The 115,343-nt window shown below is 48.2% G+C and carries 111 protein-coding genes and 1 tRNA gene (1 of these 112 running past the window's edge); 30 read left to right on the top strand and 82 right to left on the bottom strand.

What is annotated here, in order from left to right; genetic code table 11:
• The 6 genes from BLU57_RS02035 to BLU57_RS02010 form a co-directional block, all read right to left on the bottom strand.
• A protein-coding gene (locus BLU57_RS02035; RefSeq protein WP_090315515.1) for an aspartate carbamoyltransferase catalytic subunit crosses the window boundary here: on the bottom strand, positions 1 to 39 show its 5' portion. It extends 921 nt beyond the left edge of the window; the window shows 39 of its 960 coding nt (coding positions 1-39); it begins with the start codon at positions 37 to 39; its stop codon lies beyond the left edge, outside the window.
• Complete coding sequence (gene pyrR, locus BLU57_RS02030) at positions 36 to 542, bottom strand: bifunctional pyr operon transcriptional regulator/uracil phosphoribosyltransferase PyrR (protein WP_090315513.1); 507 nt, start codon at positions 540 to 542, stop codon at positions 36 to 38. Before pyrR ends, BLU57_RS02035 begins: the two co-directional genes overlap by 4 nt.
• Complete coding sequence (ruvX, locus tag BLU57_RS02025; protein WP_090315510.1) at positions 523 to 1,008, bottom strand: Holliday junction resolvase RuvX; 486 nt, start codon at positions 1,006 to 1,008, stop codon at positions 523 to 525. Before ruvX ends, pyrR begins: the two co-directional genes overlap by 20 nt.
• Before the next feature lie 12 nt (positions 1,009 to 1,020).
• Positions 1,021 to 1,581 carry a YqgE/AlgH family protein gene (locus tag BLU57_RS02020; RefSeq protein WP_090315508.1) on the bottom strand — a complete coding sequence of 187 codons (561 nt, stop codon included), beginning with the start codon at positions 1,579 to 1,581 and terminating at the stop codon, positions 1,021 to 1,023.
• Positions 1,582 to 1,658: 77 nt separating this feature from the next.
• Complete coding sequence (gene coq7, locus BLU57_RS02015) at positions 1,659 to 2,285, bottom strand: 2-polyprenyl-3-methyl-6-methoxy-1,4-benzoquinone monooxygenase (RefSeq protein WP_090315506.1); 627 nt, start codon at positions 2,283 to 2,285, stop codon at positions 1,659 to 1,661.
• Positions 2,286 to 2,370: 85 nt separating this feature from the next.
• A complete protein-coding gene (locus BLU57_RS02010) occupies positions 2,371 to 3,705 on the bottom strand; it encodes a (Fe-S)-binding protein (RefSeq protein WP_256206089.1) in 1,335 nt (444 codons plus the stop codon).
• A 130-nt stretch (positions 3,706 to 3,835) separates the two neighbouring features.
• Here BLU57_RS02010 and rpsP point away from each other — a divergent pair, with 130 nt between their 5' ends.
• Genes rpsP through rplS form a run of 4 tightly spaced genes read left to right on the top strand, consistent with a single transcriptional unit; the run spans position 3,836 to position 5,846 of the window.
• Complete coding sequence (gene rpsP / locus BLU57_RS02005) at positions 3,836 to 4,102, top strand: 30S ribosomal protein S16 (protein WP_090315502.1); 267 nt, start codon at positions 3,836 to 3,838, stop codon at positions 4,100 to 4,102.
• Positions 4,103 to 4,133: 31 nt separating this feature from the next.
• Complete coding sequence (gene rimM / locus BLU57_RS02000) at positions 4,134 to 4,637, top strand: ribosome maturation factor RimM (protein ID WP_090315704.1); 504 nt, start codon at positions 4,134 to 4,136, stop codon at positions 4,635 to 4,637.
• A gap of 14 nt (positions 4,638 to 4,651) precedes the next feature.
• Positions 4,652 to 5,422, top strand: coding sequence for a tRNA (guanosine(37)-N1)-methyltransferase TrmD (trmD, locus tag BLU57_RS01995; protein ID WP_090315500.1), 771 nt, complete (start codon positions 4,652 to 4,654; stop codon positions 5,420 to 5,422).
• 16 nt (positions 5,423 to 5,438) lie between these two features.
• Entirely contained in the window at positions 5,439 to 5,846 is a 408-nt protein-coding gene (gene rplS / locus BLU57_RS01990; protein WP_090315498.1) for a 50S ribosomal protein L19, read from the top strand.
• A gap of 121 nt (positions 5,847 to 5,967) precedes the next feature.
• On the opposite strand, the gene BLU57_RS01985 is transcribed toward rplS, so the two are convergent.
• The 9 genes from BLU57_RS01985 to BLU57_RS01945 form a co-directional block, all read right to left on the bottom strand.
• Positions 5,968 to 6,312 carry an arsenate reductase family protein gene (locus tag BLU57_RS01985; protein ID WP_090315496.1) on the bottom strand — a complete coding sequence of 115 codons (345 nt, stop codon included), beginning with the start codon at positions 6,310 to 6,312 and terminating at the stop codon, positions 5,968 to 5,970.
• A 53-nt stretch (positions 6,313 to 6,365) separates the two neighbouring features.
• Complete coding sequence (locus tag BLU57_RS01980; protein WP_090315494.1) at positions 6,366 to 6,881, bottom strand: invasion associated locus B family protein; 516 nt, start codon at positions 6,879 to 6,881, stop codon at positions 6,366 to 6,368.
• Positions 6,882 to 6,984: 103 nt separating this feature from the next.
• A complete protein-coding gene (locus BLU57_RS01975; RefSeq protein WP_090315493.1) occupies positions 6,985 to 7,239 on the bottom strand; it encodes a DUF2024 family protein in 255 nt (84 codons plus the stop codon).
• Positions 7,240 to 7,421: 182 nt separating this feature from the next.
• Complete coding sequence (locus BLU57_RS01970) at positions 7,422 to 8,105, bottom strand: O-methyltransferase (protein WP_090315491.1); 684 nt, start codon at positions 8,103 to 8,105, stop codon at positions 7,422 to 7,424.
• Between the two features lie 24 nt (positions 8,106 to 8,129).
• Positions 8,130 to 9,116, bottom strand: coding sequence for a class I SAM-dependent methyltransferase (locus BLU57_RS01965; RefSeq protein ID WP_256206087.1), 987 nt, complete (start codon positions 9,114 to 9,116; stop codon positions 8,130 to 8,132).
• Entirely contained in the window at positions 9,117 to 10,310 is a 1,194-nt protein-coding gene (locus tag BLU57_RS01960) for an O-antigen ligase family protein (RefSeq protein ID WP_090315489.1), read from the bottom strand.
• Between the two features lie 158 nt (positions 10,311 to 10,468).
• Positions 10,469 to 11,491, bottom strand: coding sequence for a glycosyltransferase family 2 protein (locus BLU57_RS01955; protein WP_090315487.1), 1,023 nt, complete (start codon positions 11,489 to 11,491; stop codon positions 10,469 to 10,471).
• A gap of 28 nt (positions 11,492 to 11,519) precedes the next feature.
• A complete protein-coding gene (locus BLU57_RS01950; protein ID WP_256206086.1) occupies positions 11,520 to 12,287 on the bottom strand; it encodes an FkbM family methyltransferase in 768 nt (255 codons plus the stop codon).
• Positions 12,288 to 12,349: 62 nt separating this feature from the next.
• Complete coding sequence (locus BLU57_RS01945; protein ID WP_090315485.1) at positions 12,350 to 13,615, bottom strand: hypothetical protein; 1,266 nt, start codon at positions 13,613 to 13,615, stop codon at positions 12,350 to 12,352.
• A 281-nt stretch (positions 13,616 to 13,896) separates the two neighbouring features.
• Here BLU57_RS01945 and BLU57_RS01940 point away from each other — a divergent pair, with 281 nt between their 5' ends.
• From BLU57_RS01940 to BLU57_RS01910, 7 genes are read left to right on the top strand one after another with little or no spacing between them, the layout of a single operon-like run.
• Positions 13,897 to 14,646, top strand: a complete 750-nt coding sequence (locus BLU57_RS01940) for a 3-deoxy-manno-octulosonate cytidylyltransferase (RefSeq protein ID WP_090315482.1) — start codon at positions 13,897 to 13,899, stop codon at positions 14,644 to 14,646.
• Positions 14,647 to 14,654: 8 nt separating this feature from the next.
• Positions 14,655 to 15,425: an HpcH/HpaI aldolase family protein gene (locus BLU57_RS01935; protein WP_090315480.1), complete on the top strand. Its 771-nt coding sequence runs from the start codon at positions 14,655 to 14,657 to the stop codon at positions 15,423 to 15,425.
• The gene (locus BLU57_RS01930) at positions 15,422 to 16,360 is read left to right on the top strand and encodes a phosphoglycerate dehydrogenase (RefSeq protein ID WP_090315479.1); all 939 of its coding nucleotides are present in this window, start codon (positions 15,422 to 15,424) and stop codon (positions 16,358 to 16,360) included. The genes BLU57_RS01935 and BLU57_RS01930 overlap by 4 nt, the downstream gene beginning before the upstream one ends.
• Positions 16,361 to 16,364: 4 nt before the next feature.
• Positions 16,365 to 17,294, top strand: coding sequence for an NAD-dependent epimerase/dehydratase family protein (locus tag BLU57_RS01925; protein ID WP_090315477.1), 930 nt, complete (start codon positions 16,365 to 16,367; stop codon positions 17,292 to 17,294).
• Positions 17,295 to 17,296: 2 nt separating this feature from the next.
• Positions 17,297 to 17,938, top strand: coding sequence for an HAD family hydrolase (locus tag BLU57_RS01920; protein WP_090315475.1), 642 nt, complete (start codon positions 17,297 to 17,299; stop codon positions 17,936 to 17,938).
• 7 nt (positions 17,939 to 17,945) lie between these two features.
• Positions 17,946 to 18,632, top strand: coding sequence for a 6-phosphogluconolactonase (pgl, locus tag BLU57_RS01915; protein WP_090315472.1), 687 nt, complete (start codon positions 17,946 to 17,948; stop codon positions 18,630 to 18,632).
• Position 18,633: 1 nt separating this feature from the next.
• Positions 18,634 to 19,716 (top strand): SIR2 family protein, encoded by a 1,083-nt coding sequence (locus tag BLU57_RS01910; protein WP_090315468.1) that lies wholly within the window; start codon positions 18,634 to 18,636, stop codon positions 19,714 to 19,716.
• A 126-nt stretch (positions 19,717 to 19,842) separates the two neighbouring features.
• Here the strand turns inward: BLU57_RS01910 and BLU57_RS01905 are convergent, their stop codons facing one another.
• Both BLU57_RS01905 and BLU57_RS16205 read right to left on the bottom strand, forming a co-directional pair.
• Positions 19,843 to 20,763: a sulfotransferase domain-containing protein gene (locus BLU57_RS01905; protein WP_090315466.1), complete on the bottom strand. Its 921-nt coding sequence runs from the start codon at positions 20,761 to 20,763 to the stop codon at positions 19,843 to 19,845.
• Positions 20,764 to 21,024: 261 nt separating this feature from the next.
• Complete coding sequence (locus BLU57_RS16205; RefSeq protein ID WP_218131623.1) at positions 21,025 to 21,276, bottom strand: hypothetical protein; 252 nt, start codon at positions 21,274 to 21,276, stop codon at positions 21,025 to 21,027.
• Positions 21,277 to 21,378: 102 nt separating this feature from the next.
• On the opposite strand from BLU57_RS16205, the gene BLU57_RS01900 reads away from it, so the two are divergent.
• Positions 21,379 to 22,758, top strand: coding sequence for a phospholipase D-like domain-containing protein (locus tag BLU57_RS01900; protein WP_256206093.1), 1,380 nt, complete (start codon positions 21,379 to 21,381; stop codon positions 22,756 to 22,758).
• An 86-nt stretch (positions 22,759 to 22,844) separates the two neighbouring features.
• Here the strand turns inward: BLU57_RS01900 and BLU57_RS01895 are convergent, their stop codons facing one another.
• Positions 22,845 to 23,267, bottom strand: a complete 423-nt coding sequence (locus BLU57_RS01895) for an acyl-CoA thioesterase (RefSeq protein WP_090315462.1) — start codon at positions 23,265 to 23,267, stop codon at positions 22,845 to 22,847.
• A 168-nt stretch (positions 23,268 to 23,435) separates the two neighbouring features.
• Between BLU57_RS01895 and BLU57_RS01890 the strand changes: the two genes are divergently transcribed.
• Positions 23,436 to 24,266, top strand: a complete 831-nt coding sequence (locus tag BLU57_RS01890; RefSeq protein ID WP_090315460.1) for a ferritin-like domain-containing protein — start codon at positions 23,436 to 23,438, stop codon at positions 24,264 to 24,266.
• A 37-nt stretch (positions 24,267 to 24,303) separates the two neighbouring features.
• Here BLU57_RS01890 and metW read toward each other — a convergent pair whose 3' ends face one another.
• The 10 genes from metW to BLU57_RS01840 all read right to left on the bottom strand — a co-directional run bounded on the left by metW (position 24,304) and on the right by BLU57_RS01840 (position 36,672).
• Complete coding sequence (gene metW / locus BLU57_RS01885) at positions 24,304 to 24,921, bottom strand: methionine biosynthesis protein MetW (RefSeq protein WP_090315458.1); 618 nt, start codon at positions 24,919 to 24,921, stop codon at positions 24,304 to 24,306.
• Positions 24,922 to 24,928: 7 nt separating this feature from the next.
• Positions 24,929 to 26,056, bottom strand: a complete 1,128-nt coding sequence (gene metX / locus BLU57_RS01880) for a homoserine O-succinyltransferase MetX (protein ID WP_090315456.1) — start codon at positions 26,054 to 26,056, stop codon at positions 24,929 to 24,931.
• Between the two features lie 167 nt (positions 26,057 to 26,223).
• On the bottom strand, positions 26,224 to 27,831 hold the full coding sequence (locus BLU57_RS01875; protein ID WP_090315454.1) for a type I restriction-modification system subunit M: 1,608 nt from the start codon (positions 27,829 to 27,831) through the stop codon (positions 26,224 to 26,226).
• On the bottom strand, positions 27,824 to 28,834 hold the full coding sequence (locus tag BLU57_RS01870) for a virulence RhuM family protein (protein WP_090315453.1): 1,011 nt from the start codon (positions 28,832 to 28,834) through the stop codon (positions 27,824 to 27,826). Before BLU57_RS01870 ends, BLU57_RS01875 begins: the two co-directional genes overlap by 8 nt.
• On the bottom strand, positions 28,831 to 29,976 hold the full coding sequence (locus BLU57_RS01865) for an AAA family ATPase (protein ID WP_090315452.1): 1,146 nt from the start codon (positions 29,974 to 29,976) through the stop codon (positions 28,831 to 28,833). Before BLU57_RS01865 ends, BLU57_RS01870 begins: the two co-directional genes overlap by 4 nt.
• The gene (locus BLU57_RS01860; protein ID WP_090315450.1) at positions 29,973 to 31,253 is read right to left on the bottom strand and encodes a restriction endonuclease subunit S; all 1,281 of its coding nucleotides are present in this window, start codon (positions 31,251 to 31,253) and stop codon (positions 29,973 to 29,975) included. The genes BLU57_RS01865 and BLU57_RS01860 overlap by 4 nt, the downstream gene beginning before the upstream one ends.
• Positions 31,246 to 34,254 carry a type I restriction endonuclease subunit R gene (locus BLU57_RS01855; protein ID WP_256206085.1) on the bottom strand — a complete coding sequence of 1,003 codons (3,009 nt, stop codon included), beginning with the start codon at positions 34,252 to 34,254 and terminating at the stop codon, positions 31,246 to 31,248. Before BLU57_RS01855 ends, BLU57_RS01860 begins: the two co-directional genes overlap by 8 nt.
• Positions 34,255 to 34,278: 24 nt before the next feature.
• Positions 34,279 to 36,012, bottom strand: a complete 1,734-nt coding sequence (ptsP, locus tag BLU57_RS01850) for a phosphoenolpyruvate--protein phosphotransferase (RefSeq protein WP_090315445.1) — start codon at positions 36,010 to 36,012, stop codon at positions 34,279 to 34,281.
• Positions 36,009 to 36,278, bottom strand: coding sequence for an HPr family phosphocarrier protein (locus BLU57_RS01845; protein WP_090315443.1), 270 nt, complete (start codon positions 36,276 to 36,278; stop codon positions 36,009 to 36,011). Before BLU57_RS01845 ends, ptsP begins: the two co-directional genes overlap by 4 nt.
• The gene (locus tag BLU57_RS01840; RefSeq protein WP_090315441.1) at positions 36,268 to 36,672 is read right to left on the bottom strand and encodes a PTS sugar transporter subunit IIA; all 405 of its coding nucleotides are present in this window, start codon (positions 36,670 to 36,672) and stop codon (positions 36,268 to 36,270) included. The genes BLU57_RS01845 and BLU57_RS01840 overlap by 11 nt, the downstream gene beginning before the upstream one ends.
• A 281-nt stretch (positions 36,673 to 36,953) precedes the next feature.
• Here BLU57_RS01840 and BLU57_RS01835 point away from each other — a divergent pair, with 281 nt between their 5' ends.
• Complete coding sequence (locus tag BLU57_RS01835) at positions 36,954 to 38,168, top strand: sensor domain-containing diguanylate cyclase (protein ID WP_090315440.1); 1,215 nt, start codon at positions 36,954 to 36,956, stop codon at positions 38,166 to 38,168.
• 116 nt (positions 38,169 to 38,284) lie between these two features.
• Here the strand turns inward: BLU57_RS01835 and BLU57_RS01830 are convergent, their stop codons facing one another.
• On the bottom strand, positions 38,285 to 39,244 hold the full coding sequence (locus tag BLU57_RS01830; RefSeq protein WP_090315438.1) for a helix-turn-helix transcriptional regulator: 960 nt from the start codon (positions 39,242 to 39,244) through the stop codon (positions 38,285 to 38,287).
• Between the two features lie 581 nt (positions 39,245 to 39,825).
• On the opposite strand from BLU57_RS01830, the gene lysS reads away from it, so the two are divergent.
• Positions 39,826 to 41,334 carry a lysine--tRNA ligase gene (gene lysS, locus BLU57_RS01820; protein WP_090315434.1) on the top strand — a complete coding sequence of 503 codons (1,509 nt, stop codon included), beginning with the start codon at positions 39,826 to 39,828 and terminating at the stop codon, positions 41,332 to 41,334.
• 208 nt (positions 41,335 to 41,542) lie between these two features.
• Here the strand turns inward: lysS and BLU57_RS01815 are convergent, their stop codons facing one another.
• Complete coding sequence (locus BLU57_RS01815; RefSeq protein ID WP_090315432.1) at positions 41,543 to 42,118, bottom strand: hypothetical protein; 576 nt, start codon at positions 42,116 to 42,118, stop codon at positions 41,543 to 41,545.
• A gap of 134 nt (positions 42,119 to 42,252) precedes the next feature.
• On the opposite strand from BLU57_RS01815, the gene BLU57_RS01810 reads away from it, so the two are divergent.
• Complete coding sequence (locus BLU57_RS01810) at positions 42,253 to 42,480, top strand: addiction module protein (protein WP_090315430.1); 228 nt, start codon at positions 42,253 to 42,255, stop codon at positions 42,478 to 42,480.
• A gap of 613 nt (positions 42,481 to 43,093) precedes the next feature.
• Here the strand turns inward: BLU57_RS01810 and BLU57_RS01800 are convergent.
• The 7 genes from BLU57_RS01800 to BLU57_RS01765 form a co-directional block, all read right to left on the bottom strand.
• Positions 43,094 to 44,362: a type II toxin-antitoxin system HipA family toxin gene (locus BLU57_RS01800; RefSeq protein WP_090315426.1), complete on the bottom strand. Its 1,269-nt coding sequence runs from the start codon at positions 44,360 to 44,362 to the stop codon at positions 43,094 to 43,096.
• Positions 44,352 to 44,669 carry a helix-turn-helix transcriptional regulator gene (locus tag BLU57_RS01795; RefSeq protein ID WP_256206084.1) on the bottom strand — a complete coding sequence of 106 codons (318 nt, stop codon included), beginning with the start codon at positions 44,667 to 44,669 and terminating at the stop codon, positions 44,352 to 44,354. The genes BLU57_RS01800 and BLU57_RS01795 overlap by 11 nt, the downstream gene beginning before the upstream one ends.
• A gap of 169 nt (positions 44,670 to 44,838) precedes the next feature.
• The gene (locus tag BLU57_RS01790) at positions 44,839 to 45,501 is read right to left on the bottom strand and encodes a histidinol-phosphatase (protein ID WP_090315422.1); all 663 of its coding nucleotides are present in this window, start codon (positions 45,499 to 45,501) and stop codon (positions 44,839 to 44,841) included.
• Entirely contained in the window at positions 45,498 to 46,178 is a 681-nt protein-coding gene (gene hda, locus BLU57_RS01785; RefSeq protein ID WP_442512590.1) for a DnaA regulatory inactivator Hda, read from the bottom strand. The genes BLU57_RS01790 and hda overlap by 4 nt, the downstream gene beginning before the upstream one ends.
• 40 nt (positions 46,179 to 46,218) lie before the next feature.
• Positions 46,219 to 47,283, bottom strand: coding sequence for an AI-2E family transporter (locus tag BLU57_RS01780; protein ID WP_090315420.1), 1,065 nt, complete (start codon positions 47,281 to 47,283; stop codon positions 46,219 to 46,221).
• A 9-nt stretch (positions 47,284 to 47,292) separates the two neighbouring features.
• Complete coding sequence (locus tag BLU57_RS01775; protein ID WP_090315418.1) at positions 47,293 to 48,687, bottom strand: aspartate aminotransferase family protein; 1,395 nt, start codon at positions 48,685 to 48,687, stop codon at positions 47,293 to 47,295.
• A gap of 781 nt (positions 48,688 to 49,468) precedes the next feature.
• Positions 49,469 to 50,323 carry a C1 family peptidase gene (locus tag BLU57_RS01765; RefSeq protein ID WP_090315414.1) on the bottom strand — a complete coding sequence of 285 codons (855 nt, stop codon included), beginning with the start codon at positions 50,321 to 50,323 and terminating at the stop codon, positions 49,469 to 49,471.
• Between the two features lie 256 nt (positions 50,324 to 50,579).
• Between BLU57_RS01765 and purM the strand changes: the two genes are divergently transcribed.
• From purM to BLU57_RS01745, 4 genes are read left to right on the top strand one after another with little or no spacing between them, the layout of a single operon-like run.
• Positions 50,580 to 51,638, top strand: coding sequence for a phosphoribosylformylglycinamidine cyclo-ligase (gene purM / locus BLU57_RS01760; RefSeq protein WP_090315693.1), 1,059 nt, complete (start codon positions 50,580 to 50,582; stop codon positions 51,636 to 51,638).
• A 23-nt stretch (positions 51,639 to 51,661) separates the two neighbouring features.
• Positions 51,662 to 52,300 (top strand): phosphoribosylglycinamide formyltransferase, encoded by a 639-nt coding sequence (gene purN / locus BLU57_RS01755; protein WP_090315412.1) that lies wholly within the window; start codon positions 51,662 to 51,664, stop codon positions 52,298 to 52,300.
• The gene (locus BLU57_RS01750; RefSeq protein WP_090315411.1) at positions 52,297 to 53,013 is read left to right on the top strand and encodes a DUF3108 domain-containing protein; all 717 of its coding nucleotides are present in this window, start codon (positions 52,297 to 52,299) and stop codon (positions 53,011 to 53,013) included. The genes purN and BLU57_RS01750 overlap by 4 nt, the downstream gene beginning before the upstream one ends.
• A 37-nt stretch (positions 53,014 to 53,050) precedes the next feature.
• Complete coding sequence (locus BLU57_RS01745) at positions 53,051 to 54,367, top strand: RsmB/NOP family class I SAM-dependent RNA methyltransferase (RefSeq protein WP_090315409.1); 1,317 nt, start codon at positions 53,051 to 53,053, stop codon at positions 54,365 to 54,367.
• 3 nt (positions 54,368 to 54,370) lie between these two features.
• Here the strand turns inward: BLU57_RS01745 and BLU57_RS01740 are convergent, their stop codons facing one another.
• The 23 genes from BLU57_RS01740 to fliF form a co-directional block, all read right to left on the bottom strand.
• A complete protein-coding gene (locus BLU57_RS01740) occupies positions 54,371 to 55,009 on the bottom strand; it encodes an ABC transporter substrate-binding protein (protein ID WP_256206083.1) in 639 nt (212 codons plus the stop codon).
• A complete protein-coding gene (locus BLU57_RS01735; RefSeq protein WP_256206082.1) occupies positions 54,987 to 56,054 on the bottom strand; it encodes a glycosyltransferase in 1,068 nt (355 codons plus the stop codon). Before BLU57_RS01735 ends, BLU57_RS01740 begins: the two co-directional genes overlap by 23 nt.
• 110 nt (positions 56,055 to 56,164) lie before the next feature.
• Positions 56,165 to 57,283 carry an adenosyl-hopene transferase HpnH gene (gene hpnH, locus BLU57_RS01730; RefSeq protein WP_090315407.1) on the bottom strand — a complete coding sequence of 373 codons (1,119 nt, stop codon included), beginning with the start codon at positions 57,281 to 57,283 and terminating at the stop codon, positions 56,165 to 56,167.
• Between the two features lie 449 nt (positions 57,284 to 57,732).
• Entirely contained in the window at positions 57,733 to 58,260 is a 528-nt protein-coding gene (locus BLU57_RS01725; RefSeq protein WP_090315405.1) for a peptidoglycan-binding domain-containing protein, read from the bottom strand.
• Between the two features lie 420 nt (positions 58,261 to 58,680).
• Positions 58,681 to 59,337, bottom strand: a complete 657-nt coding sequence (locus BLU57_RS01720; protein ID WP_090315403.1) for a hypothetical protein — start codon at positions 59,335 to 59,337, stop codon at positions 58,681 to 58,683.
• Positions 59,338 to 59,464: 127 nt separating this feature from the next.
• Positions 59,465 to 60,649 carry a serine palmitoyltransferase gene (gene spt / locus BLU57_RS01715; protein WP_090315401.1) on the bottom strand — a complete coding sequence of 395 codons (1,185 nt, stop codon included), beginning with the start codon at positions 60,647 to 60,649 and terminating at the stop codon, positions 59,465 to 59,467.
• A complete protein-coding gene (locus BLU57_RS01710) occupies positions 60,649 to 60,903 on the bottom strand; it encodes an acyl carrier protein (RefSeq protein ID WP_090315398.1) in 255 nt (84 codons plus the stop codon). The genes spt and BLU57_RS01710 overlap by 1 nt, the downstream gene beginning before the upstream one ends.
• Before the next feature lie 31 nt (positions 60,904 to 60,934).
• Positions 60,935 to 61,864, bottom strand: coding sequence for an NAD-dependent epimerase/dehydratase family protein (locus BLU57_RS01705; protein WP_256206081.1), 930 nt, complete (start codon positions 61,862 to 61,864; stop codon positions 60,935 to 60,937).
• A complete protein-coding gene (locus BLU57_RS01700) occupies positions 61,854 to 63,677 on the bottom strand; it encodes a fatty acyl-AMP ligase (protein ID WP_090315396.1) in 1,824 nt (607 codons plus the stop codon). The genes BLU57_RS01705 and BLU57_RS01700 overlap by 11 nt, the downstream gene beginning before the upstream one ends.
• A 416-nt stretch (positions 63,678 to 64,093) precedes the next feature.
• A complete protein-coding gene (locus tag BLU57_RS01695; RefSeq protein ID WP_256206080.1) occupies positions 64,094 to 66,007 on the bottom strand; it encodes a coiled-coil domain-containing protein in 1,914 nt (637 codons plus the stop codon).
• Between the two features lie 208 nt (positions 66,008 to 66,215).
• Positions 66,216 to 67,013 carry a flagellar biosynthetic protein FliR gene (gene fliR / locus BLU57_RS01690; RefSeq protein ID WP_090315393.1) on the bottom strand — a complete coding sequence of 266 codons (798 nt, stop codon included), beginning with the start codon at positions 67,011 to 67,013 and terminating at the stop codon, positions 66,216 to 66,218.
• 74 nt (positions 67,014 to 67,087) lie between these two features.
• Positions 67,088 to 67,360, bottom strand: coding sequence for a flagellar biosynthesis protein FliQ (gene fliQ, locus BLU57_RS01685; protein ID WP_090315391.1), 273 nt, complete (start codon positions 67,358 to 67,360; stop codon positions 67,088 to 67,090).
• Positions 67,361 to 67,373: 13 nt separating this feature from the next.
• On the bottom strand, positions 67,374 to 68,120 hold the full coding sequence (gene fliP, locus BLU57_RS01680; protein WP_090315683.1) for a flagellar type III secretion system pore protein FliP: 747 nt from the start codon (positions 68,118 to 68,120) through the stop codon (positions 67,374 to 67,376).
• A gap of 82 nt (positions 68,121 to 68,202) precedes the next feature.
• Positions 68,203 to 68,640, bottom strand: a complete 438-nt coding sequence (fliO, locus tag BLU57_RS01675; protein WP_090315388.1) for a flagellar biosynthetic protein FliO — start codon at positions 68,638 to 68,640, stop codon at positions 68,203 to 68,205.
• A 9-nt stretch (positions 68,641 to 68,649) separates the two neighbouring features.
• On the bottom strand, positions 68,650 to 69,177 hold the full coding sequence (gene fliN, locus BLU57_RS01670; protein WP_090315386.1) for a flagellar motor switch protein FliN: 528 nt from the start codon (positions 69,175 to 69,177) through the stop codon (positions 68,650 to 68,652).
• A gap of 19 nt (positions 69,178 to 69,196) precedes the next feature.
• Positions 69,197 to 70,174 carry a flagellar motor switch protein FliM gene (gene fliM / locus BLU57_RS01665; protein ID WP_090315384.1) on the bottom strand — a complete coding sequence of 326 codons (978 nt, stop codon included), beginning with the start codon at positions 70,172 to 70,174 and terminating at the stop codon, positions 69,197 to 69,199.
• Positions 70,175 to 70,180: 6 nt separating this feature from the next.
• Positions 70,181 to 70,666: a flagellar basal body-associated protein FliL gene (gene fliL, locus BLU57_RS01660; RefSeq protein ID WP_090315382.1), complete on the bottom strand. Its 486-nt coding sequence runs from the start codon at positions 70,664 to 70,666 to the stop codon at positions 70,181 to 70,183.
• Between the two features lie 315 nt (positions 70,667 to 70,981).
• A complete protein-coding gene (locus BLU57_RS01655; RefSeq protein WP_090315380.1) occupies positions 70,982 to 72,157 on the bottom strand; it encodes a flagellar hook-length control protein FliK in 1,176 nt (391 codons plus the stop codon).
• Positions 72,158 to 72,240: 83 nt separating this feature from the next.
• A complete protein-coding gene (gene fliJ, locus BLU57_RS01650) occupies positions 72,241 to 72,699 on the bottom strand; it encodes a flagellar export protein FliJ (RefSeq protein ID WP_090315378.1) in 459 nt (152 codons plus the stop codon).
• Positions 72,700 to 72,716: 17 nt separating this feature from the next.
• Positions 72,717 to 74,123 carry a flagellar protein export ATPase FliI gene (gene fliI, locus BLU57_RS01645; protein WP_090315376.1) on the bottom strand — a complete coding sequence of 469 codons (1,407 nt, stop codon included), beginning with the start codon at positions 74,121 to 74,123 and terminating at the stop codon, positions 72,717 to 72,719.
• A 1-nt stretch (position 74,124) separates the two neighbouring features.
• A complete protein-coding gene (locus BLU57_RS01640) occupies positions 74,125 to 74,829 on the bottom strand; it encodes a flagellar assembly protein FliH (RefSeq protein ID WP_090315374.1) in 705 nt (234 codons plus the stop codon).
• 79 nt (positions 74,830 to 74,908) lie between these two features.
• A complete protein-coding gene (fliG, locus tag BLU57_RS01635; protein ID WP_090315372.1) occupies positions 74,909 to 75,904 on the bottom strand; it encodes a flagellar motor switch protein FliG in 996 nt (331 codons plus the stop codon).
• The gene (fliF, locus tag BLU57_RS01630; protein WP_090315370.1) at positions 75,897 to 77,579 is read right to left on the bottom strand and encodes a flagellar basal-body MS-ring/collar protein FliF; all 1,683 of its coding nucleotides are present in this window, start codon (positions 77,577 to 77,579) and stop codon (positions 75,897 to 75,899) included. Before fliF ends, fliG begins: the two co-directional genes overlap by 8 nt.
• 342 nt (positions 77,580 to 77,921) lie before the next feature.
• Between fliF and BLU57_RS01625 the strand changes: the two genes are divergently transcribed.
• From BLU57_RS01625 to fliE, 3 genes are all read left to right on the top strand, one after another.
• Positions 77,922 to 79,118 carry a sensor histidine kinase gene (locus BLU57_RS01625; protein ID WP_090315368.1) on the top strand — a complete coding sequence of 399 codons (1,197 nt, stop codon included), beginning with the start codon at positions 77,922 to 77,924 and terminating at the stop codon, positions 79,116 to 79,118.
• Positions 79,115 to 80,428, top strand: coding sequence for a sigma-54-dependent transcriptional regulator (locus BLU57_RS01620; protein WP_176776340.1), 1,314 nt, complete (start codon positions 79,115 to 79,117; stop codon positions 80,426 to 80,428). Before BLU57_RS01625 ends, BLU57_RS01620 begins: the two co-directional genes overlap by 4 nt.
• Before the next feature lie 97 nt (positions 80,429 to 80,525).
• Complete coding sequence (fliE, locus tag BLU57_RS01615) at positions 80,526 to 80,849, top strand: flagellar hook-basal body complex protein FliE (protein WP_090315362.1); 324 nt, start codon at positions 80,526 to 80,528, stop codon at positions 80,847 to 80,849.
• Positions 80,850 to 80,876: 27 nt separating this feature from the next.
• On the opposite strand, the gene BLU57_RS01610 is transcribed toward fliE, so the two are convergent.
• Both BLU57_RS01610 and tmpT read right to left on the bottom strand, forming a co-directional pair.
• Positions 80,877 to 81,680 carry a sulfite exporter TauE/SafE family protein gene (locus BLU57_RS01610; RefSeq protein ID WP_090315360.1) on the bottom strand — a complete coding sequence of 268 codons (804 nt, stop codon included), beginning with the start codon at positions 81,678 to 81,680 and terminating at the stop codon, positions 80,877 to 80,879.
• 1 nt (position 81,681) lies between these two features.
• Complete coding sequence (gene tmpT / locus BLU57_RS01605; RefSeq protein ID WP_090315358.1) at positions 81,682 to 82,329, bottom strand: thiopurine S-methyltransferase; 648 nt, start codon at positions 82,327 to 82,329, stop codon at positions 81,682 to 81,684.
• 138 nt (positions 82,330 to 82,467) lie between these two features.
• On the opposite strand from tmpT, the gene BLU57_RS01600 reads away from it, so the two are divergent.
• On the top strand, positions 82,468 to 82,890 hold the full coding sequence (locus BLU57_RS01600; protein WP_090315356.1) for a helix-turn-helix domain-containing protein: 423 nt from the start codon (positions 82,468 to 82,470) through the stop codon (positions 82,888 to 82,890).
• A 185-nt stretch (positions 82,891 to 83,075) separates the two neighbouring features.
• Here BLU57_RS01600 and BLU57_RS01595 read toward each other — a convergent pair whose 3' ends face one another.
• The 5 genes from BLU57_RS01595 to BLU57_RS01575 form a co-directional block, all read right to left on the bottom strand.
• Positions 83,076 to 84,929, bottom strand: coding sequence for an ABC-F family ATP-binding cassette domain-containing protein (locus BLU57_RS01595; RefSeq protein ID WP_090315354.1), 1,854 nt, complete (start codon positions 84,927 to 84,929; stop codon positions 83,076 to 83,078).
• 418 nt (positions 84,930 to 85,347) lie between these two features.
• Entirely contained in the window at positions 85,348 to 86,421 is a 1,074-nt protein-coding gene (locus BLU57_RS01590; RefSeq protein ID WP_090315352.1) for an HlyD family secretion protein, read from the bottom strand.
• Positions 86,405 to 88,576: a TolC family protein gene (locus BLU57_RS01585; RefSeq protein ID WP_256206333.1), complete on the bottom strand. Its 2,172-nt coding sequence runs from the start codon at positions 88,574 to 88,576 to the stop codon at positions 86,405 to 86,407. The genes BLU57_RS01590 and BLU57_RS01585 overlap by 17 nt, the downstream gene beginning before the upstream one ends.
• Positions 88,577 to 88,578: 2 nt before the next feature.
• Positions 88,579 to 89,904, bottom strand: a complete 1,326-nt coding sequence (locus BLU57_RS01580; RefSeq protein WP_090315351.1) for a glycosyltransferase family 2 protein — start codon at positions 89,902 to 89,904, stop codon at positions 88,579 to 88,581.
• Positions 89,905 to 89,907: 3 nt separating this feature from the next.
• Positions 89,908 to 91,254: a TackOD1 domain-containing metal-binding protein gene (locus BLU57_RS01575; protein WP_256334337.1), complete on the bottom strand. Its 1,347-nt coding sequence runs from the start codon at positions 91,252 to 91,254 to the stop codon at positions 89,908 to 89,910.
• Between the two features lie 777 nt (positions 91,255 to 92,031).
• On the opposite strand from BLU57_RS01575, the gene BLU57_RS01570 reads away from it, so the two are divergent.
• A complete protein-coding gene (locus BLU57_RS01570; protein WP_090315349.1) occupies positions 92,032 to 92,697 on the top strand; it encodes a CCXG family PEP-CTERM protein in 666 nt (221 codons plus the stop codon).
• 2,061 nt (positions 92,698 to 94,758) lie between these two features.
• On the opposite strand, the gene BLU57_RS01560 is transcribed toward BLU57_RS01570, so the two are convergent.
• The 13 genes from BLU57_RS01560 to BLU57_RS01500 all read right to left on the bottom strand — a co-directional run bounded on the left by BLU57_RS01560 (position 94,759) and on the right by BLU57_RS01500 (position 107,963).
• Positions 94,759 to 95,373 (bottom strand): GmrSD restriction endonuclease domain-containing protein, encoded by a 615-nt coding sequence (locus BLU57_RS01560; RefSeq protein ID WP_090315344.1) that lies wholly within the window; start codon positions 95,371 to 95,373, stop codon positions 94,759 to 94,761.
• 732 nt (positions 95,374 to 96,105) lie between these two features.
• Positions 96,106 to 97,296, bottom strand: coding sequence for a hypothetical protein (locus tag BLU57_RS01555; RefSeq protein ID WP_090315342.1), 1,191 nt, complete (start codon positions 97,294 to 97,296; stop codon positions 96,106 to 96,108).
• Positions 97,284 to 97,520, bottom strand: coding sequence for a hypothetical protein (locus BLU57_RS01550; protein ID WP_143026927.1), 237 nt, complete (start codon positions 97,518 to 97,520; stop codon positions 97,284 to 97,286). The genes BLU57_RS01555 and BLU57_RS01550 overlap by 13 nt, the downstream gene beginning before the upstream one ends.
• 292 nt (positions 97,521 to 97,812) lie before the next feature.
• A complete protein-coding gene (gene hsdR / locus BLU57_RS01545; RefSeq protein ID WP_090315338.1) occupies positions 97,813 to 100,200 on the bottom strand; it encodes an EcoAI/FtnUII family type I restriction enzme subunit R in 2,388 nt (795 codons plus the stop codon).
• A complete protein-coding gene (locus BLU57_RS01540; RefSeq protein WP_090315336.1) occupies positions 100,197 to 101,417 on the bottom strand; it encodes a restriction endonuclease subunit S in 1,221 nt (406 codons plus the stop codon). The genes hsdR and BLU57_RS01540 overlap by 4 nt, the downstream gene beginning before the upstream one ends.
• Positions 101,414 to 102,868 carry a class I SAM-dependent DNA methyltransferase gene (locus BLU57_RS01535; RefSeq protein WP_090315334.1) on the bottom strand — a complete coding sequence of 485 codons (1,455 nt, stop codon included), beginning with the start codon at positions 102,866 to 102,868 and terminating at the stop codon, positions 101,414 to 101,416. Before BLU57_RS01535 ends, BLU57_RS01540 begins: the two co-directional genes overlap by 4 nt.
• A 238-nt stretch (positions 102,869 to 103,106) precedes the next feature.
• Positions 103,107 to 103,703 (bottom strand): hypothetical protein, encoded by a 597-nt coding sequence (locus BLU57_RS01530; protein ID WP_143026926.1) that lies wholly within the window; start codon positions 103,701 to 103,703, stop codon positions 103,107 to 103,109.
• Between the two features lie 279 nt (positions 103,704 to 103,982).
• A complete protein-coding gene (locus BLU57_RS01525; protein ID WP_090315330.1) occupies positions 103,983 to 104,762 on the bottom strand; it encodes a plasmid recombination protein in 780 nt (259 codons plus the stop codon).
• Between the two features lie 142 nt (positions 104,763 to 104,904).
• The gene (locus BLU57_RS01520; protein WP_090315328.1) at positions 104,905 to 105,207 is read right to left on the bottom strand and encodes a helix-turn-helix domain-containing protein; all 303 of its coding nucleotides are present in this window, start codon (positions 105,205 to 105,207) and stop codon (positions 104,905 to 104,907) included.
• 1 nt (position 105,208) lies between these two features.
• Complete coding sequence (locus BLU57_RS01515; protein ID WP_090315326.1) at positions 105,209 to 105,454, bottom strand: helix-turn-helix transcriptional regulator; 246 nt, start codon at positions 105,452 to 105,454, stop codon at positions 105,209 to 105,211.
• 125 nt (positions 105,455 to 105,579) lie between these two features.
• Positions 105,580 to 106,479, bottom strand: coding sequence for a DUF6387 family protein (locus BLU57_RS01510; RefSeq protein WP_090315324.1), 900 nt, complete (start codon positions 106,477 to 106,479; stop codon positions 105,580 to 105,582).
• Between the two features lie 9 nt (positions 106,480 to 106,488).
• The gene (locus BLU57_RS01505; RefSeq protein WP_090315323.1) at positions 106,489 to 107,712 is read right to left on the bottom strand and encodes a tyrosine-type recombinase/integrase; all 1,224 of its coding nucleotides are present in this window, start codon (positions 107,710 to 107,712) and stop codon (positions 106,489 to 106,491) included.
• 164 nt (positions 107,713 to 107,876) lie between these two features.
• Positions 107,877 to 107,963 (bottom strand) — tRNA-Leu (locus BLU57_RS01500).
• A gap of 109 nt (positions 107,964 to 108,072) precedes the next feature.
• Between BLU57_RS01500 and queA the strand changes: the two genes are divergently transcribed.
• From queA to secF, 5 genes are all read left to right on the top strand, one after another.
• A complete protein-coding gene (gene queA / locus BLU57_RS01495; RefSeq protein ID WP_090315321.1) occupies positions 108,073 to 109,107 on the top strand; it encodes a tRNA preQ1(34) S-adenosylmethionine ribosyltransferase-isomerase QueA in 1,035 nt (344 codons plus the stop codon).
• A complete protein-coding gene (gene tgt, locus BLU57_RS01490) occupies positions 109,104 to 110,189 on the top strand; it encodes a tRNA guanosine(34) transglycosylase Tgt (protein ID WP_090315320.1) in 1,086 nt (361 codons plus the stop codon). Before queA ends, tgt begins: the two co-directional genes overlap by 4 nt.
• A 47-nt stretch (positions 110,190 to 110,236) precedes the next feature.
• A complete protein-coding gene (yajC, locus tag BLU57_RS01485) occupies positions 110,237 to 110,680 on the top strand; it encodes a preprotein translocase subunit YajC (protein WP_090315317.1) in 444 nt (147 codons plus the stop codon).
• Between the two features lie 95 nt (positions 110,681 to 110,775).
• Positions 110,776 to 112,818 carry a protein translocase subunit SecD gene (gene secD / locus BLU57_RS01480; protein ID WP_090315314.1) on the top strand — a complete coding sequence of 681 codons (2,043 nt, stop codon included), beginning with the start codon at positions 110,776 to 110,778 and terminating at the stop codon, positions 112,816 to 112,818.
• Between the two features lie 23 nt (positions 112,819 to 112,841).
• Positions 112,842 to 113,780, top strand: a complete 939-nt coding sequence (secF, locus tag BLU57_RS01475) for a protein translocase subunit SecF (RefSeq protein WP_090315312.1) — start codon at positions 112,842 to 112,844, stop codon at positions 113,778 to 113,780.
• Between the two features lie 137 nt (positions 113,781 to 113,917).
• On the opposite strand, the gene BLU57_RS01470 is transcribed toward secF, so the two are convergent.
• Positions 113,918 to 114,487: a hypothetical protein gene (locus tag BLU57_RS01470; RefSeq protein WP_090315310.1), complete on the bottom strand. Its 570-nt coding sequence runs from the start codon at positions 114,485 to 114,487 to the stop codon at positions 113,918 to 113,920.
• 62 nt (positions 114,488 to 114,549) lie between these two features.
• A complete protein-coding gene (locus BLU57_RS01465) occupies positions 114,550 to 115,134 on the bottom strand; it encodes a hypothetical protein (protein WP_090315308.1) in 585 nt (194 codons plus the stop codon).
• Positions 115,135 to 115,343: the final 209 nt, after the last annotated feature.

Here is a 115,343-nt window from a genome sequence, read left to right as displayed (position 1 = left end):
CACGCCATTTTCATCCAGCTGCGGGTTCCTATTGATCATTCGGGCATGCTCTTATCGTACAAATGAAAGCTTAACTTTCCGTTCTTTCCACACTTTAACTCAAGCATTTTATCCGCCGGTAACTCCAGCGTAATGCCGGTATATTGCGGGGTTATCGGCAATTCCCTGCCGCCCCGGTCAACCAAAGCAGCAAAACTAATCGAAGCGGGACGACCGTAATCGAACAATTCATTGATTGCGGCACGAATGGTCCGTCCCGTTTGCAACACATCGTCTACCAGCAGAATATGCGCGCCTTCCACTGCGAACGGTATTTCCGATGGTTTAACCTGTGAATGCAAGCCTATCTTATCGAAATCGTCGCGATAAAAAGCAACGTCCAGCGTTCCCAGCGGTTGCTTGGTCCCCAGTGCTTGATGCAGGCGCTCGGCCAGCCACACTCCGCCGGTGTGAATACCAACCAGCGCAAAATCCCTGCCCGCATCGGCTTGGATTTTTTTAGCAAGATTGTCGAATGCTTTCTCAGCGTCTGGTAATTGCATACTGCTCGTCAAAGAATGATTGAAGGATTTGTTGTGCCGCGACCTGATCCAATACCGCTTTTTGTTTTCTTCCCGTGATACCGGCTTCGCGTAACGTTGCACTGGCTGTTTCGCTGGTATAACGCTCGTCTTTCATGATCACTTGGATATTAAAACGGCCTGACAGCCGTCGCGCGAAACGCTGGCTTAATTGCGTCAATTCATGCACCGTGCCGTCGCTATGCAGTGGCAAACCCACAACCAGCAAAACCGGTTGCCAGGTTTGGATCAGTTGCCCGATCAGCGCGAAACGCCGTTCTGTCACTTCACTGTCCACCGTTGCCAGCGGGTGCGCCACCCCCACGGCTGCATTACCAATCGCCACACCAATGCGTTTTTTTCCGAAATCAAAGGCCAGCACAGCTCCGGCTGGAAGCTGGTCTGGTACATGATTTTCCGGTGATTCATCGAGAAGACTTTCCGTCATACGAACTAAAATTCAGGCATGCCCGACTTCATTGGAGAGATTGGCATCCTGAATCCCCAGCAGCTGCATCGCAGCCGGTAGCCTTTCTTCTGTTGGCATATCGAATATCACGTTCGTTGATGCAGGCACGGTCAACCAGGCATTCTGCGCCAACTCATGCTCGATTTGCCCCGCAGCCCAGCCTGCATAACCCATCGCGATCAAGACTTGATCCGGCCCCTCGGCATTGGCGATCGCTTTTAAAATATCCAATGAGGTAGTCAATCCCACCTCTCCATTCACGGCCAGCGTGGATTGCCACTTACCGACCGGTTGATGCAATACGAATCCGCAATCGAGTTGGACCGGCCCGCCAAATAACACAGGCGCCGCGTCCGCCAGAGAATCTGCCGGTGGAATACCCAATTGTTTAAAAAGGTTGATCAGTGTCAGATCGGTGGGACGGTTGATGACGATACCAAGCGCGCCTTGCTCGTTATGTTCACAAACATACGTCAGTGTTTTGGAAAAAACAGAATCTGCCATTGCCGGCATTGCAATTAGAAAATGATGTGTCAAATTAATACTTTTCATTGCGAATGTTTTTTGACCGATGACCTGACTATTCTGATTTCTCTCTTATCCGATATCTTTCCAATGTAATGCCGCTCTCAAACCCAGTATGCGGTATGAGTCATTAATTTCGATCCAAGTTTCATGGTTAATTTCACCGGCAGCGGCAATTCTGCGCCACCGTATGACAATGCCATGGTCGCATGACTGGCTTCATCAATTTTCATTTGCGACACGATGGCACGGCTTTTCTCGTCATGATTGGGCAACTGCTCTAAATGACCGGCCAGATGGGCGCCGACTTGGTGTTCCGTTTCGGCAAGAAAACCCAGATTCCATTTATCCCCCAGCATGCCTGCCACAACACCGATGGCAAAAGATCCGCCGTACCAGAGCGGGTTCAGGAAACTTTTATGCCCGCCCAGTTCAGCGATACGGCGCTCTGTCCAGGCCAGATGCTCGGTTTCTTCACGCGCGGCCTGCATCAGCGTTTGCTGTACCGTCTCATTGCGTGCTGTCAGCCCCTGCCCCTGATACAACGCTTGCGCGCACACTTCACCGACATGGTTCACCCGCATCAATGCACACGACAATCGTTTTTCCGCATCCGTCATCTCAGCTTCCGGCAGCTCATTGCCAGGCACAGGCCGCAAAGTCTGGGCCGGCGTCGAGAGTGTCCGCAGGGCGCTGTCAAAACCAATGATAAGCTTATCGATAGTAATCATCGTCTTCTACCTCATCCTTGAATAAGAATTGACGCGTCATTATAGGCCGATATGCCCGCATTTAGGTACACTAAAATTTACCCAGTTATAATTCCAACCCCATTTGTCTAGCCAGCAACGTAACCGGATGCAACACTTCGACATGAATTCCGTTTTCATACAATCCATTGGCTATATGCATCGCGCAACCGATATTCGAAGTCACCAAGTACTGGGCCTTGCTTTCCTTCACCGTAGTTATCTTGTTTTGCAGCAACATATCCGCAATTTCGGGCTGATCGATGAAATAAGTACCCGCAGCACCGCAGCATTGGTCATTGCCAGCCAAAGGCACCGCTTCCGCGCCGGGTATTCGGGCAATCAATTGATAAGGATATGCCTGCTCACGCAATACATGCCGCAAACTGCACGGCTCGTGCACTAGAATTTTTTGCGCCAATGACGCAATGTCAATACTCTCCCACCCCTTTGCCGCCATCAGGAATTGGCTGATATCCATAACTTTGCCCTGCTCACCGGCGACGCCGGACTCCAACAATTGCACACCACAACCCGATGCGGTACTGATCACCGCATCAAATTCAGCAAAAGCCTTTTTATTCCGTTGCACCAGCGCACCGGCTTGCTCCAGCGCGCCGCTATGCTGATAAATAGCGCCGCAGCACGTTTGATCGCGCGGAATATGGACTGTGTAGCCCAAGCGATTCAATACATAAATACTCGAATTTAAGGTGGCTACATCGGTCACACGCGCCACACATCCCAAAAATAATGCGACTTCACCACGCTTCTCACCCTGCGCGGGATAAACCGGCCGCCAAGTGCCGTTATTGCTCGCAGTATTTTCCCCATCCGCAGCCGCTGCATAGGGGAACTTAACTACAGGAAGTTGAGCGATGAATTTAAATATTCGATTTTTTTCGATCAAACCTAATTTCCGCAACCCGCGCAGCCATTCTCTCTTCTGCAGGAAATGCAGCAATCGGCGCAACCGGTCCAAACGCATGGGTTGGGTTAGCAATAGCCGTTCCAGCGCAATGCGCCAGTTTGATTTCCGGGCGGCTGCCGCAGATTTTGATTGATCCGCAATCAGGGCGCGCGTTTCATCGATTAAACGTCCATAAGAAACACTATTCGGACAAACCGCTTCGCAAGCCCGGCACGTCAAACAACGATCCATATGCTGAATAAATCGCGCATTCAAAGCAATCCGCCCATTCGCAACACCATTCATTAAAGCGATACGCCCACGCGGAGAATCCGCTTCCGATTTCAACACACGATAAGTTGGGCAATGCGGCAAACATAAACCACATGAAACGCACTGGTTTGATTCATCGATAATCAAGTTCTTGGAAAACTTTGAGAGCAATTTATAATCTCGCTTCAGAAATACTGTAATTGGACATAGTATCCGCACTTACTTTAATAGCATCATGGTAATTCATGGCTATTTTAGCACTTGTCAGAATCGCAAGAATTACTGTAAAATTAAACGTTAATTAAATTCAAGCTTCATACTTTTAGACTGACAGGTTTATAGGAAAAACATGGTTATAATTAGATTGGCAAGGGGTGGCGCAAAAAAACGTCCGTTTTTTAATATGGTAGTAGCTAATTCACGCTACGCACGTGACGGCCGGTTTATCGAACGTGTAGGCTTTTATAATCCACGAGCCACCGGGAAAGAAGAAGCATTGCGCGTTCAATTAGATCGCGTTGCTTACTGGCAATCTCAAGGTGCCCAGTTATCGTCAACGGCAACCCGGTTAATCAAGCAGTTTTCCACCAGCAAAGTCGCATCAGCAAATAGCTAAAATAAGCGAACAAAATACACCGATGGTGATAATGGGCCATATTATCGGCCCATTTGGCGTTTATGGCTGGGTAAAAGTTAATCCGTATACAGAACACATCGATGGATTAATGCAATATCCAGTATGGTGGTTAAGTAAAGATAACAAAGACTGGCAGAAAGTGAATGTTGTTTCCGGCCGTATGAATGGCAGCATCCTGAATGCAAAATTCGCCGAATATACCGATCGCACACAAGCCTTCGCATTAAACGGAATGCAAATAGCAATCCCGCGCGACCAGCTTCCTGATTTATCAGAAAATGGAATGGATGGTTATTATTGGTCGGATTTGATTGGTACTACGGTGCAAAATCTAGCGGGTGAAGAATTAGGTAAGATTGTTGGCTTACTTGAGACGGGCGCAAATGATGTTTTGTGCATACAAAGTGGGAGCGAGGATAAAAAAGAAATCCTTATTCCCTTTGTTGATCAGTTCATCATCAAAGTTGATTTGAAGCTTTCTCGAGTTATAGTGGATTGGGGCAAAGACGATTAAGGTAATAATGAGCGATGCCTTTTGAATGCGATGTTATTACGCTATTTCCGGAAATGTTTAATGCCATCACGCACTATGGCATAACAGGAAAAGCAAACAAGAATAATATCTTTCGACTCAACACATGGAATCCGCGCGACTTTACCAGCAATAATTATCGTACTGTCGATGATAGTCCGTACGGGGGTGGCCCCGGAATGGTCATGATGGCTCAACCGTTGGAAGATGCCATCATACAAGCCAAAGCGAGACAGCATGCTGCTGGGATTGAAAAACCCACGGTTGCTTATCTCACACCCCAGGGAAAACGGCTTGACCACCAAATGGTGACGCAGCTGAGCAAAATGCCAGGACTGATTATGCTGTGCGGGCGATATGAAGGCGTGGATGAGCGCTTAATCAATCGTCAAGTAGAAATTGAGATTTCAATTGGCGATTATGTAGTTTCCGGCGGCGAGCTGGCTGCAATGGTGTTAATTGACTGTATAGTGCGGCAAATCCCGGGCGCTCTAGGAGATCCCGAATCTGCAAATCAAGATTCATTTGTGGAAGGATTATTGGATTATCCGCATTACACTCGCCCTGAGGTGTATCAGGGAAATCGTGTACCGGAAATATTGATGTCAGGCAATCATGCCTATATCCGCCGTTGGCGCTTGCAGCAAGCACTCGGCAGAACATGGTTGAAGCGGCCTGATTTATTCGCGTTAAAATTTTCGCATGGCTTGACGCGAGAAGAAGAAAAACTGTTGGAAGAATTTAAACAATCCTGTAAATCCAGGTAGAAAGAGGGGAAATATCATGAACATCATCGAACAATTAGAAGCAGAAGAAATTAAACGCCTGAATAAAGAAATACCTGATTTCTCTCCGGGAGATACCGTCATTGTCAGCGTTAATGTGGTTGAAGGTGATCGTAAACGCGTACAGGCTTACGAAGGCGTCGTAATAGCCAAACGTAATCGTGGTTTGAATTCAGCGTTCACAGTGCGGAAGATTTCAAGCGGAGAAGGTGTGGAACGTACTTTCCAGACCTATTCGCCATTGATAGCGAGCATAGAAATTAAGCGCCGCGGTGACGTTTGCCGTGCAAAACTCTATTACCTCAGAGACCGCGCAGGCAAGTCGGCCCGGATTCGCGAGAAACTGCCCGCTCGTGCGTCTTCTGGTGATAACAAAAACGCAGCAGCCGCAACAACCGCAGAGTAGACAAGCAGCACAACAAAATCACAATAAGGATCAGTGCGATGCCAGCACTGATCCTTATTTTTTATACCTATCAGAAGTACCGCAGATTGACACGCGCAACGACAGAGCACTACTGTTGATCTTATTTAAGCAATTCCAATACATTCTCTGGCGGGCGGCATAGTTTGGCTTGGTTACCCCTCACCACGATGGGCCGCTGAATCAGATCCGGATTTCTAACCATTGCTGCTAGAATTTCATCATCCGATGCTGCACTTAAATCACGCGCCGCGGATTCATCTTTACGTAAAATATCACGCACCGGCAGGTTAAGTTTTTGGATTAACTCGCGCAGCTTATCTGCTGTTAAAGGCACCTCGTAATAATTGATTGACTCGAACTCTTCACCACTTTCTTTGAGTAAAGATAGAGTCTCCCTGCATTTACTGCAAGTTGGTTTTTGATAAATAACGATCTTGTCACTCATACTTTTCCCCGCCTGCTGGATCGAGATTTTCTAACTACGCGATAAGAAACCAGTTATTTCACACCACATTCAGCCGAGATTGCCTTATGGGCGGACGTCGAACCGCCCAGTCCGAATGTATCCACGGTTTCTGTTCCACGAGCCGATGCACCTTTAACCACCAGGGAGCTTCCACGTTTGATCGCATCCGTTATTTTATTATCGGTTGCTTGATCGGGAGCCCACGCTGAATCATCCTGAGTAAACAGCTTGAAATTCTGATTGTTAACAGTAACCGTCGCATCACTTCCTGGCTTATAGGGATAACCGGCGATATAGCTGAAAACATTTTTACTCTTCTCTGCTGGGCGATGCGTAATCAACGCAAATACATCGCCACGCTTTGAGTAATTCCCTTCCGATTTTTTCGGCTGGCTCACCATGTAACACACTTTGCTATTGTTCTCCATGAACATATAGGCGGTCCAGTCACCATGCTGTCCGAGCAATTTCGGCTCTGTGGCTTGCACTGAATTACAGAGTGAAAAAATAACACCAGCCAATATCAATTTTCTACATTTCCGCTTCATTTTGAAAACCTTGAGAAGTATTGTCGATACGATTTTTCAGCGATTGATCAGTATCATGGGTGAAGCATCTTCAATTCCAATGACCCACCATTCGCCAAGATTATTAACAGCCTTCCATCTTGTATATATAAAAACCGTTTTTTGTGATTTCATCAATCACATTTGCAGGAGCGCTCTGGCTATGGCAAAAACTACATTCCCGGCTGGTCACAACCGCATTGTTTTCGCCGATTGATGTCAACCACTGTTTGGCATATTCAACCGCTTTCTGATCATCTTTCACCGCTGTGAATACATCAAAGTGCATGGTATGTCCATCTTGTGCCTTAACATACGTATCGTAAACATGAATTTGCATAAAAATTTATTTCCTTGAAAAAGATAATTTATAGCACTGTGCACATCATAAAAAACATGCCGCATTGCAAACGAAAAGTATATTAACTATACCAATTTATCGATTAAACCGCCATGCCAATTGCATAATCAAGAAATCCGCTTCGCACAAGAATTCGCATCGTTCAGAGGCGCGCGCGGCTATTATTTCTTCCGGGCAACAATCACACCATCACGGATTGGATTGATAAATGCATCAAAATCCTGATCATTAAAAATCAGTCGGTTATGCTCCATAATCGCTTCTGTCGAACCACGTACCGTCTCATGCGAGCCTTGCAACGCAACACGGCCATGCCATAGCACATTATCGGCAATATATAACCCTCCGGAACGGATGCGTTGCTTCGCCATCCGCCAGATTTCCGGATAATAACCCTTGTCTACATCGTTATAACAAATATCGAATATCCCATCCGTTTGGGCAAAAACATCCTGCGCCAACCCCACGCAAAATTCTATTCGTTGCCATACATCAGCTGCAGAGAGATATTTCTCCGCACGCATGCGATTGTTGGCATCCGCGTCACTGCATATCACACGTCCACCGGCGCCTACCGCTCTGGCGAACCAATACGCCGAATACCCATACCCGCTGCCAAATTCAAATACCCGCTTGGCGTTAATCATTTTCGTCTGGGTTTCAAGAAAAATACCGGCCAAGCGGTTAACAATCGGAAAATTTCGCAGTCGCGCAAATTCTTCCATTTCAGCAAGCACCGGGTGATCGCTGTGCGTAACCAAGGTGCGCATATACGCTTCAACCACCGGATTAACCGGAATGAATCCGTCTGACTCAGGAATAACCGCTGATTGAATATCGTTCATTGATTTCTCCTTTATGAGCGTGAATCAGGGCGGAGTTGTTTTCTTTGATGCCATTAATACACACTCTTCACCGGAATTTTTATTAAACAAGAAAACTAGGCTGGCAGCCACCTGAAACCTGAATCCCCGTATGACATCGCGGATCGTAATGGACTGTTGTCCGATTGCTGCTTCAGCCAATGGCGGACTGCTCTGACCAATGCCATATGCGCCGATTGGCGTTGTCCAGCAACGCGGATCGCTGAAACCAGCTTTCAGCGCCAGCTGGTTCAACGTTTGGCTAGTAAATAAATGCAAATGCCTGGGCGGCTCAAGACCACGCCACGCGGCGCCGAACTTACTGTGTCCATAACTCGCGGCGTTCGGCGTCAGCACCACCAGCAAACCATTGTGCTTCAGCAAACGGCGGCAAGTCATCAGCATCGCCACGGGATCGTGCACATGCTCAATGACGTGACTCAATAGCACCACATCATATTCACCGGATTGGATAGTTTCAAGCGGTCCTAAATGCAACGGAATTCCTTTCACGTTACGCACATGTTCCGCAGCCACCGGGTCAATTTCCTGCCCCATCACATCCCAGCCCAGCGCGCGCATGCGCGCCAGCCGTTTTCCATTACCGCAACCCACTTCCAGCAATCGTCCCGGCGATGTTTTGTCCAGATAAACACGCTTATAACGCCGCCGTTCACGCCGCAATCCCAGCAAATAAATACTCGTGGTATGCAAAATGGCGCGAACGATGCGCGCCCAGCGTGATTGCCGCGCATGATTCGTATGGCCGTGCGTATAATAATTCCGGTAAGCCTTGCCAATCTCATCCACCGCCGGTCTGGGATCAAGCCAGATCAGACCGCACTCCGCATCCGTGCATTTTCTTAGTGTCCATCCGCCTGGCGCGCCAAACAGCCGGTCGGTCAGACCACGATACAGAACTTCACCTTGTTTTCCGCACGCATAGCAAGTTGAATTTGCTTCGGTGCCAATCCGCTCTGCTGGTATCGTCACTTAAATCCTTTCCGGTTTTTGTTGTTGCCAGCGCATGGCGATCGCAGTGATCACCAGCAATAATACCGGCATCCTGCTGAAAATAAGAAAGGCGTCCGTCAGCCCTGCGAGAAAAACATAACTTACCAAACCGGCCCCCAGCAGCCCCAAGCCGATTCTCCGGAATGTCTGATACCAGGCCCAATAAAGAAAAAGCAACGCCAGCAGGCCCCCGATACCGATATGCATACCGATCTCAATCCAGTCGTTATGGTAATGCGATGTTTTCTGGAATGCCGGCAAATCCTTATAAAGCCCGTTTTTGTACGTTTGAATCGTGGTATCGAAATAACGCTCCGGCGCACCCGTGCCATACCCTGTCCACGGACGCTCGGCGATACTATGCAAGCCGACATCCCACATGGCTAGGCGATAGCCCAAACTGGAACTGTAATTGCCCCCCTGCAACAATTCGATATCGTTCTTAACCAGCAGCAATCTTTCTTGAAAGGCTGGGCTACTATAAGCAAAAATCCCTGCGGCTATCGACACAGCGGCAAAAATGCCGAAGAATTTCCGGATATCCAGTTTATAGCGTAGGTAAGTTTGCAACACGATGGCCATCAGCGTCGCCAGCAGAAGCACCCGGCCATATTGATGAAATTGCACATAAATTAATGCGATTGCGACAATCCACAAGACGATTGCCAGTGGTACCGAGCGGCTCATGCAAGCCAATCCGACGGACACGATTGCGCCCGCTCCAAGCATCGCCGAAAAACTCAGGTAGGACATGTTCAACAGCGCAATTCCCTGCTCGCCTGTTACCTGCCATTGGTACACACCCAGACCCAAAACCAGCAGATAACCCGTGATCAATCCACCGATTGCCCAGGGCATGCGCTCCTTATTCAGCAATAAATAGAACGGGATCAGCATCAGCAAAATAAAGTACTTCACCCATTTCATCTTGCCATGATCGGGCAGCTCGCTCCACAACAACCCAACCAGCAACAGCGTGCACAGCAGCACAATCGCTTGTACCAGAGGTAGCTTGAGGGCCTGATGCAACCGGTACAAACCGCCATCCATCAGGCAAGCAATAATGAGCATGGGAAAAGAAAAATAATTCAACTCGCCGCGCCAGAATCCCGCGCAGACGAGAACTAGTGCAAACCGGATGAATATTTCCTGCCGCGTGATGGATGTGTGCATAAAGCCAATCAAGTGATGTTTTATAAGCCTTGATGAAATTCCCGATAACGTAAAAGTGCGATTACTCCGGATTCTGTTTGGCCCTATCGTGTTTGCGCGCCGCTGTGGAGGTAAATCCGGTTGCAAATCCGCAAGCGCCACGGTGATTCCGATTCAAGCTAATCCGCTTGCCACTCGCGCATTTCCAGCCGATACACCTGAACGAACAGGGCTAATACAATGCGCAGTCCTGCTGGCACCCCCGGCAAAATCCACACGACGGTGATGCTCTTATCTTCGCGTGACCAGCCACGCAGCATCAGTTTCACGATGGTTTTAAAGCTCGCCTTACCGTTACGCATTTGCAAGCACGACAACTGCGGTAATGGCACCGGCGTCAACCAATGCAACCGCCCGCCTTGCCGCATCACTTGTTCCATCGAATCCGCGATCCGGGATGGCAAGTCAGCCAAAATAGCATTGCCGGAAACGGCCAGCACATTCTGCCGCGCCAGCGGATAACGCGAAAGATACCGTGCACGATTGCGCTGCACCAATTCCCGGTAAGCTTTCCCGCGCCCGAACGACGCGCCGGTTTCGTGACGAATCGCCGCATCCGGATGCACACCCATGCGCCAGCCTTGTTGATCCAATCGCCGCCCCAGATCGGTATCTTCATAATACCCCCGGCCAAATTGCGCATCAAAGCCGCCCATCGTCTGAAAAACAGCACGGCGGATCAAGAAAGCATAACCTCTGAAGCGATAGGTCGAAATATACCCGCCCGGCTGCCGCACGTAGCGGCCAGTTTGCGTTTCCTGACTATCGCCCTCCATGGGGCTGATGACTGCCAATTTTGAATCAGCGGCCAAAACGCCGCACAGCAGCGGCAAGAAATTGTCCAATACTTCGATATCGGAATTAAGCACCAGCACCCAATCGGCATTCGAACGCGCAACCGCTTCGTTGACGGATTTTCCGTATCCCTGGTTCTCAGGGGCATGGTAAATATGAAGCTGCGGATAAGATAGATTGTCGAGCATGGCATGGGTTTCAACATCCGATGCATCGTCCTGGATATGGACCGTTCTGATTGATGAACCTAAATAGGCGATGACGGAATCAATGCACCGCTTGGTTAATTCCGCAGCATTATAAACAGGGATTACGACATCAATAATCGGTGCGGCAGTTTCATTCATCGTGTTCTGCCCAAAAGATCCTAACGCATCAAATCCGGCCAAAAATCAAATAGCTTTCGCCCCAATTTTTGGACGGTCTTTGTTTCACTTCGAGACCAGCCTGTTTCATGATAGCAATGGCTTTTTCCTGCTCGGTATCCGTACCCAGTTCTATGATCACGGATTTCAGCGCCGGATTTGCCAAAACCGCCAATGCGCCCTGCAAAATGGGTATTTCAATGCCATCGACATCGATTTTTATGTAATTCGGCACCGGAAACCCCCATTGGCTGCACAGATCGTCCAACGTCACACCAAACATCCCTTGGATATGCGTTGCCGGCATTTTCATGTTTTCCAGATCTTCTTGCCCGAACTGCGAACGGTTTCCGCCGGGAATGAACTTGGGAATATACAGCTTGGAAAACTCACTACGCCCCGACACCGCCACGCAGTAAGATAAAATATTTTTCCCCAGATTGTTCAGATAGATATTTTTGTTGAGCGCATAGTAATTGTTGCTCTGCGGTTCAAAAGCAAACACTTGTACCTTATCACCGTATTTCTTGGCCGGATATAACGAATATTGCCCGATATTGGCGCCGATATCGAAATAACACGAGCCCGGTTCAAAGCTATCCAGCCAATCCAAGGTATCCGGTTCTTTTTTTGAATAGGTTTTAGCGCGATTGAGTGTTCGCAAGTGATCGACCGAAATTAAAATATGCTGATCCCTGACCAGCACATCGGTATAACCGCCCTTCAATTTATAGGCTGCCACAACTAACTCATTCAATATGTCTTTTGCCAGCATCATGATCACACTCTAGGCTAGGTATAAGCCTTGATTATTATTAACAAGACAAGATCTGAAGCAACTTAACCAGCGAGCTGCTCAAGAAGCGCCACATAACGGGGTAGCACATTAGCATCCGGATAATCCAGCATTTCTCTTAAAAAACGCTGCCGGTGTTCTTCGATATAAAAAGAATCGCAGCCATTGTTAAGAAAATAATCTATTTTCTCATACACTTCATCGCGGCATTTCAGCTCGGTCTCCGGCATGTAATACGCCACTGCCGAACGCGCCGCGATTAAATAATCAGCCGCCAGAACCGGCTTTTTCGCCCGCACGGCTTCAAATACCACAGAAGTCGCCAGATCGATGATGACATCGGCCCAATTCATCAAGTGCACCGAATGGGCATCGTCGCTGGCAACGCGGACATTGGGTAATTTTTTGATCGAGCTATCCGTGGTCAGCGACTGCTTCCAGCCGCTGCGGGTATGCGGTTTGATGACCAGCTCCACACCGGGAAACTCGGCGATCATATGAACCACTTCACCGACTTCTTCCCAGAATGTCGTAAAGTTGGCTTTTCTCAGGAACATGACAATCTTAAGGCGGCTGTCTGAACGAATCAGCGGCGAAGGCGGCATCAATCCAGCCAGTATCTTCAGCCATTCTTCACAATAACGCGGCGAGCCCAATACGGCGAGCTGGTTGTCTGTCATAAACGGGCGGAAACGCACGGAACATAACTCATTAGGCACCACCACCTTATCAAATATGGTAGCCGCCGAAAATGTAATATCCGGCTCCACACGTCTTTCACCGCGGCGGATCAACTGGCTGGCGTGCGGACTATCGCCATGCGGCAAGGAGATCGTGCCCAATCCCCTTTCTTTTGCCATGGCAATCACGGTTTCAACCCATTCCACACAAATCACCGAATTGCGTTCAATCCAATCAAAAGCGACAACACCTTTACCCGCATCGCCAAAACACCTGTTCAACAGAAATTCAGCGGTATGCCGCCACAACGGCGCACGTTGCTTTTCGTCACAGCGCTCGGCCAGTTTTTCCGCCAGCTTGCCTATCACCTTGATGCGCCGCACATTGCGCGTCAGCATCAACATTTGCAAGCGCCATTTAATATACACGGTCAGCGGAAACAGCTCTTTCATATGCGCAACGCGCACACCTTGCAGTTGGCTTAAGTATTTAACGCGGAAATCGCGGCGGAATTGAGTGGAACCGATCAGCACCACATCGCATTGATGGCCCGATCCAATCCATTTGTAGATGACCGGCGTGACATGATCGATATCGTTATAGTGGCGAAGAAAAAAGAGGGCTTTCATGACTGTGATACGACGGCAAAAATATTCAGAATTCGCAGCATTTCAAGTATTTTCCCAGTTTAAACAGTAGATTCTGTAAGTGCGCGCCATTTTACTCTGGCGACCTTGCAATTACCAGCAACGAATCTTGCGCATTCTTAAAATTATTGCAACAAGCAACACATCGATAAAATTTAACAATAAATATTGCCCAGAAAAGAGGAAAAACCGGATAATCAGCACATCGCTTCAGACGGTAACTTTTCGTACTCAACCATTTACAAAACACACAAAACATTTTCATGAAAACAATCGCTGTAATACCGGCCCGCATGGGCTCATCGCGCTTCCCGGGCAAACCCATCGCAAAAATCTTGGGGCGCCCGATGATTGAACATATTTACAAACGCGTGGCGATGAGCAAATCGCTCGACGCCACTTATATCGCCACCTGCGACGAGGAAATCCGGCAAATCGCGGAAGGTTTCGGCGCCAAAGTGATCATGACATCCGATACGCACGAACGCGCCAGCGATCGCGTCGCGGAAGCGGTTGTCTACCTGGATGCCGATCTGATCGTCATGGTGCAAGGCGATGAACCGATGACACATCCCGATATGATCGATACCGCCGTAGCGCCTTTTAAAGATGATCCGAAACTGGGCTGCGTCAACCTGGTGCGTAAAATTGACCATGAAGCCGATTACCTTGACGCCAATACCATCAAGGTCGTGATGAATCAGCAAAATGATGCGCTGTATATGTCGCGCCGCCCGATTCCGACAATCGCAAAAACCGGTTTCGCCAATACAGCCGCTTACAAGCAAGTCTGCATCATTCCTTTCCGCCGCAGCACCTTGTATCAATACACACATTTGACACCGACACCGCTGGAGCAGCTCGAATCCATCGACATGCTGCGTCTGCTCGAGCACGGCATGCAAGTCAAGATGGTGCCTACCGAATACAATACCCAGGCGGTGGATACCCCGGAGGATCTGGCGCGCGTCGAGAAACTGATGGCAGCGGATCCGTTGCTGTCCCAATACTAGGAACGATCATGTCACTAAAATCAAGATTGAACCGGTCCGAATTGACCATCGGTTCGTGGGTCACGCTGGGGCATCCATCGATTGCCGAAATCATGGCATCCGCCGGATTCGACTGGCTGGTGCTGGATATGGAGCACAGCGTGCTAGAACTCGGCGAAGTTCAAGCGATTATCCAAGTGCTGGACGCCAAGCAATGCCCGGCCATCGTGCGTCTGACATCGAATCATCCCGATCAGATCAAGCGCGTCATGGACGCCGGCGCAACCGGCATCATGGTGCCGATGATCAAATCCGCCGCTGACGCTAAAGCAGCCGTGGATGGCGTGTATTATCCGCCACGCGGACAGCGCGGCGTCGGTCTAGCGCGCGCACAAGGCTACGGTGCAAGTTTCCAGGCTTACCGCCAGTGGCTGGAAGAAAACGCCGTGATCGTCGTGATGATCGAACATGTCGACGCGGTCAAAGCCATCGACGAGATTCTGGCTGTCCCCGGTATCGATGCGTACATCATCGGCCCGTACGATTTATCCGGTTCGATGGGCCGTCCCGGCGATTTGAATCACCCAGACGTGCAAGCGGCGATCGCGCAAGTGCTGGAAGCCGGCCGCCGTGCGCAGAAACCCGGCGGCATTCATGTCATCGAACCCGATCCGCAGGCGTTACAGCAACGCATCGCAGCCGGTTTCAACTTCCTCGGCTACGCGCTGGATATCCGCATTCTCGATTCCATCTGCCGCACGCATTTACAAAGCATTCGCGCAACATTGAAAACATCATGAACTCATTTGTCATTTCCACTTCGTCGTTCGATACCGGCAACAATCCGGCCATTCAGCGCTTGTTACAACAAGGTTTTCAGGTCATCACCAATCCGCACAAGCGCAAGCTCACCGAAGATGAAATCATCGAATTGCTGAGCGGCGGCGCGACCGGCTTGATCGCCGGGATCGAGCCATTGACCGGACGCGTGCTTCAATCCGCGCCGAATCTGAAAGTCATCTCGCGCTGCGGCGCCGGAATGGACAGCGTCGATTTGGCAGCGGCGAAAAATCACGGCATTCAAGTGCTGAACACACCGGAAGCCCCCGCGCAAGCCGTAGCCGAGCTGACGCTCGGTTATATCCTGAGCTTATTGCGGCAAATCGGCACGATCGATCGCGCAGTGCGCAACGGTGAATGGCCGCGCACGCAAGGCCGTCTGCTCGCGGCGCAAACCGTCGGCGTCATCGGCCTGGGGCACATCGGCCGCCGCGTTGCGCGCTTATGCCAGGCGTTTGAAGCCACAGTGATCGCGCACGATCCGTTCGCTACTCAAGTACCCGGCGGCGCGACATTAGTACCGTTGGAACAATTGCTGGCAACCGCCGACATCATCACATTGCACACGCCATACAGTGCGGATACGCATCATTTGCTGAATGCCAAGGCATTCGCGGCAATGAAACCCGAAGCCATCGTCATCAACGCCGCGCGGGGCGGATTAGTGGATGAAAGCGCGCTCGCCGATGCGCTGAAATCCGGCAAGGTGAGCGCTGCGGCGCTCGATGTATTCGAGCAGGAGCCCTATCAAGGCGCGCTGCTTGAATTCAGCAACATCACCCTGACATCGCATGTCGGATCGCTGGCCCGGGAGTCTCGCCAGCGCATGGAAATCGAAGCGGCGGAAAATCTAGTGCAAGGTTTAATCAAAGCAGGTCTCATCAAAAACGGATAACACTATGGTGAATGAAACGGTTGTGGTATTTGGCGCCAGCGGTTTTTTAGGCAGCCATGTCGCCGATGCATTATCGGCTGCGGGCTACCGGGTGCGGCTGTTTGACCGCAGCCCATCGCCGTATCTGAAAAGCAACCAGGAAATGATCATCGGCGACATCATGAACCTTGATCAAGTGATCGAGGCTGCCAAAGGCGCTTCGATCATATACAACTTCGCCGCGATCGCCGACATCGACGAAGCCAACGACAAACCGATCCCGACCGCCACCATCAATGTGCTGGGCAATATGCACGCATTGGAAGCCGCGCGCATCGCCGGTGCGCGCCGTTTTGTCTTCGCCAGCAGCATTTATGTGTATTCCGAATCCGGTTCTTTTTACCGCGCCAGCAAACAGGCCGCAGAACGTTTCACGGAAACCTACCACGAGCGCTACGGCCTGGATTACAGCATTTTGCGCTATGGCTCGCTGTATGGCCGACGCTCTGATAAACGCAACGGCATCTACCGCATGCTGCACGAAGCCGTCGCGCATCATTCCATTACCTACAAAGGTAGCGGCGATGCCATGCGCGAATATATCCACGTGGAAGATGCGGCGCGCATGAGCGTGCAAATATTGGCACCCGAATTCGCCAACCGGCACATGATTCTGACCGGCCAGGAAAGGCTACGCATCAAGGATGTCATGACCATGATCTCGGAAATCCTGCCGTGGCCGGTGGAATTGCATTTTGACGAAGCCAATGCGGTGCACCACTATGAGATTACCCCGTACGCGTTTCAACCACGCGTCGGCCGCAAGCTGGTACTGAATGAACATGTCGATCTGGGGCAAGGCATCCTCGATTGCCTGCGGGAAATTCACCAGGATTTGCATCATAGCGATGAAAACGACGACGCCACGCCGTCCACGTCGGATAATCGCGCCTAACCATGAATAATTTCAACTGGCAAGCGATCATTTTCGACTTCGACGGTGTCGTGGTCGAATCTGGCAAAATCAAAACACAAGCGTTCGCTGAACTGTACCGCGCGTACGGCGACGACATCGTCGCACAAGTGGTGCAATTCCACACACAAAACGGCGGCATGTCGCGCTACCGCAAATTCCGCCATTTCCAGGAGCATTTCCTCAACAAATCGCCATTAACGGAAGCGGAAGAACAGCAACTGGACATCCGCTTTTCCGAACTGGTCGTTGAAGCGGTCATCGCTGCCGAACCGGTACCTGGCGCAATCGAGCTGATCCGCCAGCAATCCGGCAAAATCCCACTATTCGTCGCCTCCGGTACGCCGGAAGTCGAGCTTAAAGTCATCGTCGAACGGCGCGGCCTCGCACCCTACTTTACTGCCGTACGCGGCGCCCCGGCGCTGAAAAAAACCATTATCGCAGAAATTCTGGCAGCACATGGACTGAAGCCTGAATCGGTATTGATGATCGGTGACGCGATGGCCGATCTGGAAGGCGCGCAAGCCAACAACACCGCTTTCCTCGGCCGCGTCTTTCCCGGCGACCCGAATCCGTTCCCGGCGCACATCGAAACCGTGCCAGATCTGCGTGGCCTGGTGCAATAATCTTAAAATGCCGCTGCAACGCAAGGTTTTTCCTGATATCGAGTCATTAAGCCAAGGCTTCGCCGATTTTGCCGCAACCGCGCTGCAAAATACCCTGAACCGCAAACCGCAAGCCACCCTCGTCGTCCCCGGCGGCAGCACCCCGCGCCATTACCTGCCTGCGCTGGCAAAATGTAAGTTGCCTTGGGATCGGATTACTGTCACGTTGTCCGATGAGCGCTGGGTTAATGTCAACGACGATCAATCGAACGAAAAACTGATCAAACAGCATTTGCTGTCACACCTCCCGGCCAATACCCCGTTCGTTGGCCTAAAAACCTCGCACGACAACCCATTCGATGCCATCGAAGCCCTTCATCAACGCCTGGATTCTCTACCGCTACCGGTCAGTCTGACAGTGCTAGGATTGGGAGAAGACGGCCACATCGCCTCGCTGTTCCCCGGCATGAACCCGGATTCGCTATCGGCGCATCACTGCGTCGCGGTTGCACCGCCGATCGCGCCATCGCTGCGCGTCAGTCTTTCGCTGGAAATGCTAGCAAACAGTGAACAGATTGTGCTGGTGGTGACAGGCGAAGGGAAGCGGCGGTTGTTGGATCGGTTAACAACGAATCCAGATACAAAAATACCTTTCATTTGGCTATCACAACTTACCAACTCAGAAATTATCGTTTTTGAGACTAACGAAAAATAGAATGACTGACTCAAATTATTCATTAGTCATGGTTGTAGGCGCTGGTGCGAGTCAGGAGGTCGATCTCCCAACTGGTTATGAGCTAAAGAAACAAATAGCCGAGACTCTAAAAACTCAGCCTGAGGGTATTCATCAACAGTATATTTGTAAAAACCAATTAATCGAAGAAGCTCTCAGGCAAATATTCCGAAAACAAGCTGATCACCAACAAAGAAACATAAATTCTTACCATAGTGCCTGTCAGAAGATTTCTGACGCCATGCCTCTAGCCGCATCGATTGACAATTTCATTGATGCACATCGGGAAGATACAGAGATAACTACTTGTGGCAAGCTCGCGATTGCACACTGCATCCTACATGCTGAATCAAAAAGCAAAATGAGGGTAAATAATCAAAACGCCAACAATACGATTAACTTCCAGGGTCTCGATAAGACTTGGTACAGCTCATTTTTCCGTTTGATCGTGGAAGGATGTCAATTAAAAGACATTCCTGAAAGATTATCCAAAATTGCGATCATTACGTTCAATTATGATCGCTGCATTGAGCATTATCTCCATCATTCTTTTCAAAACTATTACCACATACAACCCGCCCATGCCACAGAATTATTAGCAGATCTAAAGATTTATCATCCATACGGATATCTTGGTCCGCTGCCTTTGGAAATCTCGAGCGCTATCAATTTTGGAGGATCAGCAACTTTTGGAGGATCAGCAACTAATCATCAACTGATTTCCATTGCACAAGGATTAAAAACATTCACAGAAGGAACAAATGAAGAACATAGCGACATCATCGAAATTAGATCTACGATCCGCTCTGCAAAGCGTGTCGTTTTTCTAGGATTTGCATTCGCGGAACAAAATCTTGAGCTTCTTTATGGCAGCAACAAGCCGGCAACTGCACTCAGTTCACCCGTTTATGCAACTGCACACGGTCTATCTGACAGCGATACTCAGGTTATCAAAAAAGATTTGCACGATATCTCAGGGCATCAACCACCAAATATTCATATTCGTAATGATCTTACCTGTGCTGGTTTATTGCGCGAATATGGTCGCAGCTTAAAAATTCGATAAACTAAAACTGAGTACAGGCGCATCAATGGGTGTATCCAAGCTTTTAACCAAAACATACGCTAACTCGGCACGCTCCATTTCGGATAACATAAACGCTTCAGACCGAAGCTTGTTCAAGTTTCAGTATCAAATCGTTCCTCCATTTTCAAGCCACTCCCGGCAATCAGCAGTCAACGCACGCCTGCAAGCCGCATCATAAAGCGCCAGTTCTTCATCGGAAAGCACGTCGCGCCAGCGGCCATTGGTACCTTTGTGCAGGAAAGTCTGCGCGCCGCCCTTGAAGAATTGCCCTCCTCCCGGTGCATACAATTCACCTTGGCGTTTCATTTCGGTAAATGACACAGCCTTGATGATGCCGGACCATGCGTGCTCGGGTACATCGATCTCCAGAAATTCGGCGATGCGACGAACTTCTCGTCCGGTATCCGCGAGCATGTCGTTGTAGTGGAACAATCGGATATTGGGCAGGTGACGAAAATTCCACCACGATTGCACATTGGAGAGGTGCGACCAGTACGGCCAGCCGTCGGTTTCCCATTCAAACCAGCCACGCGTTATCCAGTTCCGCCAAAAAACATGGATATCATCCGGTGGTGGCGGAAGTTCATCACCCACGCGCCCAGGCAACCCGTTCATCAGCATAAACACCTCTTCTTTCAGGCCGGTATAGTGATTCCACAACGACATAAAAACATCGCGTGGATCGCGGGTGATATACAGGTATTTGGTCTTTTCGCAATATGGCATGCCGTCGAGCGGCAGGTGCGTCTTGATAAAGCGGCGGTGCTGCTGCGCCTTTAAGTTATTCAGAACCACTTCGAGTGGAATGATCCGCATATCCAGCCACGGCGACATGTGCGCTGGCGGCGCCGGGAAATTCCCGTCGGGAAAGAGCAAATGCGCAACAATCGCTTGCGTCCACGTGGTACCCGCTTTGTAGGACGTTGCGATGACGATATCGTCAGCACGCGATTCAAAATAATCCCAGCGCGTACTGTCGAAATGATGATTTTGGTAGATATAGGTGCGTTGGAGATGATTCGGCATCTTTTCAGCCTTGTTATGGAATGACGGATGGCTAACTTACAAGGACACCTCCGGTTTGGCAAGCGATTACGATTGTGAAATCACGTCCGGTCACTTTGACACACTGTCTCTCAACGCTTTCCCGCACAGGCAAATGACACCCGGCGCACATCAAGGTACACTGATCTCGTCAATCGTTTTTACGGAATAGCTCCACGAACAACCCTGCGTTCCATCCGGCATCCGGCGAACTTTCGTGAACGCGCGTACCGAACAGCTTATTCATTGCTTAAGGGGATTACTATGACAGATGAATTTCAGATCAGTGGTCAAAGCGCAGCGGCACTCTTCACACTCAAACTTCATCGCGGCGATGGCATGGCGCTCATTGCCATGAATTGGAAGAACGGCCGGCCGCCACAGGATTTCGTTGGTTTCTCCATCGAATACAAGGAACCCCGCGGCGATCGATTTTTCGCGTTGAAAAACCGCCTCGGTTTTCGCGGCGCCGATGGCAAGCTCAACACCACCCAATTATCGACGCGGCTCTCGCCGATCCAAAAATTCCGCTGGGTGCATTTCCCGCGTAACGCCGAACTCGAGGGCGAATTCATCTACAGAGTCACGCCGGTGTTTATGAATACCGCCGATGAACTGAGCTACGGCGATGCTCAGGAAGTGGCGATCGAGCTAAGGCGCGAAACTTATCCGGGATTGCTCAACGTCACGTTCACGCGCGGCTTCGTATCCTCGCAGGCGTTTGTCGACCGGTACGCATCGGCGGGCGATGTCTCGACATTGTTACCGGCCAAGGCAACCGATGGATTGACTTTCACCCCGACCCACCCCAAAACCAAAGAAGCGCTCGCATGGATGGGATTCGAGGCGCGCAGTGCCATTCTCGAAGTGCTCGACCAGGCCATCGCCGACCCGAAGGCTCAGGTTCGCGTGATCGCCTACGATCTCAACGAACCCGGCGTTCTGACGCGCTTGGAGAAACTCGGCAAGCGCTTGAAAATCATCATCGATAACAGCCAGGACCACGGCGAAGAGGACGCCAGTGAAAATCTGGCGGCGCAGCGGCTCGCGGTCTCTGCGGGTGCAGAAAATGTGCAACGGCAGCACATGCTGTCGCTCCAGCACAATAAGGTCATCGTGGCCGATGGCCCCAACACTCAGAAGGTTGTATGCGGCTCGACCAATTTCAGCTGGCGTGGTTTTTTCGTACAATCGAATAACGCCATGATTCTGCTAGGAGCTAGCGCGATCAAACCATTCCTGGCGGCGTTTGAAAGCTATTGGTCGCAGAAACCAAAAGATTTCACTGGCACGGCATCCGCGCAGTGGAACGATCTGGGTTTGACGAAGATTGATGCGCGCGTGGCGTTTTCACCCCACAACAAGTCGAATGCGCTATTGAAAACAGTGGCTAACGACATCGGCGGCAAGACAACATCGTCCCTGTTCTATTCGCTGGCGTTCCTGTATCAGACACCTGGGCCGATTCTCGATGCGATCACCAATGTGACCAGTAACGCTGATATCTTTGTGTATGGCATTTCCGACCGCAAAGTCGGCGGTCTCGATCTGCAAAAACCGAACGGCAATATCGCTCCCGTTTTTCCTTCCGCGCTGACGAAAAACGTCCTTGAGCCATTCTCCGCCGAACCGGTTGGCGGTAGCGGTATCCGCATGCACCACAAGTTCGTTGTCATTGATTTCGATAAACCCAGCGCCCGGGTTTATCTCGGCTCTTATAATTTTTCCTCACCGGCGGACCTCAAGAACGGGGAAAACCTCATGTTGATTCGCGACCGCCGTATTGCCGTCTCCTACATGATTGAAGCGCTGCGCATTTTCGACCACCACCATTTCCGCGTGGCGCAACAGGAAGCCAAGAAAGCCAGGAAACAATTTGTGCTCGCCAAACCGCCACGGAATCCCAGCGAGAAACCCTGGTGGGACGAGGATTACACCGATGTCCGGAAGATTCGCGATCGCGAATTGTTCGCGTAGGCATGCAGATGGGAAAGAATACTTTTTATCGATTAGAGCGGGCACTTTAAAGCAGTTCGGTACCGCCGGGTTTCAACGCAACAACGTTAATCCTTCGGCACCGCCCTTGGCTTGCGGTTGTTGTCGATCGCAACGTACGTCAGCACCGCTTCGGTCACTTTGATGCAGATTTCCTCGCCGCCTTCGCGCACGCCGCGTTGCGCATAAACGGCTACGTCGACGGTAATCGAGGTGCGCCCTATTTTGACGATATCGGCATAAAAACTGACCAGATCGCCGACAAACACTGGATGTTTGAATACAAAGGAATTGACCGCAACAGTCGCAACCCGTCCGTGCGCGCGGCGGATCGCCGGAATGCTGCCCGCCATATCGACTTGCGACATGATCCAGCCGCCGAAAATATCCCCGGCATAATTGGTATTCGCTGGCATCGGCACCATGCGCAATACCGGCTGCCCTTCCGGCAGGTGAACTTGAAGTGATGAATCGTCCGGTATATCAGCCATAGCAGAGAGGTCGCTCAACGGATAGTGATCAAAAGAATTCCTGTTATCCAAGAATACAATGATCTTTCCGTTTGAACCAGAATTTCTTTTTTACACCGATTCCGGATTGGCCATTCCGCTTAAAACACAGGAAAATACCGCGATTGAATTATTTTGTCTGTCTGAGTTATGGAATCCTTGTTTGATGCCGCAGCCCGTTGCCTTGCAGCCGATGAAATCGAAGCAAAACTGCATTTGACCCGGCAAACCGCGCAGGCATGGCGTGATGGCCAGCTAGTGCTGCAATCCCCAGGCAAGCCTGAACCGGTTGAAGAACCCGGCCGCCCGGCCAAGCCTGTCCTGGTCGCACCGGTTGATGTGCCGAAACGCCGTTTGAACACAAACGAAGGACTGGCAGCGTTGATTCATGCGATAACGCACATCGAGTTCAACGCCATCAATCTGGCGTGGGATGCGGTGTATCGTTTCCGCGATCTACCACAAGCGTTTTACAGCGGCTGGATAACCGTAGCGGCTGAAGAAGCATATCACTTCCAATTGCTGCGCGAACGCCTGAACGAATTCGGCAGCGATTACGGCGATTTCCCGGCGCATAACGGCTTGTGGAACATGGCCAAGCGCACGGCTTTCGATCCGCTGGTGCGCATGGCGCTGGTGCCGCACGTATTGGAAGCCAGGGGATTGGACGTAACGCCCGGTTTGATCAAACGAATGCGTCAAGCGGGTGATGAGAAAACGGCAGCCGTGCTGGAGATTATCCTGCGTGATGAAATCGGCCATGTCGCCATCGGATCGCATTGGTTTCAGTATCTATGCCGACAACGCGGACTCGATCCGGAGCAAACATTTCACGAATTGATCAACCGGTATTTTTCCGGGCAGATGTTCGGTCCGTTCCACTACGAAGCAAGACAGCAAGCGGGCTTTTCCTTAGCAGAACTCAAAGCGCTGGAACAAATGGGAATCGCCAAAAAACGTGGCGAAAATACGGCACAGTGAATGACAACCGTTGTAGAGTTACTCCGCTGTCTGGAAATCAGGTCCGCCGCTCAAAGCGGTAAAACGCCAGCATGCCGCGCAGATTCGGCAGAAAATTAACTGGACGGTAATGATTGCTCATCACTTTGCGTTCCAGAATGCGTGCGTCGCATTGCTGACACAGTTCTTCAAAATCGTCCAGTGTGCAGAGATGGATATTGGGTGTGTTGTACCAGCGGTACGGCAGTGTTTCCGACACCGGCATATGGCCGGAAATCACCTGCATACGGTTTTTCCAGTTACCAAAATTGGGAAATGAGACGATGCCTTCATTACCGACACGCAACATTTCCTGGATGATACCCTCGGTATGCCGCATCGCCTGCAAGGTTTGCGACAAAATCACATAATCGAACGAATCCGAGGCAAAGCTCGATAATCCCGCTTCCAGATCATTCTGGATCACGTTAATGCCGTTGCGAAAACATTTCAGCAAATTGGTTTCGTCGATTTCCACGCCATAACCGAACACATCGCGCGTATCACGCAAATAACGCAGCAACGAACCGTCGCCGCAACCCAAATCGAGTATTTTCGCACCGGGTTTGATCCATTCGGCAATAGCGGCAAAATCCGGACGTAATACAAGGGGGGAAGGTGCTGGGGTATTAGTCATGATTTACTCAGATCGTAATATTGTCCATATACGCCCGTACCAGCTGGTGATAACAGGACGGTTCCATCAAGAACGAGTCGTGGCCATGACTGGAACTGATTTCCGCATAACTGACGCTCAGTTCGTTATCCAATAACGCCTTGACGATTTCCTGGGAACGCTGCGGGGAAAAACGCCAATCCGAGGTAAACGAAACCACCAGAAAATTCGCCTTGGCGGCGCGGAATGCCGCACTCAAATCACCTCCGTACGCTGCGGCGGGATCGAAGTAATCCAGCGCCTTGGTCATCAGCAGATAGCTGTTGGCATCGAATAAATCGGCGAATTTGTCGCCTTGATAGCGCAAATACGATTCGATTTCAAACTCCACGTCGAAACCGAAAGAAAGCTCACCCTTACGCAAACTGCGGCCAAATTTCGCCGCCATCGAATCGTCGGACAGGTACGTGATATGCCCCAGCATGCGCGCCAGCCGTAAACCGCGGCGCGGCAAGGTGTCGTAGGCATAAAAATTACCGCCGTAAAATTCTTGGTCAGTCATGATCGCCTGGCGAGCCACATCATTAAACGCGATGTTTTGCGCAGTCAACTTTGGCGCAGCTGCGATCACCAACGCATGGCGCACTTTCTCCGGATAATCGAGCGTCCACTGCATCGCCTGCATGCCGCCCAGGCTGCCGCCGACGATGGCGGAAAATTGCTCAATACCTAAATGCTCGGCCAATTGCGCCTGCGCTTCGACCCAGTCTTCCACCGTCACCACCGGAAAACTCGCGCCATATTGCTTACCGGTACGTGGATCGATACTGGCCGGGCCGGTAGAGCCATGACAGCCACCCAAATTATTCACACCGATGACAAAAAAACGATCGGTATCGATCGGCTTGCCGGGACCCACCATATTGTCCCACCAGCCGACGCTCTTTTCATTTCCGGCATACACACCGGCGACATGATGATTACCGGAAAGCGCATGGCAAATCAAGATCGCATTGGAATGCGCGGCATTCAACTGCCCGTAGGTCTCATAAACCAGGTGATAGCTCTCCAGCGACAATCCGCTTTTCAACTGCAATGGCTTGTCGATTTGCACGTACTGCGGTGTTACCACACCGACTGATTTTGATTCTTGCATGTATAGAAATTAGAAGAGTCCGGATGAAATAACGCAATATATCTGGCGCATTATATCGTCAAAAAAACCGCATACACCAGCAGGCTATTGAAAAACTATCTGTGTTGCCTCTTCAATGTTAAAAATAGATTCATGATGCTCATTTATCATTCAGCCCAACAGCCTCCCTAGAGCAATGGCGGCAGCTCCAATTGCTTAAGAAATTCGTTGTGTTTTTCCGTCGCGTCCTTGATTTGCTTTTCCAGCGCCGTCAATTGCGCATGAACAGCCGCCAAGTCGATTGCATCCTCCGGTTTTGCCGTGCTGATATAGCGCGAGATATTCAGGTTATAGTCATTTGCGGCGATCTCTTCCATATCGACCCGTCGCGAATAATGCGCTTCTTCTTTGCGGAACTGATAGGTGGCGACAATCTTGTCGATGTGCTCCGGCAGCAGGCGGTTTTGCCGTTTGCTTTTTTCGAAGTATTCGCTGGCGTTGATGAACAACACGTCATCCGGTTTTTTGCAACGTTTTAGAACTAAGATGCAGACCGGGATGCCGGTGGAAAAAAACAGATTGGCAGGCAAACCGATCACGGTGTCGATATGGCCGTCTTTTAGCAACTTGGTGCGGATGCGTTCTTCCGCGCCGCCACGGAACAGCACGCCGTGGGGCAGGATGATCGCCATCACACCGCTGTCACTCAGAAAGTGGAAGCCATGCAGCAGGAAGGCAAAGTCGGCAGCGGATTTTGGCGCAAGGCCGTAGTTCTTGAAACGAAAATCCTCTTCCAATGCCTCGGTGGATTCCCAGCGATAGCTGAACGGTGGGTTAGCCACCACGGCGTCGAATTGCAGCTTTTTGGCCGGATTCATCTCGTTGAGGATATCCCAGTCATTGAGCAGCGAATCGCCGTGATGTATCTCGAACTCCGTATCCTTCACCCCATGCAGCAGCATATTCATGCGTGCCAAGTTATAGGTGGTAATGTTCTTTTCCTGCCCATAGATTTTGCCGATACCGTGCGGACCGAGCTGCTTGCGCACATTCAGCAGCAACGAGCCTGAACCGCAGGCGAAGTCCAGCACCTTGCTCAGCTTCGGTTTGGGTCCAGTGGCCGGTTCCTGGCTGTCCAGCGTAACAATTCTGGAAAGAATGGTGGAAATCTGTTGCGGAGTATAAAACTCCCCCGCCTTTTTACCGGAACCCGCGGCGAACTCGCCGATCAGGTATTCATAGGCATCGCCCAGAATATCGATGTCGGTACTGAACTGGGCGATGCCCTCGGCTATCCTCTGAATGATGATGCAAAGCTTGGCATTACGATCCGCCGGTTTCTTGCCCAGCTTCTCGGAGTGCAGATTGATTTCCGAGAACAGTCCTTGAAAGGTGCTCTCGAATGATTTCTCCTCAATGTATTTGAAACCCTTCCACAAAGTATCCAGCAAATCGCCGTGGTGCGTACGCGCCATCTCGGCCACGCTGCTCCACAGGTGCTGCGGCTCGATCACATAATGCACCTTAAGGCGCATCTGCTTCTCGAAATCGGTCACATCATCGGCGTTCTGCTCATACCAGACAGACAAGGGCGCGCGCCGGTCATCGTCAGCCAACTGCGGATAATCCCGGCCCAGCTCCTTCTTCGCCGCCGCTTCGTAGTTATCCGAGAGATAGCGTAAGAATAGGAAGGACAGCATATAGTCGCGAAAATCATCGGCATTCATCGCGCCGCGCAACTGGTTGGCGATGCCCCAGAGGGTTTTGCCGAGTTGGTTTAGCTCTTCTTTAGTCATGAGGGTAATCCTTGCGGTGCTTGATTTTATCTTCCAGCGCCTTCAACTCGGCATCATCCTGCTCATCCGCCGTCCGTGCCTCCTCGGCTTTGCGACGCTGGTCGTAATCCAGAAACAACGGGGAGATCTGTTGCTCCATGCGGGCATGACTGACTGAGCCCGCGCCCGCCAGCAAGGGAAAACCGTTGGCGGTGATGATCTGCCCGATATTCTCGCGCCAGAAGGCCATGCTGGTGATGGTTTGCCGCTTGGCGCGCAGTTCGGCGGTTTCCAGAAAGATCACTACCAACCGGTTCAGCGTGTCGATTTCGTCTTCGGTCAGGTAATTCTTGGCGATCAGAATGTCCTGCTTACGCACCCGCCCGCCTTTCCAGGTCAGCAAACCGAAATGCGCATCGGCCGGATTGGCGCGAGCCAGGATGATCTCGGCAGCGGTTTTTTGCGTCACCGCATACAGCAGCAGGTTTTGCACCGTGGCAAAAAACTGCTGAGTGGCCTGATCGGTCTTATCGTAATCGGACGCCAACGTGAACAACTCGCGCACTTTTTGATAGAAGCGCTTTTCTGAAGCGCGAATATCGCGGATGCGCGCCAGCATCTCGTCGAAATAATCCGGGCGGCCATCGGGGTTCTTCAGCCGCTCATCGTCCATGACGAATCCCTTGTGCAGATATTCCGCCAGCACCGTGCTGGCCCAGCGGCGGAACTGCACCCCGCGCGGTGAGCGCACGCGGTAGCCTACGGCCAGGATGGCATCCAAGTTGTAGTGCGCTACCCGGTAGTTCTTACCATCGGCGGCAGTTGTCAACCAATGGTTGACAACTGATTCCTCGCTCAATTCTTTCTCGACAAAAATAGCCTTCAGGTGCTTGGCAATATTCTGCTTTGTAGTATGAAAAAGCTCCGCCATTTCCAATTGAGTCAGCCAAACCGTACCCAAGTCGGCCCGCAGTTGCACTTGAGCCTGGCCGTCTTCGCCGGTGTAAAGGATAAGCTGCGTCATGCGCCGCCCCCCTCTATGTCCGGGAACAGCTCGGGGTTGAAACGATAGTTCGCCATAAAATCGTTCAATATCTTCTTGAAATACTCCTTATTCTCTTCCAGCATCTCGCGGGGCTCAAACAGCGAATAGTTGCCGTGGCTTAGCACATTGATCAAACGCGCATGCAGTATGCCGTCCTCGTCGTCCTTGTCTTGCTTGATGCAAGCGGAAAAGTTGGGATAACCATGAAAAGTGGCCGTCTTTTCCAGAATGCTGCGCAGGATATTGAAGTGATAGGTATAGAGCCGGTCGGCTTCTACCGCTTCGTGGAGTTGCTTGAGCAAAGCGACATGATGGAAAAAAGGTGTATCGCCGGTATAGCGCAGCGTATAGCTGCCAGCACCTTTGTCGCTATTGAGGAAAAAGGGCTGAAGCGGATTTCCTTTTCTATCATTCAGCGCATTCCACACCACATTGAAAAAAAGTGCGTGGTGGGATGAAATGACAGCCTTTATTTTTCCGTTGGAGTCTTTCAGCAGATGCGCCAGATGGGCCGCCACGGCAATGACATTATTGTCGTCCAGCGAAGAAATGGGGTCATCGACATAAATGTATTTGACCCACGCATAGGTCTCTTGCCCGTCTATCGCCAGTTGGGCCACCGCGAGAAAGAAACACCAGACAAAGATATTCTCTTCACCTCGCGATACCTTAATCGGCAAGGGATCGCCGTTTTCATCCCGGTCGCGGAAGAAGGTGATTTCCCATTCGGCGTAATCGATGAAAAAGTTAAAGTCCGCATAGCGCGCCAGCAACGGTCCGATACGATTTTCCATCTCCAATTCTTGCAAGCCACCGAAGAAACGCGAGTCACGATTCAAGCACAACACGCGACGCGCATCGTTTTCCAGATCATTATCCCAATTGAACAGGTCTTCGGTGAAGGCGTTGAAGTAAAGCGTGTCCCGCACCTCATCGTTCTTTCCCAGGTCTTTGAATGCCATCGACAGGCGGGTCTTGCCCGTGCCGTTGTGGGCGAAGAGCAGGACGTAATGAATCAGCCTGTTCGGCTTATTTCTCTGTGGTAAGCCGCTTACTAGCACATCGCGCAAGTGCGTTGCGACCTCGTTAAGACCGGCGAAGTTGGCGAGTCCGTTGCTCATGAATTCACTTCATTTATAGCTGGGAAGAGCTGTTGCATCAGCCCTTTTTTGTGAGCCTTGAGGGCGTCGAGTTTTTGGGTTTGGGTGGCGATAAGCTCATCAAGGGAGGCGAGACAGGAGGCGATTTTTTGTTGTTCACTAAGGGAAGGAATGGATATATGCATTTCCTTAAAATAGGGAAGCCCTATAGTTTTAATCGTACTCCCAACTGCAATTCTTTCAAAAGTAGGCTTTAGAATCTGTAATTTGTAATATAAAAACCAATTCGATAGCTCGGAATCATTACAATCCCAAGCTATAAAATGCTGGCTAATGGCCATCTCGGAATGTAGGACAGCGCTCTTTCCTACACCAGCATCACGGCTAAGAATCACCGTACCAGCGGGATGAAGTACTGCGGAGGAATTTTCGATTCCTTCTTTCGAAATCTCAATCTTAGTGTTGTAAATATACCCGACATCAAGCTTATTTGAATCAGCCAGTGATACCCATTTGATTCCACCGTTGTAATAGCTGGATACTTGTTTATTTGGTGTGTGCCCAGACCCTCTCCTTGCTAACTCTTCAAGTTTCTTAACAGCCCACTCCCCCTTATCCCAAAACTCAGGAAAGCGCAGCTTAGGCACGGTTTCACCTTCGGCGGGGAAGAGTTGCTGCATCAAGCCTTTTTTATGGGTCTTGAGGGCGGCGAGTTTTTGGGATTGGGCGGTGATCAGCTCGTCGACGGATGTAAGGCAATCGGCGATTTTTTGCTGTTCTTCTGTTTCAGGAACCAGAAGATTTACGTCTTTGAAGAACTCTGTAACACTGACATTTAGGAGTCCATGGGCTCTGCCACCCTCTTGCGCGATTTTTCCTATTTCAGGATTTAGCAGCCCAGTTTCAAAATAATGCTCGAAGAAAGACTCGTTAAATTCTTTCTTGGTTCTAAAACACATGTAGAGAGTTGAAACAACACCTTTGTCATACTGCTTTAGTCGCTTGATAGTTCCCATTGGATAACCTTGGGAGTAGCTCTTGTTGTATGCGAAATCACCTTTATGAAGCAGGTAATAAGCTGACAAGTCCTTCGCCGCCACTTTCTTATTGAAATAATCTAACTGACTTACCAATCCCAATTGTGCTGAGATAGTTAAAGCATTTTGATTGTCTTCTGAATTTTTGGTCGTAAGTCTTTTAAAAATTTCTTCAAAAGGCTTGTATACCCACCCCCCCGCATCCCGAAACTCAGAAAAGCGACGCTCTGGCACCAAGGCTTTATTCTCTTGCTTACTCATACGCACTCAATCCCGAAATCTCGCGCCCGCCCGCGAGTTTGTTCAGGTAGGGCGCCAACTCTTCCATCAGCGCCAACTCGGCGGTGCGTCGCTGCTTCCAGCCCAGCCCAAGCGAGCTAAGCAGGTCGGTGAGCTGCTCGCCGTCGAATATCATGCGATCCATGACGGCATCGACAAAAGCTTGCAGCGCGGCAGTTTGCAGGCCGTGTTTCTCGGCAATGCGAGCCAGTCCGGCGGCGGCCTTCTGCGTCTTGAATGCTTGATAGCCCTCGCGGATTTCTTTTTCATTCAACACTTCGCCGGTTTTCAGACTGTTGATATAGGCGATGATGTCTTCGCGTTCTTCCATCAAGTTGGCGTTGGCACTGATCAGCTCGATGAGCTGGGCGCGGGTCATCTTCTGTTTGCCGCCCTTCTGAGTGGATTTTGCGATCAGCGCCATGATGTAGTCATAGTCGATGAGGCTGGAGGCGAACAGCACCAGATCGAATTCCAGTTGTTCCACCTCGGGAGCGGTTTCATCGCCTTTGCCTTGCTTGTGCTTGAGTTCTTGCGCGGTATCGAGATACATGGCCTTGAAGCCGCGCAGGGCATCGATGGGCAGCTTCTGCTCGATGGTCTGTTTGCTCTGCTCGTCGAGATCGGTGTATTGCTCCAGTTGGGTTTTGAGCTTTTGCACTTCCTTGAAGCGGTTGATGAACTCGGCCTTGGCGGTGTCGCCCTTGAGGTTGACCACTTGCGAGGGCTCGCAGGCCAGCCCTTTGGCGGCCATGAATTTCTCCAGTTCGCCCACGGCTTCCTGGTATTTTTCCACCACCTTGGGGGCGGGATCGACCAGCCAGATTTCCCGTGCCCGGTCGATGGCCGCGCCGGAAAACAGCTTGATGGCGGCGTCCACTTCGTCTTCCTGATAGCGGAAGTCGAGGATGTTGCCCCAGGGCTTGGTGTCGTTGAGCACGCGGTTGGTGCGCGAAAGCGCCTGAATCAGGCCGTGGTGCTTGAGGTTTTTATCGACATACAGGGTGTTGAGATACTTGGAATCAAAGCCGGTAAGCAGCATGTCCACCACGATCACGATGTCGATCTTGTTTTTGCGCGGATAGTCGGCGTTGCTGTACTTCTGATCCTTGATGCGCTGCTGCACGTCCTGATAGTAGAGGTCGAAGTTGTAGATATCGTGGTTGGTGCCATATTGCTGGTTGTAGTCGGCAATGATGGTCTTGAGCGCAGCCTTCTTTTTCTCTGGCTCTTGCTGGTTATCGGCCTTTTCCTGCGCCAGGTCTTCCTGTAGCTGCTGCACATCCTTGTCGCCTTCCGCCGGGGGCGAGAACACGCAAGCGATATTCAGCGGCTCGAAGGTTTCGTCTTCGGCCTGTTTTTGCGCCCGCATGAATTTGAACAGCCCGTAATAGTCAATGGCGTTGTTGATGGAGGCCGTGGCCAAGATGGCATTGAAGCGGCGATGACCGGTGGCACTGTCGTGCTTTTCCAGTATGGCGTTGATAACAGCTTCCGGCGGGTAGGTCTGCCCCTTCTTCGGCTTCTTATCACTCTCCTTGCCGAAATAGTCGATGTGAAAGCTCAGTACATTCTTGTCGTCAATGGCGTGGGTGATGGTGTAGGCGTGCAGCTCTTTTTCAAAGATGTCCTTGGTGGTTTTGTATGAGCCGACATTGCCGTCGATCTGCTGATAGGTGGCATTTTCGTCGAAGATCGGCGTACCGGTAAAACCAAACAGTTGCGCCCTGGGGAAAAATTCCTTGATGGTCTTATGGTTCTCGCCGAACTGGGAGCGGTGACATTCGTCGAAGATGAACACCACGCGCTTGTCACGCAGCGGTTCGAGGCGTTCCTTGTAAGTCTGTTTGCCCTCTTTTTGCTTCGCCTTGTTACGTTTGCTGTTCTCGTCCAGCGCCAGCCCAAGCTTCTGGATAGTGGTGACGATGACCTTGTCAGCATAGTCCTCCGACAACATGCGGCGCACCAGGGTTTCGGTGTTGGTATTGTGCTCGACGCAGCCTTCCTGGAATTTGTTGAATTCTTCGCGGGTCTGACGGTCGAGATCTTTGCGGTCCACCACGAACAGGCATTTCTCGATATCAGGGTTGTCTTTCAGCAGGGTGGAGGCCTTGAACGAGGTAAGCGTCTTGCCGCTGCCGGTGGTGTGCCAAATATAGCCGTTGCCGCGATTCTGGTGGATACAATCCACAATCGCTTTGACCGCGTAAATTTGGTAGGGGCGCATGACAAGGATTTTCTGTTCGCTTTGCACCAACACCATGTAACGGCTGATCAACTGCCCCAAGGCGCACTTCTCGAGGAAGGCGTCGGCAAAATCGTGCAAATGGGCGATTTTGTTGTTGGCTTCATCAGCAAGCTGGTAGATGGGCAGGAAGCGCTCGTCGGCGTTGAAGCTGAAATGCTGGTTACGGTTGTTGGCAAAGTAGCGGGTATCGCTTTCGTTGCTGACGACGAACAACTGCATGAAGCAGAGCAACGAATTGGTGTAGCCGTTGCCCGGATCGTTCTTGTAATCGACGATCTGCTCCATGGCGCGGCGCGGACTGACTTGCAGCGCTTTCAGCTCGATCTGCACCAGCGGCAGGCCGTTGATCAGAAGAATAACGTCGTAGCGTTGAAAACTGTTGTCAGTGTTAATGCGGAGTTGATTAATGACTTCGAACTCGTTTTTGCACCAGTCGCGGAGATTGACCAGCATGTATTCCAGCGGAGTGCCGTCCTCGCGGGTGAATTTGCCCTTCTCGCGCAGGGCCTGAGCAGCGGCAAAGACATCGGCGGTGACGATCTCGTCACGCAGTCGGGCGAATTCGGCATCGGTGAGATTGACTCTGTTGAGCTGCTGGAATTTTTTACGGAAATTTTGCTCAAGCGTTGCTTTGTCACGGATGTCTGGGCGGAGAATGTATTTGAGTTCGCCCAGTTTGGTGATCAAATTTTGTTCAATTTGCGATTCTGCTGTCGTCATCGGAATGAGTGGCAAAACTGTCTGCTTGCACACACGACACTAAACCCCATCATTCAATTTAGCCATCAACGCGGCGATCTTTTCCGGTTGATCGGCCTTGATGATTTTTTGCGCTAACGGAATGATATCCGGCAAATTGCTCTTCAAGATCTGGTTTTTCACCGTCAGCAATTGCGCCGGATACATGGAAAACTGTTGCAACCCCAAGCCCAGCAGCAACCTTGTGAACTGCTTATCACCCGCCATTTCACCGCAAATCGATACCGGCACTTTGGCGCGATTGGCACTTTGAATGACATGCGAAACCAGCCATAAAATCGCCGGATGGAACGGATCGTACAGATGCGCCACGGTATCGTCGATGCGGTCGACCGCCAGGGTGTATTGAATCAGATCGTTGGTACCGATCGACAGAAAGTCCAGTTTGCGCATAAAAATATCCAGGCTCAGCGCAGCTGCGGGAATCTCAATCATGCCGCCGACTTTGATGTGCTCGTCGAAATCTATTTTGTCATCGCGCAATGCCTGTTTCGCATACTCGATATGCGCCAGCGTTTGATCAATTTCCGCGATATTGGACAACATCGGCACCAGGATACGCACATCGCCGTACTTGGAAGCGCGCAGAATGGCGCGCAACTGCGTGTGAAACATCTTCGGCTCCGCCAGGCTCAGGCGGATCGCACGCAAACCTAGCGCCGGGTTAGCCGCCACTTGCTCACTGCCTTTGAGATTTTTGTCCGCGCCCAGATCAAAGGTGCGGATGGTCACCGGCTGTTTGTGCATTTTGACCGCAACCGTGCGGTACGCTTCAAATTGCTCATCCTCACCGGGCAAATCATCGCGGTTCAGAAACAGAAATTCGCTGCGGAACAAACCGATGCCGGTCGCACCGCTGTCTTTAACCTGCGCAATATCTTCCGGCAGTTCGATATTGGCGTACAAATCGACCAACGTGCCATCCAGCGTCATCGCCGCAACCGTCTTGATCCGTTGCAGCTTTTTTCTCTCCAATTCGAGCTGGCTTTGCCGCAAGCGGTATTCATCCAGCACGTATTTATCCGGGTTGACGATGACGATGCCGTTCGTGCCGTCGACAATCAGGCAATCATTTTCCAGAATCAGCTGATGCGCATGATGCAATGCCACGATCGAAGGAATATTGAGGCTGCGCGCCACAATCGCAGTATGCGATGTCTGGCTGCCCAGATCGGTCAGAAAAGCGGTGAATTGGTGCTGCTTGTACTGCATCACATCGGCGGGACTCAGATCATGCGCCACCAGAATGCTGTCGCCGGTCAAGCGCGACGCTACCGGCAAATAACCGGGATGCCCCAGCATCGCCTTGAGCACACGCTCGACCACTTGTACGACATCGGCTTTGCGCTCGCGCAAATAGGCATCTTCGATTTCCTCGAACTGCTCCAATAACACTTGCATCTGCTGCGTCAGTGCCCATTCCGCGTTGCACAGCGTGTGCGTAATCATGTTGCGGGTGGCGTCCGACAAGGTCGGATCGTCCAGAATCATCAAATGCAGATCGAGAAACGCACTAAACTCAGCACGCGCATGCCCATCGGCAACCGCTTTCTGCAGCGCCTCAAATTCCTTGCGCACCACCGCAAAAGCGCTATCCAGCCGGGCAATCTCCTTGTCCACCTGATGTTTCGGAATCAGGTAATGCATCACCTCCAATGCAGCCGGAGCAGCCAAATGCGCGTGCCCGATGGCAATGCCTTCCGATACGCCCGAACCCTGCAATATAAAGCTCATTCGCCCTCGCCAAAATAATCTTCAACCAACGCAACCAACGCCGCCATCGCATCTATCTCGTCATCGCCGTTGGTTTCCAGCTGAATCCGCGAGCCTTTATTAGCCGCCAGCGTCATCACACCCATGATGCTTTTCGCATTCACGCGGCGGTTATTGCGCGTCGCCCAGACTTCGCACTTGAATTGACTGGCTAGTTTTGTCAGTTTGGCGGAGGCACGCGCGTGCAGTCCGAGTTTATTGATAATTTCGACTTCTTTAGTTTGCATGGCAAGGTTCCGCATCAATTTGTATCACACCGCGTTGACCGCCGCTCAGGCCTTTTTCGATCACGGCCGGCAACGGCTCATGCCGGTAAGTCAACACGCGCACCAGCATCGGCAAGTTGGCGCCGGACAGACAAGCGATTTTACCGGGTTGCACCAGGCGGCTGGCAATATTGCAGGGCGTCGCGCCAAACATATCGTTCAATATCAAAACACCATCGCCACTGTCCAGCTGCTGAATCAATTCACGCGCCTGGATTAGCACCGCATCTGGATCATCCTGAATGAAAACGCCCAAATGCATCAGTTGCGGCGGTTTCATACCGACGACGTGGCTCGCGCAACGAATCAAATGTTCGCCTAAATCTTCATGTGTAAGAACTAAAATCCCGATCATTCTGTTTGTTATATTGTTATTCAGTTAAGCGCTAATTCCGGATTTTAGCATTGACAGTGCCTTAATATGCCGTGTTACCGGAATGATCATGAAAATATTTACGGCTGATGATATCCAACCATTGGATGGCTTAATACGCTATATTTATTTACGTTATATCTTTTCCTGTGAATTAATACGCTGTAAATTACATCAAAGCCCCTGATGTAGTAATTGACATGAATGGATAATTGCATGGTTTAAGCTGAAGCACGTCACTATTTGAACGGATTGGTGAGAAGATGAAAAAAAATGACCGGATCCTGGCTTTGCGTAAAGCGGCTGAAGCAATGGCGCGTGGTGATTTCGCACCGGATATTCCCATCGGGGACGACGACATCGGCAACCTGGGTAAGTCTCTCAAAGAGTTATCCGCTTACCTGCAAAAACAATCGGAAAGAAGTCAGTCGTTGTACAAAATCATGGTTGAGTGCAACCTCAATCTGCAGTTGATCGATGTGCTGAATCATATTTATGAATCTTTCCAAGAGCATTTGCCTTATGACCGGATTAGCCTGGCTTTACTCGAGAACGACGGAAGCAAGCTGAAATTGCATTGGTCGCGCGCCAGCTACGACAAACTGGAATTAGTCACCGGCCTGTCGATTCCGGTATCCGATCGCAGTTTGCATGCGCTGATCGACCTCAAACAGATGCAGATTATCGACGACTTGAGCGCGCATTTGCAAAAACATGCAAAATCCAGGTTGGCACAAGCCATTGCCAAGGAAGGCATCCGTTCCTGTCTCATCTGCCCTTTGATCGCCGCCGGCAAACCGATCGGTTTTATTTTCTTTTCCTGCCGGAAAAAGAACTCGTACCAAAATCTGCATAAGGATTTATCGCTGCAAATCGCCAGCCAGCTGGCCATCATTATCGAGAAAACGCAGCTCTACAAAGGCATTAAACTCAACAAGCTGCTCATTGCGCAAAAGAAATCACTGGAACAACGTGTCACGCACGATGCATTGACCGGTTTGCTCAATCGTCCCGCCATCTTCGATATCCTGCACAAGCAGATTCTGCGCGCCAAACGCGGTGGATTCGGCATTGCCGTCATTATGATCGACATCGATCACTTCAAATCCATCAACGATACCTACGGCCATCCCACCGGTGATGCCGTGCTGTGCGATATCGCCTGCCGCTTAATGCAATCGGCTCGCTCCCATGAATACATCGGCCGTTACGGCGGCGAGGAGTTTCTGGCAATCATCTCGCCGTATGACCAGGAAGGCGCGATCAAAGTCGCGGAAAGATTCCGCAAGGCTATTGCCAGCGAGGAAATCAACACCAACCAAACATTGATTCCAGCAACCATCAGTCTGGGCGTGGCTATCGCTACCGGGGAAGAATCACTGGATGAACATTTGCTGCTGCAACGGGCCGATGAAGCGCTTTACCAAGCCAAGCATAAAGGCCGCAACCGGGTTGAAGTGGCCAGAACGGATCGTTGAAAGACATTCCTGAATCCGGCAATAGATCACTTTCTTGTTTGCACCCCTATTTGTGCACCCTCACCATCCGGATAATTCTCACCGCAACAAACAACGTTTGCACGGCTCCCAGCAAATTAACGCTCGCTACTTGTTAGATTCAACTGACCACCGCGCATTCCGGTAAGACAAAGCGAGATTAACCGGTTGCGGTTACTGACCCCGGTTTTTACAAAAATGGCTTTCAGATGCGACTTGACCGTTTCAGGGCTCACGGCCAAACGCGCCGCAATCTGCTTGTTGCTTAACCCTTGAACCAGCAAATTGATGACCTTTTGTTCGCATTCGGTAAAAATAATATTGCCTGACTGCAAGCCAGCGGAATGATTTCGCTGGTTACTGAAAAAACTCAGTATCCGGCTTATCAGTTGACGGGGGAACCAATATTCCCCTTTATGCACGGCATGCACCGCCTTCAAAAAGAATTCCTGACTGACTCCGGTCAACAGGAGTCCTGACACGCGATATTCAACAATGGCCTGGACCAAATCGGGCAGAACGTCATCGTACAACAAGATTATTTTCACGTCCGACGGGCTTCTTCTGATGGCGCGCAACTGCTCGATGACAACGGCTTCGGGTAAAGCGGTATCGATCAGGATCAAATTGGAACCGGAATCCTCTAATTCCTCGTAGCGATCTTTAAGCTGATCGAGCTTGTACGGAAGAACGCTGATAACAGGCACTGTCTCCGAGTAGTTTTGCAGTTGGCCGGTTAAATCCTCTCGCCCGGAAATAATCCATAGGCGAAAGGGAACGCGCCATTGCACAGACGGCCCGGATGCGTCAAATCGCCTGGTTATTGACTGAATGGACAAACCGGGAGCCGGATCATGCTGCATGAGGACATCACGCCGCTCATGCCGCCGCCGGTTATAGCGCGCCTGTCCGCGCAGAACTGTTACATTGCGTCTGTCCTCCCGCTGGCGCCGCTCGTCCCGGCGCCGTTCGTAACAGTCAGTAGCGAAAGCCGCTTGATCTCCTTGCTCCTTTTTCGCGCGCTGAAGGAGAATGGATGGTTTTAGCCTTAAGTACATGGTTGGTTACTGGTAATAGCGCCGGTCATTGCAAACATCAATTCCGGATTTGTGATTCCGCGGCCGTTGGCACGAACGTTCCCATTCGATTGTTGAATTATCTTCAACGTCATGCACTGTATTCGAATCATTGATCGTTACCCTTTGCAGTATCTTTTTTATTTTATAAAGCTCATTTATTGAGATCAACTTATTGGTTTTATTCATCTTAATTGCCAATCAGGAAGATCTCAAGCCTCTTCGACCAATGATCAATGTAACCGAATTAACATTTAATAAATAGATGTCATTCATCATTAAATCGATAGTCATTTTCGGTTATCCAGGAAAGAAACTGTCCCACTGATGTAAGATATCATGAAGTCATCGTGCCAGGAAATAAGCGTTTTAACAAGCTGAATATAAAAGCAGCAACCGGGTTAAAGCCGCACACACGGTGTTTATCACAATGTGTTTTCCGTCACTCTGTTCAAGATCCGTGAATAGACACACACTGTCACGAATCCCCTGCTTGCAGCGTATAATGAGCGCCAAAGACAAACAATCCATTTAATCGATTACTTACTCCCGCAAACAAGAATATGACTCAGGAAAATCCATCAGCCATTCCCCAGGATGAAAACCAAATTATTGCCGAACGCCGCGCCAAATTGGCTGAATGGCGGCAAGCAGGCAATGCTTTCCCGAATACCTTCCGGCGCGAACATGTAGCGGCGGATCTGCACCGGCAATACGATGATTTAACTAAGGAGCAACTGGAAGAAGCACCGGTTGCGGTCAAAGTGGCGGGACGGATGATGTTGAAGCGCGTCATGGGCAAAGCCAGTTTCGCGACGATCCAGGACATGAGCGGACGCATTCAACTGTATATCTCGGACGATCTCACCGGTGCAGACGTGCACGCGGCGTTCAAGCATCATGACTTGGGCGACATTTTCGGCGCACAGGGTACGTTGTTCAAAACCAAAACTAATGAACTGTCGATCCGTGTCACGGATTTGCAATTACTGACCAAATCGCTGCGTCCGCTACCGGAAAAATTTCACGGTTTGTCCGATCAGGAACAAAAATACCGCCAGCGCTACTTGGATTTGATCACCAACGAAGAAGCGCGCAAGGTGTTTACCGTACGCTCGAAAATTATTCAGGCCATGCGCGAATTTTTTGTGGCGCGGAACTACCTGGAAGTCGAAACGCCGATGATGCATCCGATTCCCGGTGGCGCTTCGGCACGGCCGTTTTCCACGCATCATAACGCGCTGGACATGGCGCTGTATCTGCGCATCGCGCCGGAACTGTATCTGAAACGGCTGGTGGTCGGCGGCATGGAAAAGGTTTTTGAAATCAACCGCAATTTCCGTAACGAAGGCATTTCCACGCGGCATAATCCGGAATTCACCATGGTGGAGTTCTACGAGGCCTACCAGGATTTCACCTATCTGATGGACTTCACCGAGAAAATGCTGGCGCAAATCGCGCAAAAAGTGCTGGGCACCACCGAGGTCACGTATCAAGGTAAAACCATGGATCTGGCGAAACCGTTTGCCCGCTTGACCATCACCGCAGCCATCCGGAAATTCCATCCGGAATACACCGATGCGCAACTGAACGACCGCGATTTTCTGGTGAAAAAATTGCAAGCACTGAACATACACTTTAACCCGAAAGACGGCATCGGCGGCTTGCAGCTCTCATTGTTCGACGAAACCACCGAGCATTTGCTGTTCGAACCGACGTTCATCGTCGACTATCCGGCGGAAGTCTCACCGCTGGCACGGCGCAACGACAACAACACCGAAATCACCGACCGGTTTGAGCTGTACATCGCCGGACGCGAAATCGCCAACGGCTTCTCCGAATTGAACGACCCGGAAGACCAGGCCGCGCGCTTTCTGGAACAAGCCAAAGCCAAGGATGCTGGCGATAATGAAGCCATGCACTACGATGCGGATTACATCCGCGCGTTGGAATACGGCCTACCGCCGACTGCCGGAGAAGGCATCGGCATCGACCGGCTGGTCATGCTGCTGACCGACAGCCCGAGCATCCGCGATGTGATTTTGTTTCCGCAGTTACGGCGAGAAGATTAGGGGGCCGTTGGATAATTCGCCGATAGCTATAAAACACACTTTTTGTGGATGAGTGATGTCAAGGCTTGATTAATTGCAGTACAGATAAGACGACGCTCGGCATTCTCCGGTGCTCGAGTTTTATCGAATCGTTGATGAGCACGCTAATATTTAAGCTGTGGGACAGAAACCAAGCGAAGCGTAAGGAGTGTCACACATGAGCGCTTTGTTATACGTTTTGAAGCTCCGCATAAATACTCTCCCATTTGTTTAAAGCATGATCAATTAAAGATAAGGCCTGATATATTTCATTACCACTTTGATCAAGAACTGACATTTTTATTTCAATATTCTCAAACTCTTTGAAGTCCATTTCAATTTCATTTCCTCGGAATTCCAGTTTTTGCATGCTTTGACTAGGCACTAAATAAGAGAGAGTGCCGAGCTTTGGATATAAACCTGATCTGCTGTTTTTTAGCGAGCCATGTTTTATACCATTAGCGATATCTGCACAAACTGTTAGTTTTTTGTCTGAATCGATAAGTTTTTCAATTTTATTTGGGTCATATCCACGGGTTTCTAGAGTGCCTTTGAAATAATCCTTCATGTTCCAAAGCCAGATGAATACATTTAGTATTTCGTCTTCGAGTTCAATATGCGGTTTTACATTGTTTAGAATGTATGTTGTTTTTACCCCATCCTCAAATGTATGTGACCATGAAGAACCTCCACCCTGAATCGTTTTGGCACTTTCAGACAGTCTATTGGCTCGATCTAAAATCTTTCTTACATCAGAAATATTCATCTACTCTAAACAGCAGCAAGTATCCTGGATAAGCCTGCTTCATCCAGGATAAATTTCTCAAACGTCAAATCCGGAATCCCATCTGTCATATCAATGATAAACTGCATGTTAATAATGGTTTCGGAGAGTTTATCATGCCCGATAAGATGAAATGGATTTTAGAAAATATCAAGACATTGTCATCCCATGAGAAAGCGACGCTTGCACATTGCCTGATCTCAAGTTTGGATGATGTCAACGAGGAAAAAGTTGATGAAGCGTGGATTCAAATCGCAGAGCGCCGGTTCGCGCAACTTGAATCCGGTGCGGTGGAACCCGTTAGCTGGGAAGAAATCAAGTTAAAATTGAAACGTGAGTTGTGACGAACATTTACTTTCATCCTGAGGTTGCGCGCGATATACATGACTCGGTCGTCTGATATGAATCGCAGGCAAAAGGACTGGGGGGGTGATCTCATCAATGAACTTGAGAGCGCCTACGAAGGAAGCTATCGCCGAGCTCCCTGCCGTATGGCCTCAATTCAACAAAGGATTCCAGCGCTATATCCTGACTCGTTTTCCACTCGCGGTAATTTACAGACAATCAAGTGAAAGAATCTATGTGATTGCTGTGATGCATCAAAGCAGAAAGCCCGGCTACTGGCTCAATCGAATTTTAGAATAAGAAATCAAGCAAGTAGTATGAGCAAACACAGAACCACATCTTTGACCTCGCACTACTTCCTCTTATCAATCAGACAAAAGCGTTTTTTAAACCGCCAATTGCCAATCTATTCGATCAACGCAAACTGATAATCGGTCAGCTGTTTCTTCCGGCGTGGGGCTAAGAAGAGAAATAGCAGCTGTAATTTTTAATCTTTGCATAATACAAAGGAAAAGGGGATCAAGAACGGTTTTCGCATTCGCGACCTGATCCTTTTATACCATTCCGAGGCGGTTCATCCCCCAATAAGAAACGAATCTGCGTCCATCGAGTCTATGCGTCTCCTTGCGGCTCAGTGAGCCGGCGTATCGTTAGCGCGGCTCGTTGCTCTATCAGGGTGATAATCTGCTCAACCAAGGGGTTTCCAGCGAATTCAAGCTCTTTCTGCGATTGAAGCTGGCGGGCAGTCTTCGGCAGGCTCTGCGCCAATTCCAGAATGCGCTTGCGGGTTTGGGCCCGGCCCAAGCCAGCGCTCTCGGCGAACTGGTCCCAGTGATGAGCCTGTACCTCGCTGAACTTGTATTTGCTGCCGATCTTCATCGCCATTTTGGGTGTGAGGGTCTGGTACACCGCCGTCGACAGGGTGTCGTACAACGGTGCCAATACCGGAAACTTGGCGGTGTAAAGCAAGGAGAAGTTCTTGGCATGCGCGTCATGATTGCCGATCAAGGCATTGAATACCACGTAATCGAGCAGGTGCAATACCTGGGGTGCGCTAGGCCGGGTGACATGACGCAGCAGGCTGAAGCACGCGGCAAGATCGGGGCCTCCTTCGTTTTGGTATTTCATCTCGGGCACCACGCCCAGCGCTTGACAAAAATCCTCCTGATGCAGGCGTGCTACCCGGCCTTGCGTGCCGGTTTGCCGGTCATAACGCGCCACCAGTAGAAAGCGGCGGTCGACAATGGTGCGGATCTGCGCTTGAGCGGCTTGCAGCTTCATGGCGCAAGCCAGGGCGAGGCAGAAGCCTTCATTGGTGACGCTGTCTTCCACGCCATGAATAAGCGGCTTCAGGATATGGGTGCTGGGTTGCCCTCCTTGAGGCAGACCAATGCGCTGTCCGTCAAAAACAACCGGTAGCTTGTCCTGCACACCGGCCAATGACAGCCGCAAGCCATCCTTGCCAGCCATCATCGGGCGGCGGGGCAATTCATCAAGGATGGCGATCAATTCATCATCGTTCAGCCACTGAACGTGATCATCCCCGGACGGTGAGGGAGATGCTCCAGGCGGCAGAAACGTAATGGCTCCAGCACACTCTCCGCCGATGTGATCGAGCAAGGCAAAATCGTTCTGACCCGATACCTGAAATTGCTGTGCGATCAAGCGGCGCAGATGACCTTCGGGGAGCAGACCGGCAAAGAATGGGCGCGTGTGGATGTCATCGAATGCATCCGATTGCAAGGGGAGCGAGCAAGACAGCGCGACGGCTCCCGGACGATTCAGCCAGTTTTCGCGGTAGTGGAAACTGAGCCGCCCTTCCTGCAGCGACAAAGTACCGACGTGATCGGCAAACAGCCAGACCTCGAGTTCATGCACCATTGTTGTCTATTTTTATCACCGCAGATTGTTCCGGCAGGCCCGCAAGAACGACTTCGCCGCCTAAGGCATTGATGACCCGCAGAACCTGCTCAAGTCGCAACGTGGGCTTTCCCGCTTCGAGATCGACAATGAACCGTAGCCCGACACCGGCTGCCAAAGCGAGCTGAGACTGTGTCAGGCTGAGCTGCTTGCGTGCTGCACGCAGGGCAAGCCCGAGTGATTGAGTGCTGTGGATGCGGATCATGGATTTCGCTTTGTCTATTTTTCCCGTTCGGGAAATTATGAAACAAAGTACACATCTGAGCAAGTTAATTTTCCTGATCGGGAAAAATTATGCTTCAACTCATCTTATTTGAGAAAATATTTCCTATCGGGAATATTTGCTCATTCGCCATTATCGGCAGGTAGCCCGAACAAGCTTGCGTCATCTGGGATAAAAAAGTATTCCCTAAGCCTTCAATCGCCAACCCACTCTATCAACGCAAACTAATAACCGGCCAGTTATTTCTCTCGGCATGGCTTTTCAGTGTCGGATCGGGATCGACGGCGACCGGGTGGGTGACTTTGCTGAGCAGCGGCAAGTCGTTGAGTGAGTCGCTGTAAAACCAGCTGCGCAGGAACGATAGCCAGGTCAGATTGTGCGCATCCAGCCATTTTTCCAGCCGCTCAACCTTTCCTTCCCGGAACGAAGGCGTGCCGGATACCCGGCCAGTAAACTCGCCGTCTTTTTCTTCCGGTTCGGTTGCAATCAAGTGCTCGATGCCGAGCGCGTGGGCGATCGGCGCAGTGACGAAGCTGTTGGTGGCGGTGATGATGATGCATAAATCGCCGTCCAATTTGTGCCGCTCGACCAATTCCCGGGTGCCGCGCGCGATGATCGGCGTAATCCTCTGGGTCATGAATTCCTTACGCCAGGCTTCCAGTTGCGCGCGTGGATGACGCGCCAGCGGCTTGAGCTGAAAATCGAGAAATTCGTGAATATCCAGCGTGCCTGCTTTGTATTGCTCGTAAAACTCGATATTTCTCGCTTCGTGCAGCTCGCGGTCCAAGGCTTTCTTCTCAATCAAAAATTGCGCCCATTGAAAATCGCTGTCGCCTGCAATCAGCGTGTTATCCAGATCAAATAATGCTAAATTCATGAAGCCACCTGTAATAATTCTCGTAATAAAGGAATGGTAATCGGACGCTGCTGCGCCAGTGAATAGCGATCCAGCGCATCCAGCGTCATCATCAGCGACGGTAAATCGCGCCGCCCGTGCCGCAATAGATAAAGACAAATTTCCAGCGGTATGTCAAAACCGCGATCGGCGGCATGTGTTTTCATCGCTTGGATTTTTTCCGCTTCGGTTAATTCGTGCACTTGAAACACCAGCCCCCACCCCAAGCGCGTAACCAGATCCTGCCGCATCGCCAGATACATCGGCGCGACTGAACCACTCAGCAACAGGAATGTGTGACCTTCGTCGCGCAACTGGTTATACAAATTAAACAATTCGATTTGAGCCGGTGCATCCAGACAATCAATATCGTCAATTGCGATGCAATCCATAGCGCTATCCATGGGAAATCCGCTGTGATTTTTGGCGCTGCAATATACCGCTTTCAGGTTTTTTTGGGTATAGGCGGCAACCGTTGCCTGCAGCAAATGGCTCTTGCCGCACCCCGGCTCACCCCACAAATAAACAAAACGCTCCCGCTCGCGCGCCGACAGAATACCGCTTAACATGTGCAGCAGCTCGGCATTTCTTCCCGGCTGAAAATTTTCCAGCAGGGGAGACGGTAGCGGCCTAATATCCAGCAGCAATTGTTGCATCATACTGACTCAAGGTAATCGCCGGACCCGAAATTGGCAGCGCTTATGATTTATAGAAATTGCTGACCAGGTAGTGCTGATGCAAATGACGTAGCCACACCAGCAGTACAGCACTCACCGGCAACGCCAGCAGGATACCGAAAAAACCGAATAATTGACCGAACGCCATCAAGGCGAAGATCACCATGACTGGATGCAGCCCGATACGATCCCCCACCAGCCAAGGAGTAAACAGCATGCCCTCGAGCAATTGACCTACGCCGAATACGATCCACACCGGAATCAATCCGCTCCAATCCTGAAATTGCATCACGGCGGCCAGCGTCGCCAGCGTCAGGCCGACGATCATGCCGAGATAAGGCACGAAAACCAGAATGCCCGCAACCAAGCCGATCGGCAACGCAAATTCCAATCCCGCCAGCCACAGACCGGTAATGTAGCAAATACTCATCAGCAGGATAACGGACAACTGTCCGCGCAGGAATTCCGCCAGAATTTGATCGGTCTCGCGCGCTAATATGGAAATCTGCTGGTGCCAGTAACGCGGAATCATTTCATCGACCAGTTTGACCAACATATCCCAATCGCGCAGCAGATAAAACAGCACCACCGGCACCAACAGCATGTTGACCAGAAATTCCACAATCGCCATACCGCCGCTGGTCAGCGAAGGCAGCACCTTCGCTGCCACTCCGCCCGCGCTTTGCCAGTGTTCCGATATCGCTTGTTTCAGCACATTCATATCCGGTTGCAGACTGATGTTAAAGCGGGCTTCCAGCCATGGAATCACCTTGCTCCGCAGCACTTCCAGATACGCCGGCATTTTGTCCATCAGCCGCCTGGCTTCTTCCTCAAACAATGGCACCATAATAAAAATCAGCGCGACAAACATGCCGGACAGCAAGAACATCACCAGGATCGTGCCCGCGGTCCGCGATATGCTTTTGCCCGCCATGCGCGTCACCATCGGATTACAGATATAAGCAATGACGGCAGCCAGCAGAAAGGGCGTCAGAATCGGATTCAGCAAGTAAATCAACCCGCCCGACACGCAAGCCAGTATCAGCCACCAGAGGTAACGCAGATCATCGGAACGTTCGGTATTCATGCCAGAATCTCAGCTCTGACCGGCTTTCGCCTTGAGCGCGTGACTGGCCAGATTCTTGCCAAGCTCCCAAATAGAACCCGGCACTTGGTGCGTGTCAGCGACCGTCTTGGTAAACGCGCTGATAACGCGATCGCAATCTTTCTGCGTCAAGATCAGCGGCGGCAGCAGCTTGACTACATTCATGCCGTGCCCCGCCACCTGCGTCAGAATTCTGTGCTCTTTAAACAGCGGAATCGTGATCATCTGGCAGAACAATCCTTTGTTGGCTGCTTCCAGCATCATCCATGCGGCTTTTAACGAAAAGCTATCGGGCGATTTGAATTCCACCGCAATCATCGATCCTTTGCCGCGCGCTTCTTTCAGGAATTCAAACTGGCCGGTCAAAGCGTTCAAACGCCCGATAATATCCGCGCCGACTTTTGCGCTATTCTCGACCAGTTTCTCGGACTTAATCACCTCCAGACTGGCCAGGCCAGCCGCCATCGCCATATTGTTCTTGGAGAACGTGGAACCATGCACCACCGCGCGATCCATGCGATTGAACACGCTATCCATAATCGGCTGCGTCATGGCGACCGCACCGACCGGCACGAACCCGCCGGACAGCGCCTTGGCCATACAAATCATGTCGGGCTTCACGCCCCAGTGCTCAACCGCCCAGAATTTACCAGTACGCCCCAGCCCGGTCTGAATCTCATCCGCGACAAACAAGGTGCCGTATTTCTTGCACATGCGTTCGACTTCGGGCAGATAGTGATCGTCCGGGATATTCACGCCCTTGCCTTGAATCGGTTCAACCACGAATGCCGCCACGTTGCGGCTGCTGAGCGCTTGCTCCAAAGCGGCCAAATCGTTAAAGGGAACCGAACCGCAATCCTGCAATAATGGCCCGAAACCGTCCTTGAAAATCTGCTCGCCGTTCAGCGACAACGCGCCCATCGTCAAACCATGATAGGCATGATCGCAGCAAATAATACGGTTGCGCTTGGTAAAGTAACGCGCAAACTTGATCGCCGCTTCAACGGCCTCAGTACCGGAATTGCAAAAAAACGCGCGTTCCAGATTATCCGGTGTCGTGGTCAAAATCTCCTTGGCCAGCAAACCGCTTAGAATCGACACATCCATCTGTACCAAATCGGGCAATTCGAGCGACAACACTTCTTTTAATGCATTGACGATGACCGGATGATTGCGCCCAAACGCATACACACCAAAACCGCTCAATAAATCGAGATATTCGTTACCCTGCTCATCGTATAAATATTGTCCCGCCGCACGCTCATAATTGCGGTCATAACCGATCGTCTTCAGTACCCTGACCATCTGCGCATTCAGGTAATGATCGTGCAAATCAAATTTGTCGGTGCGATGCTGCGATAACAAATCGGCGATACTGAAAGACATGAACTACCCCGGTGTTGGAAAACCAGCCAGCAACGCTGGAAAAAGATTAATTGACTCCACCCAGAAAAACTACTGCAAAACCGTATTACGACAACAAAAATTAGCGCAGATCATACCATTCTTGCACATATTTTTGCTGTTAAAAACACGGGGTGATTTGAATGTAGGAAAAATCCCAAGACATAGCCGATGGATTTGGATGCCAGTGATGTAATCCTTCGGGAAACAACCTTTTGGAGGGAAATTTCATTGTTCCGGAAAGCCGCAATAGGCCCAAATGACAAGGATATACCAGTATCCCGCTTGAAAGTGCTAATGAATAGTTTTTTTAAGCCAAGCATCTCCAACTTAGGGAAGTTGGGCGGCATGTCTGTGGATTTTTTACATTGAGAACACGGTACGATTTCATACCAGATTTGAACTTTGCCGCAGCTGAGCGGCACAGCATAAAAAAATAGAGCATTTATTGATGCAAATGCTCTATTTCAAATTAACGATTACTGCTTACGAAAACGATTCCAATGTAATCAGCACAAACAGAATAAATATAATTGCAAAATAAGCATTTCCAAATTTTTCCAAGATTCTCTCCTCATTGATAGTTAGTTAAAAACATATGATGAGATTATCAGAAATCACAAAAGTTCACAAATTATTCACAAAAAAATTACAAAAAATTCACGAAGCTGATCTTGGATGCCAAAATCACTCGTTTCTATTCCCCAGAAAAGATAACAAATCGTTGCTTAAAAAGCACCTACCTTGATATTCTTAAAAATGATCATTTAAACAAATCGCTATCGACAAATTCCGCCTTGACCAGTGACCAGAAATCATCGGCGAGTCCGTCTTCGATATAAGCATAGGGCAACCAACCGTAGCCACCGTCACCCCAGTCCGTTCCCCAAGAATTACGAATCAACAATGCGCCCTTAGTGGAGCCGATTTTTTTCTGGTCGTCATACCCGACCGCGAGCACCGCGTGCCCGCCGTCCAAGGTATCTCCGCCGGCGGGATAAGGAATTTCCCCTTTGCCATCGCCGGATCGCGGCATCGAACTGTAAACCGAGAAACCGAACATGGCAGGAAGTTGCCCGGCGAGACTGGTTTTTACGTTCTTCAGCACGGTAGCTGTGGGTGTATTGGGCGGATCAAGCCGGTAATAATTGATCGCTTGATAATTCTGCGCGTATGAAAAGCAGAAATTGGAAGGATCATCGTTGAACTTGGCGACGTCGTAAGGCCAATATTTCTCCGGCGGAACGCCAAACAGCACCAGCGCTTTCATGGTGTCTCTCAGATACGCGCCATCGTCGCCAGTGAATCCCAGTAGTTGCCGCGTGACTTTGTATAAAAACAGCCGCGATGCATCGACGTGTTTTCCAAAAGCGCGGCGCTCAAAGTATTCCACCATGCCGACACCCGCATGGGCTGTACAGGAACCGAGCTGCCCCTGGTCTTCAATCGGCGAACAATATTTGCGCAGATCGACCGAAGCCGGTAAAGTCTTCGCGGCTTTTTTCAAGGCTGATGATTTTGCCAGAACTTTTGCAACCGCTGATGTCGATTGCGTGTGATCCCGCATATCGGGCAGGTCTCTATGCCAACCCAGTCCACGGCCATGAATTGTTTTCATATTCCACCTCCAATCAAAGTACGTTAATCAATCTACCCTTGCCACACTGTATACTGATAGAACTTCTTTTACTTCAACTGCTTCTTGAGTATAAGTCAAACCGGTGCAATAGCAAAATATAGAGTCAATCCAAACAATCCCCGGGAACTCCATCACCGGACGGAGATTTTTATCTGCGCGCACCATGCGCATCGCTCATTTGCGGTAAAATCCAGTTTTGCCGGTAGCATTCATATTAACCGCACGGGAATCCAAGTTGACTTCATCCAAATCTGATCATCCGAACACAACGCCATTATCCTATCGGGATGCCGGGGTCGACATCGACGCTGGCGACCAACTGGTTGAAAATATCAAGCCGTTGGCCAAGCGCACCCTGCGGCCCGAGGTACTCACCGGTATTGGCGGTTTTGGCGCATTGTTTGAGATTTCCAAGAAATACCAACACCCGGTGCTGGTTTCCGGCACCGATGGCGTGGGCACCAAGCTGAAGCTGGCGTTCCAGCTCAACCGGCATGACACCATTGGCATTGATTTGGTGGCGATGAGTGTCAACGATATTCTGGTGCAAGGCGCTGAGCCGCTATTTTTCCTGGATTATTTCGCCTGCGGAAAATTGCAGGTGGAAACAGCAACAGCAGTGATCGGCGGTATCGCACGCGGCTGCGAACTCGCCGGTTGCGCGTTGATCGGCGGGGAAACGGCGGAAATGCCGGGCATGTACCCGCACGACGAATACGACTTGGCCGGATTTGCCGTGGGCGCGGTAGAGAAGGAGCGGATTATCAGCGGCGCGACGATACAAGCGGGCGATATCGTGTTGGGCGTTGCCTCCAGCGGCGCACATTCCAACGGTTATTCTCTGATCCGCAAGATTATTGAACATAGTCACGCCGACTTGTCCGGAGACTTTCACGGCCAGCCCCTCGCCGATGTCATCATGGCGCCGACTCGTATTTACGTCAAACCGTTATTGGCATTGATCAATCAACTGCCGGTGAAAGGGCTGGCGCATATCACCGGCGGTGGCTTGGTGGAAAATGTGCCGCGTATTTTACCCGATCAGCTTGCGGCGGTTTTACACCGGGATGCCTGGGAAATGCCGCCGTTGTTCCGTTGGTTGCAGCAGCAAGGCAATGTCGCCGAGCATGAAATGGCGCGCGTGTTTAATTGCGGTATCGGCATGGTGATCGTTGTCGCGCCCGAGCATGCCGATACCGCGCTAAGCAGTTTGCATACGGCGGGAGAAACCGCATGGCGGATTGGGGAAATCAAGTTGCGTACGGCTAATCAACCAGCCACCGTACTCGTGTAAACCTTTATTCCGGCAACTGCATCATGAAATCACTGGTCATTCTGATCACCGGCCGCGGCAGTAATATGCAGGCGTTGCTGGAAGCGAAATTGCAAGTAGATCGCATTACCGTGATCAGTAACAATCCCCATGCAAGCGGACTGGAAATTGCACGGCAACTGGGTGTTGAAACTTTGATTTTGGATCACCGCGATTTCCCGGACCGCCAGACATTCGATGCGGCATTGGCGGAGAAAGTTGACACCTGTCAGCCAAAACTGATTGCACTAGCCGGCTTCATGCGTATACTTAGCGATCGCTTTGTACAACGTTACCAAGGCCGGTTAATGAACATTCACCCTTCCTTACTCCCTGCCTTTCCTGGATTAGGAACACATGCGCGGGCGCTGCAAGAAGGCATCCGGATTCATGGCTGTACGGTGCATTTTGTCACGTTGCAGCTGGATCACGGCCCGATTGTGATTCAAGCGGCTGTCCCGGTATTACCGGGTGATAGTGAAGAAACGCTGGCCGCGCGTGTTTTACAGCAAGAGCACCGCATTTATCCACAGGCTGTCCGCTGGTTTATGGAAGACCGGATCCGTTTGAACGGAAATCAGGTTGAAGTGACTGGCGCCAGCGTCAGTGAAGTTGCACTTTTTTCACCAGGATTGCCGGAATGAAATGTGCGGCATTGCTTTTTCTGCTGGGATTGCTCAGTTTCCCGGTCGTGGCGACGGATTTGCCGTCGCGCATCGAAATTAAATATGCGGTGACGACTGATATCGGCGAAGGGGAGATTGATGAAGTGATGGAGATCAAGCACGTCGATGGCAAGGCGCATTATTCGATCAATAGCGAAGCACAAGCCACCGGCATGTATAAACTCATCGAACCGAATAGCATCATGCGCCATAGCGAAGGCTTCATCACCAAACATGGTTTACGGCCCATGCGCGCTTATGAAAAACGCGGTAAAAAACAACCCAGCGTCGCAGAATTTGACTGGAATAACCATATCATCACACTCAATCACCAAGGTCATCATGCCAAGGAAAAATTGCCGGATGGTACGCTCGATCGTCTCAGCCTGTCGTACAACTATATGTTTACTGAGCTGCCGAAACACCATGTTGACCGATACGTTACCAATGGCCATAACCTGCGGTTAACACGCTATACCATATCGAAAGAAACCCTCAACACACCGATCGGGAAAATGGAAACAATGGTATTAACCCGGCAGGAAGAAAAGCACTCCAAGCTTAAAAGGAAAATATGGCTAGCGCTGAACAATCACATGCTACCCGTACGTATTGTTTCGGTCGAGGATAATGGCCGGGAAATCGACAAAATAGTGACCGAAGTTAATATCAGCTATAAACCCGATCATTAATTCATTTGTTTAGCTGACAATTCACCACTGGAAATCAATGCATTTAACACCTCCTCAATTGGACGCGGCCATCGTCGCCATGCGTACCGTACTGCCGCTGCAATACCCTGCCGATGCCATCATGCGCCGCTTCTTCCGGGAAAACCCCATGCTCGGCGGACAAGACCGGGCATTCATCGCGGAAACCGTTTTTGGCATTTTACGACACCGCTTTTTTCTCGAAAGCCTGACAAACGGTATAACACCACGGGCCTTAGTGCTCGCTTATCTGGCTAAATTTCAAGGCATGAACTTGCGTGAATTGGCACCGCTGGTCAGCGAAACGGAAAGCAAATGGCTGGCGGAAATCAAAGGTAGCAAACCGGATGTATTACCGTTAGTCATCCAGGCGGAATTTCCTGCGTGGGTGGTGGAAAAATTGCAGCACGGCATGCCGGATAGCGATATTCTTGATTTGGGACTTTCCTTGCAACAACCAGCACCACTGGATTTGCGGGTGAACACTATTCTCGCCAAGCGCGCTGAAGTGCTTGAAACATTGGCTCAGGAAGGAATCGAAGCACAAGCAACACCTTATTCCCCCTGCGGCATCCGCCTCATCGGGAAGCCTGCGATCAATCGCCACGCGCTCTTCTTATCGGGAAAAATAGAAGTACAGGACGAAGGCAGCCAGTTACTCGGTTACTTACTGGCGCCGAAGCGAGGCGAAATGGTTGTCGATTTCTGCGCAGGTGCTGGTGGCAAATCGCTGCTATTGGGCGCCTTGATGAATTCAAAAGGACGTCTTTATGCGTTTGACGTTTCGGAAAAAAGATTGAGTAATCTAAAACCCCGCTTCAAGCGTTCCGGCTTGTCGAACTTGCATACGCAACGCATTGCGGATGAGAATGACAGCAAGATCAAAAGATTGTCGGGAAAAATAGATCGCGTATTGGTCGACGCGCCATGCAGTGGTCTCGGTACCTTGCGGCGCAACCCGGATTTAAAGTGGCGTCAATCCGCGCAGAGCATCGAAGAATTGAAGGCAAAACAAGCGGCCATTCTTTCCGCCGCTGCCAGTCTGCTTAAACCCGGCGGCCGGTTAGTCTATGCGACATGCAGTTTCCTGCCGGAAGAAAATCAAGCCGTTATCGGCGATTTTCTTACCACACACCCGCAATTTACTGTATTGAACTGTGCAGAATTGCTATCGCAACAGAAAATACCACTCGATACCGGGGAATTCTTACAATTATCCCCACGGCTGCATCAAACCGATGGCTTTTTTGCAGCCGCTTTAACTCGTGCAGAAACAGCGGAAACAGCGAAAACGGATCATAAATCGGAACCCGTCAGTGAGACTGAGACGGTCTGATGGTTAGTTCTGCTGCTGAGCTAAAGTTATTTTTTCCTTCAGCAGTTCTATCAACGCAGCAAAACCATCCCGTTGCAAAATGGCACGATATTCTCCGCGTTTTATGGCAAGGTCGCTCACGCCGTCAAACAGAATGTTGGCAATCTGCCAGTGTCCTTCCGCCTGATGTAATACGTAATCGAAATTCACCTTGCCGCCATCGGATTTTGTCAGCTGGCTCCGAACCAGGGTTTGATCACGCGGTAAGGTGCGTTGCTCGATGATCTTGAACTGCTCTCCCTCGTATTGGGTAAACCGGCTGGCGTAAGTGGCAATACTCAATTGGCGAAAAGTGCTAACAATCAAGTCTTGCTGCGTTTTGTCCAACTGCGACCAGTAAGTCGCACCGAGTATGGTTTTGATGATCAGATCTATGTCATGCGACTGATCAATGACCGGTTCGAGAAATTTATAGCGCCCTTCATACCCCAGTTTCTCACCTTCACGCATGACTTGGAGCAGAGAAGATTGCAATTGCTCGATAACTTGTTCCGGATTGTCCGAAGCAGCACTGGATTCACTCAATACCGGAGCAGTAGATAACAACAGCACTAGCATCAGGCATCCTGCCAGCAACAATTTAATAGTTTGTTTTACTTTCATAATGACGATCTTTCCAACGAGCACGCTCCCCGCGCCAGTAGCGCAGCGCCGATGTCCAGGTCATGGCAAGATACAAAGTGCCGATTGCGGGCAACGCCAGCCCCCAGAGCGGAGAACGATGATAATAAGTTAAAGTTGGCGCATAGGTAAAAAACATAGCCATCCATGCCAATGCGCTCACGGTATAGGCTTCCACTGATGACAGCAAAAATGCAAGCGGCGCGGCCCAAAACATCGAAGTCATTAGTAATGTGCAGACGATGAGCAAATTCAGCGAGTATTTTAATTGCGTGAAAGCGGTACGAGCGACCATTTCCCAGATCGGCTGCAATGCATGATAACCCCGATGACTCCGCGCCGCATGACTGAGTCCGATATAGGTGCGCAAACCCGCCCGTTTGATATGAGCAGCTAAAGTGCAATCATCGATCAGCGCATTATGCAAATTGGCAAATGCTCCGGTAGAACGCAGTGCTTGTGTTTCCACCAGAATACATCCGCCCGCTGCTGCTGCAATGCGGGATTGCGGTTTATTCGCCAGACCGAAAGGATACAGCAGCTTAAAGAAAAATATAAAGGCTGGCATCAGTAGGCGCTCAATGAAGTTCATCATCGGCGGTTCAGCCATCAATGACACCAAAGCCAGATTCTCAGCGCGTGCTTTGCGCTGTAATTCACCGGCAATTCCTTGGGCCAGTTCGATATCCGCATCCAGTAACAGGGTGTAGGGGGTTTTAACTTCCCGCAATCCTTGCTCCAGCGCCCATAATTTGCCGCTCCACCCCGCAGGCGGCGCCGTACCGGACAATACCTGCGCACCGCTGCGCCTTGCTTGTTCAGCGGTATCGTCGCTGGACTGGTCATCGATCACAATGATACGCACATTGACGCCTTGCGCTCTGACACCATTGAGTGTATGCCCGATATAAGGACCTTCGTTGCGCGCCGGAATCAGCACGGTGATATCACCTAGATCTTCACCGGATTGGAATAATGCAGGCGCCTCTATCTTCTCGCGCGTGCTCCAGGGGCGCCACGGAAGCAATGCCAGCGCCACCCAGCATATAGCACCGAAAACAGATGCGTATAGTACTAAGTCCACCATTATTCTAGATAGATTCTAAAAATAAAAACTAATCTCAGTACCTGCATCTGTTATTTGTCTATCAGTGTGACCGCTATGTCTGAAAGCTTCTTGGATGCTTTGCTTTCCAAAGTTGCCCACTTAGGTGTAGGCTCAGCAACCATAGGACCGGTCGTTCTGGGTCCTCTCATCGCTGCCACCATCGCTTTCCATGGCCGTTGCAGGGTATCTTCCACCGCAGTCGCTTCATATCCGCAGTGGGCCATGCATTGTGCGCATTTTGGATTATTTGCCGTGCCGTATTTTTCCCACGGCGTATCATCGAGAAGCTCTTTGAAAGTTTTTGCATAACCTTCGTCAGACAACAAATAGCACGGTTTCTGCCAACCGAATACATTGCGTGTCGGATTTCCCCACGGCGTGCACTCATAGTCCTGATTTCCGGCCAGGTAATCCAGATATAACGCGGAATGATTCAATCTCCATTTGCGCTTTAATTTTTTACCCAATTCAAAAATGCCGCGGAATAATACTTTGGTATCCTGGCTTTTAATGAAAACATCTTGCTGCGGGGCTTTCTCATAGCTAAAGCCCGGTGCAATTGTGGCGGCTTCAACACCCAGCTCCATGGCATAATCGAGAAACTCAGCCACATCCTTTGGTGTTTCGCCTTGGAACAGCGTGCAGTTAACTGTCACTCTGAAACCTCTCTCCAGTGCCAGCTTGATCGCCTCAACCGCGCGATCAAAAACGCCATCCTGGCAAACTGAAGCGTCATGCCGTTCCTTCATACCATCTAAATGGATGGAGAAAGTCAGATAAGGCGACGGTGTATAGTCATCGATCCGTTTCTTTAACAACAGCGCGTTCGTGCATAGATAAACATACTTCTTCCGTTTAATAATGCCCGCAACAATCTGCGGCATTTCTTTATGAAGTAACGGTTCACCGCCCGGAATTGACACCATAGGCGCGCCACATTCATCGACTGCCTCCATGCACTCTTCATACGAAAGACGTTGATCGAGAACATCTTCCGGATGCGCAATCTTTCCGCACCCGGCGCAAGCCAGATTACAGCGGAATAAAGGCTCCAGCATCAGCACCAAAGGATATTTTTTAACCCCTTTTAACTTCTGTTTGATTAGATAAGTGCCAACCGCAATCTGTTGACGTAAAGGAACTCCCATGAGCAAAACCTCCAAAAGTACTTCAAAAGCAAATTAATGACTAATGCTACTGAACGAAATTTAACAAAACAAACCGCGTAATTAACGCAAATCTTATCCGGAAAATACTGCCACAAATGTAGTCAGTCTGCGCCATACAGCGAGACTCGACTTATGCTAAGGAATTTAAAAACTAAAGTAGATACTACAACCAATCACTATGGATATTGTTCAGCATCTTTAGATCTATAATTACCTGAATAAACTCTGAAACCGGATTTGAAATTTAACTATAGAACATGGTTGTTCGTATAGCAAATATTTTTAAATCAGCCGGGAAATTGAAAACCAGCATCAATAGTATTGCAACGCAAAATAAATTTCCTGATTATTGGAAATTACCTGACCCATAAAAATACACCAAGAACCATGGGTCCTTGGTGTATAAATCTCAAGCTGTAAATTGCCGCTTAGAAATCAACACCCAACGCGCGTAGCGTTCTTTTGGTGATTTTACCGGTTGGAATGTTATTTTGTTTTTGGAAACTTTCGATAGCTGCCACTGTTTTAGCGCCACTGACCCCATCTGCCGGACCAGGATTAAACCCTGCATTTGCCAGTGCTTGCTGTATTTTCCGCATAATTGCCGGGGTCACTTTCACCACATCATCACCATCATCCACTGATTGTGCGGCTGCGGCGCTTGGCTGAGCTTCCTGAGTCGAAGCTGCTGATTCTATGCTCTGTATACTTTGCACTTCTTCAATTTTAGCTGCGGGTTCAGCTGGGGCCGGGGCCGGAGCCGGAGCCGGTGCTGCTGCTGGAGCAGGGGCCGGCGCTGCTGCCGGAGCAGCCGCTGCAGCAGGTGCTGCCGCTGCGTCTTTGTTTTCTTTAGGAATTGGTTTCTTTTCAAAAATCGGTTTACAGCCAAACAATAATCCCAATGATAACAAAAGAATAGTATAAGCCACTAACTTACTGATCTTACTAGATTTCATTGCTACCCTCCATAGTGAAAATGTATATGTGAAACGTCATTAAATTTGCATTAAGACATACTTCAATGACAAACTTGTTTAACTTCAGCGCCTTATTTAATTAGTCCTTAAAGTTACCACAACATGTTTTTTTATTTATTGTTACTCGGACTAACTTATCATGTTGCGATGTGAACTATCACACTTTTCGACGCATAACGCAATCCGAATAAACTATTTAATGATGAACTTAACTTTTGATGGTGGATTGGAGACCGTTATCACTCCAATATTTCACATAACTGGCGCCTGCTGGAAGCCTGCCCAAAAGCCATTTACCGCCAGATCATCAAAGCAGGAAGGGAGCCACAGTTTTAGCAACGGAAAAAATACACTGGCAGATGTTAACAGCGCAATTGATATTACTTTGCCCTAACCGAATCATTTCTCCAGTTTATATTCTATCGTAGAGAGCGGAGTCAATATGACTGGTTTATCCTGCGCTTTCTTGTTAAAAGATGGCAGCACTGTTTCAAAAAATGGCGTTATCGAGTTTGTGGAACCACTGGTGTGCACAAATCCTCGATTACGCACGACTTTCTTCAATCTAAATGAGGACGTCGTAGAATTGAATTTAAAGATCAACGTATTTGTAAAAGGAAAAATAAAACTGGTTGTGAATGACGAAAATGGATTTCTTCTAGCGCTTAAGTCAGTATAGAGTGAACTGATGACAATTATCAGCTCGTCTCCATCAAAATAACCAGTCGCATCGACTGCGTCTAACGGCTGAGGTAAGCCATCGACTTCAGGAATCCCGGAATACCCGATAGCCGTCGCTCTATCGATACACACCGTACGGTCGTTACTGACGAAGCGAGGGATGCCTCCAGTTAAGTTTAAACGGTATATTCCGTCTCCGGAATCCTCAATGACTTCAAATCTGCTTTGCACTGGCGTGCCGTTATTCGGTGTCGGATCTTCCGTATTGACGGCATTCAGACATTCAAATCCTTGGTACACAATGCTGATTGCATATGCATTGCTGTGGGCAAGGCAAGAAAAAAATGCGAGTACCAGTCCTCTCAACATTCTCATGGCGGCACCTCCAGAAAAAGACTGTGTCAGATCTCGTTACGTATCGGCAAACTCAGTATTCAGCAGGAAATTTTTCTTTGTTAAGTTAATCAGATGCCGCAACATAGCATCGCGGAACTTAGAAATGTCAGTTTAATTCTTTAAATAATTTTGTAAAAGTATCGCCCACATACTGGATCTGATCGCGGGTATGTGCCGCGTTCACGCTGCATCGAACCAGCGATTTACCCTCCGGTGCGGCAGGCGGCAAAATCAAATTCACATAAATATTATGCTCAAGCAGTCTTTGCCACAGCAACAAAGCTTGTTGCGGTGTATCCACAACCGCTGCGATAACCGGGCCAGGATCCGGGCCAAGCTCATAGCCGACTTCCTTGAGGGTCGAATAAAGTTGCGTGCAGTTATTCCACAATTGTTTCCGTAGATGACTTCCATTACGCAACAATTCTAATGCCGCGCGGGTTGAAGCAATTGTTGCTGGGGATGGTGATGCGGTAAAGATATAGGGATGGCTGATATAGCGCAATTGCTCAAGCTGCGGATGGTTACTCACACAAAATCCGCCGATACTACACAAACTTTTACTGAAGGTTCCGGTAATAAAATCGACTTCTTTCAGCAACCCTGTTTTTTCCACCAGACCTTGCCCTGTTTCACCCAGCACACCCAGCGAATGCGCTTCATCAAGGAGCAATATACAACCATACTGATTCTTTAATCTGACAATTTCTGCCAAAGGTGCCTGATCGCCCAGCATGCTATAAATTCCTTCAGCAATAATCAGCGTAGTTTCAACGCGATTACCTAGTCGGCGCAGGCGTTTCTCCATGTCAGCCGCATCATTGTGTTTGAAGCGAATGATATCCGCCCCACTGAGAATACAGCCATCATAGATACTCGCATGGGAATCGCCATCGATTAATACCGTATCTCCCGGCCCGACCAAACCCGAAATCGTACCCAGATTTGCTTGATAGCCTGTTGTAAAAACGATGCTGGAGCTGCATTGATAAAAATCGGCAAATTCCCTTTCTAGAGCACGATGGCCGAAATAGCTGCCGTTCGCCATTCGCGAACCCGTGGTGCCCGTCCCTTCCTTATCAATAGCTTCGTGCGCAGCCTGGATACACTCCGGAGCAAAAGTCAAACCCAGATAGTTATTTGTACCTAACAGAAGTACGCGACGATCTCCGATTCTGGCTTCTGTGGCAGAATATACTTCTTCAATCGGAATGCCAAAAGCGCCCACGCCATTAGGCAGAAGCGCTATTCTTGCAGTTGCTGCTGCATCAATTTTCTCGAGTAGATTCATTATGACGCTGATTTAATTTTGTAGACCAAGTCGACCAACTCACGGACAGTTTGCACATCTGTTAACGCGTTGATCGGAATTGAAACATCAAAAGTATCTTCAATTTCCATGATCAGATTAAGCAGTTTAATTGAGTCAATGGATAATTGGCTTATTAGATTTGTCTCAGGAGTAATTTGCACATTGGAATTGGTTAAACTACTTAGGCGATCACAGAGCACTTGCATGATCTCATCGTAATTACTTTCAGTCATAGATTAAATTCAGCGTGGTTAAATTTTGAAGTTAGATTACTTCAGATAATACATCTTGTAAATGAATACTCGGCCGCCATGCGGGAAGTGCATGGATTAACGGCGCATTATCACATACCCAATCAGGATGTTGTAGCTCATTCACTTTTCCTGGGGTCAGCATTGGGGAATACCGAAGCAATCGAGCAAGCCAAAGGTTTGCCGAAGCGATACTTCGAATAAGCATATTGGGTACCGTAATACAGTGCACCGGACGCTTCCATACTTGTTGCGCTATTTCAGCTAAACCCTGGTAGCTGTATCCTCCCGGCGTACCATCGTCCAGCTCAAAAATTCCATTATGATTATTTTCAGAGGCTAGCCAGGCTACCACAGCGGAAACCAAATCATATACATGAATTAACCCGACCCGATTGCTGAGTTTTCCTACAACCGGAAATATTCCACGATGCATTGCTTGAAACAGTGGCTTTAACTCTTTATCGCCGGGGCCATAAACAGCCGTTGGCCGGAATATCGTCCACCGCAATGACTCTGAATCTTTAACGAGTGCTTGCTCCGACAAATGCTTACTTTGTGCATACCAGGATAGTTCTGGTTGACGTGCAGCCAGCGATGATATTAATAAAAATCGAGGAGATTGTTTTTTTTGAGGAATAGCACGTAAAAGATTCTGGGTGCCCGTGATATTGATATGTGAAAATTCACGAAAAGAGCTGCCTCTTACTGTTGCAGCGCAGTGAATAACAAACGCTGCATCATCGACTAAATGATGCAGCGCTGTCATATTATCTAAGTCACCTTGAATCCATTGAATGGATTCATTACTTGAAGATCGATTTGTCCGGGTAAGCGCACGAACGTTCCATCCACTCTGAATCAGTTTTTGTACCAACACACTACCGATAAAGCCAGTAGCGCCGGTTACGGCTACTATTCCGATACGCGCGTTATCTATCACCCGATTCTACAAAAGACAATTGACCCGTCAAGTTTGTCCTCTGTATGTAGCCTTGTCTTGCTGCGAAACGTGACAGCTTTCCAGAAGAAGTGCGCGGCAAAGTATGCGGCGGAACCAATTCCACAACACAATTAACTCCAAATGCCATATAAACAAGCTGTTGCAGTCTGGTGGTTAATGATTGACGTTCTGCCACAGAAGTGAGTCTGCATTCAATAACGAGCACAATAGTTGTCGTACCATCCTCATCATTTACCCCAAATGCAGAGGCTTCACGTGATCTAACTTCCGGTTGCTGCTCTGCTAACTCTTCTATATCTTGCGCGCGAATATTTCGGCCATTCACGATAATGACATCAGTACGACGCCCTGTTATATATAAATCGCCCTCAAACAAAAATCCAATATCACCTGTATCGAGCCAATTACCAGACTTAAGTGCTTTATTCGTTTCTTCCGGATTATTGTAATAACCGGTCATTACGCTGTCACCATGCATCAGAACACTACCAACCATCATTTCTGATAATTGCTGGCCATCTTCATCGACTATCTTCACGATATGGCCAGGCAACGGCTGTCCGCAATTCACAAACTCATTTTGCTTACGCCCATCAGCCTGCAATCTAACAGCCATTCTTTTATCAATCAGTGTCTTACTATCAACTTGTATGCTTTTGCACCCTTCACCAATTTTTGAAAAAGTAACCGCGAGAGTTGATTCTGCAAGACCATAGCAAGGTAAAAAAGCATTTCCATCAAAACCTGCTGATGCAAATTTTTCCGCAAAGTTTCTCAAAGTTTCAGGTCGGATCATTTCTGCTCCAATACCAGCAGCTCGCCAAGAACTCAAATCCAACTCTTTGAGATCGGATTCCCTTACTCGAAGAGTACAGAGCTTAAGTCCAAAAGGTTGACTAAAAGCTACGGTACAACGGTTACGACTGATTAAGCGCAACCATTGCAATGGTCTAATGGCAAAATCCCGTGTCGCCAAATAATCGACAGAAATCTGTGTAACCATAGGCGCGAGAACCAAACCAACCAATCCCATATCATGATAAAAAGGCAACCACGATGCAGATCGATCATCAGGTTTTATTTCCAAACCGTTGCGCACTATACCTTGCAAGTTACACATCAATGCTCGCTCGGTAATAATTACACCTCTGGGTGTACGCGTACTACCTGAGGTAAATTGTAAGTAGGCAGTTTCATCAGGATGATTGGGCTGTAACTCGACATCCAATGCTGGCAATTCACTTAGTTTTCCGGGAGTACCCGCCCACTGTATGTGAGACACTTCTGCAACGGCTTCTTCCAGAAAACCAAAATAATCAATATTTGCTAATGCGATACTTGCCTGACTACTTTCAAGCATGCCTCTCAACTGCTGAACGTAAATTGCATGGCTGCCAAGATTGACTGGAATCGGCATCGCGAAAGGAACCAAGCCGGCATAACGGCATGCAAAAAATAATTCGACAAACTCAGGCGAAGTATCCGCAACGATTGCCACTCGACTGCCACGAGGCAAATTAAAGCCCGACAAACGCCGAGCCAATGTGTGAGCGTTATGCCGAAGTGCGCTGTAAGGCAAAATTGAACGCAAGTTGCCTCTTGCGTCATAAAAGTTATACCCCGTTACCCCTTCCGCTGCGTACTCTAATGCACTCGTTAAAGTATTAAAACCGGCTAATTGCTGTGTTAGCGTATTGAGCGTCGGCGTCGGCATTAACTGTAATTCGCTTGAAGGTTGAAAATCAAACGCTTGCGTTAACGGAGCGTTCAACTTGGTTATTGTCGAACTCAAGATCTTCCCCTCGAAGTAATAGTACTTGTCATCTCGCTTTGACTAGCAAGAAATTCTGGTTGAGCGTGCCAACTCTGATTATTAATCTTAAATAATGCACATTTTGTTGGCTGGAAAATTTTCATTCAAACGCTTACCGCTGACATTGCTTAATGAATATAAGTGTGTCATATTTGACCAATCCGCAGCTTATATAAGGTGCTTTTCCCTGTCAAGGCAATATTAAGCTGGTGTTGCACCAAAACAACAACCGGTTTAATCATCAATTTTCAGCACACAAAATAGTTTCCGAATTATAGCGGATAACACCTTTTGCAGATGTTTTTACAGAAGAGAAGGGTTGCCGTACAAAACTTCAATGAACCCTTGATTGAGCAAAATACCTCAATTCACTGATGCGCTAAAACAAAATCTTTTTAGCGCTTTGACCGATATGAAGATGAACCGTTTACTGCTGTTTTTGCTAACAAATCATCTGATTGCTGTTTTTTGAGAACTGAAGCAATCTGGTTACGGGAATGTTCCGCAGCGGCAATCTCGGCTCGAATCCGTGCAGTTGCAGCCGCAGTCGCTTCCTTATCCGCCTGGGAACGCACAAATAGCGCTTCTTTCGCCATAACTTCAACGGCTTCCCTTGCCGTCGCCGCTTCCAGGGCTTTTGATTCCAATGCAACACGTTCTTGCATAGCAACTAACGCAGCGGATTCTTTTCTGGCTTTTTCCAAAGCGATTCTTGTTGCGTTCTTTTCGGCTTCGAGCTGCGCTCTGGCCTTATTCGTTGCGATGATCTTCGCTTGCGCTCTGGTAATTGCCAACCCTGTAATTTTTTGCTCAATCTCAAGGCGCTCAGCCACTGCTCGTTTTGCATCGGTTATCGTCTTCGTGCGTATCTCCGCATCTTCCTGCAAACGTTGCTCCAAATCCGCTTTACTGTTTGCTTCCTCAGCTGCGAGCATATCCATTTGCGCCTTTGCCTCCGCAGCGGCTCTCAATCGCAATTCGGCCGACAATCTGTTTTTTGCTGCATTCCTTGCGGCTTTCTCCGCCTCAGCGCGAGCTTCTGCTTCTTTCAGTGCTTCTTCATCCGCCTTGATCCGTTTCTGATATTCTTTGGCCGCAGCGGCCTCCACTTTCTTTCTCTCGCTGGCCATTGCTTTAGCCTCTTTCTCAGCACGCAAAGCCGTTTCCGCTGCAGCGAGCGCCTCGGCTTCAATTTGCATCCGCTGATTGGCTTCTTCCAGCAACTCGGATTCCGCAGCCAAGCGAGCTTTTACAGCATCGGCGGCAGCCTGCTCTTTTGCCAGGATCGATTCAGCCACTTCAGCAGCCACTTTATCTGCATCGGCCCTATCACGCGCTGCCATAGCAGCTTGCGCATCCAATTCGGCTCTTTTCCCGGCTTGCTCGGCTGCAATCGCCTCGGCTTCGGCTTTTTCAAGCGCTGCTTGTACCGCGGCAGTCTCCGCTTTCAGTCTGTCCTCTTCTCTCTCTTTTGCTTTTCTCTCTTCATGTAAACGACGGTCGGCTTGCGCCAGCGCTTGCGTTTCCAGTTGCAAGCGGGTCTGCATATCTTCAATGGCCTGCCGCTCAATCTCCTCGCGCGCTTTAGCCAGTGCCGTCACTTTTTGCGCTTCCTGAATCCTTGCTTGTGCCAGCGCTGCTGCACCGGTTTCTGCTTCAATCGCGGCCTGCGCAGCAAACTGCGCTTCTTCCGCCACTTTGCTTCGATTCAGCGCAGCTTCCGCAGCTTCGCTTTCTTTTAATGCCGTGGCATGCGCTTGATCCAAAGCGTCGGCTTCTTGCTCAACACGCCTCTGCATTTTTTCCACAATCGAAGCTTCCGCTCTGATTTTGGCTTCTAGTAAAGCACTCAAAGCTTTCTCAGCTTTGATTTTTTCTTCCGCCAGCAGTTTGCCTTTCAGCTCCAGTTCCCGTCGCACATTGGCTTCTCTGATAGCCAGGGTTTCCAGCTTGGCCCTGGCCCGAGCTTGATCGGTAGCAATCGCTTCAGCTTGAATCCGAGTTTCAGCCGCAATCTTGGCATTGGCTTCGGCTCTCGCCCGCGCCTCAGCAGCCACTTTTGCAATATTTTCTGCTTCAATCCGCTTATGGGCTTCTTTGATGGCCTGATCCTCCGCGCTCAACCGGTTACGGTAGGCTGAATCAAGGAGCTGCTTGATCTCATCGGCCGATGCAAATTGCTGATTGGAATCATCCACGGAATCGGACTGCGATTCACCATCAGACGCGATAATCTCGTCACCGGACTGAGATTCCGGTGTTGTCGACAGCTTGCGCAACGAATTGAATAAACGCGACTTAAATGTCATAAATGATTAACCAAACCAGCAATTATTAGAACACGCTGATATTAATCAGCAGTTTTTCTTGAACTATCGATGCTCACTTTAGCAGCTTTGAATAAATAGCTTGCATTGAAAAAGAAGGGGAAAATTGCCTGTTTATACGCCGAGATGCAGAAAGTCAACTTACTTAAGAATCTACAACTTATTGCTGTTGTAAAAACTGGATAAACAGCTATGGCATATTGATTTTATTGACATTTAAAATCCCCATCATCAGATTCAAACCGTCCTGTACCAAATGCTTCAGAATCGGCGCATAAAAAGGCATACTCAGCGCCATCACAAGCAGACCGATGGACAATGTCAGAGGAAAACCCACCGCAAAAATATTCAACTGCGGCGCCACGCGCGTCAGAACACCCAAAGCCAGGTTAGTGATCAGCAATGCAGTAAGAACGGGAAGCGACAATTGCAGGCCGGATTTAAAAATTTCACTGCCCCAATTAGCTAGCGTGGTAAATGTCGCGTTCGTCATTCCTTCCAATCCAATGGGCAAGGTGCTGAAGCTCTGCGAAATCAAAGCAATCATTATCAGATGCCCATCAATGGCAAGAAACGCCAAACTGGCAATCACACCCAGAAAGCGGCCTACAATATCGATCTGGCCGGAATTCTGTGGATCAAAGAAAACTGCGAAACCAAGCCCCATCTGCAAGCCGATTAACTCGCCCGCCATTTCCACCGCAACAAAAACAACCCGCATGACCAAACCCATGGCAATGCCGATCAATATTTGCTGCAATAAAATGGCAAAACCAACACCTGAAGCGGGATCAATTTGCGGTAATGACTTTTCCACCAGCGGCATAACCAGCACAGTAATCATTACTGCCAGTCCCAATTTGATCCGCACCGGAACACTGGGATTGCCCAAAAGGGGAGCGGTTGCCACCAATGCCAGGATTCTGCTGAGCGGCCAAAGAAATGCTGCCAGCAACGTGTTTAATTCCGCAGTAGTAATACTAATCATGGCAATCGGTCACTCATTGACTGGATCGGCACAACCGGTTTCTGGCAAACACCGTAGCGGATATTTATTCAAGATCAACCAACCGCCAACCAAGGTATGCTGGTAAAAAGGCGCTGCATATAATCCGTCATGAGGGTAATCATCCAAGGCCCGGCCAATACGATGACCAAAAACATAACCAGCAATTTAGGAATAAATGACAAAGTCATTTCATTGATCTGCGTCGCCGCTTGGAAGATGCTGACCAGCAAACCGGTTGCCAACGCTGCAAGCAACATCGGCGCAGAAATCATAAAAGTGATCTCAAGTGCTTGCCGGCCGATCGTCATTGCACTTTCTGGAGTCATAATGAATTTCCTTTCAGGTATAGAAGCTTTGTGTTAGCGAACCGATAATTAAATGCCAGCCGTCGACCAGAACAAACAGCATTAATTTGAACGGCAGTGAAATAATCATCGGCGACAGCATCATCATACCCATCGCCATCAACACGCTTGACACCACCAGATCGATGATCAGGAAGGGAATAAAGATAACGAAACCTATCTGAAATGCGGTTTTCAACTCGCTGGTGATATACGCAGGCACCAGTATTTTCAGCGGCACCTTGTCGCGGCTTTCAATTTCTTCACTACCGGAGATCTGCACAAACAGAGCCAAATCCGTTTCCCGGGTTTGATGCAGCATAAATTCTTTCAGCGGCACGCTGGCTTTATCGGCCGCTTCCATGATATTCATCTTATCTTGCGAGAACGGCAAATACGCCTCGTTGTATACCCGATCTATAACCGGCGACATGATAAAAAAAGTCAGAAACAACGCCAAACCCAGCAGCACCTGGTTAGGAGGAGAAGATTGCGTGCCCAGAGCCAACCTGAGCAGCGATAATACGATGATAATACGCGTGAAACTCGACATCATTAATACCACCGCGGGTAAAAACGTCAGCGAGGTCAGCAGGATTAGCGTTTGCAGGCTCAGCGAATACGTTGCGCTTCCGTCCGCGTTCGGTGAGCTGGTGAATGCCGGAAAACCGGATTTCTGCGCGAAAGCAGGAACGGCGATCAAACCAGCCAATAACAGCATGGCCCGCAATGCGTTACGCATGTTCAAGCTACGCCAGCCGCGCTCAAGAACCGTTCTGAATCCGTTCCATGGAAACAAGGAACGAGTGACGGACACACATCGGTTATGCATTTTCTTTTTCCATACTCTGATTAAGCTGCGTGGCGAATGTTTCCACTGGGTGATGATCCGGCTTCGTGCCGGGTGCATCGGATCCCGGCTTGGTCATCGTGTGGAGCTTATTGACACGGCCGGGCGCCACACCGAGCACCAGCCAAGTCTGATCGATTTCGACCACAACAACCCGTTCTCTCTGCCCTACTCCGGCAGCCGCGACAACTTTGACAACGCCCGATGCCGCCGCCGGTATCAATGAGAAGCGCTTGAGTAACCATGTGCCTCCCACGATCACGGCCAATACCAGCAGTAACGCGCCGATCATTTGTACCGTGCTTTCAGTCGATATCACTGGAGAAGGCGGCACATAACTTGGTTTCCCGGTTTCCGCAACTGCGGAAAATGACAGTGTCAATAACAAGAACATCCCATAGCGAGTTAGCATGGCTGTACTCTAGCGATTAAGTTTGCGAATACGTTCACTGGGCGTGATGATGTCGGTCAGGCGGATACCGAACTTATCATTCACGACTACGACCTCACCTTGCGCGATCAGGCACCCGTTGACCAATACATCCATTGGTTCACCGGCCATGCCGTCCAATTCCACCACCGAACCCTGAGCGAGTTGCAGCAAATTCTTGATTGCAATCTTGGTACGGCCCAGCTCAACCGTCATCTGCACGGGAATATCGAGAATCAAGTCGATATCATGACGGGTATTATTCGCTACGCCGTCTTTTGAGAATTCCTGAAAAACCGATGCGGATGCCGTCTGCGCACCCATGACAGGGCTACCATGTTTCTCCGCGGCAGCGGGTGAACCTTGATCGGATGCCGACTGTTCCGCCATCGCGGCAGCCCAATCGTCTACTTCCGTTTCTTGTCTCGCAGCATCATTGTGCGTAGACGCCGCCTGTTCCGCCATAGCAGCAGCCCAGTCGTCGGTTTCGTTTTGATCATTTGCTGTAGTCTCAGACATTTCACTACTCTCCAATAAATTATTCAGACTCGGACGGCGCAATCATATTGTTGACTCTCAGCGCATATCGCCCATTCATGGTGCCATAGCGGCAATCCATAACCGGCACTCCGTCGATGTGTGCGGTAATGGACTTAGGAATCTCCAGCGGGATGATATCCCCGGTTTGCATGCTGAGAATCTGCTCAAAAGTCACTTTCGTCTGTCCGAGATTAGCAACCAATTCCACTTCAGCCCCTTGTACTTGTTGTGACAGTAACTTGATCCAACGTTTGTCAACTTCCAGGTGATCGCCTTGCAACGCGCTATACAAAGTATCGCGGATCGGTTCAATCATCGAATAAGGAATACAGACATGGAATTCACCGCCTTGGTTACCCATATCGATATCAAAAGTGACTGTCACGACGACCTCGTTCGGTGTTGCGATCGTGGCAAACTGAGGATTCACTTCCGAACGGATGTATTCAAACTTTACCGGATACACCGATTTCCACGATTTTTCATAATCTTCAAATACTACTTCGAGCAAACGATGAATAATGCGTTGCTCCGTCTGGGTAAAATCCCTTCCTTCCACGCGCGTATGATATCTGCCGTCGCCGCCAAACAAGTTATCCACAATCAGGAAAATCAAATTGGGATCAAAAACAAACAACGCCGTACCGCGCAATGGTTTCATATGCACCATGTTGAGATTGGTCGGCACCACCAAGTTACGCACGAATTCGCTAAACTTGATCACCTTGACCGGCCCCACTGCAATGTCCACTGTACGGCGCATGAAATTAAACAAGCCGATGCGGAAGAAGCGCGCAAAACGTTCATTGATAATCTCGTAGGTCGGCATCCGGCCACGAACAATGCGTTCCTGCGTTGCGAGGTTATAAGGCCGGACCCCACCACGATCCTCTTCCTCTTGCGCATCATCGCTCTCGCCCGTGGCGCCTTTGAGAAGTGCATCAACCTCGTCTTGTGAAAGAAAATCTTCAGCCATGAATGATTACTGGATTACAAATGATGTGAATAACACTTCTCGTACATCTTCTTGCAGATCTTCCGAATCCAACGATTGCTTGATTTCTTCAACGATCTGCTGGCTCAATAATTGTTTCCCTTGAATGCCTGCAATATCAGTGGCTTTTTTGCTGGAAAGCAGCATCAAAATCCGGTTACGGATATCCGGCATTTGTTTGGTAATTTCTTGCACGACCTCGGTTTCCCGGACTTTGACCGTTAATCCGACTTGTAGATATTGACTGTTGTCTTCCGGTTGCAAATTAACCGTAAAAATATCCAGTTCCATAAATTTTGTCGGTTTAGTTTTTGGTTTTTCCGGTTCGGCTTCTTCACCAACTGACATCTTCATGAAATACCATGCGCCACCGGCGCCTGCACCAATCGCAATAATTGCTATCAAGATGATAATGATCAGTCCCTTCTTGCTCTTTTTACCTTCTGCAGCTGGTGCTTCCATCGTTTTTGCCATTTTCGCAACTCCTCATTGAATGAAATCCATTATGGGCGAGATGACCGTAAACCGATGTCACAAATAACACTGAAATAATGTCGCTATTTTCAGCTAGGGAAGCTGGCGGGGAATTCAGCGCATATGCGCTGATTGTGGCTTGAAAACAAAGAAATATTGATGAGTTTGAAGACGGCGATTAATTGCTGTTTGAATCGCGGAGAAACCGGAATCCGGGTAAATCGGGCATCGGTCACACTGATACAAGACTGAAAGCGTGACCGATGATGCAAACGAGATTACTGCTACGTAAGAGCCAACCGACCGGACCGGTCATTAAGCATAAGTATTAACCAGGCCTTGATGTCTGATTGGCACGGCAGCCGTTTGAACTTGGCCGGTAACCTCCTGCCTCATACCACTCATACTGCCCGTGTCTTTTCCAGCATATTGCGCTTGTTGCTGTTTATTTTCCTGTTGAAATGAATCAGCGCCAACCATTACATTACCCAGTTGAATGCCACTCTCCGCCATCATCTCCCGCAATCTCGGCAAAGCTTCCTGAATAGCGTCGCGTACCGCTGAGTGAGGCGATATGAATTGCGCCGTCGCTTGATCTTGCGTAATACTCAACATCACTTCAACTGGTCCGAGATGAGCCGGGTTCAGGCGAATCTCAGCAACCTGGTGTTGCTGCGATGTTAACCAGACAACTTTTTGCGCAAATTCACCACCCCATCTGTGCTGACCTACAGGTGCATCGACTTTGACATCCGATGAAACCGCAGTCAGCGAAGTTGCAGCTGTGGTGCTATTTAAGCCGAATGATTGTGTTGTAATCGGTTCTTCCTGGGTTTTAAATATCGGTGCTGCATTGTCGAGTTGAATATCTTCCTTCATTTCTGAAGGGGGTAAAAATTTGCCGTAAGCGGCAGAATCTGCCGTTCCCAAATATTGCCAATAATTATTGGGTAACGAAGCCGAGTTGCCCGCGACTGAGTTTGCCTGGCTTTGGCCTTGCTGCAGTAATTGATTAACAGCCGGAGTTACGGCATGGGCAATTTGTTCACCTTCTTGAGGCAATGCTGTATCGGCCGGTAACGAAGTCGTGCCTTGCGGCAGCGTGGATGCCGCCATCATCGCATCCGGATTGACTACGGTTCCCATGGCTTGTAATGATGGTGTCGTTTTGTACGCCGCTGTCGCATCAGTCAACAAGCTTTGAACAAAACTGTTAGTACCATCCGCGGGAACATCCGCAGCGGAATCCGTATCCTTATCTTTTTCAGGAATAGTGTTATCCGAACGCTCTTGATCAGCAGCATTCGTTGCATCTTTCTGCTTATGCTTATCCTGTTTGTCTGTTGCTTCTGACACTTGACGATCGAGGACTTTACCGAAGTCTTCCGTCACCGCATCGTTAGTGTTAGTCCCTGACGAACCGGTACTTATCAGTGCTGCTGTGCTTTCGCCCGACGATTTGATTTGAGGTGCAACCGATATGTTTAACATAGGCTTATGGTCTCGTACGATTAATTAATGCTACAAATGAATTAGCAATATCTATACCAATCCAGCTATTACTATGGTTGTAATCAACTTTCCTTAACAGAAGAGGCATTACGATAAAAGGAATTCAGAGCGAATTCATCCAGTATTTTTTGCTCTTGTTTTATTTGTTTTTGATTCTCAGCACTTTGTTGACGCTGGGATAAAGTATCGAAGGATTTTAATTTACGCTGGCAGGACAAAAACTCCTCGTTGCCCGCGCTTCTTTTATTTTGCGCATGTAAAACCGCTTGACGTTGTTCCGTGATGGCCGCATCCAGTTTATCCATGAATGCAATAAAATTAAGCCATTCGATATGATCAATCCCCGTTGTGGTGAAATTCTGAAAATGCGATTGATAACTGTGGCGGTATTGCAAAAGTAAATTTAATTTCTTTTCCGCTTCCTGCTGTTGAAAATTTAACTTTCCCAGATGCTTTGCGGAAGCATCCGTTTGTTGTTGCGCCAATTCCAGCAGTAGTTTCAGTGATGATGTTGTTGGCATAATTCATTGATCCTTGGTTAGCGGATTCCTTCGCTCTCGAACAATTTGGATAGTTTTTCAAGGCTATCGGCAAAGTTTTCGTGTTGAAACATATTTTGCAGTAAGAATTTCTCCAGCGACGGGTAAAGCCGGATAGCCCGATCCAGTTCTGGATCCGTACCCGCAACATAAGCGCCAACGCTGATCAGGTCATGACTGCGCTGATAGCGTGAATAGAGACTCTTGAACAACCGTGCCAGATTGGTCTGCTGCTGAGGCACTACGCTGGTCATGACACGGCTGATCGAAGCTTCGATATCGATAGCGGGATAGTGTCCCGACTCAGCCAATCTGCGCGACAAGACAATATGACCGTCCAAAATGGCGCGCGCACTATCGGCGATCGGATCATTTTGATCATCACCTTCAGCCAACACGGTATAAAAGGCCGTGATCGAACCGCTATTCTGATTGCCATTACCGGCTCTCTCCACCAACTGCGGTAATTTGGCAAATACCGATGGCGGATAACCTTTAGTCGCCGGCGGTTCGCCGATCGCCAGCGCAATTTCCCGTTGCGCCATAGCGTAACGCGTCAATGAATCCATAATGAGCAGCACATGTTTACCGCTATCGCGAAAATACTCGGCAATGGCCGTTGCATAGGCTGCGCCTTGCAGGCGAAGCAACGGCGAGGTATCGGCCGGCGCAGCAACCACCACGGAACGTGCAAGTCCCTCTTCTCCGAGAATATTTTCGATAAATTCCTTAACCTCGCGCCCCCGTTCGCCAATGAGACCGACCACAATGACATCTGCGGTGGTATAACGCGCCATCATGCCCAGCAGTACGCTTTTACCCACACCACTACCGGCAAACAATCCCATGCGCTGCCCGCGCCCAACCGTCAACAATGTGTTGATCGCCCGCACGCCGACATCCAGCGGCTCACTCACCGGCACTCGCTCCAATGGATTATAGGGCCGGCTATAGAGCGGCACGCTGTGTTCCGCATGGGTAGGTCCGAGGCGATCCAGCGGTTCACCGACACCGTTCAGCACACGCCCCAACAGCTCAGGGCCGACGGAAACATGTTTAGCGCGATCGGCCGCGCGTCTACGCGGATGCTGAAGGCTACCCAAGCGAGGCAATTCACCCATCAGCTCAGCAGGAACCACTTTCGCACCAGGTGACAAACCATACACATCACTGGACGGCATGAGAAACAAACGTTCTCCGGAAAATCCCACAACCTCGGCTGAAACGCTATGGCTATTCGACAGAAAAATAGTGCAACTGCTACCGACGGCCAATTTCAACCCGACCGCTTCCATGACCAATCCGGAAACGCGCGTAATGGTTCCGCTTAATAAGAATGGGCTGGAGGGATGAATCAGCTGCGTGCAATTCTTTAAAAAACCACCCCATTGCTCATGGCGCGACATATTAATTTTTCCTCTCGAGCCAGCCGTCTTGCTGCCCGATGGCTGACAATACCCGTTGCCAGCGTACTTCCAGACTTCCGTTGACTTCACTCCCGCTGGCTTCAATGCGGCAACCGCCCCGGGATAATTGTTCGTCTTCACGGATGCTCCAATGATCCTGCTCCAGTTGGCCGCTCAAATGCGCAAGCACTAATTTGGCATCCTCCGGGTGTAAGAAAAGGCGGGGATTCTGCACGGTGTTAGGCAAGTTGCGGATGGCTTCCTGCACGATCGGTATGATCAGCTCGGGCTGTAATTTCAGTGCCTCGGTTACTATTTTCTTGGCAAGCGCAAGCGCCAGTTCCAGCAGATCATCCGCCACATGCTGATCCATGTCATGAAGATCCTGATCCAGCTTGTGCAGTAGCGCTTGAATATGCGCCACTTCCACTTTAACCTCGGATTCCGCTATGCTTCTGCCTTCCGCATACCCGGCCGCATGGCCTTCTTGCAAACCGGCCGCATACCCTTCATCTTTAGCGTTCTGAAAAGCCGCCGCAACTTCTTCGGCAGGCAATTGAACCTGTAGCTCATCATCCGGCTGTAAGTGCGGCTCAGAGTCAATCTCCTGGGCTTCTTGCTGCATATCCGCCGTTTCAAAGGCATCCATTTCCCAGCGTTGATAAGCACTGAGCTTTTCTTTGGGAACAAAATTACTAGCAATCATCGATATACCTGCAAGTTCAGTAATAAACAAACCGGGCTATTGCGCATTAATCCAATGGATCGGACGAAAAAGCGCTCCGTTAAATGAAACCATCGTCACCTTTTCCGCCCAATACAATCTGTCCATCGTCAGCCAATTGACGCACAATTTTGAGAATTTCTTTTTGTTCGGCTTCGACTTCGGACACACGTACCGGACCTTTGCTCTCAAGATCTTCGCGCAGGGCTTCAGCGGCACGCTGCGACATATTCTTGAAAACTTTCTTACGCAATTCTTCCTGCGCACCTTTCAAGGCAATGATCAAAGATTCCGATTGGACTTCGCGCAGCAGCAGTTGAATACCGTGATCATCGATTTCGATCAGATTATCGAATACAAACATTTCATCCATGATTTTTTGCGCCAACTCTTCGTCATATTGTTTGACATTCTCAATGACACTGGCTTCCTGCGCGGTCGGCACAAAGTTGAGAATTTCTGCGGCAGCCCGGACTCCGCCCATCGCGGCTTTGCGGATGTTATTGCTGCCCGATAACAATTTTGTCAGCACGTCATTGAGCTCGCGCAGCGCGTCGGGCTGGATACTGTCGAGTGTAGCAATGCGTAACAACGTATCGTTGCGCAGCCGTTCGCTGAACAAACTTAAAATCTCGCTCGCCTGATCCCGTTCCAGATGAACCAGGATGGTGGCGATGATCTGTGGATGCTCATTCTTAATCAGCTCCGCCACCGAGGGCGCATCCATCCACTTCAATCCTTCAATCCCGCTGGTATCGCCGCCTTGTAAAATGCGATCGATGAGATTGGCTGCCTTTTCATCACCCAAAGCACTGGTCAGAACTTTCCGGATATAATCCGCCGAGCCTTGACCCAGCGTCGTTCTTCCTTCGGCTTCATTGCAAAATTCCGTTACGATACCCTCGATCTCCGAACGTGTTATGTTTTGCAGTGTGGACATCGTTTCGCCCAGCTTTTGCACTTCTTTGGGCCCCAGCAGCTTAATCACGGATGCCGCCTCTTGTTCGCCCAAGGTCATCAGCAAAATTGCACTTTTTTTGATTCCGTCATCATCCATTTTTACCCATCCAATCTTTCACCACGTTGGCGACAATAGCAGGCTCATCCAAAGCCAATTGCTTGGCGCGCTTGAGATTCTCATCAAAAATCGATTTCTGAAGCGCTTGAATGGCCGCTTCATTTTCGACTTTCCCCGGCAATTGACCTGCTGCTGCGCTGCCATCGGTTAATTGCCCTTGCTCCGCTGGCGGCGGGAGTGAAGCTGGGGGCGTCAAGCTTTTCAGAAACGGCTTGAGTATCTTTAACAAGAAAAATAAAACCACAGCCGCGATCAATAATTGCTTGCCGATATCCTTGGCCAGCATGATCACATCGGGATCTTTCCAGAGTGGAACATCCAGCACCATTTCGCCAGTGTGCGTAAATAAATTGTTGGTTACCGTGAGTGAATCCCCGCGTTTCTCGTTATAACCCATGGCTTCACGCACGAGATTGTTGATTTCCTTGATCTCATCGGCAGTTAACGGTTCGTTCGTAACTTCACCGTTTTCATCCACTTTCTTGCGGTAATTCACCACGACTGCCGCCGATAAGCGTTTGATATTGCCAGTCGATTGCTGCACATGCTGTACGGTTTTATCGACTTCGTAATTCGTTGTTGATTCTTTCTTCTTGTCAGTCGGTACTGCCGGCTTATCGGCGCCCTCCTTATTCTCCCCGCCCGCCTCAATGGGGGCAGATGCAGGCTCAGGCGGACGATTGGATAATGCACCTGGAATACCGCCATCCAATTTCGAACCCGTCGAAGTCGCCTCAAGCGTTTGCTGGCTGCGAATCGCAGCTGCTTCGGACTCAGTATTATTCGGCCGGTAAGTTTCTTCGGCGCGTTCAACGCGGGAGAAATCCACATCCGCTGTCACTTGGGCACGCACATTAGCGGCACCGGTAATCGGCGTCAAAATGGTTTCGATGCGGCGAATATAGTTTTCCTCCAGCTCCTGGATATACTCCAGTTGCTTCGCGTCAAACCTGGAATCCTGCTTGTCATTCTGTGTACTGAGTAGATTGCCGTGCTGATCCACGACCGTCACATTTTTTACCGGTAAATTGGGCACACTGCTGGACATCAAATGCACAATCGCGCTGACTTGTTCAACACTCAGCACCCTGCCCGCATGTAAGTTGAGCAGTACCGAAACACTCGGTTGCTGCTTTTCCCGTGAAAATACCGAAGGCTTGGCGATTGCCAAATGTACGCGCGCACTTTGCACCGCGGCGATGGACTGAATCGAACGCGCCAATTCACCCTCCAGCGCGCGCTGGTAGTTCACCTGCTCAAGGAATTGACTGGCGCCGAATTTTTGATTTTCCATTAACTCGAATCCTGCCAGACCGCCTTTCGGCAGTCCCTGTCCCGCCAAGCGCAACCGCACTTCATGCACTTGCTTCTCGGGCACCAGGATGGCACCGCCGCTTTCGGAAAACTTGTACGGCACGTTCATTTGTTGCAAAGCGCCGATGATGGCAGCGCCATCCTGATCCGGCACATTGTTGTAGAGCACGCGATACTCCGGTGTCTGACTCCACATCAAGGCACCCGCCAGCAGCGCGACAACAGCCGCCGCCGAGAGAATCAATCCAAGCTTCTTTTGATTGGATAACTGGCTAAACTGCCCCAGACTCATCGCTGAGGCGGGTGATGTCGTATTGGATTCACTCGGTACTGTGGCCACGCGCTATTCTCCTGCTCAAGTTTCAAGCCATTGATCAATCTTCGCTTTATTGTCAATGACAAACCTAAAATTTCTTTTTACAATTAATAAACTGACTGTTACGCAATCAGAATCACCAGACATACGATTTACAAAGCCGCTGTTTAATCTATCCATCGCCATGCCGTAAGCACATCAACCTCATTCACTGCGAATGGATTTCTATTGATGCGATGATTATCTATAAACTTATAAAATCTGAATGCTTAAATAGAATAGGTTTGCTTGCCCTATTCGCAACATGATCGGAACAGGGTGCGGTGGTAAGCTACTGACCATTCCCAACAATCGTCATTCAAACCCGTGCAGACCAAAAACGTCAGTAAAATTAAACCGATACAGGCGGACCAGGAACAGCTCAAGCTGGCGTTTGCAGCCTTTAATGAAGCATCGGAACAGCTGTCCGGCGTCTATCAGGATTTACAACATCAGGTGGCACAACTGACGCGTGAATTGGCACTTGCTAATGGCGAATTGCACAAGCAGCTAATCGCGAAAGAAAACCTGTCGCAGCAGTTAAGTCTGTTATTAAATGCTCTACCGGGCGGGGTAATTGCGCTCGATGCGCAAGAGCGTATTGAGCAGGTAAATCCGGCTGCTATCGCCATTCTCGGCGAATCGCTGGTCGGATCAAATTGGCAACGCGTCGCTCAAGAACGCTTAGTGCCCACTGCGATCACTAACGAATGGCTGCTGGAACGGCAGCAAACGGTGGAGCAACGGCGCATCCGCATCGAGAGCAGCGCCACCGATTTAGCAGGCAGACAGATTTTGCTGGTCAACGACATCACCGAAGCCTATGCCATGCAGGAGCAGATCCGGCGTAATCAGCGCCTGACTTCCATGGGCGAGATGGCGGCCAATCTTGCGCACCAGCTGCGCACCCCGCTTTCGACCGCATTGCTTTATGCCAATCACCTGGGAAGCGATGCCTTGACGCCCGTCGAGCGGCACAAATTCGCAACCAAAACCATTGAGCGGCTGCATCATCTAGAACGTTTAACAAAGGACATGCTCCGTTTTGTAAAAGGTGAAGCAAGGCGGCGCGAAAAAGTCGTCATCAACGATTTGCTGGCTGAGCTGCGTCAAGTGGTCGAGCCGCACATCGTACAGAGAAATTTGCAATTCACCGTCAATGATCAGAGCGCGGGGGAAGCAATGATTACAGATCGTCAAGCATTATGCGGCGCCATGATCAATCTGCTGGAAAACGCCATGCAAGTCTCGTCCCCAGGCGGACGAATCATGCTGACTAGCCGGCTGGAAGAAAAGCATATCATCCTGAGTGTTCAGGACGATGGACCGGGCATCGACGCGGCGCTGCAAGAAAGATTATTCGAACCCTTCTTCACCACGCGTGCGGAAGGCACGGGGCTGGGTTTAGCCATCGTCCGCGGTGTCATTGAGTCCATGGGCGGTAACGTGACAATCCATTCAGCGCCGGGTGAGGGAACCGAATTTATGATACGGCTGCCAAGAAATAGAGGAGATCAATCATGAAAGCACTACCCATTTTGGTGGTGGAAGACGATCAGGATTTGCTGGAAGCGATCTGCACCACGATGAAATTGGCCGGTTATTCGGCATTGCCCGCTTCGAACGGCAATACTGCCATGGCTACTCTGCAAGAATCCCAGGTAGGGATGGTCGTCAGCGATGTGCAAATGAAACCTGTTGACGGGTTCGCATTATTAAAAAAAATCAAGGCATTTAACCCGGAACTACCGGTATTGCTGATGACAGCTTATGGCGATGTGGAAAAAGCGGTCGCCGCGATGCAGACAGGCGCATGCGATTATTTGCTGAAACCGTTCGACCCGGACAATTTACTGGCGCATATCAAGCGCCACGCTTTATCCGAACCAGAACAGGATGACAACGTCGTCGCCAAGGATCCACGGACACGGGCATTGCTATCCTTGGCCAAGCGGGTGGCGCAATCACCCGCAACTGTCATGCTGACGGGTGAAAGCGGTTGTGGCAAGGAAGTCATCGCGCGTTTTATTCATCAACATTCACTGCGCGCGGCAAAACCCTTTGTCGCGATCAATTGCGCGGCAATTCCGGAAAATCTGCTGGAAGCGACTCTATTCGGTTATGAAAAAGGTGCTTTTACCGGCGCGGCACAGGCTCAGCCCGGAAAGTTTGAACAAGCGCAAGGCGGCACATTGCTGCTGGATGAAATTTCCGAAATGCCGCTGGAACTGCAAGCCAAATTGCTGCGCGTCCTGCAGGAAAGAGAAGTGGAGCGCGTCGGCGGGCATAAAACAATCAAATTGGACATCCGTGTTCTGGCGACTTCCAATCGCGACATGATGGCGATGGTCAAAAGCGGCCGGTTCCGTGAGGATTTGTATTACCGCCTCAATGTATTTCCCATCGAAATCCCGTCGCTGCGTCAACGGCCATTGGATATCGAGCCTCTGGCACAGCGCGTACTTGCGGAAGCAGCAGCAAGTTCGGCGCAACCGCCCTGCACAATGACGCAAACTGCAATCAACACACTAACGCACTATACCTGGCCGGGCAATGTCAGAGAATTGGAAAATGTCATGCAACGCGCCATGATTCTGGCAGCGGATAACATCATTGACACCGAGCATCTCCATTTGCCGCAAGCGAATCCAGTCCAAGCCGAAGAATCTATTGATCAGGAATCATCTTCTGAAGATATGAAAACGCTTGAGCGTAAACATATTCTGGAAACTTTGGCAGCCGTTAATGGTTCCCGCAAACTGGCCGTAAAGAAGCTAGGGATTTCCGAACGGACACTACGGTATAAATTGCAGCAATACCGAATGTCCAGCTAATTAAAACCCCAGCTTCTACCGATAGTAGCTGACTAAGATCATTTGAATTTTATGATTTTTTACGCGATACTTAAAAAACTTTATGTTGGAGTGAATCATGGACAAAGCCGGAATTGATAACATCTTGCAGCAGCTGCAGGCAACGTCGGCACTGGCTTCCGGTGTAAAAAAACTATCGGGTGCGTATGAAGTTACAGGCGTTGATTTCAGCGAGAAACTAAAAACGGCCGTCAATCAGGTCAATCAGGCGCAAATGAGCGCGGACAAGCTGAGCGAACAATTTGTCAGCGACCAATCGAATGTCGATTTGCATGAAGTGATGATCTCGTTACAGAAAGCCAACGTATCCTTCCAATCCATGGTTCAAGTCCGCAACAAGCTGGTGACTGCCTATCAAGAAATCATGAACATGCAGGTTTAAACGGACTGATCCCGATTGAGGTGAGAATCAAAACCAAAAGATCAGCATCTTGATACTCAAGATCAGCGCTATAACAGCGAATATTTTTCTCAAACAAGCTTTTGGCAAACCATGAGAGCAGCGAACGCCATAGGATGCCGCAATAGTACTAGCGAGCGCTATTATCAAGAATGCTGGTACATTAATGAATCCAATGGTATAGGGATTGCTTGATGTGACAAGCAATCCGCTGATCATGTAGCCAACGGTACCCGTGATGGCAATGAAAAGTCCGATTGCCGCTGAAGTGCCAATGGCGCTTTTTATGTTCACATTCTTATAGCCGAGGTAGGCAACGGCGAGAAAACCGCCACCCACTGCGGCAAGAACCGATACCGATCCGATCCCGGTTCCGGCCGCAATCAATCCGCTCAAGGTTGCCGGTTTTGAGCTGGGCTTCGGTTGCCAATTAAAAAACATTTGCCCCGCTACAAATGCCATGAACAATGTAAAAAATATAGCAATGTAGGCTGAGTTAACGTTGACGGCTATTTGTGTAGACAGAAAGGCGCCGAGAATTATCCCGGGCGCCATTCCGCCAGCCATCTGCCACACAACGGCGCCTCGAGAAGCATGTGCATAGATACTTGCTGTTGAAGAAATGATCATGCAGGCCAGTGACGTCCCTAATGCCAAGTGAATTGCATTATCTACGCTGATACCCTGGTAAGTAAAAATGGATGTCAGCAAGGGAACCAATATTCCACCGCCACCAAGCCCCAGTAAACCCGCCATAAAGCCAACTAAGGCACCCAATACAAGGTACAACAATATCCATTCGATATCCGGCATATCAATCCACCTTATTTCTTTGGAGCAACCAGGCGGTTTCCGTTGATTTAACCGTGCCTCTCAATCCGCCCGCGACATCCTTGCTTCCAACAGACTTCAGTTGGTAAGAAGCACCATAGTGTTGTTCTACTTCGCACTCGCTCACTGAAAACGGCGGACCTTCCATGAGCAGCTGATCGTATTCATACGTGATCAGCAACTGCGGTGCAGTACCGGTTATGTTCATCAGATGTGACGTATAGTGTTCTCTTACGCACGCGGGCAAGGCAACCAAAGCGGCGCGATCGTATATCGCACCTATGGGTCCAATATATTCAGCAGACACAGCAAAAATATCACCTGCAAATATATCGATATCTTCAGCACGATAGCGAACCAATTGCCCAGCTTTGGAGGTCTCCGGCTCCAAGCCAAGTTCTTCAAACAACTGGTTAATGGCAAGTTCGCTCAGTTCCGCGCCAGTAACTCGATAACCGCGGGCAAGTAACCATGCCGCATCACGTGTTTTGCCGCACAACGGCAGGAATACACGGCTGCCCTTTGGCAGATTTAATGTTTCAAAGTGCGCTACTAAAAATGGATTTGCCTCGCTTTCATGAAAACCGATCTCACCTTGTTCCCACTTCCGATGCCAAAAATTTGCTTCCATAGTATCCCCTTAAATTCTTAAAAGATTAGTAAAAAACCATCAACTTTATGACTTACGTGTTGTACTAAATAGTGTACTGAGCTAGGATAAAGGCTCAAGTCGACTTGAAGTCAAGCATTAATTGCAACAGGTGAAATAATGGACATAACCGAGGTCGCAAAGGCATCCGGATTACCCGCCTCAACGTTACGATTTTATGAGGAAAAAGGATTGATCCAGTCAAATGGCCGGAATGGATTGCGCCGTTTATTCAGCGCCAGTGTTATCGAGCGGCTGGCTTTGATATCTTTGGGACGCAGCGCCGGATTCTCGCTAGATGAAATTGCTGAAATGTTTACTCCGGATGGGCCAGACATCAATAGAGCGTTGCTTTCAGCCAAGGCGGATGAGTTGGATAGGACAATCGAAGAACTAATCGCTATGCGCGACGGACTCCGTCATGCAGCGGTCTGCAAAGCACCCAACCATTTTGAATGTCCAAAATTTCTTCGCCTCCTCCGTGTTGCTGGTAAGAATCGGTTTAGGCAGCCCAATAAATTGAAGGAAAAAGAACTTAAATGAGGAATACAGGAAACGTAAGGGCGCTCGTAAAAACTGGATACGGGTTGCGGATATGACCTACATTCCCACTTGGGCAGAGTTCCTGCACCAGCCGCGATCATTGATGTATTCAGCTGCAAAGCGGTGAGCTGATCGGCAGAGGCATTCCTGGAAAAGTAAAACCGGAACAACCCCAACTCCATATTTCACTCTTCCATCGCCATTTCTAGTTCCAGCCAGTTTTCTTCGAGTTCAGCTACTTTTTCCTCGAGTGCCGCATGAAGGGCGCTGAGTCGGTCAATTTCCTCGCGCGGACAGCTCGTATACGTCGCCGGATCCGCTAAACGGCGGTTCGATTCGGTCAATTCTCTCTGCGCGGACGCCAAAGTTGCTTCGAGTTTTGCTTGTTTCGACAGCAATGCCTTCTTGTTCGGTTTCGCTACTGTTTTGGGCTGCATTTTTTGCGAAACTGGCTTTGATTCCGCGGCTTCACTGGAACGGCGCGCTTCTATCCAGCTTTTGTAATCCTCCAGATCGCCATCGAGCAGCTGTGCTTTACCATCAGCCACCAGCCACAATTCATCCGCCACCGCACGCACCAGGCTGCGATCGTGCGAAACCAGCACCACGGCGCCGCTATAGGCTTCCAGCGCTAACGTAAGCGCATCGCGCATATCCAGATCCAGATGATTGGTCGGTTCATCCAATAACAGCAAATGCGGTTTTTGCCAGGCCAATAAAGCCAGCGCCAGACGGCTCTTTTCGCCTCCGGAAAAACTGGCGACCGGGCGATCCTCACCATCTCCGCCAAGCCCAAACCGCCCCAGAAATTTCCGCAAATCCAGTTCGGTTTGCGCCGGCGCCAGTTTCTGCATATGCTGCAAAGGCGTTGCCTTACCATCGAGATTTTCCAGCTGATGCTGCGCAAAGTAACCGATACGGATATTTTGCGCCCACTCCAATGAACCGGTTACCGGTTGAATTTCTCCAGTCAGCAGTTTGATCAAGGTCGACTTTCCCGCCCCGTTCGGTCCCAGCAATGCAATCCGTGCACCTGCCTGCAAGATCAGATGAACATGCTGAAACAGTAAATGATCGCCGTAACCAAAGCTCATGTCTTGTGCGCGCAGCAACACATCAGGACTGCGTTCCGGCGCTTCAATTTGCAGCTCGTAGTGACCATCTTCCACAGACAACGGCGCCAGACGCGTCAAGCGTTCCAGCGCCTTAATGCGGCTTTGCGCTTGTTTGGCTTTGGTAGCCTTGGCGCGGAAGCGCCGCACAAAGTCCTCCATGTGCGCAATTTGTCTTTGTTGTTGCTGCAAAGCCTGGTTATGTTGCAATAGACGCTCGGCGCGTGCGCGCTCGAAATCATCATAATTGCCGCTATAACTGTCGATTTTCCGGTCATTGATATGCGCAATGCGATTGACGCACGCATTCAAAAATTCACGATCATGCGATACCACGATCAAACTGCCCGGATAGCGCGCCAGATATTGCTCCAGCCAAAGAATCGCTTCCAGATCCAGGTGATTGGTCGGTTCATCGAGCAACAACAAATCTGCACGGTGCATCAAGGCGCGCGCCAGATTCAAGCGCATCCGCCAGCCGCCCGAGAAATGATCAACCGGTTGCTCCAGCGCGGCGTTGGCAAAACCCAATCCGCTCAATAGCTGCGCCGCCCGCGCGCGCGCGGTATAGCCGTCAATGGCTTCATAGCGCTGCTGCGCTTCAAACCAGGCGGCATCGTGCTCAGCCTGAGCCAGAATTTTGTCCAACCGGTGCAATTCCACGTCACCATCCAGTACAAATTCAATGGCAGACTGCGCCGAGTTAACGATCTCCTGTTCAACGAACGCAACGGTTTTGCCCGATTGCAAACTGACTTCGCCGTTATCCGGCTTGATCACTGCTCGGATCAAACGGAACAAAGTGGATTTCCCGCACCCGTTTTTACCGACCAAACCAACACGCTGATTGGCAAAAATCTGCAAATGGCAATTTTCCAGCAGCAGAACGCCGCCTTGCAGATAAGTCACAGACTGAATATTCAGCATAACATTGTAAAAATTTCAGAACACCCGATTGAACAGCTTAAGAGAGGAAAGCAAACTTGCGAATGCCAGTTGTATCAATGATCCGCTTATCCAAAGCACACAGCAGCCAATGTTAACACGCCATACAAAACATAGCGGCTGATATATAGAAAAAGAAAGTGTTTGTAACCGGATGATACATAATACATAATTAAAGTGTTAAGTTATTAGGCAGAGGGAAAATTCTCTTTAGCGTCCATTAAGTTAATGATCGAAAATAAATCTTATACACAATGTTATCCACAAAAAATGTGGATAAATCAAAATTGCTCAGGGTAAAGAAGATGATACCTCAAGAGGCGGAGTAAATTCTTGGCGGATCATGAAACCGGCTGATGGCCTATTTCCGGAATGTAGCGCATTTTGGCCAACTGGTTTGTCAGTGTAAATAGATCGTAACCGGCATGCCATTGATTAACCGGTTTTTCACGTTTCCGACAAATTCCAATTGCGCCAAAATTGCAAAACGGACCGTTTCCAGCGGGTTAATTTCAGCCGTCGTAGACTTCTGCATCACACCGGGGACGGAAATTATTTTTGCTTCGGCTTTTTCTCCGTTAGGGAATTTGACCGTGACCATTTGCCCCACTACGGCATAGTCCTGGTATTTTGGCGGAATGAATGCATCGATATGCACTTTCTCGGGAAATATGATCTCAAGCAAGGCTTGGCCACGCCCCAGAAACTCTCCGGGTTGCGTGAACACCTCTGTCACCATGCCGCTGCCCGATGGCGCAAACAGGCTTAACTGCAGGACTTGATCCTGAGTTTTATCAAATTCGAGTTGCAGCTGATTGATCCGGTTTGAAAGCATGCGCATTTCCGGAGACTGGCCTTGTTCCTGGCTATACATCCGGTCACGTTCCTGGCGTTGCGCTTTCTCCAGCGCCACCAGATTTTCCAGCGCCGAGTTTAACTGACTTCGTGCCAGCGCAATTTCAGCTTGTGTTGCGGCGCCCTGTTTGTACAAGGTCTCATACTGACTCAAGCGTTGGGATGCGAAATGCTTCTGTTCGTGCGCGAATTTCAACAACTGAACCGAGCTTGTTCTGGAATCATCGGCTTGCAGCAACATCTTGTGCCTTTCCTGTTTCAGCCCATCCAGCTCCACCTGCAGCCGGTCACGGCTATCCAGCAATGCGGCATTCACCAGTTCAGCTAACGGCGCACCTTCGGAAACTGTCTGCAACGGCTCGACAAAAAGCTGCTCAACATAGCCATCCACAGCGGTACGCACGGTAAAGCTAGGCACCCGGATGCGGCCATTGGCCTCAATGCTGATCGTGTCCCAAATAATCGTCCCGAGCAAATACACCACCGGGAGGCTAGAAATGGCAATAATCAAATACCAGCGCCACGGCCTACCGGCTCGTTTGGCGGCGCTATATTGAACCCGTAATCCCCGGTCGATATCCGGAGCCTTATTTTCTGGTTGATTAAAATGTATTTTCATGAAGATAGCTTACCAAATCTTGCCATGATTGAATAACTAGCCCGGTAAAATTAGGGGCCCGGAGTTGGCTCTGCAATTGTTGCATTGCATGAATAAAAATGGATTGCGGCTTATGCACATAACTATTCTCCGGACCCAATTCTGATTCCAGGCTTTGCGCCAAACTGAATAACAGATCCGGATATTGATTCATGGCCGACTTTAGCGCAGTCACGATATTCGTCAGATTCATCGCGTAATACATGACGGTAATCTCTTTGATCCCTTTTGCCTTGAGTTCGCAGAGCACGCAAATATCAAATGATGTGGCTTTCGTCAGATAGCGCGGGTGAATGCTGATGCCTACCGGCCACGGAGAAACAGCCGACACTTGACGCACCGTCTCGATCAATTCTTCCAGACGCGCCTTGCCAGGCAAGTCCGACTCCAGTTGATCCGGTTCGATATCCAAATGCAGGCCATCGAAATTAATATTGCTCAATTTCTTGACGATCATGAGCAGCTTCTCGCGCTGCTCCGGCAGAATCCAATCAGGATCGCCTAACAGCAATTCAACTTTTTTTCCTCGCCGGTGCGCTTCGGTTAGAAATTTTTTAAGCGGCGCGGGATTTGCGGCAAATTTTGAAATCTGCTGCTGATCCAAAGAAATCAGGAAGCGATCGATCTCGATGGTTTGATTCTTCTCCCATAAACCGGGTTGCGTGCTTAATTTGTCAAAGTTCCAGACATACACGGCAACGCGCCCGGACGAAGCTTCTGCATTACCGGCAGCAGAGAAACTGGTGCGCTTTGGCGCAGCCTTGTTTTTTTCTCCACTGACAAGAAACGATGCCGCTTGTTGCAGCGGATCAGTCAATTGGCTTAAGTTGATTTCCGGGTGAATATCCCTGCCTTTTCCCTCCAGCAGCGTAAGGAATTGCCGCAACCGGATATGCAGCTTCCATTGTTCCGATTCTGTTTCGACATTCTCGATAGCCACCCGGTAATACGTATTAACCGCTTGAAAATATTTCTCGATCACATCGCCATCCAAAATCTTCAGACGCAAATGTCTTTCACGGATCAACTCACGCGCCGCCTCCAAGCGTGTATGCTGAAATTTGATTTGCTGCGCGAGCTGTTGATAACTGCTGAGCAAAGCGCGGAATTCATGTTGCAGTTCCTGATCGCGGTGCGTGTAGTCCGCTCGCAGACTAATCAACAGACTGTTCAAGCGCGATTCCTCATTCTTCCGCACACTCATAATTTCGATCGGCATACGGAAATTAAAACCGACTGCGCCGCCATAGCCCATCTGCATGGATTCAGGCGAAGGATGCGGAATGGCCGGACCGCCAAAAGCGGTGGCGTTGACATCCGAATCAATGCCACGCCAGTTCTCGGTCTCTTTAGTCTTTTGAATATTTTCTATCCGTGCTTGCAGTATTTTTAGATCCAGCTGCTCGATATCGATCGGCGTATTGCTGTCGATCGCATACAACACCGGTTTTACGGGTTCGAACGGCCGTATTTCCGAATTCGTTAAATAACCCAGTCTGATCAATGCTTGATCGCGGTTATTGCTGAATTCGATTTGCGATCGTTCGGCGCGATCAAATGCAGAAAGAAACTCGAGATAATCCGACATAAATAACAAACCCGCTTCGCGCCGTTTATGCAGTATGGAAATCACGCCATCATCGCGCAAACGCAAGTAGGCTTCGGTCAAAGCCAGCATTTTCTTTGCGCTCCAATATGCCGCGTAGTTTTCTTCCAGAAAGAGCCGCGCCAGCCGTTTGCTCCAATCCAGGCGGACATCATCAATTTTTACTTGCGTGGCGGCATCATTGATCGCCCGTTGCTGTCTCTCCGCGCTGCCTAACAAGGGATAGCGCACCCCGATGCGGCCCATCGGATCGAAGAAATGTCCGAAAGGCTCTCTGGCAAAAGGGCTTTTTTGATAACCAGCCGATATTCCGCCAAATATCTCCCAGCCTTTCTGCGCTTCCTGCACATTCAAGTTCGAGCGTTGCGCTTCCAAATCCGCCTTCGCTTTCAGGACCGTCGCAGCTTGCTCCAGATGCGTATAAAACTCGGTCAGCGTTTTAACTTCAGCACCTGCATTGGCTGTCAGCATCAGTAGCAGAAACAACATCAGTAGCGGGAAAATGCGCACTTTTACTGTTTTCCCTTTTTAAGCACCCACAAAGGCGCCATTGCGGAATCCAAGTGACCTTTGTTCAGTATCTGGTTTAAAATTGCAAAAGCGCTCCAGACGCGCGAAACAAACTGGAACAACGGATAAACAGGCAGGATCAAAGCAGCTTGGCAGTCCTCCCATTTTCTGTCTGAGACGAGCACAAGATAAAGAATGTACTGCAGGGTAATCAAGCCTAAATAGAACAAATAGACCAGTACCATGCTTAGAAAAAAAGTCAGCATAGGCAGCTTTACCGCCATGTAGATCGTATAAATCACGATAGAAAAAGGCATGACGATCTGAAACAGAATGCCGTACCAGAGCAGAAATATAAAATTGCTCCACCCCATCCTCGATGCGGAAATACCGTACTTGTGTTTATTCGAGTAGATATACCAAAGATCGCCATCCCAGCGAAGGCGCTGCTTTAAAAAATCCTTGAAACTTTCCGGTGCATCGGTATGCGAAACCGCGCCGGGTTCAAATTCAATCCTCAGATGCGGATAACGCTGATGGTATTGCTTGATGCGCAATGTCAAATCAAGATCTTCGGCGGTCCCGGTATTCCATCCGCCAATTTTCTGGATAAAGGACTTTCTAAAAATTCCAAACGCGCCAGGGACGTTATTAATGACATTCAGTTTCGCAAACCCTAGTTTCCCTATCTGCATGATCAACATATATTCCAGACTCTGCAGCCGGGTAATGATCGCTTTTCTGGCATTACGCACACGCATCGGCCCCGTTACCGCGACAATATCAGGGTTGCGAAAATGAGCGGCAGCGGAACTGATCATTTGATTATCAAACGATGTATCGCCATCCAAAGCGAGAAAAATCTCACCTTGCGCCCGGCTCAGTCCGGCGTTCAATGATGAGACCCTACCACCGCGTTGAATTTTCGGAATGATCACCAATGAGCGCTTGGGATAATTGGCAACCACCGGCACGAGTTCTTTCAATGCCTGATACGTGGCTAAATTTTTCTGCACGCCATCGACCATCGCAATGATTTCAATATGCCCCGGATAAATCTGTTCCAGTAAAGAAATCACCGTACTCTGTACCGCTTTTCCTTCGGCGTAGCAGGTAATCGCACAAGTTACGCGCGGATAGTAAGGAAACGACACCGGTGCATCCACCGACTTTTTAAACAGATAGCGAAAAACGCTCATCCAATTGACAAAATACAGCGGTAATTCAAAAAACAGTACGAACGGAATCAGCATGAAGACGTACTCAATATCCTGGAAGCGCGACGTTGCGATAAGAAAAAAGCTCCAGGCTTGATTCAGACTTTCCATGAACTATAGCAACTCGCCCGCGAGACGCGCCAGCAGGAGCGGAGCACTTTCCTTAGCGGGTATATTCTGCGAGGAAATACCGATAAAACGGAAATCCAGCTTATGCTCACTTTCTTCCAACAGTACATTCATACTGCTTTCGATGCGTTTTTGAAAACCCTGTAATCCTTGTTCATCGGTATTCGGCAAAAGCAACCACAGCATATTCTCCGAAGTCCGCGTGGAAAGATCCGGGGTCCGGAGCAAGCTTCTTAATCGTTGAGCAAAGGCTTCAAGCATTTGCAGCAGGCGCGCATGGTTGAAAAGTTCGACCAGATCCGGCAGATTGGCGAAGTAGATCCCGAACAAACTGAAATGCACATTGGGATAACGGCGGGATGTAACCATTTGCCAATCAAGATCATGCAGGAATAACTCGCGGGAAATAAAATCCAGCTGATCAAACCCCGAGGACAAGTCGAATACCTCTCCCCGGAAAGCAACCGTTCTTCCTTTATCGCTTAAGCGCCAGCTGTGTACTTCATTCAAGATGAGCTCTCCCGGCTGCATCTCTTTTTCACACATCGCGCAGCGGACTTGCACATCGCCTTCTATAAACGAGTGGCTGCAAGACTGACAGCGATAATTCTCGATAGGCCGGTCATAGTCGCTGCCAATATGCCGCAAATGCGTATGGCATTTGGGACAAACCAGCGTACCGCTATGCATGAATTTATCTTGCACATCGACACAACCGCAGGTAAAACAATGCAAGGAAGCTTGCAGCTTGATATCGATCGACTGGCAATTCGGGCATACATCAATAAAACTCAAGTGCGCCGAGCGGCAATAAGCACATTCGCGCTGCCGGTCGAGCATCGTCAAAGGTTCAATTATTTTGTTATTGGCGAGATTGCGCAACCACTCGAAGGAATCGGATCTGTCCTGACTCAACGCCTCCAGCAAAGGATAGCGATAAAAACGCGGATTTTGCCACTCATGGTGCGGCTGAAGAATGAAATCAGGGCGTAACCACAAGTATTTTATTAACCGTCCTTGGTGTGTGATATAGGTCTCATTGCCCTTCAGCGACTTCAGCAAGCTTTCAACTTGATTAACCGCTTCCAGCAAAACCGGAGGCTGCGGCAATTGTCCATCGAGCAACAAGTTATCAGACGCTGCAACCGGATCTGCCGCAAAACACAGTGATGCAAAAACTTCGTCATCTCTGCGTATCTTGGCAAGAATCGACGCAGTATATTGTTTATCATTTCCCGCAATAACAAACGCGGAAGGAATGATTTTCTTTTTCTCCCAATCCGAAAAATCACCGAAATGGTAAATTTCAAAAAGATCCTGATACGGATCCAATAAATCAGTCTTCTCTAGGGAGAAAAATATAAGCATCGCTAACTTAAAATAATCTTAAATCAATTATGTCTTTTATAACGCATCGGATATTGCAAACTAATTGCAATATAATCATTATCTTAAAAACATCACCTAGTGTGTCTTCTTACCATTATACTCATATTTTCTTACACAGATAGCTCGAATAAAGCAAGAAATCGGTTTTATATCGACGTATTGAAAGAAAAATTCCATCCCAAACAATTCAGAAAATTCTCTATCGATTCAATTCACCGTAATTTTTATTTGATCATTTAAACAATCCACAAACCCAGTCAATGATGGACTTCATTTGATCAAATGGGCGCGCAGCATGAAAAGCAGTAATAACTTGATGATAATTAGCTCATAATCAATGTGTAAAATAAATGAGCAAGTCAATGGAAATCTTTAGAAATCGATGAGTTAAATTTCCAAACACATGAATTACTCACAAAGTTATCCACAGCATTTGCAATCCAAGAGTCTACAAAAATATATTCTTCTTTCTTAAAGCCGTTTCCGGATATACCGATAAACCAATCGCGCAGGGTTTATTAAACGATGAGCTGTGATTTTTCGCATAGTTGATCGGCTCAAGTTCTATTAACATTCATGTGGATGGACAGAAATTATGATGCTGCTCAATTGCACACACTCATTGAGCAATTTAACTTTGATTTGCTCTGCGCTGGTTAGAAATAACGGACCATATATCCTAAGTAGTTTAACAATCTAATGCTGTATAACAGGAGTCTTATGAAAATAACTTTCACATTATCAGTTACCGCAATATCGCTTGCATTATTTGGCGGTGCTAACGCCAGCTCAATAACAATTGAAACGGGTTTCTCAACCGCAGGCCCTCAAATTGACGCAGCAGCATATCAATCCGTAGTTGATTCAGCCGTTGCAATCCCATCAATTGGTTACGGAATTGCGACCCCTGCAATTTATGACAACATTTCCAATCATGGATTATTTGCTGGTGGCTCGACAACTGACATAGCCTTTAAATCAACTGTTGATTTTTATGTATCCCCAGCAAATGCAGGGGCATGGCAAATTCGTGCCGGTGTTGATTTTGGTCACGGCGGCGCCATTTTTGTCGATGGATCAGCATATGATTTCAAAACAAATGATATGTGGTGGAATGGCAGCTACAGCGATTCATCACAGTATTTGAGTATCAATACATTGAATCTTGCCGCCGGTTTTCACACGCTCAACCTCTACGGCCTTGAAGGTTGCTGTGACGGCGGTCAGCAAGCCCAATTCAGGATTGGAGGAGCTGGTGATTTCACAACATTCAGCACAAACGACTCTCTGAGTCCCGTTCCTGAACCGGAAACCTACGCTATGCTTCTGGCCGGTTTGGGTTTAATGGGATTTATGGTAAGCCGCAGAAAAGAATCAGCCGTTTAAGCAAATCCGGATCTCATCCGGAACGGGAGCGCAAGCTCCCGTTTTCTTTCTTAGTGCCCCACCTCAAAAGCGACTTAACACCGCATTGATTCAATTTCAGTACTTCTAACATTGAGGTGCCGTGTTCCGTTATCATCAAAATAACCGCTGGTTCAAGTATCTGTTAACCATATAGTTAACATTCAGCAAAGTTTGCCTAATAAAAATCTCTATACACAAGAATCATGATTAAAATCTCATCACCCACATTGGTCATGACGCATCAAGTATTTTTCTTTTCGCACAATCTCTACAATTTACTTTCTATCTTTTTCTTGACATTCCAAATAATCCACAGATCAAGAAAGTTATAAATATCCCATGACAATCTTGACATCAGATTGAAAAATATCCCGCAAGTAAATGATAATTTAAACATAATCGATATGTTAAATTATTAAGCAATCCAAGAAAAACCCTTAGAAATTTATAAGTTAGTTACCCATGCAAGTGGATTGTCCACAAAGTTATCTACAGAAATTGTGGACAACAGAAAAAAACTTTTATGAAATAAAACCATAGAATGAATAATCATTAACGAGGATGGGCTCATCGTTTTTTTCGAAGGACAATTGTTCTAACATCAAAGCTAACCTAACATTCACAATTAGGGTCATCAACACGACTTTTATCAGGAAAAATCACGACAATAACAAGAATGAAATAAGAAAAATTGATGCAAACGTCAATACTGAATTCAGCATACTGCCCCCCGGATCTGATGAAATACACCTCAATAGATTTTGTCCGAATAAATTATTTCAGGAAATACCAATTTACAAAATGCGCATGTGTGCGTATTGACAAACGCTTTACAAGTCCTGTATCAAAAACAGTCAACCAAGGTTCGTGAATTGCTACAGCTGACTACTTCAAGCCAATTTGTTCAAGGTAATACGTACTTGCCGTTCATACCATAAGTGGTATTTTTAATGTATTCCCATCGCTTTCCGTATTCGCACCCATAAAATTTTAGCGGTGGTTATCAATAATTCTTGACTGGCACTTTGGCAATCACCATCGGCATCTATTTACGGAGACCTTATCACTCGTAGTAGTCAAAGTGCGAAAAGTATCTATCTTGTTTATATAATCTTCTGCTATTCACTTCATATCTTTTTCCTTGACATTCCAAATAATCCACAGATTTAAAAAGTTATAAATATCCCATGAGCATCTTGACATTGAGCTGAAAAATATCCCGTAAGTAAATGATAATTTAAACATAATTAATATGTTAAATAATTAAGCAACCTAAGGAAAGTCCTTAGAAATTTACAAGTTAGCAACTCATGCAAGATGATTGTCCACAAAGTTATCCACAGTTTTTGTGGATAATAGAAAAAACCACAGATTAAATAAGGGGATATTAATACGAATTAATCGCTAGTTAACTTCCAAGGAATAAGAAAACCCATCCTTTTCTAAATGCAGCAGGTGTTTTTTCTTCTGTTATCAGCGAGATTATTTCTTTTTTATGCGTGAAATTTTTAGCAAACAACCGCACTTTGTCATTAAACTAAATAAATGAATCCCCCTTCTGCTTGCCGTTACGATTAAATATTTCTAGTGGGTTTCACCAGAAAATACAGCCCGCCACTATCGCTAATGTATAGAGCCCTTCGGTTTTGCTTAACGCGCTGCGACATCGGTAAGCACTTGACAGTATGTCAAAAGATGCATGCTATCTCTTGATACAATCAATGCTTAGAATATTCAGTATTACAAGGGATGTACGATATGAACTGCTTGAATGTTGCTACTGGTGCGAGAGGGGTAACCGCATATTATGCTGCAAGCCAATATTCATAAGCATTGTGAATTTATGAATCCATAAAGTACCATCATAAATACCATCAAATTTTCTCACTAGAAATAAATATTTATTTTTTTCTAAAGTTATTTCTAAAAATACCGATTAACAAAGTACGCATCAGTGTCATTGGTGCGTATATAAGTAACAGCTGCAAATAATCCTTTATCAAAAACAGTCAGCCAAGGTTAGCGGATTGCCTTGGCTGACTACTCCAAGCAAGTTTCAGCCAGTTTATTCAAGGTAATACGTTCTTGCCGGTCATACCATAAGTGGTATTTGTTCTTGATGTATTCCCATCGTTTGCCGTATTCGCACCAGTAAGACTTTAATGGTGGTAACCATTCATGCGGAGCTTGATCTGATTTGGATTTATTGATTGAATCATTCACTACCAAAAGATTTTCAAAGTCATTTGCAAATGTTCTGCGTTGCGCCTTTGTCCATTTGTCCGCACCATGTCTATGAGCATGTGCCAGCGGCACTATGTGATCAATATCCACGTCTGAAGCTTTGGTGAACGTCTTGCCGGTATAAACTCCATACCATTCACCAGAAATAACAGTGCAATGTTTCGAGTCTTTGAATTGAACAGGTTGTGTACTGGTGGCTATCAATAATTCTTGTCTGGTATTTTGGCAATCACCATCGGCATCTATCCAGCGCGGCCAATCTTTTCTATTGTAGGAAGTAGCTGGTAAAGGGTGATCGGTATAATTAGCGGCTGAATCCTGTTGTAACGGTATATCTCGCTTTTCTATTGCGCAACCTGAAAGCGTTGCCAGAAATGAAATAAGCAAAGCCAAGAAAACTTTTTTCTTCAAATGATTATCCGATATTTTTGGGTTATGGCTATGAACTAAACTAAAAGCTGCAGCACCGATTTCATAAGATTGTAGAGAGATTCGACACCTCGCCACATGTTTTCAAAAAACGTTTTTTCTGAATCGCACGCGCGAATATTTAGGCATGTGCCGGTACTTTATCTTTAAAGTTGTAGAGAATTGAGGGGCGTACCCGATGCCATCTAAATAATAGCCACTAATTCAGCCAAAGTGTTAACCGACCAGTTAACTTTCTTAAGTTTAGCTTTTTATTCAACGTTTTCTTACTGTTGAGATAATATATGCAATGAAAAAAGTTTACGACTTTAATTTTTCGCTACACTATAATTTTTACGGGGTTTGAATCACCCGCACGCTGTTTTTTCCTTCCAAGTACCTTAGCTTGTAAAAAGCTTTTTTGTGCATGTTTATGATAGATGCGGCAGAGTACGGTACTAGATTTTAAAGCTGTATAGATTAAAACCGCCCCTGAGTAGTTATCAAACAAGGCTTAACCCGCTGTGCGATATCCAGTCTCGGAAAACTCTTCAAGATTTTCATTGTTTCAAGGCTTATTCTAATCATACGTTTGGGATATGTTTGAGCAGATAGGCGGCATTGTCCATAGTTTCAATCACACAGTGGTTTGTGCAGATAATTTGCTTTATAGAGTTTACCGCCTGAATGTTCTAAAGTTGATAAACACTCATTCATCGATATTTGTTTAAAATATCAGTTCGAATCCTGACTGTAATTTAAATTAACTTTTTTTAAATTGTTCACGTAATCACATAAATAAGAATCAATCTCGTATGTAACATTCTCGTTTTCATTTGACTCTTTTATCTCAGTAATTGATTTTAAAGTTGGTGTTGATGTGATAAATTCTCCTGATTTAAGTAGTTCAATCGTATTATCCATATCTATTTCCATGTTGCTACCTAAGATCTCTTTTAATTTATTTTTTGTTTCCGATATTTTTGTATATACCAATCTTGAAAAGATATATTGTGATAATGCATCTGCAAAGAAGTATATGGCTGAAACATCAGACTCTTCTTTAAAGTAATCTGTATCCTGATGCTCCACACACACAATGCCAAAAATTGTTCGTTTTTTATCTGTTAATATTTCCAGTTTATCCAAAAACTCTTGATAAAGCGCATTATTCCAGAATGTCATTGGAACAATTAGTATCGAGCTATAATAATCCTCACGATTCTTTTCTGATAGGTCTTTCCAACATTTCTTCCACAATGCTTTAGGTCTGAAGGTATAAGTTAGTGTTTTTTCTCTTATGCAGCTTATATCTAAGCTTGGATTTTTATAGCGTCCCTCTTTTGTTTCCTTGATTAGATTGTTAGATAAATAGTATTTTCCTTTCTTGAAAACATGTTCAAAGCCAGAATCACTTTCAACTGATATGCCTAATAAATCAGCGTCTTGTTTGTCGCCAAATAAAGTTATAACGACGTTCTCGGCTCTTTTCTTAGAAAATCCCTTTATAGAAATTTTTGGGGGCTTCTTACTTCTCCCCTCAAAATATCTATGCATATACTCAATGTTATTTAATGCTGCCTTATGAAATTCTTGATTCAAAAATTTCATCAGATCATTACCTAAAATCAGAAGCTTACCCTTATCCTTATCCTTATCCTTATTTTCCACCTCAAGGCGAATTTTTTTATGCCTTAGAGATGCAAGATACCAATATTGAGTAAATGCTCCTTGATTATAACAAGCCGCTTCACTCAATATCTTCATATACTTAAGGGGCACTAAGAGCTCTTCGGTTGAAAAGTTTTGTTCAGAGTGAATATGCTCAATGTTAAATTTTTGTTCTCTTAATGGATTAAAAAATAAAACAAATGCCTCAAATGCAACTAATCTTGCATGAAGAATTAGATTTCTTAATGATTCCATAGTTTTTTAGCCATTTTGATTGTTGAAGATAATAAAAAAATGCCGAATAACAGACAATCAATCGCAAAAATTAAATATTTTATAAAAGAAAGAACCTCTTTTATAAAATAATCTTGTATATCTAACCAACTAATAATTTCACCTATTCCCAGTGCCGCTGCTGCTATAACCAAAAAAATACTCGCACCAACAACGAGATGAATAACAAAATCAATTAATGGCATTAAGCCATCACGTATCCTATATCTATCATTCATATATTTATTATTTTATATACTTTGGGTTCCATTCTAATCCTAAAATTGCTTTTCAAAACATATTTATGAGACTTAAAATTGACTTATATTTAACTCTAATATGTTTTTGTATATTTGGCCATGCCGGGCTTCATGTTTATATTGGTTGGTCTCCAGTATTTAAAAAAGCTAATCGGGCACTCTATATCGAAAGTTTGAATGGAATTTACCTCCCATCTCTTCCACGGAAGCAAGGAGTATAGGGAAACCATCCCCAAAATCACGCCGCCCTCTGCAAATACAAATACTTCTGAAACTCTATAAACAGCGAACTGATATTTGCAGCTTCACCTAAAATCTCTTTGGCATCCTCTAACGACTGATATTTGTTTATCAGCAAAGTAGGTAACCTTTCCCGATCAAGTTCTTCCACCCCTGTTTCAATATATTTGCTTAACACAAACTCTATAAATTCTTTCTGCTTGCTATCCAGTAATGCAAAAATGGTGGCTTCTGCTGCTGCAACACGTTCTTCCCTTGTCATTGGTTTTGTATCGCTATTGAACACGTATTCCAATACATCAAACAGGTCACTTTTTTCTGCGTCGATGAGCTTTTGCAGCGTTGATAATTCTTCCTTACCAAACCCGGCATCATTCAATTTTTCCAGTAATGTTTTGCGCGTGGTTGGGTTGCTCCAAATAGTGCGTAATTCTTCCTCGCTTTTAAATAGATTGGGTAGTTCACCGAACAGATTATTCAAAAATTCTTCAGCTGAAATGGGCTTGCCGTCGCTGCTCCAAAACGAAGTGGAAATCATGTGCTGTATTTCGCGCTCTTTGCCGTCTTTTAGTTTTATTTTTACCTTCTTATTGCAAATGCAAGGATTTTGGCCACACTTTGGACAAGGTTGCGGCCGTTCCTTTTCACATTCACAAGGCCGTTTGCCGCAAACTCTGCAAGGTTTTGGGGGATCGTTTTCACAAATACAAGGATCATGTCCGCATTCGTAACAAACTTCGATTATTGGCGCACCATCCCACTCAGGATCGGAAAAAAGGTGGTAAGCATCAACGAAATCGTAAATGGTGAAAAATTCTTTGCCGTCAAACAGCCGCGTGCCCCTGCCTATAATCTGCTTAAACTCAATCATTGAGTTAATCGGTCGCATCAGAACAATATTGCGTATGTTTCTGGCATCTACACCCGTGGATAGCTTTTGCGAAGTGGTAAGAATGGTGGGAATCGTTTTCTCGTTGTCCTGGAATTCCCTTAAAAACTGATCGCCGATTTCACCATCATTGGCAGTCACGCGAACACAATAATTCGGGTTGCTGCTGCTCTTGTATTGATTGATTAAATCACGGACTAAAGCAGCGTGTGCTTGCGTAGCACAAAAAATGATCGCCTTTTCATTCTGGCTCGCTTCCTTCAGAAAAATTTGAACTCGTTTCGCCTCTCGTTCTTTTATTTCAATGGATATGTTGAAGTCTGGTTCAGTGTAGAGCCTGCCTTCTTCGATTTCGCCTTCAATGATCTGATCATCGCTGGTGTAGATATACTCATCCAGCGTTGTTTTAATGCGCTTTACTTTGAAAGGTGTAAGAAATCCATCATTAATGCCCTCTTTAAGAGAATAGACATAAACCGGCTCACCAAAATATTGGTAAGTATTAATGTTCTGTTCTTTCTTCGGGGTCGCGGTTAATCCTAACTGAACAGCGGGGGCAAAATATTCCAAAATGCCGCGCCAGTTGCTTTCGTCATTGGCTCCGCCCCGGTGACATTCGTCTATGATGATGAAATCGAAATAATCGGGGGGATATGAACCAAAATAAGGGGTGGGTTTGCCGTCCTTATCAGTGCCGCTCATGAAGGTTTGAAAGATGGTAAAGAAAATGCTGCCATTGGTAGGCACATTGCCATTTCTTCTAATTTCATTCGGCCTTATTCTGACCAATGCATCGTCAGGAAACGATGAAAAAGCATTGTAGGCTTGGTCAGCCAAGATATTCCTGTCAGCCAGGAATAAAATTCTGGGTCTGCGGCTGCCGTCACGCTTCAAATTCCACCGGGTTTGGAATAGCTTCCAGGCAATTTGAAAAGCAATGGCCGTTTTTCCGGTGCCCGTGGCAAGCGTCAATAAAATGCGTTCCCGGTGGTTGGCGATTGCTTCCAGGGCATTTTTTATGGCTATTTCCTGATAGTAGCGAAGTTGCCAAGTGCCGCTTCTATCTTCAAACGGAATGGATGCAAACTCGTCTCTCCATTCGTTTTGAACTGCAAAGGTTTTGTTCCACAACGCTTCGGGGGTCAGATAATCGGAAACCAAACCTTCCGCGCCTGTTTTCATGCAAATGCTGTAAATGGCTTTGCCGTTGGTGGAGTAGGTTGTTTCTAAATTCAGTTTTTCCGCATATTGCTTGGCTTGCGCCACGCCTTCGCCCACTTCCAATTCATCGCTTTTGGCTTCTATGACCGCCAGCTTGATGCCTTTGTAAACCAGCACATAATCGGCAATGAGTTTCTTGGCTCTTACGCCGCCGGTTTGAATTCTGCCTGCAGTAATAAGGTATTCACGAAGGATTTTTGAATCTTCGACAACACCCCAACCACAAGCCTTTAACTTGGGCTCTATTAGCTCCGCTCTGGTGTCTGTTTCGTTCATGTAGCGATATCTTTATCAGTGTTTAATTCGCCACTAAATGCTTTTTGAAGAATGGATTTTTTTAGTTCTTCCAGATCATTTATTTTTTGCTGGTAGATGGCTTCTAGTTTCTTGGTTTTGGCATCGAGGGCATCGAGTTTTTGGACGATGGCTTGTTGTTGGGTTAATGATGGTAATGGAATAGGATATGTCTTTAATTTAGTTCCATTGATATTTGCTTGATTTACACTTGAAATTACAACTGTCTTACCATATTCCATTGCCATTGCACTATTGAGATAATAATTCAAATAATCGGCATCCAATAAATCTTCCTTTCTATGAATACGAATTAGATACCCTGCAAAAATGGCTGGTGTTTCTCCTTTATAAATTGCTGTTTTCCCAACCAGTTCTGGGCTGTTTGTTCGGTTGAACAATACATCATTGTATTTAAGTAAATATTGTTGGTTATCTTCTTTATTATCAGAATAAACAAGACTGTCCCATACAAATCTTCCATTTTGAATATTTCCCATTCTCAATACTGGCAATTTACCGTCATTTTTTGACTTTGAAGATGCCCCATATTCGACCTTATAACAAACGTCTCCTAACTGTTTCCTTACCCATTTTTTATCAGTCAAAACAGATTGCAAATAACTGTCAAAAAGCTCTCTGGCATTTTTCAAGCTCTGTTCGGCATTGGCTTTTGCCTTGGCTATGGTGGCAAAGGCTTTATCTAATATGGCTACGATGCATTGTTGCTCTGGGAGTGGGGGGAGTGGGATTTCAATATTCTTTAAAATAGCAACTGAAGCTACGTTTTGAATTGCTGCTCCACCTGAATATTCTTTCAAACTATCTTGAAAACTTTCACTTTGCATCCATAATTTCAAGAAATTATTTGACACCATTTTTGATGGACTTAGTTTAAGCAGAGCTTGATTGATAATTCCTTTCTTTATGTTTTCTGGAACGATAGCGATTTTACCCATTGTCCCTGAACAGCTCATTATTAAATCACCCGAGTTAAGCTCAAACCGCTTCATTTCATTGAATTTATCATCATCAATGAAATATCTAATGTCGTTGAATTGATCATAAATAGCATGCTGCTGTTCGTAAACAGCATAGCCATCTGGCTTGAAGTTGTTTTTTTTCAAACTACCACCAAACGGGCCTCTTACAAATCCACATATATCACCTAACCTTTTTCTCCCCCAATCTTGCTTCATATCAATTCCAAAATTGAGTCTAATATTTCCGCACTTTCTTTATCCAACGCTCTCATAGCTTCCAAAATTTCCTGTGGTTGGCGTAAGGCAGTTTCAGTTTTCTTATTGGGGTTTTTGGCACTCAGATCAAAGGTGGATTGATCAATGTCTTTTACATCGATGCTCCATGAGTTTTCACTATCGGCAAAGGTTTTCTGAAGCGCTACAAACTCTGCCAAATCGTTTTCATTAAGCGGGTTGGTTTTTCCCAGGTTGCGTTCAAGATTGAGCTGGTAAAACCAAACTTTCTGAGTAGGCGCGCCTTTTTCAAAAAAAAGCACCACTGTTTTCACACCCGCACCGGTAAACGTGCCGCCTGGCAAATCCAGTACCGTATGCAGATTGCAGCTTTCCAGCAAGAGCTTGCGCAGACTGGTGCTGGCATTATCGGTATTGCTTAGAAAAGTATTTTTAATGACCACACCGGCTTTTCCGCCTGCCTTCAGTATTTTGATGAAATGCTGCAAAAACAATGAGGCGGTTTCGCCGGTTTTGATTGGAAAGTTTTGCTGTACTTGAGCGCGTTCTTTACCGCCAAAAGGTGGATTGGCCAGCACCACATCGTAGCGGTCCTTTTCTTGTATATCGGCCAGATTTTCGGCAAGGGTATTGGTATGCACGATGTTCGGGGCTTCCACACCATGCAGAATCATGTTCATGATACCAATGATATACGCCAGTGATTTTTTCTCTTTGCCATAAAAGGTTTTCTTCTGAAGTATTTCGGTTTCACTGGTGTTCAGGCTTTTGCTGGTTCTAAGATAATCGAACGCTTCACACAAAAAACCTGCGCTGCCTGCCGCGCCATCGTAAATTTTATCGCCAATTTTGGGTGTAACCACTTTGACAATAGCTTTAATCAAAGGGCGCGGCGTATAGTATTCGCCGCCGTTACGCCCGGCATTGCCCATATTCTTGATCTTGTCCTCATAGAGGTGGCTCATTTCGTGCTTTTCAGCATGGGTTCTGAATCGCAGCTCATCAATGCGGTTAATGACTTCGCGCAAGTTGTAGCCACTCTGTATGCGGTTTCTCAGTTCGCTGAAAATCTCACCAATTTTGTATTCAACGGTGTCAGCGCTGATTGCATCAGTTTTAAATTTTCTGAGATAGGGGAAAAGTTTATGATCAACAAAATCTTTGAGGTCATCGCCTGTTAATGCTTTGTGATGATCGAGCTTGTCCTCTTTGTTTTTAGGCATAGCCCATATATTCCACTGGAATTCTGGCGCGATGATGCTCGTATAGGTTTTGCCGGTCAATTCAGCGGCTGTGATGCGATCTTTCTCCAAATCATCCAGATATTTCAAGAACAGTACCCAGGAAGTTTGCTCAATATAATCGAGCTCACTGCTGCAACCTGCATCTTTGTGCAGTATGTCGTCTATATTTTTAAACGTCTGTTCAAACACTCGTATCCCTTTTGCCTTGTTATTCTGCTTCGTGATTTTATCGGCAATCTATCTGCGAATCATCCCGGTTAACCATAGGGTGAATGTAACTGCTGCGTATCTATTAGCAAATGGTTACTAGTCCATGCTTTCAAGTAGCTGCTTTTGCTGTTTCAATAATCTCCGCAATTCCTTGTGCAGCCTACTGAATCCATGCTTATAAGCATTCTGGCTTGATCTGGCTTTTCCCTTCAATGTTTTAGCGCCCGTCGATTGTTTCCACGGTTGCCATTTCCTGATGAGTTTGGCCTGTTTCAACCGCTCTTCTGGTGTCCAATGCCGCATGGTTATCCTCGCTTAATAGTTCGTTTTCCGGATTTTTTGTTTTCCCTGCACGTGCGCGTGACGAATGGTTATTTATTTGCTGATGCCCGGCGGCAATATTGGCTTGCTTGGCAATTATTACCGGTGGATTCTTGATTGCGGCCAGTATTTCGGCAGTGCGGGCGCATTGTGCTTGCGCTTTCAATGCCAGTCTCATGTTAGCTTCCATTTGATTCAGAAATTCAGAGTGCGCCGCTTTTCTCGCCAATGTGTTGAAAATCGCGTTTAGCGATACAACTTGCGAGGTCAGTGTCGATTCCAGTTCATTCAAATCACCAGCGATAATCTTTTCTGTTTTTTCCTTCATGACTGCAATGGCCTGGGTGAAATCAATCTCACCGAATAGGGGCTTGGTGAAGGTTTGCGTCGTTAATGTATTCAAAACATCCGGTGAGAATTGCGCTTCAGCCAGCTTGCGTTGCTCGTTTTCGCCTTTTTCGACAGCGACAGTAAGCGTTTGCGCGTTATTCATTGAATGTTCCTTGGATTTGTTTTTTGCCGTCATCATTTCTCACAGTTATGTGCAGATTTTGCATATCTAGTGCGCAATCGGGGTTCAAATTACCCTCGATCTTCAGACTATCAAAAGAACCTAGACAACCATCACTACCATCACTACCATCACTACCATCACTACCATCACTACCATCACTACCATCACTACCATCACTACCATCACTACCATCACTACCATCATTTTAATGAAACACTATACACAGGATAGTGTTTGATAATTTTGAGTGCTGAATCGCTATATAGTGTTTATCTCGCTTTCTATTTCTTTACCTTTGCCCTTGGAAGTCATGATCTGCACGAATGATCTTCCGGTATATCTGGCGGGTTTCTGTTCAATCCCCAATAACTGCGCATAGGGTAGCGGGTCGTTGTGAATGGCATCACGCACACACGACCATATAGCAGATTTCATCACAGCATCAATCCTAAGCCGCAGCAAAACTTGCTTTTCTAGCGCCGCCTTATCATCGCAGCTCAATCGCTTGGTTTCGTTTCTTGTTAAACCAAAATGACGGGCAACTTCGGTATAAAACAAGTTTCGCAACCGGTTCAAATTGCCAATGTTTCCCATAATCTTGTTTCCCCGCATTTTGTTATCCACCAAAGGCAAAATCAGCGCATGTGCATGGGGTGCGCTTTCATCAAGATGAACATCGAATGACAGCAATACCCCCGGAATATTTCTTGTTGTCCAATCCATGCAACATTGAAAGAATGGCCGGGTATCATGCTGGTGCCGGTTAGTAGGCAAGCTGAAAAGGATTTCCAGCGCCATGACTTGATTACTGCGCGGTTTATCAATGCCAGCCTGCACCATCAACACTTTGGCAGTTCGGTCTACTTGCTCAGCCGTTGCCGGGTCAGTCAGTGAATAGTTTAACGATGTCCTGAGCGCTGCAATATGCGCACCCGCACCAAGTTCAGTTTGCAAGGCGCGCTTGTTATGCTTTGCCGCGTTCAGAATACCGTTTTTGCCGTTCACCTTTCCCATGCGGAAAAAGTGACTGCCAGCCATCGCCTAGCTTTCCATTAACCGGGATAAGTAAACGTACAATGACAAGAATTCAATTAAACTGAATGAAGCCACATCCGCGCCTATCCCTAAGTGAGAAAACCGAGCAAGCAACATTTCCAGGCGTTCCAGCCAAGATTCACGATTATGACTCATGGCGATAATCCCCGTTGCGCAGCAGATAGCAGCCGACGCGGTGCGTATCACCGTTTTCAGCAACGATGGTTTGCCACACTGTATCGACTGGGTATCCGTTTTTGCGAAGCTGCATAACTCGCGCTGGCGGGTGATACACTCCAAGACCACGGCTGGCTTCATAGGTATTGATAGAATACATCTTCAACGCCTGCAAAAGCCGTGCGCATTGCTGTTTGGCATCATCCCCGCTAAAATTCCGATTGATTTCTTGAAAAGCCGCTTCTTTTTGGGGCGGTATTTTTTTGTCCATGTTATGCCCCCTGATTACCTGCTGCAATCAACGCTGCACGCAGCTCGCCCACGTTCCAGCAAGTAGTACGCGGCGATAATTTTCGCGGTTTCGGTATACGTCCGGCATTGACACCGCGCCATACACTGGCTGGTGAACAGGCATATAAAGCCTGAACGACAGGCTGCCTTACATTGGCTGTATCAGGGAGTTGATCAAAGTTTTTGAGTGCTTCGGGAATTGTTTCTGATTTGTTACTAAACATCATGTCACCTCTTGAGTTGTTTTAAGGTGATATGAAGTTTAATTACATGATTTATGAGTTACGAGGGAAGAAAGTTATTGTTTTTATTTCCGGAACAACCTTTTATAACTGTTAAACCGGAATAAATTTCATAATAAATTATTCCGGCTTAGCTCCTCAGATCTTGCTTGTGCTAATAGTGCGCCAAAAACCTCTCCAGAAAACATGTACTGACACTTCTTTTTTGTAATCTTTCTAATTCGCTCGGTAAGATCAACACCATACTCATCGGGAAACAATGCATTGCCTAATACATGATATGGAATAGTTGCGTTCTCAATCGCAGCAATCGTAGTTAAATCCCAATAAGGAAGAAGCTGCGATTCAGACCAATCTTGGAAATCTTTAGTTGATAACTGACGCTTAATAAATTTATCAGAGGAATTTCTAGTATCAACTAACCATTTTTTAAATTCATATAAGATTTGCTCATCACTTGAATTAAGATAAATCTCAAGAAATTTACTACCTTCAAACATGTCGTGATTTGCTATTGGCTGGCTGTATTTTCTTTTAATATCAAAATTGCGCTTTATTCCATTAACCCAATCTTCACGATCTACATGAACGGAATAAAGACTTGATAAATCATTTTCAATTTCTATTCTTTTATCTGAATTGAAAAAGAACATGTACGCGTTATACTCGCTCAGTTCCTGAACAGTAGCGAATTTATGTTTATATTCGTTCTCAGTTATTTTGAAATCTCCAAGAATTTCTTCAAGTTCTGAGTAACGAACATCATACCTACAGCTAATTAGGGGTTGTTTCTTTATATTATCAAAGAACTGTATTGCTGCTTCCATTTCCTCGCTGAAATCATCAGGACTCATCAATAAAATCTCTGAATAATAATCAGGGCTCATAAAGATCACTGCTTTATTTTGCCTTTTACTTATTTCTTCTAGCCACTCTTTAGCTGTAAAATTAAACGAGTCACGATAGTTATCTAACTTAAACCACGATGGGATTTTTTTCCAAGTTTCCATAATATCCCTTTATTCAGAAAGTCTTGTTCGATCTTTCTGAAAATTGACCACTTTTGCACCCGCTGCCAGTTCATCCAAATAATCTGCCCACCAGTTCATCATTTCCCGTCGTTTTGGCAAGTGTTCGGCGTAGTTATATGCGGCCACCACTTTATTGCGTTCCGCATGGGCAAGTTGCCGCTCAATCGCTTCATGCGGCCAGCCATGCTCATGTAGCAGTGTGCTGGCCATGCTGCGGAAACCGTGGCCGGTCATTTCGTCCTTTTCATACCCCATGCGCCGCAATGCGCCGTTGACGGTATTTTCGGACATCGGGCGGGCACCACTGCGTATGCTCGGGAAGATATATTGACCGTCGCCAGTCAATGGATGAATCGATTGCAAAATTTCAATCGCTTGACGGGATAATGGCACGATATGCACTTCACCCATTTTCATTTTGTGGCCGGGTATGCGCCATTCTTTTTTATCAAAATCGATTTCCGACCATTCGGCATGACGCAATTCACCAGGGCGCACAAATACCAGTGGTGCAAGCTGCAAGGCACATCTGGTGATGAAAGAACCGCTAAAACCATTAATCGCGCGCAGTAATGCGCCAATGGCTTTAGGGTCGGTGATGCTGGCATGGTGTTTGACTTTAACCGGTGTCAATGCACCCCTCAAATCCCCGCTAGGATCGCGTTCCGCGCGTCCGGTCGCCACGGCATAGCGAAACACCCGCCCGGCATATTCGCGGCAACGCTGCGCTTTTTCATGTGCCCCACGGCTTTCTATCTTGCGCAATACCACCAGCAAATCCGGTGCGGCAATATCCTTGATGACACGATTGCCTAGCCACGGAAAAATATCTTTTTCCAGATACCGCTTGATATTGTTCGCCGTCGATTCCGCCCATGTTTTGCTGGTTTTCGCGTGCCATTCCAACGCTACAGCTTTGAAAGTATTTTCTGCTGCGGTGCGCACAATGTGTTTATTGATGGCTTTAGTTATTGCCGGATCAATATCTTTGGCAAGTTGATCTTTTGCTTCATCTCGTTTCTTTCTGGCATCAACCAACGATACTGCGGGATATACGCCTATTGCTAAAGTCTTTTGCTTGCCTGCGAAACGGTAATTCATGCGCCAATATTTACCGGTGGAATTCACCAATAAATACAACCCACTACTATCGCTTATTTTATAGGGCTTCTCTTTTGCTTTAGCTTGGCGTACTGCGACATCAGTAAGCATTTGATGGTATCTGGCATGTTGGTATCTAAAAGTACCATCAAAAGTACCAACAATTTGATGGTATGTCAAAAGATAACATGCTATCTCTTGATACGATCAATTTCTTAAATTCTTTGTAATTACAAGGTATTTGATACGATATGAAACCACTTGAATGTTGCTACTGGTGCCGAGAGGGGGAATCGAACCCCCATGATGTCACCATCGCGGGATTTTGAGTCCCGTGCGTCTACCAATTCCGCCATCTCGGCCAAACAATTTGCCTGTTTTGAATAAACAGAAGGCGCAATTATCACTGAAAAGCCGAAGTACAGCAAGCCGCATGGGCGGAAAACATGCTGCGCCGGTATAATAGGCGGCATGAAGACTCAGGATTTTGATTTTTATCTGCCCGCCGAATTGATCGCACAGTTTCCCGCCGAGCAACGCACCGGCAGCCGTTTGCTCTATTTGGACAGCAATAATCATCAATGGCAGGACGCGTTATTTTCAAATTTATCCAGCTTCCTGCGCGCCGGAGATGTCATGGTGTTTAATGATACCCAGGTAATTAAGGCGCGCATGTTCGGAAAAAAAGATAGTGGCGGCAAGGTGGAAGTGATGGTGGAGCGAATACTCGATGATCGCCATGTTCTGGCAGCTATACGTGCCAGCCATGCTCCCAAACCGGACTCAACTTTACTGCTGGCGGATGCGATAACGGCGACCGTGATCGCGCGTGAGCAAGAGTTTTATACCTTGCGCTTTGAACATGAAAAAACGACAGCGGAATTACTGGAATGCTACGGTCAATTGCCGTTGCCTCCCTATATCGCCCGCCCGGCGACCGCGGCAGATGAAGCGCGTTATCAAACAGTTTACGCAAGAAATGCAGGAGCTGTTGCGGCACCAACCGCGGGGCTGCATTTCGATACCGGCATGATGGATCAATTACGGGCGATGGGCATCACCATTGCCTATGTCACTTTGCATGTCGGCGCCGGAACATTTCAGCCGGTGCGGGTTGAAAATATCGCTGATCACACCATGCACAGCGAAACTTACCATATCCCGCAGGCCACCGTGGATGCGATCCGGCAAGCCAAACTATCGGGAGGGCGCATTCTCGCCGTCGGTACGACATCGCTACGAGCGCTGGAATCCTGTGCATCGTCTCATCATGACCAATTGATCGCAGGGTATGGCGATACGCGGATTTTCATTACACCGGGCTATCATTTTCAAGTAGTCGAGCGATTATTGACCAACTTTCATTTGCCCTGCTCAACACTGCTGATGCTGGTTTCCGCTTTTGCCGACATGGAAAACATCCGGCTTGCTTATCGGCATGCCGTAACTGAGCGCTACCGTTTTTTTAGCTATGGAGACGCCATGCTGATTGAGAGAAAATCATGAAATTTCAGTTACATTCCACTGACAAGGCAGCCCGTCGCGGCACCTTGACCTTAGCGCACGGCACAGTCGAAACACCGGTTTTCATGCCGGTAGGAACTTATGGCGCGGTCAAAAGCATGCCACCCGCTGCATTGCAAGCAACGAACGCACAAATCATTCTGGGTAACACATTCCATTTATGGCTGCGCCCTGGATTAGAAGTGATCGATGCACATGGCGGATTGCATGATTTCATGGGTTGGCGCGGCCCGATACTCACCGATTCCGGCGGGTTTCAGGTCTATAGCTTGGGCGATTTGCGCAAAATCACCGAGCAAGGCGTGCATTTCAAATCACCGGTCAACGGTGACAACTGTTTTCTGTCACCGGAAGAATCGATGCGGATTCAACGCACGCTCAATTCCGATATTGTGATGATCTTTGATGAGTGCACTCCGTATCCGGCAGATGAACCGACCACTCAACTCTCGATGGAACTCAGTCTGCGCTGGGCGGAACGCTCCAAACAAGCGCATCACGGCAATCCGAATGCATTGTTCGGTATCGTACAAGGCGGCATGTACGAACAGCTGCGTGATCAATCGTTTGCTGGTTTATATCGCATCGGTTTTGACGGCTATGCGATCGGCGGATTATCCGTCGGCGAACCCAAAGCGGACATGCAGCGCATCCTCAAACATACCGCACCGCTGCTACCCGTTGATCAACCGCGTTATTTGATGGGTGTCGGCACACCGGCGGATATTGTGCACGCCGTGGCACACGGCATTGATATGTTCGATTGCGTATTGCCGACGCGAAATGCGCGCAATGGTTGGCTGTATACGCGTCATGGCATTATTAAATTACGTAATAGCCGCTACCGGCTCGATACATCGCCTCCGGACGAACACTGCGGTTGCTACACCTGCCAGCATTTCAGCCGCGCTTATCTGCATCATTTGCAACGCATCAACGAAATGCTGGGAGCGCATCTGAATACCGTACACAACTTGTATTATTACCAGCAATTGATGCAAGAAATCCGCAGCGCAATCGAAAACCAACAATTTGAAGAATATGCACAAGAATTTCTGGCATAAGCGGTCATCATGCTAATATGTACCTTTTTTCAGAAAAGGAGAATTTTATGCTGATTAATGATGCATTTGCCCAAGCTGCCGCGTCAACGCAAGCTGACGCAGACTGGCTGAGCCTATTATCGATGTTCGGAATACTTGTCTTATTTTATTTCCTGCTGATCCGCCCGCAGGCCAAACGCGCCAAAGAGCAAAAACAGATGGTGGAAGGATTGCAGAGAGGCGATGAAGTCATTACCAACGGCGGCATTCTCGGTCAGGTTCTGAATGTCAGCGAAGCTTATGTGATTATCGAAATAGCACCGGCTATCGAAGTCACCGCGCTTAAATCCTCGGTGCAAACCCTATTGCCCAAAGGAACACTGAAAAGTATCGAGCCGAAAGGAAAAACTCAAAAATCCAAAACAACCAAAACAACAACCGCCTCGGAAAACAGTGCCGCCGAAACCACGGAGAGCCATGATACTGACGCTGGCAATGTTGACAAAAAATAACCACGCATACCGTGGCGGAAGGAATAGTTATTGAATCGCTTGCCGTCACATATCTTTCTTATCTTTTATCATTAATTAATACTTAACTGACACCCATGAACCGCTACGCACTTTGGCAATACTTGATTATTGCGGTTTCACTGCTACTCGGCTTGCTGTATACATTGCCGAATTTTTACGGCGAATCGCCCGCAGTACAGATCTCCCCTTTACGGACGTCCGCAAGCACTGATACCGCCTTGTTGCAACGCGTTGAAGACGCATTAAAACAAGCCAACCTTGGAACGGATGGAATGCTCCTTGAAGAGGGAAGCATTAAAGTACGTTTCGCCGATACTGAGACCCAAATCAAAGCAAAAGATTTGCTGGAATCAACTTTGGGTAATGACTATATCACTGCGCTAAACTTACTACCCAATTCTCCCCAGTGGCTGACCGATCTCGGCGCATTGCCGATGTATCTGGGGTTGGATCTGCGCGGTGGCGTGCATTTCATGCTGGCCGTCGATATGGAAGGCGCGCATGAAAAATCACTGGATCGTTACAGCGCTGATATCCGCGGCAAATTACGCGAACAAAAAATTTCCTATACCGGCCTGGAAAAACAAGCCAAGAAACTGACTTTGAAATTTCGCGACGCTGAATCACGCACCAAAGCGGAAGCTGAGTTAAAGTCGAATTATCCCGACCTTGGTTTCAAGGAAGAGAATGTCGATAGCCGCTACCATCTCGTCGCTACGATTAAATCCGAGGCACTCGCGCGCATGCAAGAGTCAGCGGTGTTGCAGAACATCACAACCCTGCGTAATCGCGTTAATGAACTGGGCGTCGCTGAACCGATCATCCAGAAAGCCGGATCGGATCGCGTCATCGTGCAATTGCCGGGGGTGCAAGATACCGCCAAAGCAAAAGATATTCTGGGACGGACAGCCACCCTGGAAGTTCGCATGGTCGATGACGAGCATGATCTCGATGCCGCGTTGCAGGGCAAGGTGCCCGCGGGTACCGAGCTGTATGAAGAGCGTGGTGGAAGCCCAGTGCTTGTTAAAAAACAAGTATTGTTGACCGGTGAGCATATCACCGATGCTCAATCGGGGTTTGATAAGGACAATCAACCCGCAGTACATCTCAATTTAGACAATGGCGGATCGCGCATTTTCAAACAATTAACACGGGATAATGTCGGCAAAAGAATGGCCATTCTGCTAATTGAGAAAAATAAGGCGGAAGTCATCACCGCACCGGTCATTCGTGAAGAAATCGGCGGTGGACGCGTACAGATCAGCGGGCGCATGACCAGCAGGGAAGCGCGCGATGTTGCGTTATTGCTGCGCGCTGGCGCTTTGGCAGCACCGATGGATATCATTGAAGAGCGCACAGTAGGACCAAGCTTGGGCGCAGAGAATATTGCCCGAGGCTACAACTCGACCTTATATGGCTTCTTGGGCGTCGCTATCTTCATTGCCATTTACTACACGGCGTTCGGTATGATCTCGGTCGTTGCACTGGCCATGAATCTATTACTGCTGGTCGGTTTATTATCCATCATGCAGGCTACGCTGACACTTCCGGGAATGGCTGCACTGGCCTTGACGGTCGGTATGGCGATTGATGCCAACGTGTTGATCAATGAACGGATTAGGGATGAGTTACGCGCTGGCGCTTCGCCGCAATTAGCTATTCATGCGGGATTCGAGCGAGCCTTCGGCACGATTGTGGATTCCAACATCACCACCCTCATTGCCGGTATTGCACTGTTTGCTTTCGGTTCAGGTCCGGTGAAAGGATTTGCGGTAGTACTTTGCTTAGGCATTATGACTTCCGTATTTACAGCAACTTTTGTGTCCAGAGGCATGGTGAATCTAATATATGGTAATCGCCGATTGGATCACGTTCCGATTGGAAAAATCTGGATACCGGAACAAAATAAGACTAATCAGAGAACTGCATTAGCTCGTAGCAAAGCAAGCGAAGAATCGATCGATATTCAGAACAGAGTTACAAAACAGCTTGAAGCTAAAACCGAAGTCATTCAACGAGCTGATCTTGATGTTCAAGCCGAATCGAGCGAAAGAAAACCGGGTAAAGCTAAAAACAAGCGAAAATCATCTGATACCAAGCAACCCAAAGCTGACTAATCAGATCTATAAGGAAGTAAATCATGGAATTTTTTAGATTTAATCATAACATCCCCTTTATGCGATGGAGACGGGTCGGGGCTGTCATTTCAATTGTGACATTTGCCCTATCTATTTTCTTCATTACCACAAAAGGACTCAATCTCGGTGTGGACTTCACGGGCGGAACCGTACTGGAAGTCAGTTACAATCAAGCCGCTGATCTCGAGAGAGTCAGAGGTGTACTCACCGATCTCGGTATGTCTGACGCCAGCGTGCAAAATTTCGGCACCTCTCGTGAGGTTTTGATTCGCTTACCAATTAAAACAGAGGTTTCCAGTGCACAGTTGTCTGAAACTGTCATGAGTGCATTAAGACAAGCAGATTCTTCGGTCGAAATGAAACGAGTTGAATTTGTCGGACCACAAGTCGGCGCGGAATTACTGGAAAATGGTGCACTGGCTTTGCTATTTGTTTCTCTTGGTATCGTTGCCTACTTGGCAGTGCGATTCGAGTGGAAATTTGGCGTATCGGGCATTATTGCCAACTTGCATGACGTTGTTATCATCGTTGGCTGCTTTGCTTTCTTTCAGTGGGAATTTTCGCTCACCGTGCTCGCCGCCATATTAGCCATACTGGGTTACTCCGTTAATGAGTCAGTCGTTATTTTCGATCGGATCCGCGAGAATTTTCGTAAATATCGCAAAGCATCCATTACCGAAGTCATCGATAGCGCCATTACAGAAACGATGTCACGCACGATTATTACCCATGGAAGTACACAAATGGTCGTCATCGCAATGCTATTATTCGGCGGTGAAGTGCTTCACTATTTTGCATTGGCATTAACCATTGGGATTTTGTTCGGGATTTATTCGTCAATTATGGTCGGCAGCTCAATCATCATGCTGCTGGGTGTCAAACGCGAAGATCTTGTTAAGATTGAGAAAAAACCCCTGGAAAATGATGGCGCGGTTGTATAAGGTTTTACAATTACATGAATGAGTCAACTATTAGTACCCGTTGACCATAAATCGCGCATTTCTAATTTCTGAATAGAAAAAAGCACAACAGGAAATTCCCTGTTGTGCTTTTTACATTTTTGGACTTGCTATATTTTTCAATCAGCTTTCGGTTTACGCTTCCGCAAGAAGAAGAAAGCGGCAACAGCGAGGACCAATACAACCGGTGCAATAATCGCTACTTTCGGGGTCGGACGGCCTTCACCTACCGAGAACGGAAAGCGTGATACATAGTCCTGCGCTCCACCCGTCACCGTCACCAGCCCTACAAACTTGCCTTTCTCCGGAAAGGTGTGATCTACCGTAATTGATGCCGATGGATATACTTTCGGTGGTAAGTGGAATACTGTGATCTCATCCAGGTTCGCTTCCGATCCCGTGTCACGAATAATCCGCACTTCCGTTTTCAGCGGCCGTAATTCTTCTTGGATGTAGTCCAGTGCTATCACGGTCTTGCCTGTTTCCGGTATGTCTTCACAGAATTCTTCTTCCTGCGATAAGGGTTGATAGCCGGTAAAGTGCATCCGGTACGGCCCTACCGTCAGTACGCACATGTCTTCAGCCAGTGCCAAACCACCGTGCGCTTGTGCTTGTGCGGTAAATATCATGCCCGTTGCGAGTATAATCGCGAATAATGTTTGCTTCATTTCTATTAGTCTTGCTGACATCGTTTGGATTTCCTGTGTCTATGAATGGTTAGTCTCTAATATGCTTTGTCTGCTATAGGATCTCAGTTCTTGTTGGCCCGGCGTGTTGCCAGCCAGTCTCTGAAACGCCTTGACCGGATGAGTTTATACCCAAGTATTGTGGTCAGCAATAGGCCGACTGCCGGTCCTATGGTGGCTCTGAATACTTCGGCGTAGTTGATCATTTCCACCCGTAAATGATATTCGTAGTTCAGTGGTGGTACGCCTTCAGCAGTAATCAATACCAGATATTTCCCTTGTTCCAGAGGGCTTTGTGTGCTGATCACACCGTCCTGATACATCGCTGGATGCAGGCTTGTGATCGTATCCCCTTCGCCAGCTTTGCTGCCTTTCATAACTTTTACGCCTATCGGCATCTCACGCAGTGCAGGGTCTACTAAATCTATAACGAGTATGGCATTGCCCGCTTTGGGTATTTCCGTGCAGTAATGTCCTTCTTCGTTTACTTGTGGCTGATAGGTACTGAGGTGAATCATGTTTTCGCCGATCCGGCGCATGCAGTTGTCTTCTTCCATCGCTACTTTGCCATGTGCGCCAGCTGTACCGGCATACAGTGCCATAACGAGTGTAAAGACTGCTGTCCCCGTTTGTGCTATTTGCCTGACCACGACAAATCCTCCTTTTGGATAAGCGCCTCTAATTGTGCCAGTTCTTTTGTCCGCATTCTTTTAATACCCTAAATTTTTACTCTTTTCTCTACCGATAAAAAAACCGGTACACCGGCTGTCTTTCGACAGTGGTGTACCGGTGTTGATACTAACTTCTCTTACAGTTTGGTAAAGACTGGAATTACCGCGCCAGCAATACTGTTGATATA

The organism is Nitrosomonas oligotropha (genome assembly GCF_900106555.1).
In the GTDB taxonomy this organism is placed as follows: Bacteria; Pseudomonadota; Gammaproteobacteria; order Burkholderiales; family Nitrosomonadaceae; genus Nitrosomonas; species Nitrosomonas oligotropha_A.
This window is presented reverse-complemented; position numbering and strand designations above follow the sequence as displayed.

Coding starts and splice junctions, on each gene's coding strand:
- BLU57_RS02020 (WP_090315508.1), bottom strand. CDS start 1,581: ATGAAAAGTATTAATTTGACACATCATTTTCTAATTGCAATGCCGGCA.
- BLU57_RS01790 (WP_090315422.1), bottom strand. CDS start 45,501: ATGAATTTAGCATTATTTGATCTGGATAACACGCTGATTGCAGGCGAC.
- BLU57_RS01570 (WP_090315349.1), top strand. CDS start 92,032: ATGAAAATAACTTTCACATTATCAGTTACCGCAATATCGCTTGCATTA.
- BLU57_RS01985 (WP_090315496.1), bottom strand. CDS start 6,312: ATGAGTGACAAGATCGTTATTTATCAAAAACCAACTTGCAGTAAATGC.
- fliJ (WP_090315378.1), bottom strand. CDS start 72,699: ATGCCAACAACATCATCACTGAAACTACTGCTGGAATTGGCGCAACAA.
- BLU57_RS01810 (WP_090315430.1), top strand. CDS start 42,253: ATGCCCGATAAGATGAAATGGATTTTAGAAAATATCAAGACATTGTCA.
- BLU57_RS01640 (WP_090315374.1), bottom strand. CDS start 74,829: ATGATTGCTAGTAATTTTGTTCCCAAAGAAAAGCTCAGTGCTTATCAA.
- BLU57_RS01555 (WP_090315342.1), bottom strand. CDS start 97,296: ATGGAATCATTAAGAAATCTAATTCTTCATGCAAGATTAGTTGCATTT.
- BLU57_RS01745 (WP_090315409.1), top strand. CDS start 53,051: ATGCATTTAACACCTCCTCAATTGGACGCGGCCATCGTCGCCATGCGT.
- BLU57_RS01550 (WP_143026927.1), bottom strand. CDS start 97,520: ATGCCATTAATTGATTTTGTTATTCATCTCGTTGTTGGTGCGAGTATT.
- BLU57_RS01505 (WP_090315323.1), bottom strand. CDS start 107,712: ATGCTTACTGATGTCGCAGTACGCCAAGCTAAAGCAAAAGAGAAGCCC.
- BLU57_RS01655 (WP_090315380.1), bottom strand. CDS start 72,157: ATGTTAAACATATCGGTTGCACCTCAAATCAAATCGTCGGGCGAAAGC.
- fliG (WP_090315372.1), bottom strand. CDS start 75,904: ATGGATGATGACGGAATCAAAAAAAGTGCAATTTTGCTGATGACCTTG.
- metX (WP_090315456.1), bottom strand. CDS start 26,056: ATGCAAGAATCAAAATCAGTCGGTGTGGTAACACCGCAGTACGTGCAA.
- BLU57_RS01900 (WP_256206093.1), top strand. CDS start 21,379: ATGAATACCGCCGATGAACTGAGCTACGGCGATGCTCAGGAAGTGGCG.
- purN (WP_090315412.1), top strand. CDS start 51,662: ATGAAATCACTGGTCATTCTGATCACCGGCCGCGGCAGTAATATGCAG.
- BLU57_RS01780 (WP_090315420.1), bottom strand. CDS start 47,283: ATGAATACCGAACGTTCCGATGATCTGCGTTACCTCTGGTGGCTGATA.
- fliO (WP_090315388.1), bottom strand. CDS start 68,640: ATGCTAACTCGCTATGGGATGTTCTTGTTATTGACACTGTCATTTTCC.
- BLU57_RS01960 (WP_090315489.1), bottom strand. CDS start 10,310: ATGCACACATCCATCACGCGGCAGGAAATATTCATCCGGTTTGCACTA.
- fliN (WP_090315386.1), bottom strand. CDS start 69,177: ATGTCTGAGACTACAGCAAATGATCAAAACGAAACCGACGACTGGGCT.
- BLU57_RS01595 (WP_090315354.1), bottom strand. CDS start 84,929: ATGCTGAATATTCAGTCTGTGACTTATCTGCAAGGCGGCGTTCTGCTG.
- secF (WP_090315312.1), top strand. CDS start 112,842: ATGGAATTTTTTAGATTTAATCATAACATCCCCTTTATGCGATGGAGA.
- BLU57_RS01520 (WP_090315328.1), bottom strand. CDS start 105,207: ATGGACAAAAAAATACCGCCCCAAAAAGAAGCGGCTTTTCAAGAAATC.
- BLU57_RS01590 (WP_090315352.1), bottom strand. CDS start 86,421: ATGAAAATACATTTTAATCAACCAGAAAATAAGGCTCCGGATATCGAC.
- BLU57_RS01775 (WP_090315418.1), bottom strand. CDS start 48,687: ATGTCTTTCAGTATCGCCGATTTGTTATCGCAGCATCGCACCGACAAA.
- BLU57_RS01950 (WP_256206086.1), bottom strand. CDS start 12,287: ATGATGCTGGCAAAAGACATATTGAATGAGTTAGTTGTGGCAGCCTAT.
- BLU57_RS01510 (WP_090315324.1), bottom strand. CDS start 106,479: ATGGAAACTTGGAAAAAAATCCCATCGTGGTTTAAGTTAGATAACTAT.
- BLU57_RS01940 (WP_090315482.1), top strand. CDS start 13,897: ATGAAAACAATCGCTGTAATACCGGCCCGCATGGGCTCATCGCGCTTC.
- BLU57_RS01920 (WP_090315475.1), top strand. CDS start 17,297: ATGAATAATTTCAACTGGCAAGCGATCATTTTCGACTTCGACGGTGTC.
- BLU57_RS01470 (WP_090315310.1), bottom strand. CDS start 114,487: ATGTCAGCAAGACTAATAGAAATGAAGCAAACATTATTCGCGATTATA.
- BLU57_RS01875 (WP_090315454.1), bottom strand. CDS start 27,831: ATGACTAAAGAAGAGCTAAACCAACTCGGCAAAACCCTCTGGGGCATC.
- fliR (WP_090315393.1), bottom strand. CDS start 67,013: ATGATTAGTATTACTACTGCGGAATTAAACACGTTGCTGGCAGCATTT.
- rplS (WP_090315498.1), top strand. CDS start 5,439: ATGAACATCATCGAACAATTAGAAGCAGAAGAAATTAAACGCCTGAAT.
- queA (WP_090315321.1), top strand. CDS start 108,073: ATGAAGACTCAGGATTTTGATTTTTATCTGCCCGCCGAATTGATCGCA.
- yajC (WP_090315317.1), top strand. CDS start 110,237: ATGCTGATTAATGATGCATTTGCCCAAGCTGCCGCGTCAACGCAAGCT.
- BLU57_RS01525 (WP_090315330.1), bottom strand. CDS start 104,762: ATGGCTGGCAGTCACTTTTTCCGCATGGGAAAGGTGAACGGCAAAAAC.
- hsdR (WP_090315338.1), bottom strand. CDS start 100,200: ATGAACGAAACAGACACCAGAGCGGAGCTAATAGAGCCCAAGTTAAAG.
- BLU57_RS01945 (WP_090315485.1), bottom strand. CDS start 13,615: ATGAAAGCCCTCTTTTTTCTTCGCCACTATAACGATATCGATCATGTC.
- trmD (WP_090315500.1), top strand. CDS start 4,652: ATGCCTTTTGAATGCGATGTTATTACGCTATTTCCGGAAATGTTTAAT.
- BLU57_RS01695 (WP_256206080.1), bottom strand. CDS start 66,007: ATGACATTTAAGTCGCGTTTATTCAATTCGTTGCGCAAGCTGTCGACA.
- secD (WP_090315314.1), top strand. CDS start 110,776: ATGAACCGCTACGCACTTTGGCAATACTTGATTATTGCGGTTTCACTG.
- fliM (WP_090315384.1), bottom strand. CDS start 70,174: ATGGCTGAAGATTTTCTTTCACAAGACGAGGTTGATGCACTTCTCAAA.
- BLU57_RS01980 (WP_090315494.1), bottom strand. CDS start 6,881: ATGAAGCGGAAATGTAGAAAATTGATATTGGCTGGTGTTATTTTTTCA.
- BLU57_RS01600 (WP_090315356.1), top strand. CDS start 82,468: ATGGACATAACCGAGGTCGCAAAGGCATCCGGATTACCCGCCTCAACG.
- BLU57_RS01740 (WP_256206083.1), bottom strand. CDS start 55,009: ATGAAAGTAAAACAAACTATTAAATTGTTGCTGGCAGGATGCCTGATG.
- BLU57_RS01710 (WP_090315398.1), bottom strand. CDS start 60,903: ATGACTGAAAGTAATTACGATGAGATCATGCAAGTGCTCTGTGATCGC.
- BLU57_RS01975 (WP_090315493.1), bottom strand. CDS start 7,239: ATGCAAATTCATGTTTACGATACGTATGTTAAGGCACAAGATGGACAT.
- BLU57_RS01930 (WP_090315479.1), top strand. CDS start 15,422: ATGAACTCATTTGTCATTTCCACTTCGTCGTTCGATACCGGCAACAAT.
- coq7 (WP_090315506.1), bottom strand. CDS start 2,285: ATGATTACTATCGATAAGCTTATCATTGGTTTTGACAGCGCCCTGCGG.
- BLU57_RS01840 (WP_090315441.1), bottom strand. CDS start 36,672: ATGATCGGGATTTTAGTTCTTACACATGAAGATTTAGGCGAACATTTG.
- ruvX (WP_090315510.1), bottom strand. CDS start 1,008: ATGACGGAAAGTCTTCTCGATGAATCACCGGAAAATCATGTACCAGAC.
- metW (WP_090315458.1), bottom strand. CDS start 24,921: ATGACTAATACCCCAGCACCTTCCCCCCTTGTATTACGTCCGGATTTT.
- BLU57_RS01750 (WP_090315411.1), top strand. CDS start 52,297: ATGAAATGTGCGGCATTGCTTTTTCTGCTGGGATTGCTCAGTTTCCCG.
- BLU57_RS01935 (WP_090315480.1), top strand. CDS start 14,655: ATGTCACTAAAATCAAGATTGAACCGGTCCGAATTGACCATCGGTTCG.
- BLU57_RS01870 (WP_090315453.1), bottom strand. CDS start 28,834: ATGACGCAGCTTATCCTTTACACCGGCGAAGACGGCCAGGCTCAAGTG.
- rimM (WP_090315704.1), top strand. CDS start 4,134: ATGGGCCATATTATCGGCCCATTTGGCGTTTATGGCTGGGTAAAAGTT.
- fliL (WP_090315382.1), bottom strand. CDS start 70,666: ATGGCAAAAACGATGGAAGCACCAGCTGCAGAAGGTAAAAAGAGCAAG.
- BLU57_RS01955 (WP_090315487.1), bottom strand. CDS start 11,491: ATGAATGAAACTGCCGCACCGATTATTGATGTCGTAATCCCTGTTTAT.
- lysS (WP_090315434.1), top strand. CDS start 39,826: ATGACTCAGGAAAATCCATCAGCCATTCCCCAGGATGAAAACCAAATT.
- BLU57_RS01910 (WP_090315468.1), top strand. CDS start 18,634: ATGACTGACTCAAATTATTCATTAGTCATGGTTGTAGGCGCTGGTGCG.
- fliQ (WP_090315391.1), bottom strand. CDS start 67,360: ATGACTCCAGAAAGTGCAATGACGATCGGCCGGCAAGCACTTGAGATC.
- BLU57_RS01925 (WP_090315477.1), top strand. CDS start 16,365: ATGGTGAATGAAACGGTTGTGGTATTTGGCGCCAGCGGTTTTTTAGGC.
- BLU57_RS01610 (WP_090315360.1), bottom strand. CDS start 81,680: ATGCCGGATATCGAATGGATATTGTTGTACCTTGTATTGGGTGCCTTA.
- BLU57_RS01830 (WP_090315438.1), bottom strand. CDS start 39,244: ATGTACTTAAGGCTAAAACCATCCATTCTCCTTCAGCGCGCGAAAAAG.
- BLU57_RS01815 (WP_090315432.1), bottom strand. CDS start 42,118: ATGAATATTTCTGATGTAAGAAAGATTTTAGATCGAGCCAATAGACTG.
- BLU57_RS01515 (WP_090315326.1), bottom strand. CDS start 105,454: ATGATGTTTAGTAACAAATCAGAAACAATTCCCGAAGCACTCAAAAAC.
- BLU57_RS01905 (WP_090315466.1), bottom strand. CDS start 20,763: ATGCCGAATCATCTCCAACGCACCTATATCTACCAAAATCATCATTTC.
- BLU57_RS01540 (WP_090315336.1), bottom strand. CDS start 101,417: ATGAAGCAAGATTGGGGGAGAAAAAGGTTAGGTGATATATGTGGATTT.
- fliI (WP_090315376.1), bottom strand. CDS start 74,123: ATGTCGCGCCATGAGCAATGGGGTGGTTTTTTAAAGAATTGCACGCAG.
- BLU57_RS01530 (WP_143026926.1), bottom strand. CDS start 103,703: ATGAATAACGCGCAAACGCTTACTGTCGCTGTCGAAAAAGGCGAAAAC.
- BLU57_RS01860 (WP_090315450.1), bottom strand. CDS start 31,253: ATGAGTAAGCAAGAGAATAAAGCCTTGGTGCCAGAGCGTCGCTTTTCT.
- BLU57_RS01800 (WP_090315426.1), bottom strand. CDS start 44,362: ATGGTGCATGAACTCGAGGTCTGGCTGTTTGCCGATCACGTCGGTACT.
- tmpT (WP_090315358.1), bottom strand. CDS start 82,329: ATGGAAGCAAATTTTTGGCATCGGAAGTGGGAACAAGGTGAGATCGGT.
- BLU57_RS01720 (WP_090315403.1), bottom strand. CDS start 59,337: ATGAGAATGTTGAGAGGACTGGTACTCGCATTTTTTTCTTGCCTTGCC.
- hda (WP_442512590.1), bottom strand. CDS start 46,178: ATGATGCAACAATTGCTGCTGGATATTAGGCCGCTACCGTCTCCCCTG.
- BLU57_RS01620 (WP_176776340.1), top strand. CDS start 79,115: ATGAAAGCACTACCCATTTTGGTGGTGGAAGACGATCAGGATTTGCTG.
- tgt (WP_090315320.1), top strand. CDS start 109,104: ATGAAATTTCAGTTACATTCCACTGACAAGGCAGCCCGTCGCGGCACC.
- ptsP (WP_090315445.1), bottom strand. CDS start 36,012: ATGAGCTTTATATTGCAGGGTTCGGGCGTATCGGAAGGCATTGCCATC.
- BLU57_RS01970 (WP_090315491.1), bottom strand. CDS start 8,105: ATGAACGATATTCAATCAGCGGTTATTCCTGAGTCAGACGGATTCATT.
- BLU57_RS01845 (WP_090315443.1), bottom strand. CDS start 36,278: ATGCAAACTAAAGAAGTCGAAATTATCAATAAACTCGGACTGCACGCG.
- BLU57_RS01865 (WP_090315452.1), bottom strand. CDS start 29,976: ATGAGCAACGGACTCGCCAACTTCGCCGGTCTTAACGAGGTCGCAACG.
- BLU57_RS01725 (WP_090315405.1), bottom strand. CDS start 58,260: ATGAAATCTAGTAAGATCAGTAAGTTAGTGGCTTATACTATTCTTTTG.
- fliP (WP_090315683.1), bottom strand. CDS start 68,120: ATGCGTAACGCATTGCGGGCCATGCTGTTATTGGCTGGTTTGATCGCC.
- hpnH (WP_090315407.1), bottom strand. CDS start 57,283: ATGGGAGTTCCTTTACGTCAACAGATTGCGGTTGGCACTTATCTAATC.
- rpsP (WP_090315502.1), top strand. CDS start 3,836: ATGGTTATAATTAGATTGGCAAGGGGTGGCGCAAAAAAACGTCCGTTT.
- pyrR (WP_090315513.1), bottom strand. CDS start 542: ATGCAATTACCAGACGCTGAGAAAGCATTCGACAATCTTGCTAAAAAA.
- pgl (WP_090315472.1), top strand. CDS start 17,946: ATGCCGCTGCAACGCAAGGTTTTTCCTGATATCGAGTCATTAAGCCAA.
- BLU57_RS01890 (WP_090315460.1), top strand. CDS start 23,436: ATGGAATCCTTGTTTGATGCCGCAGCCCGTTGCCTTGCAGCCGATGAA.
- BLU57_RS01580 (WP_090315351.1), bottom strand. CDS start 89,904: ATGGAAAGTCTGAATCAAGCCTGGAGCTTTTTTCTTATCGCAACGTCG.
- fliE (WP_090315362.1), top strand. CDS start 80,526: ATGGACAAAGCCGGAATTGATAACATCTTGCAGCAGCTGCAGGCAACG.
- BLU57_RS01835 (WP_090315440.1), top strand. CDS start 36,954: ATGAAAAAAAATGACCGGATCCTGGCTTTGCGTAAAGCGGCTGAAGCA.
- BLU57_RS01895 (WP_090315462.1), bottom strand. CDS start 23,267: ATGGCTGATATACCGGACGATTCATCACTTCAAGTTCACCTGCCGGAA.
- BLU57_RS01765 (WP_090315414.1), bottom strand. CDS start 50,323: ATGAAAACAATTCATGGCCGTGGACTGGGTTGGCATAGAGACCTGCCC.
- spt (WP_090315401.1), bottom strand. CDS start 60,649: ATGAATCTACTCGAGAAAATTGATGCAGCAGCAACTGCAAGAATAGCG.